Origin of the sequence: Gordonia hankookensis, from assembly GCF_014673215.1 — a bacterium.
GTDB lineage: Bacteria > Actinomycetota > Actinomycetes > Mycobacteriales > Mycobacteriaceae > Gordonia > Gordonia hankookensis.
Map to the genome: position 1 here is coordinate 920,985 of NZ_JACWMS010000001.1, position 115,343 is coordinate 1,036,327.

General features: G+C 68.6%; 52 protein-coding genes (2 of these 52 cut by a window edge). 20 read left to right on the forward strand and 32 right to left on the reverse strand.

Features of this window, described 5'->3' with window-relative positions; all coding sequences use genetic code 11:
- Positions 1-5,995, reverse strand: partial view of a non-ribosomal peptide synthetase gene (locus tag IDF66_RS04255; RefSeq protein ID WP_190265816.1) — the 5' portion only. 2,084 nt of this gene lie to the left of the window's left edge; 5,995 of the gene's 8,079 nt are visible here — the first part of the coding sequence; its start codon is at positions 5,993-5,995; its stop codon lies beyond the left edge, outside the window.
- A 497-nt stretch (positions 5,996-6,492) separates the two neighbouring features.
- Between IDF66_RS04255 and IDF66_RS04260 the strand changes: the two genes are divergently transcribed.
- The 3 genes from IDF66_RS04260 to IDF66_RS04270 are packed head-to-tail and all read left to right on the forward strand — an operon-like array spanning position 6,493 to position 9,403.
- On the forward strand, positions 6,493-7,794 hold the full coding sequence (locus IDF66_RS04260) for an ATP-binding cassette domain-containing protein (RefSeq protein WP_190265817.1): 1,302 nt from the start codon (positions 6,493-6,495) through the stop codon (positions 7,792-7,794).
- Positions 7,791-8,585, forward strand: a complete 795-nt coding sequence (locus IDF66_RS04265) for an ABC transporter permease (protein ID WP_190265818.1) — start codon at positions 7,791-7,793, stop codon at positions 8,583-8,585. Before IDF66_RS04260 ends, IDF66_RS04265 begins: the two co-directional genes overlap by 4 nt.
- A complete protein-coding gene (locus IDF66_RS04270; RefSeq protein ID WP_164308685.1) occupies positions 8,582-9,403 on the forward strand; it encodes an ABC transporter permease in 822 nt (273 codons plus the stop codon). The genes IDF66_RS04265 and IDF66_RS04270 overlap by 4 nt, the downstream gene beginning before the upstream one ends.
- Positions 9,404-9,414: 11 nt before the next feature.
- Here the strand turns inward: IDF66_RS04270 and IDF66_RS04275 are convergent, their stop codons facing one another.
- From IDF66_RS04275 to IDF66_RS04290, 4 genes are all read right to left on the reverse strand, one after another.
- Positions 9,415-9,744 (reverse strand): hypothetical protein, encoded by a 330-nt coding sequence (locus IDF66_RS04275; protein ID WP_164308684.1) that lies wholly within the window; start codon positions 9,742-9,744, stop codon positions 9,415-9,417.
- 208 nt (positions 9,745-9,952) lie between these two features.
- Positions 9,953-10,174, reverse strand: a complete 222-nt coding sequence (locus tag IDF66_RS04280) for an MbtH family protein (RefSeq protein ID WP_164308683.1) — start codon at positions 10,172-10,174, stop codon at positions 9,953-9,955.
- A gap of 87 nt (positions 10,175-10,261) precedes the next feature.
- Positions 10,262-63,982 (reverse strand): non-ribosomal peptide synthase/polyketide synthase, encoded by a 53,721-nt coding sequence (locus tag IDF66_RS04285; RefSeq protein ID WP_190265819.1) that lies wholly within the window; start codon positions 63,980-63,982, stop codon positions 10,262-10,264.
- Entirely contained in the window at positions 63,979-72,099 is an 8,121-nt protein-coding gene (locus IDF66_RS04290; RefSeq protein WP_190265820.1) for a non-ribosomal peptide synthetase, read from the reverse strand. The genes IDF66_RS04285 and IDF66_RS04290 overlap by 4 nt, the downstream gene beginning before the upstream one ends.
- Positions 72,100-72,588: 489 nt before the next feature.
- On the opposite strand from IDF66_RS04290, the gene IDF66_RS04295 reads away from it, so the two are divergent.
- The 4 genes from IDF66_RS04295 to IDF66_RS04310 are packed head-to-tail and all read left to right on the forward strand — an operon-like array spanning position 72,589 to position 76,136.
- Positions 72,589-74,058: an ATP-binding cassette domain-containing protein gene (locus IDF66_RS04295; protein WP_223309106.1), complete on the forward strand. Its 1,470-nt coding sequence runs from the start codon at positions 72,589-72,591 to the stop codon at positions 74,056-74,058.
- Entirely contained in the window at positions 74,055-74,870 is an 816-nt protein-coding gene (locus tag IDF66_RS04300; RefSeq protein WP_203588767.1) for an ABC transporter permease, read from the forward strand. Before IDF66_RS04295 ends, IDF66_RS04300 begins: the two co-directional genes overlap by 4 nt.
- On the forward strand, positions 74,867-75,718 hold the full coding sequence (locus IDF66_RS04305; RefSeq protein ID WP_164308680.1) for an ABC transporter permease: 852 nt from the start codon (positions 74,867-74,869) through the stop codon (positions 75,716-75,718). The genes IDF66_RS04300 and IDF66_RS04305 overlap by 4 nt, the downstream gene beginning before the upstream one ends.
- 49 nt (positions 75,719-75,767) lie before the next feature.
- Positions 75,768-76,136, forward strand: coding sequence for a GNAT family N-acetyltransferase (locus IDF66_RS04310; protein WP_190265821.1), 369 nt, complete (start codon positions 75,768-75,770; stop codon positions 76,134-76,136).
- Positions 76,137-76,167: 31 nt separating this feature from the next.
- Here IDF66_RS04310 and IDF66_RS04315 read toward each other — a convergent pair whose 3' ends face one another.
- From IDF66_RS04315 to rpsJ, 15 genes are all read right to left on the reverse strand, one after another.
- A complete protein-coding gene (locus IDF66_RS04315; protein ID WP_190265822.1) occupies positions 76,168-77,259 on the reverse strand; it encodes a hypothetical protein in 1,092 nt (363 codons plus the stop codon).
- Positions 77,259-78,488 carry a sensor histidine kinase gene (locus IDF66_RS04320; RefSeq protein ID WP_223309107.1) on the reverse strand — a complete coding sequence of 410 codons (1,230 nt, stop codon included), beginning with the start codon at positions 78,486-78,488 and terminating at the stop codon, positions 77,259-77,261. Before IDF66_RS04320 ends, IDF66_RS04315 begins: the two co-directional genes overlap by 1 nt.
- 114 nt (positions 78,489-78,602) lie before the next feature.
- Positions 78,603-79,691: a hypothetical protein gene (locus IDF66_RS04325; RefSeq protein WP_190265823.1), complete on the reverse strand. Its 1,089-nt coding sequence runs from the start codon at positions 79,689-79,691 to the stop codon at positions 78,603-78,605.
- Positions 79,678-80,949 (reverse strand): sensor histidine kinase, encoded by a 1,272-nt coding sequence (locus IDF66_RS04330; RefSeq protein WP_190265824.1) that lies wholly within the window; start codon positions 80,947-80,949, stop codon positions 79,678-79,680. The genes IDF66_RS04325 and IDF66_RS04330 overlap by 14 nt, the downstream gene beginning before the upstream one ends.
- Positions 80,950-81,192: 243 nt before the next feature.
- Positions 81,193-81,492 carry a 30S ribosomal protein S17 gene (rpsQ, locus tag IDF66_RS04335; RefSeq protein ID WP_164308675.1) on the reverse strand — a complete coding sequence of 100 codons (300 nt, stop codon included), beginning with the start codon at positions 81,490-81,492 and terminating at the stop codon, positions 81,193-81,195.
- Entirely contained in the window at positions 81,489-81,722 is a 234-nt protein-coding gene (gene rpmC / locus IDF66_RS04340) for a 50S ribosomal protein L29 (protein WP_161062058.1), read from the reverse strand. The genes rpsQ and rpmC overlap by 4 nt, the downstream gene beginning before the upstream one ends.
- Positions 81,722-82,138, reverse strand: coding sequence for a 50S ribosomal protein L16 (rplP, locus tag IDF66_RS04345; protein WP_161062057.1), 417 nt, complete (start codon positions 82,136-82,138; stop codon positions 81,722-81,724). The genes rpmC and rplP overlap by 1 nt, the downstream gene beginning before the upstream one ends.
- 2 nt (positions 82,139-82,140) lie before the next feature.
- On the reverse strand, positions 82,141-82,959 hold the full coding sequence (gene rpsC, locus IDF66_RS04350) for a 30S ribosomal protein S3 (RefSeq protein WP_164308674.1): 819 nt from the start codon (positions 82,957-82,959) through the stop codon (positions 82,141-82,143).
- Positions 82,959-83,369 carry a 50S ribosomal protein L22 gene (gene rplV / locus IDF66_RS04355; RefSeq protein WP_164308673.1) on the reverse strand — a complete coding sequence of 137 codons (411 nt, stop codon included), beginning with the start codon at positions 83,367-83,369 and terminating at the stop codon, positions 82,959-82,961. Before rplV ends, rpsC begins: the two co-directional genes overlap by 1 nt.
- Positions 83,369-83,650: a 30S ribosomal protein S19 gene (rpsS, locus tag IDF66_RS04360; RefSeq protein WP_005203946.1), complete on the reverse strand. Its 282-nt coding sequence runs from the start codon at positions 83,648-83,650 to the stop codon at positions 83,369-83,371. The genes rplV and rpsS overlap by 1 nt, the downstream gene beginning before the upstream one ends.
- Before the next feature lie 20 nt (positions 83,651-83,670).
- Positions 83,671-84,507, reverse strand: a complete 837-nt coding sequence (gene rplB / locus IDF66_RS04365; RefSeq protein ID WP_190265825.1) for a 50S ribosomal protein L2 — start codon at positions 84,505-84,507, stop codon at positions 83,671-83,673.
- 32 nt (positions 84,508-84,539) lie between these two features.
- On the reverse strand, positions 84,540-84,845 hold the full coding sequence (gene rplW / locus IDF66_RS04370) for a 50S ribosomal protein L23 (RefSeq protein ID WP_164308671.1): 306 nt from the start codon (positions 84,843-84,845) through the stop codon (positions 84,540-84,542).
- A 2-nt stretch (positions 84,846-84,847) separates the two neighbouring features.
- Entirely contained in the window at positions 84,848-85,540 is a 693-nt protein-coding gene (gene rplD, locus IDF66_RS04375; RefSeq protein ID WP_164308670.1) for a 50S ribosomal protein L4, read from the reverse strand.
- Positions 85,537-86,211 carry a 50S ribosomal protein L3 gene (rplC, locus tag IDF66_RS04380; RefSeq protein WP_164308669.1) on the reverse strand — a complete coding sequence of 225 codons (675 nt, stop codon included), beginning with the start codon at positions 86,209-86,211 and terminating at the stop codon, positions 85,537-85,539. The genes rplD and rplC overlap by 4 nt, the downstream gene beginning before the upstream one ends.
- 16 nt (positions 86,212-86,227) lie before the next feature.
- Positions 86,228-86,533 carry a 30S ribosomal protein S10 gene (rpsJ, locus tag IDF66_RS04385; RefSeq protein WP_003938093.1) on the reverse strand — a complete coding sequence of 102 codons (306 nt, stop codon included), beginning with the start codon at positions 86,531-86,533 and terminating at the stop codon, positions 86,228-86,230.
- Positions 86,534-86,942: 409 nt separating this feature from the next.
- On the opposite strand from rpsJ, the gene IDF66_RS04390 reads away from it, so the two are divergent.
- The 5 genes from IDF66_RS04390 to IDF66_RS04410 all read left to right on the forward strand — a co-directional run bounded on the left by IDF66_RS04390 (position 86,943) and on the right by IDF66_RS04410 (position 94,827).
- Entirely contained in the window at positions 86,943-87,428 is a 486-nt protein-coding gene (locus tag IDF66_RS04390; protein WP_317628586.1) for a hotdog fold domain-containing protein, read from the forward strand.
- Positions 87,429-87,489: 61 nt separating this feature from the next.
- On the forward strand, positions 87,490-90,174 hold the full coding sequence (locus IDF66_RS04395) for a carboxylate--amine ligase/circularly permuted type 2 ATP-grasp protein (RefSeq protein WP_190265827.1): 2,685 nt from the start codon (positions 87,490-87,492) through the stop codon (positions 90,172-90,174).
- A gap of 3 nt (positions 90,175-90,177) precedes the next feature.
- Positions 90,178-91,977 (forward strand): N-acetylglutaminylglutamine amidotransferase, encoded by a 1,800-nt coding sequence (locus IDF66_RS04400; RefSeq protein ID WP_190265828.1) that lies wholly within the window; start codon positions 90,178-90,180, stop codon positions 91,975-91,977.
- A gap of 47 nt (positions 91,978-92,024) precedes the next feature.
- Positions 92,025-93,971 (forward strand): alpha/beta hydrolase family protein, encoded by a 1,947-nt coding sequence (locus IDF66_RS04405; RefSeq protein WP_190266312.1) that lies wholly within the window; start codon positions 92,025-92,027, stop codon positions 93,969-93,971.
- Between the two features lie 148 nt (positions 93,972-94,119).
- A complete protein-coding gene (locus IDF66_RS04410; protein WP_223309108.1) occupies positions 94,120-94,827 on the forward strand; it encodes a GntR family transcriptional regulator in 708 nt (235 codons plus the stop codon).
- Between the two features lie 39 nt (positions 94,828-94,866).
- On the opposite strand, the gene hpxZ is transcribed toward IDF66_RS04410, so the two are convergent.
- From hpxZ to IDF66_RS04425, 3 genes are read right to left on the reverse strand one after another with little or no spacing between them, the layout of a single operon-like run.
- Positions 94,867-95,244 (reverse strand): oxalurate catabolism protein HpxZ, encoded by a 378-nt coding sequence (hpxZ, locus tag IDF66_RS04415; protein WP_190265829.1) that lies wholly within the window; start codon positions 95,242-95,244, stop codon positions 94,867-94,869.
- Positions 95,241-95,795, reverse strand: coding sequence for a DUF1097 domain-containing protein (locus IDF66_RS04420; protein WP_190265830.1), 555 nt, complete (start codon positions 95,793-95,795; stop codon positions 95,241-95,243). The genes hpxZ and IDF66_RS04420 overlap by 4 nt, the downstream gene beginning before the upstream one ends.
- Positions 95,788-97,044, reverse strand: coding sequence for an amidohydrolase family protein (locus IDF66_RS04425; protein WP_190265831.1), 1,257 nt, complete (start codon positions 97,042-97,044; stop codon positions 95,788-95,790). The genes IDF66_RS04420 and IDF66_RS04425 overlap by 8 nt, the downstream gene beginning before the upstream one ends.
- A gap of 79 nt (positions 97,045-97,123) precedes the next feature.
- Between IDF66_RS04425 and IDF66_RS04430 the strand changes: the two genes are divergently transcribed.
- The 6 genes from IDF66_RS04430 (at position 97,124) to IDF66_RS04455 (ending at position 103,829) form a co-directional block, all read left to right on the forward strand.
- Positions 97,124-97,846, forward strand: a complete 723-nt coding sequence (locus IDF66_RS04430; protein ID WP_223309110.1) for a FadR/GntR family transcriptional regulator — start codon at positions 97,124-97,126, stop codon at positions 97,844-97,846.
- A complete protein-coding gene (locus tag IDF66_RS04435) occupies positions 97,843-98,955 on the forward strand; it encodes an acetamidase/formamidase family protein (protein WP_190265832.1) in 1,113 nt (370 codons plus the stop codon). Before IDF66_RS04430 ends, IDF66_RS04435 begins: the two co-directional genes overlap by 4 nt.
- The gene (locus tag IDF66_RS04440) at positions 98,952-99,680 is read left to right on the forward strand and encodes a YoaK family protein (protein ID WP_164308660.1); all 729 of its coding nucleotides are present in this window, start codon (positions 98,952-98,954) and stop codon (positions 99,678-99,680) included. Before IDF66_RS04435 ends, IDF66_RS04440 begins: the two co-directional genes overlap by 4 nt.
- Positions 99,681-99,845: 165 nt before the next feature.
- Complete coding sequence (locus tag IDF66_RS04445) at positions 99,846-101,414, forward strand: NCS1 family nucleobase:cation symporter-1 (protein WP_190265833.1); 1,569 nt, start codon at positions 99,846-99,848, stop codon at positions 101,412-101,414.
- Positions 101,415-101,459: 45 nt separating this feature from the next.
- On the forward strand, positions 101,460-102,188 hold the full coding sequence (locus IDF66_RS04450; RefSeq protein WP_190265834.1) for an aspartate/glutamate racemase family protein: 729 nt from the start codon (positions 101,460-101,462) through the stop codon (positions 102,186-102,188).
- A gap of 276 nt (positions 102,189-102,464) precedes the next feature.
- Entirely contained in the window at positions 102,465-103,829 is a 1,365-nt protein-coding gene (locus IDF66_RS04455; protein ID WP_190265835.1) for an 8-oxoguanine deaminase, read from the forward strand.
- Positions 103,830-103,873: 44 nt separating this feature from the next.
- Here the strand turns inward: IDF66_RS04455 and IDF66_RS04460 are convergent, their stop codons facing one another.
- The 6 genes from IDF66_RS04460 to mftE form a co-directional block, all read right to left on the reverse strand.
- Entirely contained in the window at positions 103,874-104,992 is a 1,119-nt protein-coding gene (locus IDF66_RS04460) for a CynX/NimT family MFS transporter (protein WP_164309319.1), read from the reverse strand.
- A 116-nt stretch (positions 104,993-105,108) separates the two neighbouring features.
- Complete coding sequence (locus IDF66_RS04465) at positions 105,109-105,786, reverse strand: FadR/GntR family transcriptional regulator (protein WP_164308656.1); 678 nt, start codon at positions 105,784-105,786, stop codon at positions 105,109-105,111.
- Between the two features lie 63 nt (positions 105,787-105,849).
- Positions 105,850-106,278, reverse strand: a complete 429-nt coding sequence (locus IDF66_RS04470; protein WP_190265836.1) for a PPOX class F420-dependent oxidoreductase — start codon at positions 106,276-106,278, stop codon at positions 105,850-105,852.
- A 36-nt stretch (positions 106,279-106,314) separates the two neighbouring features.
- The gene (gene mftG / locus IDF66_RS04475) at positions 106,315-107,640 is read right to left on the reverse strand and encodes a mycofactocin system GMC family oxidoreductase MftG (RefSeq protein WP_190265837.1); all 1,326 of its coding nucleotides are present in this window, start codon (positions 107,638-107,640) and stop codon (positions 106,315-106,317) included.
- The gene (gene mftF, locus IDF66_RS04480; protein ID WP_164308653.1) at positions 107,637-109,079 is read right to left on the reverse strand and encodes a mycofactocin biosynthesis glycosyltransferase MftF; all 1,443 of its coding nucleotides are present in this window, start codon (positions 109,077-109,079) and stop codon (positions 107,637-107,639) included. The genes mftG and mftF overlap by 4 nt, the downstream gene beginning before the upstream one ends.
- Positions 109,076-109,825: a mycofactocin biosynthesis peptidyl-dipeptidase MftE gene (gene mftE / locus IDF66_RS04485; protein ID WP_190265838.1), complete on the reverse strand. Its 750-nt coding sequence runs from the start codon at positions 109,823-109,825 to the stop codon at positions 109,076-109,078. The genes mftF and mftE overlap by 4 nt, the downstream gene beginning before the upstream one ends.
- A 182-nt stretch (positions 109,826-110,007) precedes the next feature.
- Here mftE and IDF66_RS04490 point away from each other — a divergent pair, with 182 nt between their 5' ends.
- Positions 110,008-111,120: a CaiB/BaiF CoA transferase family protein gene (locus tag IDF66_RS04490; RefSeq protein WP_164308651.1), complete on the forward strand. Its 1,113-nt coding sequence runs from the start codon at positions 110,008-110,010 to the stop codon at positions 111,118-111,120.
- Between the two features lie 222 nt (positions 111,121-111,342).
- Entirely contained in the window at positions 111,343-112,281 is a 939-nt protein-coding gene (locus IDF66_RS04495; RefSeq protein WP_190265839.1) for a type IV toxin-antitoxin system AbiEi family antitoxin domain-containing protein, read from the forward strand.
- Between the two features lie 88 nt (positions 112,282-112,369).
- Here IDF66_RS04495 and IDF66_RS04500 read toward each other — a convergent pair whose 3' ends face one another.
- The 3 genes from IDF66_RS04500 to mftC form a co-directional block, all read right to left on the reverse strand.
- The gene (locus IDF66_RS04500) at positions 112,370-113,182 is read right to left on the reverse strand and encodes a mycofactocin-coupled SDR family oxidoreductase (protein ID WP_190265840.1); all 813 of its coding nucleotides are present in this window, start codon (positions 113,180-113,182) and stop codon (positions 112,370-112,372) included.
- Between the two features lie 159 nt (positions 113,183-113,341).
- Entirely contained in the window at positions 113,342-114,538 is a 1,197-nt protein-coding gene (mftD, locus tag IDF66_RS04505; protein ID WP_164308648.1) for a pre-mycofactocin synthase MftD, read from the reverse strand.
- 79 nt (positions 114,539-114,617) lie between these two features.
- Positions 114,618-115,343: the 3' portion of a mycofactocin radical SAM maturase gene (mftC, locus tag IDF66_RS04510; protein WP_164308647.1), read on the reverse strand. The gene runs 552 nt beyond the window's last position; only the last 726 of its 1,278 coding nucleotides appear in the window; its start codon lies off the right edge, out of view; its stop codon occupies positions 114,618-114,620.

The window sequence follows — 115,343 nt, forward strand, 5'->3', positions numbered from 1 at the left end:
CCACTGCGTGCGGAACCATGTATCCGGGCAGTTGCGCGGCCGCGTGCTCGAGTATCCGCTTGGGCTCGACCGTCGCGCCCTCGACCAGCCGCGCGTAGGTCACCAGCACGTCGTCGCCGCCCGGTCCGGGCACCCCGAGGCTGACCACCTCGGTCACCATCGGGTGATGCAGGATCGCGGCGTCGACCTCGCCCGGCTCGATACGCAGTCCGCGGATCTTGAGCTGGAAGTCGGTGCGGCCCACATACCGGAGATTCCCCGAGGTCGTACGTACGGCGCGGTCGCCCGTGCGGTACATCCGATCTCCGGCGGAGAACGGGTTCGCCACGAATCGGGTGGCGGTGAGATCGCTTCGGCGGTGATAGGCACGGGCGAGCTGGGCCCCGGACAGATACAGTTCGCCGGGTACCCCTACGGGGACCGGGCGAAGAGTGTGATCGAGCAGCAGACCGCCGACTCCCGGCACCGGCTGCCCGATCGTGACCTCGTCGCCCTCGTGCAGTGGCCCCGCAGCGGTGGCCCAGATCGTCACCTCGGTCGGGCCGTAGAGGTTGAAGAACGCCCGGCCGGCCCGCGCCCACTTCCGCATCAGGTCGGGGGGACATGCCTCGCCGACGCTGATCACGCGGCTCAGGCTGGGTACGGCGGCCGGTTCCAGCGTGCCGAGTGCGGACGGGGTCATGACCGCGTGGGTGACCCGATGCCGATCGATGAGCTCGGCGAGCTCGTCGCCGCCGAACACCCCCGCCGGGCTGACGACGAGCTCGGCACCCGTGCACAACGCCATCAGGATCTCGAAGATGGACGCGTCGAAACTCGGTGACGCGACATGAAGCACCCGCGACCGCTGGTCGAGGCGCAGGATCTTCTGCTGATTCGCCACCATGTTCGCGAGCCCGACATGACTGAGCGCGGCTGCCTTCGGGCGTCCGGTGGAACCGGAGGTGTAGATCAGGTATGCGAGGTCGTCCACGCGCGGCGCACTCCGGAGCTCACCGGCGTGCACGCGCGCACCACTGTGACCGGCCAGTTGCAGCTCGACCGCTGCGTCGTCGACCTCCAGCCAGGACACACCCTCGGGTGCCTTGTCCCGGACAGCCGTCGACGTCAGTCCGAGGACAGCACCGCTGTCGGAGAGGATCTCCGCGAGCCGCGACGGCGGATGCCCGGGGTCGATGCTGACGAACGCGGCTCCCGACTTGATCACCGCGACCATCGCGAGGACCGAGAGATGCGACCGCGGGATGCAGATCGCGACCAGGTCACCCGGGCCGAGACCACGGGCGACCAGTTCGCGCGCGAGTTGGTTCGACACCACTTCCATGGTCGACCAGGTGATGGTGGACGTGCCGCTGATCGCCACTGCCGCCGGATTCGCCTGCGCCACCCCGGCGGTGAGCAGGTCGCGCAACGTCTCCGGGATCACCCGCGATTCCGGGGGCGCGATCAGTGCCGCCCGCTCCGCCCCTGCCACCAGATCGATCGTGCCGATGGGCCGGGCAGGCGATTCGATCATCGTCCACAGGACCGTGACGAGTTGAGTCGCGACCCGCTCGATCGTCCGGTGATCGAAAATATCAGCAGCGTAGGCGAATTCCACGTCCAGACCCGCGGCGCCGACTTGATCGGTGACGGTGACGGAGAGATCGAACTTGGCGGCGGGCACCCGTGCGTCGAGCATCTCGGCCGACTCGACCCAGTCCCCGAGCGCCGTCGCCTGACCTGGATGCATCGTCAGAGCCACCTGGAACAACGGGGTGTGGGCCGCCGATCGTTCGGGGGCAACGGCTTCCACGACCCGCTCGAACGGGATGGACGAGTGCCGCATCGCCCGGGTACGGGTGGTGTGCGCCCGATCGAGCAGCTCGGCGGGCGTGTCCTCGGGGCGCATCGAAGTCCGCAGCACCACGGTGTTGACGAACATGCCGACCAGGTCGGCGGTCGCGGGCTCGTCGCGACCGGCGACGGCCGTCCCGATCGCCACCTCGTCCACCTCCGCCCACCTCGCGAGCAACACCGCGAATGCGGTGTGCACCACGGAGAACGGGGTGACATTGTGGTCCTGGGCGAGTGAGCGGATACCGGCCGCGAGATCGGCGTCGAACACCGTGTCGACGTAGCCGCCGTTTCCCGTGGCGACGTGCGGCCGCGGATGGTCGGTCGGCAACGGCAGGAAGCCCGGGAGCCCGGAGAGTTCCTCCTCCCAGAAGGCCAGACCCTCCCGGGCGAGCGGGGTCGGGTTCTCCGGGTCACCGAGGAGCCGATGCTGCCAGATCGCGAAGTCGGCGTACTGCACCGTCAGCGGCGGCAATGCCGCGCTGCCGCCGGAGCGCCGCCCGCTGTAGGCCACGAAGAGATCGCGGATGAGCGGCACCAACGAGAATCCGTCGCCCGCGATGTGGTGGAGCACCACCACCACGACGTACCCGGTCTGATCGCGGAGAATCCGCGCGCGGAACGGGATGTCGTGCGCCAGGTCGAATCCTCGGGCCGCCTCCGCGGCGACCGTCTCGTCGACCCCCTCGTCGACGACCGCGACCTCGATGTCCAGAAAGCCCATCGCCTCGGTTCGCGACAAGATCTCCTGCACGGGCTCGCCGCCCACGGATGCGAACCTGGTGCGCAGGGTCTCGTGGCGATCGATCAGGTCGCCGAGTGCTCCTTGCAGGGCAGCGACGTCGACCTCGGTCCCGAGCCGGACGGCGCCGGGCATGTTGTAGGTGCTCGCCACCGGATCCATCCGGTTCACGAACCACAGCCGGGTCTGGGAGTGCGACAACGGGATCGTGTCGGGACGCTGCTCGACCCGGGTCAGTTCGGGACGGCCGTCGGCCCCGCCCCGCCGTGAACGCTCCGCGATCTCGCCGACGTCGACCGAGGTGAACACGTCGGTGAGGTCGATCCGCACATTGTGTTCGACCCGCGCCCTCGACACCAGGCGCGCGGCCATCAACGAATCACCACCCAGTGCGAAGACGTTGTCGCGCAATCCGACACGTTCGACGCTCAGGAGTTCACCGATCAGCGATGCCAGCGTGTGCTCCACGGGCGTGCGCGGCGCCTCGTAGGCGATCACCGGTCGCAGGTCCGGCGCAGGCAGTTGCTTACGATCGAGTTTGCCGGTGGCGTTGATCGGGAACTGATCGAGCAGCACCGCCGCCGACGGGACCATGTGCGACGGCAGGTGACGACGACACCAGGACAGTGCGGCGGCCTCACTGACCGAATCGTCGTCGGACCGCAGATACGCCACCAGCACCGGCCCGGGCGCCAGGTCGGTGCGTGGCACCACCGCGGTGGCATCCACTCCCGGCATGCTGTCGAGCACCGACTCGATCTCACCGGGTTCGATCCGCTGCCCGCGGATCTTGACCTGGAAGTCGGTGCGCCCCAGGTAATGCAGCTGGCCATCGGGGCTCCAGCGAACCAGGTCACCGGTGCGGTACATCCGGGAACCTCTCGGGCCCAGATGATTTGCGACAAAGCGGTCAGACGTCAGGTCCGACCGACCGACGTAGCCGTCGGCGAGCTGACATCCCGCGAGATAGAGTTCGCCCGCGACACCGGCGGGAACGGGCCGCAGACGGGTGTCGAGGACGTACACGTCGGTGTTGGCCACCGACCTGCCGATCGGCACCGGGCCGTCGTCGGGGACCACTCGATACTCGGTGACATCGATCGCGGCCTCGGTCGGACCGTAGAGATTGACCAATTCGGCCGACGAACCCTCCAGCACACGGTCGGCGAGGAGTCGCGGCAGCGCCTCGCCGGAGGTGAAGACCCGCCGGACAGTGGGCGGCAGCAGGGTCAGATGTCCGTCGTTCTGCAGGACCTCGGTGTAGACGTCGAGCATCGACGGCACGAAATGCAGGACGTTGACCTGCTCTTCGGTGATCAGGTCGAGAAGGTATTCCGGATCTCGGTGCCCGTCCGGCCGGGCGATCACCATCTGCGCTCCCTGGGCCAACGGCCACAGCAGCTCCCAGACGGACACGTCGAAGGTGAACGGCGTCTTGTACAGCACCTTGTCGCCCGCGGCCAACGGGTAGTTGTCCTGCATCCAGGCGAGCCGGTTGTGCACCGCCGCGTGCGACACCTGCACTCCCTTCGGGGTGCCGGTCGATCCCGAGGTGAACAGGACGTAGGCGGCCTCGCTGCCGCCACCGGTCACACCGGCAGAGGCGGGCTCGGCAGGTGCCTCGGGATTGTTCGCTGCGGTGTCGAATCCGATGGAACCGAGCAGTGCGGCGTCGACGATCAGGTGGGCGGCGACGGTCTCGGCGATGAGACGGCGTCGCTCCTGCGGCTGCGCGGGATCGACGGGGACATAGGCCGCGCCGACGGAGAGAGTCGCGTAGATGGCGGCGACCTGTGCGATACCGCGGTCGAGGGCCACCACCACGTGATCGCCACGTCCGACGCCCGAATTGACCAGGTGCGCTGCGATGAGAGTCCGGAGGCGATCGAACTGGGCGTAGGTCCAGCGTCGTCCTCCGGACTCGATGGCGACATCCTCGCCCCGGTCACGAACCCGCCGAGCGAAGGCGGCGAGCAGGTGTGCATCGGGATCCGGCGGTGTGGCCTGCGGTCCGACGCCGAGACCGACCATCTCCTCGCGTTCACCGTCGAGCAGCAGGTCGACGTCGCCGATCAGCATGTCCATCTCGGAGAAGATGCGGTCGAGGAAGGCCAGGAAGCGCTGGAGGTGTCCCTCGAGCTCGACGGTCGAGTAGAGATTCGGATTCCCGTGGAAGTCGACCACCAGCCGGGCGCCGGGGCTGGCCTGATACACGTTCAACCGCAGATCTTCCAGAATCCCCGATGTGAGGATCTGGTAATCAACTGTGGCGCCGGTCAATTCGATCGGCTTGTCGAAGAACATCAGATTGATGATCGGGCCGAACGACGCCGTGTTCGCATCCTGCAGGCCGGCGTCGATACGGATGTCCTCGAACCGGTACCGCTGGTGGCGGAGGGCGCCGGTCAGCTCGAGCTGCACCTGTTCGATCAGGCCGCGCATCGTCAGCCGTGAGGCGTCGCAAACCCGGACCGGAAGCATGTTGGCGAGCATTCCGCTGGCGCGCTTGATCTTTGCCGTCGCGCGGCCGGTGACGGGGAGACTCAGCACCACATCGTCGGTGCCGGCCATCCGGGCCAGGTAGGCCGAGAAGCCCGCGGTGAGGAGCACTGCCGCCGATGTGTTGGCCTCGGCTGCGACCCGGTCGAGATCGGACTGCTGGGATGCGCTCAGCTCCGATCCGGCGACCAGGTTACGAGGTGACAGCTCCGCGGCCACCGATCGATGGGCGAGGGTGACGCGCTCGGGCAGATCGCTGACCCGGTCGATCCAGTAGGCACGGTCGGCCTCCCGGCGGGTGCCGGCGATGTACTTCTTGTCGTCCTCGACCAGTTCGGCCAGTGAGGCGCCCCGATTCGACACGTACTCCGAGCCCGCGACGGCCGCGTTGTACCTGTTCACCGCATCGAGCACCCCGGTCAGCCCGGCATAGCCGTCCATCGCGATGTGATGAGCCCGCACGTACCAGAAAGAACGGTCGTCGGCGACCCTGATGAGCGTCGACACGACCAGATGGTCGCGTCGCAGATCCATGTGTTGCTGATAATCGTCATTCATCCATCGGTGCGCTGCACCGACGGGATCCGCATGGTCGCGGAAATCGAGGAAATCGAGATCGTTGTCGAGACCTTGATCGACGATCTGCATCGGTACGCCGTTGACTTCCACGATCCGGGTGAAGGCCGACTCGCGTTCACGCGCATTTCCGACGACCGCCTCCCGGAAGAGATCACGATCGAGTGGTCGGTCTTTGTCCCGGATATCGAGATACTGAGCAACGGTAACGGAATAGTCGGATGAGAGATTCTCGGCAAACCACATCCCGCGCTGCGCTGCGGTCAGCGCGAAGGGGACCAGTTCTGCCCCGCTCTCGGTGTCTGTCTCAGTGGCGTCATGGGTGTTCTCGACCGAACCCATAGCCCCTCTTTCCCAGGTCAGCGGCCAGCCCGGCCCGACGGCGGCTGACGATCAACCGACGCTCGGGTCGTTGTGGGCTGTCTGTTCGCGGGAACTCCGTTCCCAGGCAACAGTGTGCGTCATTATCCACCTTTCCCAACGAAATTCACCATGATTCGTTTGAATGCAGGAACCCTTGCCCGCGCGGACGAATCTCAGGTAAACGGCTAGCTCACGATAGGAATTCGGCGGCGTGCCCAAGATCGTTACGCGCCCGAGTCCGAAGTCGTCCAAACGTACGAATGCGGTGCGCGGCGGCGTAATGATTCGGCCGCCGAGAGCGAGAATCTTTCCAGACCGTTCAAACAATTTCGGTAGCATCGCCCACACCCGATGCTCGGAACCGCCCGCGGGCATGCGCCTCGCGTCCCCACTGTCCGCGGTGTCGCGTGGCCCGAGAAGAGTGGTGCACACCCGCCCCCGACTCAGGCGACCGGGACGCCCGAGAGGAGCTGTCGATGGCCGAGCAGTCCGGCGGGCCCACGGCCGCCCGATCAAGCCTGCCGGCGACTCCCCGACATGCGGCGGTCGTCGCCGACGAGGCGCCGACGAGGCGCCTGCTCGCGGCGCCGACCGATGACGAGGGCCGGCCGACCGGCAACGGCCCGGCACGAGACGTCGCGTCCGGGTGGAACATCGTCGAATCCTCGGCACAGGCACAAGCACCGACCGCGATCCCGGATACCGGGACGCCGCGGAGACCACCGCCGGTACCGGCCACCGTCGATCCGACCGCAGAAGACGACTCCTCGGCGCGTCCAGCCATCGAAGTCGTCAACCTGCACAAGCGATTCGGGGACAATGTCGCCGTCGAAAGTGTCAGCTTCTCGGTCGCGAAGGGGACCATCCTCGCGCTCCTCGGGCCCAACGGCGCGGGAAAGACGACGACCGTCAACATGTTGTGCACCCTCCTCAAGCCCGACGGCGGCAGCGCAATCGTCGCCGGACACGATGTGGTGTCCGACGCCGCGGGGGTACGGCGATCGATCATGCTGACCGGCCAGTTCGCCGCGCTCGACGAAGCGCTCAGCGGTCGGGACAATCTGATCCTGTTCGGGCGGCTGATGGGTCTGTCCAGGGCGATGGCCCGGTCGCGAGCCGACGAACTGCTGACATCCTTCGAGCTGACCGCCGCCGCCAAACGCAAGGTCGGTGAGTACTCGGGTGGTATGCGGCGCCGGATCGACATCGCGTGTGGCCTCGTCACGCAACCCGAGATCGTGTTCCTCGACGAGCCGACCACCGGGCTCGATCCGCGGAGCCGCCAGGAAGTCTGGAAGCTCGTCGAGTCCCTGCGGCGACAAGGCGTGACCACACTGCTGACCACGCAATACCTCGAAGAGGCCGATACCCTGTCCGATCACATCGTGGTGATCGACAAGGGCCGCGTGATCGCGTCCGGTACCGCCGACGCGCTCAAGACGGCGACCGGCGCGTCGCACTATCAGGTGACCCCCACCGATCCCGACGACCTGGATCGCCTGCTCGCGTGCCTGGACGGGATCGCGGTCGACGGGCAGGGTGTCAGGCGAGCCACCGAGGACGAGCCCGACGGGCCCGCCACCTTTGTCACGGTGCCGGCCGCCGACGGCGCAGACACGCTGGTCGAGATCGTCCAACGGACCAAGGACGCCGGCATCCGGTTGTCGGACGTGGCTCTCTCCCGCCCGAGCCTCGACGAGGTCTTCCTCGCCCTGACCGATCCGGCCGGCACCACGGCGGTGTCGGCCTCCGATGACGAGCAGAGCCCGGCCGGATGACCCTCGAGGCTGCTCACCTCATCCGGCCCCGCACCCGGGCAGGCGCGCAATGGTGGACGCTGACCGGTCGGGGCGTCTCGTCGATGGTGCGCAACGGGGAGATCATCTTCGCCTTCGTCGCGCCGGTGCTCCTCGCGATCTGCTTCTATGTCCCGCTGCGCTCGATCATGAACGCGGCCCCCGGGATGGACTACGCGGACTTCCTGATGCCGATCATCTCGTTGCAGTCGGTGAGTTTCGTCGCGTCATCGGCGGCCATGAGATCCGCGGTGGACGCCACCAAGGGCATCAACACCCGGTTCCGGACCCTCCCGATGCCGCCGGTGATCCCGCCCCTTGCCCGGATGGGCACCAACACGGTGCTGCTGGTCATCTCCATCATCTGCGCGACCGCGACGAGCCTGGTGATGGGATGGCGACCGAACGGCGGGGTGCTCGACACGATCGGGTTGTTCGCGGTCGTCCTGGTGGTCGGTGTCCTCATCGCCGTCCTGGCCGATGCGGTCGGGTTGCTCTCCAACAGCCCGGAGGCCACCAGTCAGGCGCTCTCGCTGCCGATTCTCATCCTCGGCATGTTGTCGACCGGATTCGTGCCCGAAAGCCAGTTCCCGGAATGGATTCAGCCATTCGTGCGGAACCAGCCGATCTCCCAGTTCGCGACCGCGATGCGCTCGCTCAGCGACGGCACCGCCACCCTCGATCTGCTCACGCCCACGATCTGGTGGTGCGTCGGCCTGGCCGTCGCCGGGGGCCTGCTCACCGTGCTCGGTGTGCGCCGGGTGGTGCGATGACCACCCTCACGCAGGCACCTGCCGGACGGCTCGCCGTCGAGCGGTCGGCGCGGGCGTTCGTCGAGCAGAGCGCGGTGCTGGCGTGGCGCCAGATCTCGGTGATGGTGCGGGACCGGGGCACCTTCCTCCAGCTGGTCCTCGTCCCGCTCCTCACCCTCGTCATGTTCAAGGTGGTGCTCGGTGACGCGATCGGCAGTGCCACCGGGCAGGACAGCACCTACGGCACCGTGCCGCTGGTGATCCTGGTGAGCGCCATGTTCGGGTCGGTGGCCGCCGGCATCCGCCTGAACCAGGAGCGAGGAACCGGGCTGCTCGCGCGACTGTACGTGCTGCCGATCAACCGCGCCGCCGACCTCACCTCGCGGCTGTTGAGCGAGGTCGTCCGCATCGTCGTGGTGACGGCACTCCTGATCGCCGTCGGCTCCACCATCGGTTTCGAGATCACCGGTGGTGTGGTCGCGGTCCTCGGGATCTTCGGGGTCTCGCTGATGTTCGGCGTCGCCTACGCGATGCTCGTGCTCGCCCTCGCGGTCAGCGCGCGTCCGTCGGCTCCGCTGGTCCCGCTGTTGTCGCTGGTGTCGAGCGTCCTGATGTTCTTCAATTCCGGGTTCTCCCCCGTCGAGGCCTACCCGGGCTGGCTGCAGCCGATCGTCGAGAACCAGCCGATGAGCCCGGCCATCGAGGTGATGCGATCACTGGCCGCGGGTGGCCCGATCGCGGAGAACATGATCAAGGTGGTCGTCTGGACGGTGCTCATCATCGCCGCCTGCATCTACCCGGCCCTGCACGGGTATCGCAGAGCCGCCACCTCTCGATGAGCGGAGCGGCATCAGCCGACCGAGCGCAACATCCCGTAGTCGTCCCCGATGTCGCGGGCAAGCCACTCCACCACCTGCCCCACCGCAGTGGAGACCGCAGACGGCTCGTCGAGCGACCCGATGCGCGGCAGGCAGTGCAGGATGGCGGCGACCAGCGACGAGCCGACGCCGAGGCCGTTGCTCTCGGCGACGAGGTCGTAGCTCGTGAGGGCGCCGGCAAGGTCCTGGTAGGTGGCCGAGTCACCGCTGTGTCGGACGGCGGTCAGGCCAGGGGTGATCTCGGCGCGGCGATGGACGTCGTCGCACGTCGCCCTCAATCGCGGGAAGTCCCACGATCCCATGTCACCGTCCATTCCTGACCTGCTCTCCGCCAGTCGAAAAAGCGTCCGACAATCCTCCGGATCTGGGAAATCGCTGTGTGCAAATGATGACAGATACTCCTTGCGATTGTCACCGGAGGCCGATGAGAAAATTCACCGGTCGCGATGTCGGGTACACCACGGTGGCATGTACCCCGGATGACTGCCACGACCGGATCGTCCCGTTCGGTCAGCCTGCCCGATCCGCCTCCATGGCGTCGATCAGGCTCTTGGGCCGCAGATCGGTCCAGTTCTGCTCCACGTACTCCAGGCATGCCGCACGGCTGTCCTCACCGAACACCTTGGTCCAGCCGGCCGGGATGTCGGCGAACGTCGGCCACAACGAATGCTGGTTCTCCTCGTTCACCAGGACGAAGAAGCGGCCGTTCTCGTCATCGAATGGGTTGGTCATGATCGGTGGTTCCTCTCGTTCGGGGACGGCCGGCCGTTCGGCCGGCCCGGGATTGCGATCTTCTGGACGTCGTCGGTGCCTATATCGTCATCGGTCCCCCAGGCGTTCCGCGAGCCAGGGCCCGATGATCTCGAGCGATGTGGCATCGGCGAGTCCCAGGTGATGTGCATCGACATCGATGTTCGCGATGGTCCCGGTGACGTATCGGCGCCAGGACGCGCGGACCGCGGCGGGGTCGGTCTTGTCAGCGGTGGCGGTGACCACCGCCAGTGGCCCGTCGAAGACGTCCGGACGATGGGTCGTCACGATGGTCTCGGCGGCCTCGAAGCTGTCCATCACCCACTCGACCTGCTCGGCGCGGAGCAGGCCCATGGCGGCGATCTGCTGGCGGACCACCGCGGCGACCTCCGCGGGCGTCCGTGCGTGGACGTCGTCGCCGAGATCGAACAGATCCCGCCATCCGCCGAGCATGTCGCCGACGACCCCGCCGCCCGCCGGGTCGGCCGGGTCATCCGGTGCACCGTCAGGTGCGGGACTCGCCGGGGTGGGCTCGGCGGGCGCGGCGGCATCCATGATGCCCAGGAACGCCACCTCTGCGCCGTCCGCCTGCAACATCGTCGCCATGGCGTGGGCGACGTGGCCACCGAGCGACCAGCCGAGCAGGTGGTACGGACCGTCCGGCGACACCCTCCGCATCTCCTCGACGTACCGGGCGGCGAGTTCGTCGACGGTGGCCGCGCTCGGCTCTCCGGACACCACATGCGGGTCCTGGAGACCGTAGATCGGCCGATCGCGCAGATGAGGGGCGAGCCCGCCGTAGAACCACGCCAGCCCGCCTGCGGGGTGCACGCAGAACAGCGGTGCCCGGCTGCCGACCCGGCGCAGTGGCAACACGACCTCGCCCATCGCGCCGCCATCGGCATCACCCGTGATACGTCCGGCCACACCGCGCACCGTGGGATCGCTGAACAGCCACGACAGTTCGACGTGCGGGGCGTGATCGCGCAGTCGTGACACCACCCGGGTGGCAGACAACGAGTTCCCGCCGAGATCGAAGAATCCGTCGGTGGCGCCCACCTGATCGACATCGAGGACGTCGGCGAACACGGCGGCCACGCGGCGCTCCGTGTCCGTCGCAGGCTCGACGTAGACGGTCGGTTCGGTCACCGGTTGCGGCAGAGCCTGCTTGTCGAGCTTGCCGACCGGGGTCATCGGCAGGGCCTCGAGGACGGTGAACGACGCTGGGATCATGTGCCGTGGAAGATGTTCCGACAGATGGTCGCGTACGTGCTCGACGTCGAGGTCCGCGTCGCCGACGACGTAGGCCGTCAGCGCGGTGACCGGTTGTCCGACACCGAGTACCACGGCCCGCCGAACGTCGGGATGCGCACCGAGGACGGTCTCGATCTCACCGAGTTCGATCCGCAATCCGCGCAGCTTCACCTGGTCGTCGCTGCGGCCGACGAACTCGATCGTCTTCACGCCGTCGCGGTCGAGGACCCAGCGGACGATGTCACCCGTGCGGTACATCAGTTCGCCGGGGTGGCCGTACGGAGTGGCCACGAAACTCGCGGACGTCTGCCCAGGCCGTGCGAGATAGCCTCGTGCCAGCGCCTTTCCGATGACGTAGAGCTCGCCGGAGGTTCCCACGGGCACCGGGCGCAGGCGTTGATCAAGCACGACCAGCCGCACACCGCGGAACGGGCTGCCGACGTAGACCGGCTCACCGGCCGACATCGGCGGTGTGTAGGTGACGGCGATCGTCGCCTCGGTCGGTCCGTACGCGTTGTACAGGTCGACATGCGGGGCCCAGTCGTCCACGACGGTCTGCGGTACCGCCTCGCCACCGGTGGTCAGCGACTTCATGTGCGGCAGGCCGTCGGGCCGCACCGTCGCGGCGACACTGGTCGGCAGGATCGCGTGGGTGATCTGCTGCTCGGCCAGATATCGGTGCAGATCATCACCGCCCACCGCATCGGCCGGTCGATAGACCAGGGCGCCCCCGCCGAACATGGTGACGATCAACTCGAAGATCGAGACGTCGAAACTCGGCGACACGTATCCGAGCGTGCGCGAACCCGGTTCGTACGGAATCGATTCGATGGAGCCCATGGTGAAGTCGTAGAGCCCTCGGTGGGTCACCGCGACACCCTTCGGCCGTCCGGTGGATCCCGATGTGTAGATCACGTACGCCAGGTTGTCCACACGCGGAATCCCGCGGAGTTCGGCGGGCGAGAGCGGGCCCGTCGAGATCGGACCGTCGGGAATCACGCCGAGCCGGCCATCGCTGCCATGGATCTCGGTGCCGACCAGAGTCAGCCAGCGCGGACCGGTGTCGGTGAGGTCGGTGATCCCCGGCACGGTCACGCCCAGCTCGGCGCCGCAGTCCTCGACCATGGCCACGACGCGATCGCGCGGGTAATCCGGGTCGATCGGCACGAACGCACCGCCGGCCCGCGTGACCGCCCAGATCGCGGTCATCAGCTCGACCGAGCGTGGGATCGCCAGGGCCACGCGCGAATCCGGCCCGACGCCGGCCGCGATCAGCACCCTCGACAACCTGTTCGCCCGTGCATCCAGCTCGGCATAGGTCAGCGTGTTGCCCGACGAATCGGCGACCGCCTCGCGGTCGGGCCACGCCCGCGCCGCCCGGTCGAACATCTCGCCCAGCAGCACCTGGCCGTCGGACGCCGGCCCCGACACCGGCACCAGCTGCGCGCGCTCGGTGTCGTCGAGCAGATCCGCGTCGCCGACGGCGAGCTCCGGCGACGCGGTCATCGTGTCCAGCAGCGCGACCAGGCGGCGCGCCAGTGCGGCGACCGTCGACTCGTCGAAGATGTCGGTGGCGAAGACGATCGATCCGGTCCACGGCAGACCGTCCGGCGCGGCCGACACGGCGACCGTGAGGTCCACTTTCGCCGAGACCCCGGGGGCGGCGAGCGGGCTGATCTGCATGCCGTCGATGTCGGCTCCGGCCAGGGCCGCAGGCGCGAAATCCGCGACCGCCGACTGGTCGAAGGTGAGTGACACCTGCGTCAGCGGCGCGAACGCCTCCGATCGCACCGGGTTGAGTCGCTCGACCACTGCCTCGAACGGCACGTCGACGTGCTCGAATGCGTTCACGTCGGCACGGCGGACCTCATCGACCAACTCCCCGAACGACATCGACGGATCGACCGGCGTGCGCAGCACCAGTGTGTTGACGAACATGCCGACGAGATCGTCGAGCACGCGCTGTCCGCGTCCGGCCGTCGGTGTGCCGATGGCGATGTCGCCGGAGGACGACAACCGCGCCAGGAGCACGGCCAGCGCACTCTGTACCACCATGAACGGGGTGGCCGCGTGGGCCTGCGCGAGGGCGGCGACCCTGCCCGCGACCGTGGTCGGGATCTCGAAGTGCGTCAAGGCTCCCCGATGGGTGGCCACCGGCGGCCGTGGACGATCTGTCGGCAGTTCGAGGACATCGGGCAGGCCCGCGAGCTCATGGCCCCAGAAATCGAGTTGCCTGCCGATGACCGACCGGGGGTCGTCGGGTGAGCCGAGTTCACGTCGCTGCCAGAGTGCGTAGTCGGCGAACTGCACGGCGAGGTCCGGCCGGTCCGGCGCCGCGCCCCGACGGCGGGCGGCGTAGGCGGTCATGAAGTCGGCGACGAGCGGGGCGATCGACTCGCCGTCGGCCGCGATGTGGTGCACCACCAGCGCGAATACGTGATCATCTGCCGCGGCGCGCCAGAGACGCACGCGGACAGGTGATTCCGTCGTGACGTCGAACCCGGCGGACAGGGCGGCCTCGAGGTCGGCTCGATCGTCGACGACGGCCCAGTCAAGTCGCGCCGCCCCATCGTCGGCGTCGTGGACCAACTGACGCGGGATGCCGTCGGTCTCGGGATACGTCGTCCGCAAGATCTCGTGGCGCGCCACCACGTCGATCGCCGCCGACTGGAGGGCCTCCACGTCGAGAGCGCCCTTCAGGTGGAGGACGATGGGGATATTGTAAGTCGCCGCGGCCGGGTCGAACCGGTTGATGAACCACATCCGTTGCTGCGCGAGGGACAGTGGCACCTCCGCCGGGCGCGGCGTCACCGCCACGATCGACGACGCCTGCTGACCCGAACCGGGCGCCACCCGTGCGACCAGTTCCCGCACCGACGGCGCGTCGAACAGCATCCGCACCGGGATCTCGGCATCGAGCGCCTCGGCGACCCGCGCCGCCACCCGGGTGGCCGACAGGGAGTTGCCGCCCACGTCGAAGAAGCTGTCGGTGACGCTGATCCGGTCCGCGCCGAGGACGTCGGCGAACACCTGCGCCACGGTCTGTTCGAGCGGCCCGGACGGTGCGACGAACTCGCCTGCTCCGGCGAAGTCCGGTTCCGGCAGTGCGCGGCGATCGAGTTTGCCTGCGGTGTTCATCGGGATGTCGTCGAGCAGGGTCCAGATCGACGGACGCATGTATTCGGGCAGCGCCTGCGCGACATCACGTTTGACGACGTCGAGGTCGATGCCGTCGCCTGCCAGATAGGCCACGAGATGTTCACCTCCGCCGGGCGCGGTCGCCACGGTCGCCGCCGCGTGGACCACACCCGGCGAGCCGGCCAGGACCGACTCGATCTCGCCCAGCTCGATCCGCTGCCCGCGGAGCTTGACCTGGAAATCGGTGCGGCCCAGGTACTCGAGTCGCCCGTCGTGATCGGCCCGCACGAGATCACCCGTCCGGTAGAGGCGCTCGCCGGGCTCGCCGAACGGATCGGCGACGAACCGCTCAGCGGTGAGGTCCGGACGTGCGGCATATCCGCGCGCGAGTTGGACACCACCGACGTACAGCTCCCCCGCCACGCCTGCCGGTACCGGCCGAAGCCGGCCGTCGAGCACGTGGGCCGTCGAATTCCACACCGGCACACCGATCGGGGTCGTCGAGTCGTCCTCGTCGATCGCCTCGACACGTTGATAGGTGACCTCGACGGCGGCCTCGGTCGGGCCGTACAGGTTGAACAGGTCCGCACCCGGTATCTGCGCACGCGTCTGGGCGGCCACCGCAGGCGGCAGCGCCTCACCGGTGGTCGACAGGATCCGGACACTGTCGAGGGCGGCGAGCCGGTCGGGGCCGGCGAGTTCGAGGAACACCGACAACATCGACGGCACGAAATGGACCATGGTGGCGCGGTGCTCGACGATCTGGTCGGCGACATACACCGGGTCCAGATGTCCGTCGGCCTTCAGGACCAGGGTCTGGGCTCCGATCATCAACGGCGCGAACAGTTCCGGCACCGAGCAGTCGAAGGTGTACGGCGTCTTGAGCACAACGGTGTCGGCACTGCCGATCGGCAGCTGATGCAGACCCCACCACAGCCGGTTCAGGACCGCGTCATGCGCAAGTGTGACACCCTTCGGCCGGCCGGTGGAACCGGACGTGAAGATGGTGTAGACGGCGTGGTCGGGTCGCAGCGGCGCGAGCCGGTCGGCGTCGGTGACCGGTGTGGTGTCGCCTGCGAGGCCGGTCGCCGCGTCGACGGTGACCAGATCGACACCGACATCGGTCAATGCGGGCGGCGTCGAACCGGGCGCGACGAGTACCGATACGACCCCGGCGGTCTGCACCATGTAGCCGATGCGATCGGCGGGCGCGGAGGTGTCGATCGGGACGTACTGGCCGCCCGCGGTCACGACGGCATGAACGGCGACGACCATCTCGACCGAGCGCGGCATGCAGATCCCGACCGCGACGTCGGGACCGACCCCGCGCGAGATCAGTTCGCGGGCCAGCACATTGACCCGACCGGCGAACTCGGCGTAGCTGACGGCACGGTCGGCGAACCGCAGCGCGGTGGCCCACGGGGTGCGCTTCGCCTGCCGCGCGACCACCTCGCCGATGAACTCGTCGCCGACGAGCACATCGGCTCCCTGTGCATGCTCGGCGGCCTCGAGCAGCTCCGATCGATCGAGGATCTCCGCGTCGCCGACCTGTCGCCGCGGATCCGCGGTCAGTGTGTCGAGGAGACGGACGAACCGGTCGGCGACGGTCTGCACCGTCACGCGGTCGAACAGATCCGCAGCATAGACGATGTCGCCACGCCAACCACCGTCGGCGCCGTTGGTGGCGACCCCGACCGACAGATCGAGCCGGGCAGGCGGAACGCCCTGATCGGCAACCGGGGTCACCCGCAGCCCGGGTCCGTCGTCGACCGGGTCCTCGAACGCGGCGAGCGACTCACCTGCCCGCACCAGGCTCTGATCGAAGGAGAGCATCACCTGTGCCAGCGGCGCGAACGCCTCCGAACGGACCGGATCGAGCTTCTCCACGAGATACTCGAACGGTACGTCGGCGTTGGCGAGTGCGTCGAGGTCGGTGCGGCGGACGAGGTCGAGCACCTCTGCGAAGGTCGCCGAGCCCGCGACGTCGGTGCGCAGCACCAGGGTGTTGACGAACATCCCGACGAGGTCGTCGAGCACGGCCTGTCCTCGGCCGGCGGTCGGTGTGGCGATCGCGATGTCCGAGGTCGCCGACAGTCGGGCCAGCAGCACGGCGAGTGCGCCGTGCAGGATCATGAACTCGGTGACACCGTGGTCGCGGGCCAATGTCTCGATGCGCTCGACGACGTGTCGCGGAATCGAATACTCGACGAGTCCACCACGCATCGACGCAGCCTGCGGACGCGGACGGTCGGTCGGGAGTTCGAGCACATCGGGGAGCCCGGCGAGCTGATCTGTCCAGTATCCGAGTTGCCCACCCAACACCGACGAGGGGTCGTCGGCGGCGCCGAGCGCTCGCTCCTGCCAGAGCGCGACGTCGGCGAATTGCACGGTGAGTGGCGCGAACTCGGGCTCGCTGCCGGCGGCCCGCGCCCGGTAGGCGAGCACCAGGTCGCGCACGAGCGGGCCCATCGACTCACCGTCGGCGGAGATGTGGTGGGCGACCAAGAGCAGGGTGTGGTCGGCCGGAACGGTGGCGAGCAGACGTGCCCTTATCGGGAGGTCGACGGTCACGTCGAATCCGACGGCCGCGGCGGCGAACAGCTCTCGTTCGGTGTGGGCGCTCTCCCAGTCGAGTCGGTCCGCGGCATCGGCGGGTGCCAGGATCCGCTGGACCGGGTCGCCCGCGACCTGCGGATAGACGGTCCTCAGCACCTCGTGACGGGTCATCACGTCGACGAGCGCCGCCCGCAACGCGTCGCCGTCCAACGGCCCCTCGAGGCGCATCGCCACCGGGATGTTGTAAGCCGGTGACCCACTGTCGAACTGGTTGATGAACCACATCCGCTGCTGCGCGTTGGACAGGCGGATGCGGTCCGGACGCGGTCCGGCGGTGAGCGGTTCGACGGCCCGGGTCCCCGGGGTCAGCCGTCCGGCAAGGGCGCGCACCGTCGGCGCCTCGAACAGGTCACGCACCGCGAGGTCCACACCACGCGCCTGCGCCACCCGGGCAACGACCCGGGTCGCCGACAGTGAGTTGCCGCCGAGCGTGAAGAAGTCGTCGGTCGCGCCGATCTCGTCGACGCCGAGGACCTCGGCGAACACCTCGGCGACGGCTCGTTCGTCGTCGCCGTCGGGCGCCTGGAACACGGTGGTCTCGAGCACCGGTTCCGGAAGCGCCGCCTTGTCCAGTTTGCCCACCGGCGTCAGCGGGAGCGCATCGAGGAAGGTGAACGACGACGGCACCATGAACGCCGGCAGCCGTTCGCCCAGAACGGTTCTCAGATCGTCGACGTCGACCGGCCGGTCGGTGACCAGGTAGGCGGCGAGCGCGGTGGCCACCGAGCCGCCGACGCCGAGGACGACCGCCGACTCGACGCCTGCGCAGGTCGTGAGGACCGACTCGATCTCGCCGAGTTCGATACGCAGACCGCGGAGCTTGACCTGGTCGTCGCTGCGGCCGGAGTACTCGACGACGAGGGCATCGGAGTCGTCGCGACGCCAGCGGACGACGTCCCCGGTCCGGTACATGCGTTCTCCGTCGCGGCGGTACGGGTCGGCGACGAATCGTTCCGCGGTGAGACCCGGCCGGTCGAGGTACCCGCGCGACAGCGCGAGCCCGGTGGCATACAGTTCGCCGGTCACTCCTACGGGGACGGGACGGAGACGGTCGTCGAGGATCATCAGACCGATGCCTGCGAGCGGTCCGCCCAACCGGACCGGGGCGCCTGCCGGCATCGGTGTCGACAAGGTGAGGCCGATGGTGGTCTCGGTCGGCCCGTAGAGATTGTGGACGGCGACGTGCGGCGACCAGGTGTCCACGAGCGACTGCGGGACGGCCTCACCGCCGGCCATCAGTGCCGACAGATCCGGCAGCTCTTCGGGATGCAGGGTGGCCAGCACCGTGGGGGTCAGGAAGGTGTGGGTGATCCGGTGCTCACGCATGAAGGCCTGCAGCACCTCACCGCCGACGGCGTCACCCGGCCGGTAGATCACGGTTCCGCCCGCAACGGTGGCGAGCAGGTATTCGAGCACGGACGCATCGAAACTCGGTGATGCGAAGCCGAGAACGCGGGGCGGCCCGCCGTCGTCGGAGACGCCGAGTCGGGTCATCTCCTCGGCGGCGAAGTTCGCCAGACCCGAGTGGGTCACCGAGACGCCCTTCGGACGTCCGGTGGAGCCCGAGGTGTAGATGACGTAGGCCACGTTGTCGGGGCGGGTCGCGTTGCGGTGCTCGGTGGGCAGGGGCGATGCGTCGAGCCCGTCGACCTGCGCGGCCACCTCGTCGCCGTCCAGCTGCAGCCAATCGAATCCCTCGTCGGGCAGCGATCCTGTGTCGGACACCGTGAGACCGAGTTCCGCACGCGAGTCCGCCACCATGGACGCGACACGCGCGGACGGGTAGTCGGGGTCGATGGGCACATAGCCGGCACCGGTCTTGGCGACCGCCCAGATCGCGGTGAGCAGATCCGCCGACCGGCCGATCGCCAGGGCGACCAGGGATTCGACGCCGATCCCCTGCCCGATCAGCCACCGCGCCACACGGTTCGACCGTTCGTCGAGCTCGGCGTATGTGCGTCCCACACCGTGCGCATCGTGGACCGCCACGCGATCGGGCCACCTGCGGGCCGCGCCGGAGAACAGATCGGCGAGGACCACGGGTTCGGTTCCCGGGCCGCCCGACACCGGTGTGAGATCGGCGGATTCGCCCTCGTCGAGAAGGGGCGCGTCGCCGATGGCCCGCTGCGGGGCGGCGGTGACGGCGGTGAGAGTCCGCACCAGCCGGTCGACCATCGATCGCGCGGTGCCGGCGTCGAACAGATCGGTCGCATAGATCATCGAGCCGCGCCACGGCCTGCCGGGGCCATCGGTGGCGAATCCGACGGTCAGGTCGACCTTCGCCGATTCGCCACCCGGGTCCATCGGCTCGATGGTCAGACCGTCGGCCGTCACGGTGGACATCGACTCGTCGGTCGTCCGGTCGGGTGGTGTCGCATCGACCGTCAGGAGGACCTGCGTGAGCGGCGCGAAGGCTTCGGACCGCACCGGATTCAGGTGGTCGACGAGCTGTTCGAACGGAATGTCGGCGTGGGCGAAGGCATCGAGGTCGGTGGCGCGGACAGCGGCGACGAGATCGGCGAACGGCATCCCCGGCTCCGCGGCCGCCCGCAGCACGAGCGTGTTCACGAACATGCCGACGAGATCGTCGAGTGCCGCCTCGCCGCGACCGGCGATGGGGGTTCCGATCGCGATGTCGGTGGTCGACGACAAGCGGGCCAGCACTGCTGCGAGACCCGCGTGCAGCACCATGAACTCGGTGGCCCCGTGCTCCCGCGCGATGTCACGCACCCGGTCGGCGACATCCGCCGGGATCTCGAAATGGACTGTCGCACCGCGCATCGACGCCACGGCCGGGCGCGGACGATCGGTCGGCAGATCCAGCACGTCCGGGAGACCGGCGAGTTGGGTGGCCCAGTGGTCGAGCTGTTCGCGCACCGGCGACGACGGATCCTCGGGGTCGCCGAGGACCCGGTGCTGCCAGAGCGCGAAGTCGGCGAATTGCACGGGCAGGGCAGGCAGGTCTGGTCGGTCGCCGCGGGCCCGGGCGGTGTACGCGGCGATCAGATCCCGAGCGAGCACCGGACCCGACTCGCCGTCGGCCGCGATGTGGTGGACGACGAGGACGACGAGATGGTCGGTGTCGGCGAGCGTGGCGACTCGCCCGCGAATCGGGAGTTCGGTGCGGACGTCGAATCCCTGGGCGATCACCGACATGGCGTTCTCGGAGGTGTCGGTCACCGCCCAATCCAGCTGCGAGACAGCTGACTCCACATCGATCACCCGCTGGTACGGCCGACCGGCCTCGGCCGGGAAGACCGTCCGCAGGACCTCATGGCGGGTCACCACGTCGTCGAGCGCGGCCCGCAGCGCGGCGCGGTCCAGGTCTCCCGTCAACCGCATGGCGACCGGGATGTTGTAGGTGGGTGACGAGGTGTCGAACTGGTTGATGAACCACATCCGCTGCTGCGCAAACGACAGCGGCGGCCGCTGCGGGCGTGCGCCGGCGACCAGCGGTGGCCGCGCCCGGCCACTTCCGGGCACCAGCGTGGCCGCGAGTTCCCGCACCGTCGGCGCGTCGAACAGGCTGCGCACCGCGACGGTGGAATCGAGCGCGTCACCGATGCGCGCCGCCACCCGGGTCGCGGAGAGCGAGTTGCCGCCCAGATCGAAGAAGCTGTCGGTCACCGACACCCGCGCCATGCCGAGCACATCGGCGAAGACGTCGGCGATCGCACGCTCGGCATCGGTGGCGGCCGGGACGAACTCACCCTCGGTGAAGACCGGTTCCGGCAGCGCGCGCCGGTCGAGCTTTCCGGCCGTGTTGAGAGGGATCTCGTCGAGCACCATCCACACGGTTGGCCGCATGTACTCGGGCAGCGCACCGGACACGGCGTGCCTGACCTCGTCGAGGTCGAGATCGTGCCCCGGGATGGCCGCGACATACGCGACCAGATGTTCCGCGCCGCCCGGTGCGGCCGCCACGGTGGCCGCGGCATGGACGACGCCGGGTGCCGCGGCGATGGCCGCCTCGATCTCGCCGAGTTCGATGCGCTGGCCGCGCAGTTTCACCTGGAAGTCGGTGCGCCCCAGGTAGACGATCTGGCCGGCACCGTCGACACACACCAGATCGCCGGTGCGATAGAGGCGGCCGCCGGGCGTGCCGAAGGGATCTGCGACGAACCGCTCGGCGGTCAGGTCGCTGCGCGAGGCGTATCCCCGCGCGAGTTGCACACCGCCGAGGTAGAGCTCGCCGGGGATGCCCGGGGGCACCGGTCGCAGTCGGGAGTCCAGCACGTGGGCCGTCGAGTTCCAGAACGGTAGACCGATGGGCACCGACGTGGCGGACTCGTCGACGGTGTCCACCCGCTGATAGGTGATCTCGACCGCAGCCTCGGTGGGGCCGTAGAGGTTGTAGAACGCGGCGCCGGGCATCATGGCGCGGGCCTCGGCCGCGACCGCGGGCGGCAGCGCCTCGCCGGTGGTGGAGAGGTACTTCACCGACGTCAGGCGCGAAAGACGTTCGGGCCCGGCCACATCGACGAACACCGAGAGCATCGAGGGCACGAAGTGCACCATGGTCGCCCGGTGTTCGGCGATCAGGTCGGCGAGATAGACCGGGTCGGCGTGTCCGCCGGGCCGGGCAACCAACACCTGTGCGCCTGCGACGAGCGGCGCGAAGAGTTCGGGCACCGAGCAGTCGAAGGTGTATGGGGTCTTCTGCACCACGACGTCGTCCGCGGTGAGCGGGAACCGGTCCAGACCCCACCACAGGCGGTTGAGCACCGCCGCGTGGGTCAGGGTGACGCCCTTCGGCCTGCCGGTCGAACCCGAGGTGAAGATGGTGTAGACCGCGTTGTCACCGGTGATCGCCGCAGGCCGGTCGGCGCCGGTCACCGGCTCCACGGTGTCATCGACCGGCGACGACGAATCGACGACGACGATCGGTGTCCCGGTCGTGCCTGCAGCCCTGCGCACCTCGTCGGCCACCGCATCGTCCGGACCGGTGAGGAGGACGGCGACGTCCGCGGTCGTGAGCATGTACTCGGCACGATCGGCGGGGGTGCCGACGTCGATCGGCACATACTGCCCACCGGCCGCGACGATCGCATGGACGGCGACCATCATCTCCACCGAACGCGGGATGCTCACGGCCACCGCGACATCGGGCCCGACACCAAGCCCGAGCAGTGCACGTGCCAGCACCGAGACCCGCGCGCCGAACTCCCGATAGTCGACGACCCGATCCTCGACCACGAGCGCCGTCCGGTCCGGGGTGGCCGCGATCTGGGCGGCGATGAGCGCATCGACGGTCTGGGGTCGAACGGCGACCTCGTCTCCGGCCGCACGCACCAGAGCCGCGGCGCGCGCCGGTGCGCTCAGCAGATCGATGTCACCGATCACGGTGTCCGGGCCCTCGACGACGTGCCTCAGGATCGCCACGACGGCCGCTGCGAAGCCGGCGATCTCGTCGGCGGTGAACGCGCTCGGAAGGTACTTGAGATTCAACCCCAGATCGTCACCCGCCGGCGTGCTGAACAGGTTCAGCGGGTAATGCGTTGCATCGGTGAAGTCGATGCCTGCGATGCGCAGCCCGGCCGCCCGGCTGCCATCGGCGACGGCGTCACCATCGATCGGATACGACTCGAAGATGGTGAGTGTGTCGAAGCCGACCTCGCCCACCGCCGCCGCGATCTGCGGCAGTCCCAGATGCTGGTGGTCGAGCAGTCGGGTCTTGCTCTCCTGCAGGGCGCGGACTGCGTCGGCGATCGTCGTCTGCGATCCGACGGACACCGCCACCGGAAGGGTGTTGATGAACAGGCCGATCATCGACTCGACGCCATCGATCTCGGGGGGCCTGCCGGACACCGTCTCACCGAAGGTCACGGTGTCCTGGCCCGTCATCCGGGACAGCAGGACACCCCACGCGAACTGGACGACCGTCGACAACGTCACGTTGGAGGTGCGCGCGAACTCCTCCAACCGGCGGGCGGTGTCGGGGCCGACGAACACCGCATGCTCGGCAGGCATCTCCTCGACGGTGGCGGCGGCGCCCGTCGAGACGAGGGTCGGACCGTCGACGATGGACAGTTCGTCACGCCACGCGTCCACTGCGGCGGCACGGTCCTGCCGGTACAACCAGTCCAGGAAGTCGGCGTAGTCGGTTGCCGACGAGCGGGTTTCGTCGTCGTCGACGACGTAGCCCTCGATCAGGTCGGCCAGGACGAGCGGTCCGGACCATCCGTCGAAGAGCAGGTGGTGGTTGGTGACGATGAGCGCGGCACGTGGCCCGGACTCGCCCGGGAGGGTTGCCAGCACGAACCGGATCAGCGGAGGTGCGGCGAGGTCGAACCGCTCGACACGCTCAGCGACTGCGATCTCGTCGAGAAGCACATCGGCCGCAGCCACCGTCTCACCACTCAGATCAACGGTGCGCCAGGGAATTTCGACGGTCTCCGGCACCACCACGGCGAGCGCACCGCTGGACGGTTGCACAAAGCCGGACCGCAGCACCCGGTGCCGTTGCAGGAGGCGCCCTGCCGCGCGGCGCAGGCGGTCGGCGTCCTGATCCCCGTCCAGCCGGATGACGGACTGGGTGACATAGACGTCGACGGAGGCGTCGGTTCCGTCGTGCCGGGCCGCCTCGACGTACAGCCCTTGCTGCAGAGGCGACATCGGCCAGATGTCGGCGGCGGGATACCGCGCGGCGAGGTCGTCGAGGTCGTACTGGGTCAGATCGGCACCCGCTACGTCGGAGGGCGTGAGCCCCATGTCGCCGACCCGGTCGACCTCGTCGACGAGTACTGCCAGAGCGTCCTCGAATGCGCCGGCGATCTCGGCGACCTCAGGGCCGGTCAGTACGTCGGCGGGATAACCGAAGTCGGCGACGATCTCGCGCCCCCGCGCACCGCCACCGACATGGACGTGCACGTTGAGCGCGGCGAGGGCCCGCATGTCGCCGGTGATCGTACCGGGCAGCGCGGGCGCGTCCGTCGCGAACGTGAATCCGGCATCGTCGGCGCCCGGGCCCGACTCGACAGGACCTGTTCCTGCGACGCCCATGAAGTTGTAGAGGACCGGCGGCAACGGACGATTGCGGAGTTCGCTTCCGGCGGCGTGGCGCAGCGGTGCGAAACCGATGCCCTTGTCCGGGGTGTCGGCGAGGAGTTCCTTGACCGCCCGCACCGTGTCCGTCGGCACTCGATCGCCCACCGGCGGCGTCACGGTGAGCGGGGTGAAGGCGGTGAACCAGCCGACGGTCCGCGACAGGTCGGCCCCGGGTTGGATCTGCTCCTCGCGCCCGTGCCCTTCCAGCAGCATGGATACGCCCCTGTCGGCGTCGCCCGAGTCTGGCTGCGCCCCCTGCCAGCGCTCGATCGCAGTGATGAGCGCGGCGACGAGGATCTCGTCGGTCCCGGTGTGGAAGGCAGCGGCCACCCGGGACAGCACGGCTTCGGAGACCGTTGCATCGACAGTCGACGTGATGGTGGTGACGGTGCGTTCGCGGTGACGCGTCCGGTCCAGCCGGCGACCGAGAACGGTGTCGCGCTGCGGCAGTCGCTGCTGCCACAGCTCCGCCTCGGCGGGCCGGGTCTGCGGGAGTTCGTCGAGCACACCCGCCCATCGCCGGGCGGAGGTGACCTCTCCTGGCAGCTCGATCGGCAGGCCCGCGGTCCGCTGTGCCCACGCCGTGGCGAGCTCGGTCGCGACGACGGGCCAGGAGACGATGTCGATGGCGATGTGGTGCACGGACACCAACAGGCGGCCGTCGCCTCCGGACCGCGGGCGCAGACCGGTGACCTCGACGAGCCGTCCGGCTGCGGGGTCGAGCCGGCTCAGAGCGGCTCGGTGCTCGGTGTGCAGCAGGTCGTCGAAACCGGCGGTCCCGAGATCGGCGTCGGCCTCCACGATGCGGACGGCGACGGTCGGGTCGAAGTGGGCCGCGCCTGCGGTGAGGACCCATCCGTCGTCCCGGGAGTCGACGAGCGTCGCCGTCAGCATCGGATGGTTGGCCACCACGGCGTCGAGCACGGCCCGGAGGTCGTCGACCCCCGCCGCCGCGGGCAGGGTCAGTGTGACGGTCTGCGAGAAGTCGGCGAAATCCTCGGCCCGATCGGAGAGCTCGAGCATCCAGTGCACACCGGGGGTGAGCGCGGTCGGTCCGACACCGCCTCCCTCGTACTCCGGCAGGACCGCGGCCTCCCGGCTCGTGGTCGCCCGGGCGATGGCACGGATCGTCTTGTGTTCGAAGATGTCCCGCGGGCTCACATCCAATCCGGCCGCCCGCAGCATCGACGAGAGCTGGATCGACATGATCGAATCGCCGCCGAGACCGAAGAACGATTCGGTCACCGACACGTCGTCGACACCCAGGACGCGGGACACCACGTCCGCGATGGCTCGCTCGGCGTCGGTCGCGGCCGGTACGTGACCCACCGCGGGCGCACCGAACTCGGGTGCGGGCAGGGCCTTCCGGTCCAGCTTTCCGGCCGAGTTCAGCGGGAGCTCGTCGAGCACGGTCCACGCCGTGGGCCTCATGTACTCGGGCAGCGCGGTGTCCACGACAGTGCGGATCGACCCGAGATCGAGGACCGCGCCGGGGGCGCCCGCGAGATACGCGACGAGGTGTTCGCCGCCGCCGGGCGCGGTGGCCACCGTGGCCACCGCGTGCACGACGCCCGGCGCAGAGGCCAGCACCGCCTCGATCTCACCGAGTTCGATGCGCTGACCACGGAGTTTCACCTGGAAGTCGGTGCGGCCGAGGTAATCGAGTCGGCCGTCGCCGAATCGACGGACGAGGTCGCCGGTCCGGTACATCCGTGATCCGAGCGGGCCGAACGGGTCGGCGACGAACCGTTCCGCGGTGAGGTCGGGACGGTCGGCGTATCCGCGAGCCAACTGAACACCGCCCACGTAGAGCTCGCCCGGAACGCCCGTCGGCACCGGCTGCAGCCGGCCGTCGAGGACATAGGCGGTCGAGTTCCACACCGGCGCACCGATGGACACCGAGGTCTGGTCGACGTCGACCGCCTCGATACGTTCGAACGTGATCTCCACCGCCGCCTCGGTCGGCCCGTAGAGATTGTAGAAGTCGATGTTCGGCAGCAGTTCTCGGACCCGGGCGGCAACCGACGGCGGGAGTGCCTCACCGGTGGTCGAGATGATGCGCACCGTGGACAGCCTGCGCACTCGATCAGGCCCGACGACGTCGAGGAACACCGACAGCATCGACGGCACGAAGTGGACCATGGTGACCCCGTGGCGGGCGATCTCGTCGGCCACGCGGTTCGGGTCGAGGTGTCCGTCGGCCTCGAGGACGAGCACCGTCGCGCCGACCATCAACGGCGCGAACAACTCCGGCACCGACACATCGAAGGTGTACGGGGTCTTGAGCATCACCGTGTCCGACGGACCGATGGGCAGTTCGTCCAGACCCCATCGGAGTCGGTTCACCACCGCGTGATGGGTCAGGGTCACACCCTTCGGACGACCCGTCGAACCGGAGGTGAAGATCGTGTACGCGGCGTGTTCCGGGCGCAGCGGCGCGATTCTGTCGGCATCGGTCACCGGATCGGTTTCCGGCACATCGGTGCCCGAGCAGTCGAGCACCACCGTGTCGACCGCGACCTCGCCGACCGCGCTCTGTCCGTCGCCGACGATCACGAGCTCCACTCCGGCGGTGGTCAGCATGTACTCGACCCGGTCACGCGGTGCCGCGACGTCGATCGGCACATACTGCCCGCCCGCGGTGATCACCGCGTGGATCGCGACAACCATCTCGACCGACCGTGGGATGCACACGCCCACAGCCACATCGGGACCGACACCCCTGGCGATGAGATCGCGCGCCAGTGAGTCGACCCGTGCGGAGAACTCACGGTGATCGAGCGTGCGCGTACCCGCGCGCACCGCGGGCGCGGCGGGATGGGCGCGAGCGAACTCGCCGAGCGCATCGGTGAGGAGCATGCTGCCGATGTGGCCGCCTGCTCCCGCGGACGCAAGGAGCTGCTCGTCGACCTCAGCATCGGTGAGCAGCGCGATGTCGCCCACCGCGCCGTCGTGCCGATCGGCGATCGCCCCGAGGATCCGCTGGAAACCGCGGGCGAGTCCGGCGACCGTGGAGTCGTCGAAAAGATCCGCCGCGTAGACGATCTTGCCGTCGAGCCGGTCGCCCCTGTCCTGCACACCGAACGTCAGATCGAACTTCGCGGCGTCCGCGTCGGGATCGACCGCGCTGAACTCCACGCCGTCGATGTCGGTCGGGGCGGTGTCGCCCGCGACCCCGCCGCCGGCCTGCTCGAGGATGACCATCACCTGCGCCAGCGGCTCGAACGCCTCCGATCGCACCGGATCGAGGGCGTCGACCACCTGCTCGAACGGCACATCCGCGTGTGCGAACGCGTCGAGATCCACGCGCCGTACCGCGTCGATGAGTCCGGACACGGTGGTCTCGGGGTCCACCTCGGTGCGCAGGACCAGTGTGTTGACGAACATGCCGATCACGTCGTCGAGAGCGGCGTGCCCACGACCGGCGATCGGGGTGGCGATCGCGATGTCGCGGGTCGCCGACATCCGGGCGAGCAGGACGGCCAGTGCCGCATGGATCGCCATGAACAGCGTCGCACCCTGGGCGCGGGCCGCGGATTCGACGGCGCGCGCGACGTCGCCGTCGACGACGAACTCGACTGTGCCGCTGCGCATGCTCGACACCCGGGGGCGAGGCCGGTCGGTGGGCAACTCGATCGCGTCGGGCAGGCCGTCGAGCTCCGATCGCCAGAACGCGAGCTGACGGCCGATCACGGATTCCTGGTCGCGCGGATCGCCCATCTGATCGCGCTGCCACAGTGTGTAATCGGCGTACTGCAGCGCGAGTTCGGCCCATTCGGGCGCTCGTCCGTCGTGACGTGCCACGTAGGCGGTGATCAGATCGCGCGCCAGTACCGAGCAGGACTCGCCGTCGCTCGCGATGTGGTGGGTCACCAGCACCAGGACATGATCGACGGGGTCCTCGCCGACGCGGGCGATCCTGGCGCGGATGGGCATCTCGACGGTCACGTCGAATCCGCGACTCACGATCCCGAAGGCATCGTCCTCGGTGCCGACCGCCCAGTCGACCGTCGTGCCGGCCGGGAGAATTCGCTGGAAGGGCAGCCCGTCGGAGCCCACCGGATATCGCGTACGCAGCACCTCGTGCCGAGCGACGACATCCTCGAGTGCGCGCCCCATGGCGTCGAGATCGACCTCGCCACGCAGCCGCAGCACGACCGGGATGTTGTAGGCGGGCGAGTCGGGTTCGAGTTGATTGATGAACCACATCCGTTGCTGCGCAAACGACAGCGGGATCTGCTCGGGCCGCGGTTGCGGTGACCGCGCCGGGCCGGCCGGAGTGTGCGGGCCGGACATCTCGGCGTCGACGAGGGCAACGGCCAGATCACGTGGTGTCGGGGCGTCGAAGAGCGCCCGCACCGGCACCTCAACCCCCAACGCCTCGGCGACGCGGGCGGCGACCCGGGTGGCCGACAGCGAATTGCCGCCGAGATCGAAGAAGCCGTCGACCACCGACACCCGGTCGACGCCGAGCACATCGGCGAACACACCCGCGACGGTCCACTCCGCGTCTGTCTCCGGCGCCACGTACCGGCCTGCGGCGAACTCCGGTTCCGGCAACGCCCGGCGGTCCAGCTTGCCCGCCGAGTTCAGCGCGATGTCGTCGAGGACCATCCACACCGACGGCCGCATGTATTCCGGCAACGCCTCTGCCGTCGCCGACTGCACCGCGGACAGGTCGATCGAGCGGCCGGGCGCACCGGCCAGATATGCGACGAGATGCTGCCCTCCGTCGGGTCCGTCGACGACAGTCGCCGCCACGTGGACGACTCCTTCGGCATCGGCGATCGCCGCCTCGATCTCACCGAGTTCGATCCGCTGTCCGCGCAACTTCACCTGGAAGTCGGTGCGGCCCAGATACTCCAGCTCATCGCGCGAGTTCCACCGGACGAGGTCACCGGTGCGGTACAAGCGGGTTCCCGGCTCACCGAACGGATCGGCGACGAACCGCTCCGCCGTCAGGTCCGGCCGCGCCGCATACCCGCGCGCCAACTGCACACCGCCGACGTAGAGTTCGCCTGCGACGCCCATCGGGACCGGATGCAACCGCACGTCCAACACGTACGCCGTCGAATTCCACACCGGCGCACCGATGGCCACCGACGGGACGTCACGGTCGATCGCCTCGATCTCCTGATAGGTGATCTCGACGGCGGCCTCCGTCGGGCCGTAGAGGTTGTAGAACAACACCTCCGGGAGCAACGCGCGCGTCTCGGCGGCCACCGCGGGCGGCAACGCCTCTCCGGTCGTCGACACGATCCGCACCGAATCGAGGGAGCGTACCCGTTCGGCGCCCGCCACCTCCAGGAACACCGACAGCATCGACGGCACGAAATGCACCATCGTGACGCGGTGTTCGGCGATCTGCTCGGCGACGTGCACGGGGTCGAGGTGACCGTCGGCCCGCAGGATCACCATGCGCGCGCCGACCATCAGGGGCGCGAAGATCTCCGGGACGGAACAGTCGAACGTGTACGGGGTCTTGAGCATGACCGCATCGGTGGCGTCGATGGGCAGCTCGTCCAGGCCCCACCAGAGCCGGTTGACCACCGCGTCGTGCGGCAGGGTCACGCCCTTCGGGCGGCCGGTCGAGCCGGACGTGAAGATGGTGTAGACCGCGTGATCCGGCCCCAGCGGTGCGCCGCGGTCGGCGTCGGTCACCTCTGCCGAGGCAGGATGGTCGGGATCGACCTCTGCGGCGGCATCGACCTCGACGATGCGCAGCTCTGCGGCGAGGTCGTCGATCGCCGCCGGGCGGTCGGTGTGCGCATCGACCAGCACCACCCCGACGCCTGCGGTGTCCACCATGTACCGGGCACGATCTGCGGGCACACCGGGATCGACCGGGACATACTGACCGCCTGCCGTGACGACGGCGTGGATGGCCAGCACCATCTCGACGGATCGCGGAATGCACACGGCCACTGCGGTGTCCGGGGTGACACCGAGCGCGATGAGGTCGCGGGCGAGGACGTTCACGCGCGCGGCGAACTCCCGATAGGTCAGCGTCCGGTCGCCGGACACCAGCGCTGTGGCGTCCGGGGTGTCCGCTGCCTGCCGGACCACAGCGGCGGGCACCGTGTCGCGTGGCAGGTCCTTGTCGCGACCTGCCGACAGCGCCCGTCGACGCCTGCGGTCGCTCTCGGTGAGCAACTCCACATCGCCGACAGGAGTGGCGGGGGCGGTGACGAGCTCGCCGAGGAGACGCCCGAAACGGGAGGCGAACTCGACGATCGTGGCCTCGGTGAACAGGTCGGTCGCATAGATGATGTTGCCGCCGAGGGCCGCAGTCGGGTCGTCGGCGCGCTCGGGCGAGACCTCGATGGTGAGGTCCACCTTGGCCGAGGGCGCGCCGGCGTCGACCGGGGTGACGCTCAGACCGGGCAGGGCGATCTCGTCGGAGAGCGCTCGCTGGTAGGCGAGCATCACCTGGGTCAGTGGTGCGAACGCCTCGGAGCGCAGCGGATTGAGCTTCTCGACGAGGTGCTCGAACGGCACATCGGCGTTGGCGAAGGCGTCGAGGTCGGTGCTGCGCGTCGCTGCGACGACGTCGGCGAATCCGGCAGCGGAGTCGATCTCGGTGCGCAACACCAGGGTGTTGACGAACATGCCGACGATCTCGTCGAGTTCGGCGCGACCGCGACCGGCGACCGGGGTGCCGATGGCGACATCCGAGGTGCCGGACAGCCGTGCGAGAAGTACTGCCAGACCGGCATGCAGCACCATGAACTCGGTGGCCCCGAGGTCGCGGGCGAGGTCGATGATGCCGCGCCGGGTGTCACTCGGAATGGTGAAGCGGATGTTCGCCCCGCGCATGCTCGCCACCGGCGGCCGGATGTGGTCGGTCGGCAGGGTGAGCAGGTCGGGCAGCCCATCGAGGGTGCGAACCCAGTGCGCCATCTGTCGCCCGAGCACCGACCTCGGATCGTCGGTGTCGCCGAGCACGCGCTGCTGCCAGAGCGCGAAGTCGGCGAACCCGACCGCGAGCGGAGCCAGGTCGGGGCGCTGTCCGTGGCGACGTGCCTCGTAGGCGGCCAGCAGGTCGCGCACCAGCGGCCCGGTCGACTCCCCGTCGGCCGCGATGTGGTGGGTGACGACGAGGAAGACGTGATCGTCGGTGGCCAGTCGGGCGATCCGCGCACGGATCGGCATGTCGGTGGTGACGTCGAACCCGGTGGTGGCGACCGTGGCGATCGTGTCGAAGGTCGTTGCGGGATCGTCGATCTCGGCCCAGTCCAGCTGGCTGCGCGCCTCGTCGACGCCGACGATGACCTGATGCGGGCGTCCGTCGGCGGCCGGGAACACCGTGCGCAGTGTCTCGTGCCGCTCGACGACGTCGCCGAGCGCTGCCCGCAACGCCTCGACGTCGACCTGTCCACGCAGCCGGAGCGCCACCGGCAGGTTGTAGGCCGGGGAGCCGGGTTCGAACCGGTTGATGAACCACATCCGCTGCTGTGCGGTGGAGAGCGGGATGACGTCGGGGCGCGGGCCCGCGACGAGGGGTTCGACCTCGGTGTCACCGGTGTGGATGCGGCGCGCGAGATCACGGACGGTCGGTGCCTCGAACAGATCCCGGACACCGACATCGGCTTTGAGAGCACCGCCGATGCGCGCGCTCACCCGGGTGGCCGAGAGCGAGTTGCCGCCGAGGTCGAAGAAGCTGTCGGTGACCGACACCCGATCCACGCCGAGCACCTCGGCGAAGACCAGCGCGATCGTCTCCTCGATCTCGCCGTCCGGTGCCACGAGTTCCCCCGCCGCGAACTCCGGCTCCGGCAGCGCACGCCGATCGAGCTTGCCGGTGCTGCCGAGCGGAACGTCATCGAGCGGCATCCACACGGTGGGACGCATGTACTCGGGCAGCGCACCGGCAACCCGGTCACGCACCGCGTCGAGATCGAGGCGCTGGCCGGGTCCGGCCGCCACATACGCGACGAGGTGCTCGCCGCCCCCGCCGCCCCCGGCGGCCGTGGCGACGGTGGCGACGGTGGCGGCCGCGTGGACGACGCCCGGCGCCGAGGTCAGTACCGATTCGATCTCGCCGAGCTCGATGCGCTGGCCGCGCAGTTTCACCTGGAAGTCGGTGCGGCCCAGGTATTCGATCTCTCCCGACATGTCCCAGCGGACGAGGTCGCCGGTGCGGTAGAGCCGACCGCCGGTGCCGAACGGATCTGCCACAAAGCGCTCGGCGGTGAGATCCGGGCGCGCCGCGTAGCCGCGGGCGACCTGCACGCCGCCGAGGTACAACTCGCCTGCGATACCCGGCGGCACCGGCCGCAGCCGGTCATCGAGGACCCACACCGCCGTGTTCCGGATCGGTCCGCCGATCGGCACCACCGTGCTGTGCTCGTCGACGGTTCCGATGGCATGCGCGGTCACCTCGACGGCGGCCTCGGTCGGCCCGTACAGGTTGTGCAGCGCCACGTGCGGGAGTCGTTCGCGGGCGGCGCGGGCGAGGGCGGGCGGCAACGCCTCCCCCGCGATGTAGAGGTGGTGCAGTCCGGTCATGGCGGCGAGTTGCTCGTCGTCGACGACGTCGAGGAAGGCGGCGAGCATCGAGGGGACGAAGTCGACGGCCGCGATGCCGTGCATTGCGACGAGGGCGGCCAGGTAGGCGGGATCGGCGTGTCCACCGGGGCGGGCGACGATCACCCGCGCACCGATCATGAACGGTGCGAACAGCTCCGGCACCGACACGTCGAAGGTGTACGGCGTCTTCAGGATGGTGGCCGACGACCCATCGACCCCGTCGAAGGTCTCCAGTCCCCAACGGAGTCGGTTGACGACCGACCGGTGGGAGACGGTGACACCCTTGGGGCGGCCGGTCGACCCGGAGGTGAAGATCGTGTAGGCAGCGTGCTCCGGACGCAACGGTGCACGGCGATCGTCATCGGTGATCGCCGCACACGCATCGGCCGGAACACTCGCATCGACCACGATGGTGTCGACGCCCGCAGCGGCGATCGCCGCCGGTATCCCTCCGGGCCCGATGAGAATCGTTGTCACCGAGGCGGTGTCGGTCATGTAGCGCACGCGGTCGGCCGGCGCCTCGGTGTCGATCGGCACATACTGACCGCCGGCGACCGTGATCGCGTGGACCGCCACCAGCATCTCGATCGACCGTGGCAGACAGACTCCCACGGCGTCGTCGGGTCCGATGCCCGCCGCGATCAGCGACCGTCCGAGCGCATTGACCTGCGCGTCGAACTCGCCGTAAGCGATCTCGCGGTCGCCGTCGATCACGGCGACGGCGTCCGGTGTGAGCGCGGCCTGTGCGGCCAGACCCGCGCCCACGAAGTCGCCCGGTTCGTCGACCCGGTGGCCGTGACTCCACTTCTCGATGAGGTCGCGGTCCGCGGGTGTCAGCAGGTCGACGTCGCCGACACGACCGGGATCCGTGGCGCTGAGCGCGATCAGGATCTGTGTGTAGGCGTTGCCGAGATGCTCGATCTGGGCTTCGGAGAACGCGTCCGGTAGGTACTTGAGCTGCAATGACACTCCCGACGCGGCGGCGTCGGCCGTGGCGCCCGAGGTGTCACGTGCCGGTGCGGCGATCAGGTTCAAGGGGTAGTGCGTTGCATCTCCGGTGCGGATCGCCGTGATCTGGAGGTCGTCGGACTGTCCGTTGTCGGCGATCGTATCGGCGTCGACCGGGTAGGACTCGTAGACGGTGAGGGTGTCGAACAGCGCGTGGTGGCCGGTGGCCGCGGCGATGTCGGCAAGGCCCATGTGCTGGTGATCGAGGAGTCGGGTCTTGGTGTCCTGCAAGGCGCGTACCGCGTCGTCGATCCCTTGGTCGGGGTCGACGGTGACCGCGACGGGCAGCGTGTTGATGAACAGGCCGACCATCTGCTCGACGCCGTCGATGTCGGCCGGGCGACCCGACACCGTTTCGCCGAAGCCGACCGTCGTCTGCCCGGTGAGCCGGGACAACAGGACCGCCCAACCGAACTGGAGCAGGGTCGAGGTGGTGACGCCGAGTCGCCGAGCGGCGTGCCCGAGGGCGATCCCCAGGTCGGCACCGGTGTCGATGACGTGCTCACGGGGCCGCGCATCCTCGGTGGCCACGCGTCCGGGGGCGACCACGGTCGGGCCGTCGAGGCGGGCCAACGCGTCCGACCAGACCGCACGAGCGGCAGCGTCGTCCCGCCGGGCGAGCCAGCGCAGGAAGGTGGCGAAATCTCCGCTGTCGGTGGAGGTCAGCGGGTGACCGCCGAGATACATGGCGAACAGGTCGCCGACGATCAACGGTCCCGACCACCCGTCCACCACGAGGTGATGGCTGGTGACGACGAGCGCGGCGCGTGATCCGGGCAGCAGCACCATCGCGAATCGGATGAGGCCGGGCTCGGAGAGGACGAACGGGCGCCGCATCTGATCGACCGCGATCGAGTCGAGGCGCTCGTCGGACTCCCCCGTCTCGTCGCGGAGATCGATCGTGGCCCAGTCCGGATCGATCCGGGGCGGCACGACCGCGACGACCGCCCCCTCGACGGTCCGCACGTACCCCGAGCGCAGCACTCGATGGTGGTCCAGTAGACGTGTTGCGGCAGAACGCATCCGCTCGACATCGACATCGCCCGCGAGTTCGATCACGGCCTGCGTCACATAGACGTCGACCTCTGCGGTCGCAGATCTCTCGTCGCCGGACGTGGCCCCGAGTTCGGCCTGGAAGTAGAGCCCCTGCTGCAGCGGGGTCAGTGGCCAGATCTCGGCACCCCGATAGCGGCGACCCAGGTCGTCGATCTCGTCCTGGCCCAGACGCGGTCCGATGAGATCTGACGGGGACGGCCCGGGATCCGCGGCCTCGGTCGCCGCGACGATGGCGGCCAACTCGGTGGCCCAGCGGGTGCCGAGATCGGTGACCTCGTCGTCGGTGAGCGAACCGGGCCGATACGCGAACGATGCGCGCAGCCGTCGGTGCCCGTCGATGACGACGGTCTGCACGTCCACCGACAGTGCATGCGGCATCACCAGAGCGCCGCTGAGCGTCGACGGCAGCTCGACGTCGTCGCCGGACGGCACGAATGCCTCATCGGCGGCGTCGGTGTTCTGCGCGCCCGACGCGGCGACATTTCCGAAGTAGTTGAACGCGATCGAGGGCAGGCGCCTGCGCGCGAGCTCGGCCAGGTCGGCGAGGGTCGTGGCATCGGTGTGCGGACCGGCGAGAACACGGGGCGCGAGATAGCGCAGCAGGCCGAATCCGAGGCCGTGGTCCGCACGACCCCGGAGCTCCTCCTTGGTCTCCTTGACCGTGCGCACGACGTCATGGTCGCGGCCGAGCGGGATACGCACCGGGGACATCGTCGTGAACCACCCGACGGTTCGCGACAGGTCGACGGCGCGCGGATCGTCACCGCGGGCGGCGATCTCGGTTTCCCGGCCGTGACCCTCGACGCCGAACACGACTGCATCGTCGACTTCTGCGTCGTCGACACCCGCTGCCTGTTGGCCGGTCCACCCGTGGACGGCCCGGGCCAGCGCAGCGAGCAGGGCGTCCTGGGTGCCTGCACCGAATGCGTCTGGCACGGTCGTGAGCAGCGCGCGTGTGATGTCGGCGTCCACCAGCAGCGGCACCGTCACCGGCTGCACAGCGCGGGTCGCGGCGCGGTCGAGTTCGCGGCCGATGCGCGGTGGGTTCGCCGGCAACCGCTCCAGCCAGTACGGCAGTTCGGTCAACCGGTCGGCCGCGTGGTCGGCGAGCAACCGGGACCACCGACGAACCGATGTGCCTTCGGGTTGCGGCGCCAGGGCGAGACCGGATTCCCGCTGCGACCACATGGTCGCCAGGTCGACCACGATCGTCGGCCACGAGACCGCATCCACCGCGAGATGATGGATGACGATCAGCAGCCGGGCGCCTGCCCCGACCGCGGTGCCGCCGTCGGGGATCTCGACCGTGTCGGGTACCACCACGACGCAGCGCAGGATGTCGCCCGTCGCGGGATCGAGTTCGGCGAGTGCCTCGGCGTGCAGGTCGGTGATCGCGCCGGCGAACTCCGCACTTCCGGGCGAGGAACCGACCGCTGCGGTCCGCACCAATTGCCCGGTGTCCACGGTGGCTCCGGTGTCGAGGTTCCACTCCCCCTCGACCCGGTACAGCCGAGCGGTCAGCATGGGGTGGGCGGTGACGAGTCCGGCGACCATGTGCCGCAGATCATCTCCGGTCAGTCCGGCGGGCAGATGCAGGAGATTGGCCTGCGAGAAATCGGTGAAGTCCGCGGGCGAATCGGCGTGCTCGAGCATCCAGTCGACGATCGGCGTGATCACCATCTGTCCGGATGGCCCGTCGGGCAGTTCCGCGAGTGGTTCCACCGCCGCGCCGACGACGCCCGCCGCCGCGGCCATGGCGCGGATCGTCTTGTTCTCGAAGATGTCCCGAGGGGTCAGGGCGAACCCTGCGGACTTGGCCGCGGATGCCAGCTGGATGGACATGATGCTGTCGCCGCCGAGGGTGAAGAACGAGTCGGTGGCACCCACCCGCTCGGCACCCAGCAGGCCGGCGACGATGCCTGCCAGGGTGCGCTCGGCATCCGTCGCGGGTGGCACGAACTCGGTGTCGGCGACGAAGTCCGGGGCCGGCAGGGCGGCCCGGTCCAACTTGCCCGCGGGTGTCAACGGCAGCGCATCGAGCACGATCAGCTGTGCAGGCACCATGTGAGCGGCCAGTCGCCTACCGGCCTCGCGCGACACGGCGGAGGTGTCGAGGACCGTCTGGTCGTCGGCGACGAGGTAGCCGACCAGTCGGGTCCGTCCGGCGGGGTCCTCGGCGCCCAGGGTGAGCGCATGGGCAACGCCCGGAGTGGCGGCGAGAACGGCGTCGATCTCGCCGAGTTCGACTCGCTGGCCGTTGATCTTCACCTGATGGTCGGCACGCCCGGCGAACTCGATCTCGCCTGCGGGGGTCCGTCGGACCAGGTCGCCGGTGGCGTAGAGGCGCGACCCGGGCAGTCCCAGAGGATCGGCGACGAACCGCGCGGAGGTCAGGCCTGCCCTGGCGAGGTACCCGCGCGCCAGACCGGGCGCCGAGAGATACAGCTCACCGATCACACCGTGCGGCACCGGGTTGAGGCGCTCGTCCAGGATGTAGGCGGTGAAACCACGGATCGGCCGCCCGATGGTGACCGGTCGGCCCGGCAGCGATCGGCCCGCGGTCGCCCAGATCGTCGTCTCCGACGGTCCGTAGAAGTTGAACAATGCCCGCCCGTCGACTGCCCACCGCTCGATCAGGTCGGGTGGGCAGGCCTCGCCGCCGGTGGCGAGGTGCTTGAGCGTCGTCAATCCGGCCGGGTCGACGGTGGCAAGCACGGTCGGCGTGATCAGTGCATCGGTGATGCGGTGCCGCGCGATGAGGGCGGCCAATTCGGCGCCACCGTAGATCTCGGCAGGCGAGACCACCAGCGTGTGACCGGATCCGATGGCCCAGATCATCTCCAGCATGGAGGCGTCGAAGCTCGGCGACGCCACGTGCAGGACCCGCGTGGCAGGGCCCGATGACACTTCACGCAGCGCCTGTACGAGGTCGGAGATGCCGCGGTGGTTGACGGCGACGGCCTTGGGGCGGCCGGTCGAGCCGGACGTGTAGATCAGGTAGGCGAGGTTGTCGAGGCGTACCGGTGCGAGCCGATCGGCGTCGCTCACGACGTCCGTCGACTCCCGGCCGGTCGCCTCGATCAGGTCGGTGTCGTCGAGGACCAGCCAGTGCGGCTGATCGCGGTCGCCGAGCGTGACGCGGTCGGCGGTCGTCGTGAGGCCCAGGGCCGCACCGGAATCCGACAACATGTGGTCGATGCGATCGTCAGGGTAGGTCGGGTCGATCGGCAGGTAGACGCCGCCGGCCTTGATCACCGCCCAGGTGGCGATGACCGACTCCATCGACCGTGCGATGCCGACCGCGACCACCACGTCCGGTCCCACGCCGCGACGGATCAGGGTGCGGGCGAGCCGGTTGGTCCGGGATTCGAACTCCTGGTAGTCGATCGTCTCCGCGTCACTGATGAGCGCGGCATGCTCAGGATCGAGGGTGCGGTCGACGAGGACCTCGGGCAGGGTCTTGCCGCCACCGAAGGTCTCGCTCGCCCGGGCCGCCGCCGCGAGTTCTGCTCGGACGGCGTCCATCTCCCGCCGCTGGGCGTCGTCGAGCAGATCGATGTCGCCGACGGCGGCGGTCCGGTCGCCGGTGACCGCGCCGAGGACCCGCAGCCAGGTGTCGGCGAACCCGAGGATCGTCGGCTCGTCGAACAGTGCTCGCGCATAGAGGAACTCGGCCGTCAGACCGGGGGTCTCGCCGCTTCCGGGATGTTCGAGCACGCCGACGGTCAGGTCGAACTTGGCATCCTGTTCGGCGAGGTCGAGAGGTTCGATCTCGAGTCCGGCCCCGGTGAACGCCGCACGACCTGACGTGTCGTCGGTCGCATAGGTGAACGCTATCTGGGTCAGCGGTGCGTGCGCTGTCGACCGTTCCGGAGCCAGCGCATCGACGAGTTGCTCGAAGGCGACGTCGCTGTGGGCGAAGGCGTCGAGGTCGACGGCGCGGACCTCGGCGAGGAATTCCTCGACCGACACTGCCGGGTCGACCGCGGTCCGCAAGATCAACGTGTTGACGAACATGCCGATCAATTCGTCGAGTACGGCCTGTCCGCGGCCGGCGACCGGCGCCCCGATCACCACGTCACGTGTCGCGGCGAGCCGGGCCACGGTCAGGGCGAGGGCGGCGTGGCACACCATGAACGGCGTCAGGCCGGTGTCGGCGGCGGTGCGGTGCACGGCCGCCGCGAGATCTGCGGGTATGTCGATGCTCGCGCGCTCGCCGTCGGCCTCGAGCACCGACGGCCGTGGCCGGTCCATGGGCAGGTCGGTGACCGCAGGGATCTCGTCGAGAACGGACAGCCAGTGCGCGAACTGCCTGCCGATGGGTGAGGTCACGTCGTCGGTGCGGCCGAGTGTCCGGTGTTGCCACAACGCGAAATCGGCGTACTGGACGGTCGGCGGCTCGGCGGCCGGACCGCCGCCGGTGCGCGTCAGGTAGGCACGGACCAGATCTGTCGCGAGAACCTTGGCAGACTCCCCGTCGAAGGCGATGTGGTGGCACACGACGATGACGTCGGTGGTCGCCGAATCCGCTGCCCGCCAGACGCGTCCGCGAATCGGGAGGTCGCGCGCGACGTCGAAGCCGCGGGCGGTGGCATCGCGCAGGTCGCCGGATTCGCGGGCGAGCGACCAGTCGAGATGCTCGGCGGCGGCGTCGACGTCCAGGACGCGTTGTGTGGGTCGTCCATCCACGGTGGGATACACGGTGCGCAGGATCTCGTGTCGTCCGATCACGTCCAGCAGCGCATCGAGAAGGGCGTCGTGATCGACATCCCCGGTCAGCCGCAGACCCAACGGGATGTTGTATGCCGAGGAAGCCGTGTCGAACTGGTTGATGAACCACATCCGCTGCTGGGCGAACGACAACGGGATGACGTCGGGCCGGGGCTGCGCGACGATCGGAGCCGTCGCACCGGTTCCCGGACGGACCCGTTCGGCAAGCGAGCGCACCGTCGGTGCGTCGAACAGGTCCCGCACCGAGACGTCGGTGTCGAGGGCGTGGCCCACGCGGGCGGCCACCCGGGTGGCGGACAGCGAATTGCCGCCGAGGTCGAAGAAGCTCTCGGTGGCCGATGCGCGGTCAAGGCCGAGGACCTCGGCGAAGACACCCGCGATGGTGCTCTCGGTGTCGGTGGTGGGCGCCACGTACTCGGCGCCGCCGCGCTCCGGCGCAGGCAGGGCACGTCGGTCGAGCTTGCCCGAAGCGGTGAGCTCGACGCGCTGCAGCGGCATCCACACCGTCGGCCGCATGTACTCCGGGAGCAGGCGGGCCGCGAGTGCCTCGACCTGGCCGAGATCGATCCCGGCCTCGCCGGATTCCTCGGTGCCGCCTGCGAGGTAGGCGACCAGATGTTCAGAGCCGTCGGCGGTGGTCGCGACGGTGGCCGCGGCGTGCACCACACCCGGCGCGGACACGAGCACCGCCTCGATCTCGCCCAGCTCGATGCGCTGACCGCGCAGCTTCACCTGGAAGTCGGTGCGGCCCAGGTATTCCAGATCACCATGGGGATCGTGGCGGACCAGGTCGCCGGTGCGGTACATGCGGGCACCTGCCGGCCCGGCCGGGTCCGCGACGAACCGGTCGGCGGTGAGGTCGGTGCGTGAGGCGTACCCGCGGGCGAGTTGCAGGCCACCCAGGTAGAGCTCGCCGGGCACCCCGATGGGGACCGGATGCAGTCGGGCGTCGAGGACGCGGGTGGTGGTGTTCCAGACCGGCCGGCCGATCGGCACGGTGGTGTCGCCGTATCGCACCTCGTGGTAGGTGACGTCGACGGCCGCCTCGGTGGGTCCGTACAGATTGTGGAGCCGCACGTTCGGCAGCGCGTCCAGCGCGGCTGCGGCGACCGAGGGTGCCAGCGCCTCACCGGAGGTGAACAGCTGCCGGATCGACGACAATGCGGAGAGCCCTTCGGGGCCGAGGACGTCGATGAAGGCCGACAACATCGACGGCACGAAGTGCGTGGTGGTCACCCGTTGCTCGCGGATCAGCTGCGCCAGGTAGGCCGGGTCACGGTGGCCGTCCGGGCGCGCGATGACGAGGGTCGCGCCGACCATCAACGGCCAGAACAGTTCCCACACCGACACATCGAAGGTCACGGGTGTCTTCTGCAGCACGACGTCCGCGCCGCGCAGTCGGTAGGAGTCCTGCATCCAGGCCAGGCGGTTCGCGATGGCCGCGTGGGTGATGACGACGCCCTTGGGGCGGCCCGTCGAGCCGGAGGTGAACAGGGTGTAGGCCGCGTGGTCGGCGGTCAGCGGAGATATGCGGTCGGCATCGGTGACCGGAGACGAGTCCGCGGGAACCGGCGCGGACGCGTCGGCGACCACGAGGCGACGCTCCGAGTCGGCGAGCACGTCCGGCACGCTGCCGGGTCCGACGATGACTGCGGCCACGCGTGCGGTGTCGAGCATGTAGTCGATGCGGTCGGCAGGCGCATCGGGGTCGATCGGCACGTAGTGGCCGCCCGCGGTCACCACCGCATGGATCGCGACCAGCATCTCCGCGGAGCGCGGGACCGCCACGCCGACCGCGACGTCCGGGCCCACGCCCGCCCTGATGAGCTCGCGCGCAAGGCTGTTCACCCGGGAGCCGAAATCGGCGTAGGAGATGCTCCGATCGCCATCGACGAGGGCGGTCGCGCCGCGGTGTGAACGGACCGCAGTCGCCATCGCATCGGGCAGAACCGGGGCGTCGGTGTCGACATCGAGGCCGACCGACCAGGCCCGGAGCTTGCCGTGCCCGGCCGAATCGACGAGCGGCACATCGCCGACCACCGTCGTCGTATCGTCGACCAATGCGCGCAGGATCGCGACATACCAGTCGGCGATCCGGACCGCCGTGTCGTGGTCGAACAGGTCGGTCGCGTAGACGATCGAACCGTCGAGGGCGGTGAGGCGGCCATCGTCGGTACGCGTGGCGGACAGGCCGACGGTCAGGTCGAAACGTGCTGCGGGCTCACCGGGTTCGGCAGGTGCGATGCTCAGGTCCGGCAGGTCCACCCGCGATTGCGCGTGCTGTTCCAGCGTGAACATGACCTGCGCGAGCGGTGCGAAGGCCTCCGATCGGGTCGGGGCGAGTCGTTCGACGAGGTACTCGAACGGGACGTCGGCGTGACCGAAGGCATCGAGATCGGTTCCGCGGGTGGCGGTCAGCAGGTCGCCGAACGACATCGCGGGGTCGATCCCGATACGCAGGACGAGGGTGTTGACGAACATGCCGATCACGTCGTCGAGGGCGGACTGTCCACGGCCTGCCACCGGCGTCGCGATGGCGACGTCGGTGGTGTCGCCGATGCGGCCCAGCAGCGCTGCGAGGGCTGCGTGCAACACCATGAACGGTGTCGCACCGTGGCGCCGGGCGAGATCGTCGACGGCGTGGACGAGATCGGCGGGGATGTCGAATGCGGCGAGGCCGCCCCGCAACGACGCGACGTCGGGACGCGGGCGATCGGACGGCAGTCCGATGACGTCGGGCAGGTCGGCGAGCTGCTCGGTCCAGTACGAGACCTGCCGGCCCACGATCGAGTCCGGCTCGTCGGCGGAGCCGAGCACCCGCTGCTGCCACAACGCGAAATCGGCGTACTGGACGGACAGGTCCGGCCATCCCGGTGCGGTGCCCGCGGTCCGTGCGGTGTAGGCGGTGACGATGTCGCGCAGCAGCGGGGCGAGCGACTCACCGTCGGCGGCGATGTGGTGGATGATCACCACGAGCAGGTGGTCGTCATCCCCGGTCGCGACCAGCGCAGTACGGATCGGTAGGTCGCGGGTGACGTCGAATGGTTGCCGGGCGAGATCACGCGCAGCGGCGATGTCCACGGGTCGGCTCCACCAGGATGTGTCGGTCGCCAGGATCGCGGGATCGAGGATCTCTTGTACCGCATCGCCGTTCTCGTCCGCCGGGAAGACCGTGCGCATGCTCTCGTGGCGGGTGATCACGTCGGCGAGCGCGGCGCGCAGGGCGTCCACGTCGAGGCGGCCGGTGAGTGTCAGCGCGAACGGGATGTTGTAGGCAGGCGATGACGGGTCGAACCGGTTGATGAACCACATCCGCTGTTGTGCGCTCGACAGCGGGATGCGTTCGGGGCGTTGGCCTGCGACCAACGCTTCCGTTGCCGGTCCGGTGACATCGGCGACCAGGGCGGCGAGCGCACGGACAGTCGGCGCGTCGAAGAGGTCGCGCACGCCGACCCGGATACCGAGGGTCTCGGCGATGCGGGCGGCGACGCGGGTCGCCGACAGGGAATTGCCGCCGAGGTCGAAGAAGCTGTCGGTGGCCGACACGGTGTCGACACCGAGGACATCGCCGAACACTGCGGCGACGGCGCGTTCGACATCGGTTCGGGGCTCGGCGTACTCCCCGGCCGCGAACTCCGGCTCGGGCAGTGCGCGCCGATCGATCTTGCCCGCGGTGTTGAACGGCATCACCTCGAGCAGAGACCAGACCGTGGGGCGCATGTACTCCGGCAGCGCCTGCGCGGCCGTCTCGCGCACGGCGTCGAGGTCGATCGAATCGCCCGCGACGTAACCGACGAGGTGTTCGTCGCCGCTGGGTGTTGCGGTGACCGTGGCCACCGCGTGCACGACGCCGGGCACGGATGCGAGGACGGCCTCGATCTCACCGAGCTCGATGCGCTGGCCACGCAGCTTCACCTGGAAGTCGGTGCGGCCCAGGTACTCCAGCTCGCCGTCGGAAGTGTGCCGCACCAGGTCCCCGGTGCGGTACAGACGCGTGCCGGATGCGCCGAACGGGTCGGCAACGAAGCGGTCCGCGGTCAGATCGGGTCGGGCCGCGTATCCGCGCGCGAGCTGCACGCCACCGAGATACAGTTCGCCTGCCACGCCGGGCGGAACCGGACGCAGCTGCGGATCCAGCACGCGACCGGTGGTGTTCCAGACCGGACGGCCGATCGGCACAGCGGTGTCGCCGGGCGCCACCTCGTGCGAGGTGACGTCGACGGCCGCCTCGGTGGGTCCGTACAGATTGTGCAGCCGTGCGTTCGGCAGCGCCTCGAGTGCCGCGGCGGCCACCGGCGGAGCAAGTGCCTCACCCGAGGTGAACACCTGACGGATCGACGTCAGCTCGGCGAGACCGGCGGTCCCGACGACGTCGATGAACGTCGACAGCATGGACGGCACGAAGTGTGTGACGGTGACCCGCTGCTCGCGGATCAGTTCCGCCAGGTAGACCGGATCGCGATGGCCGTCGGGACGGGCGATCACCAATTGCGCGCCGACCATCAACGGCCAGAAGAACTCCCACACGGACACATCGAAGGTGGCCGGCGTCTTCTGGATGACGACGTCGCCGGCGTCGAGCGGGTACGACGCCTGCATCCAGGCGAGTCGATTCGCGATCGCCTCGTGCGTCACCGTGACGCCCTTGGGGCGGCCGGTCGATCCGGACGTGAAGAGCGTGTACGCGGGACTCTCGCCCCGCAGCGGGGTGATCCGGTCGGCGTCGGTGACCGGCGCGACGGTCGTGTCCGGCGCCTCGGACGGGACGGTGACGACGTCGACCTGCTGTGCGCCGGCAACGCGTGCGGTGGCGTCGGTCACGAGCACGAGCGCCGCGCCCGACGTGTCGAGCATGTACCGGGCCCGGTCGGCCGGGGCGTCCGGGTCGATGGGCACGTAGTGGCCGCCTGCGGCGAGGACCGCATGCAGCGCGACGAGCAGTTCCACCGACCGAGGGATACACACGCCCACGGCTACTTCCGGCCCAACGCCGCGGGCGATCAGGTCGCGCGCCAGGGCCGACACCCGCGACCCGAACCCGGCGTAGGTGACCGCGTCGCCCCCGAAGACGAGCGCGGTCGCATCGGGTGTCGCCCGGACCTGCGCGGCAACATGATCGGTGATGAGGCCGTCATCGACACCGACGTCGGCGCCCTGCGCCCACCCGGTGACCAGCGCCCGATCGGCGTCGCTGATGGTGTCGACGTCGGCGATCAGGCGGCCGGGTACCGCGACGAGCGTGGCGAGCACCGTGTGGACGTGGTCGGCCACGCGCACCACGTCGTCGTCGCCGACCACGCTCGGCAGGTACGTGAAGGCGAACCGCATGCCGTCACCGGCCGGCCCGACGATGAGGTTGAGCGGGTAGTGGGTGGAGTCGGCGAAGTCGACGCCGGTGATGTCCAGACCGGCCGCGCGACTTCCCGACGCGAGGGCGTCGGAGTCGACCGGATAGGACTCGTAGACGGTCAAGGTGTCGAACAAGACCGGGTGCCCGGCGATCTCGCCGATGTCGGCGAGGCCGAGATGCTGATGATCCAGCAGGCGGGTCTTGGCGTTCTGGAGTACCGATGCGACCTCGCCGAGGGTCTGCGCGGGATCGCAGTCGACGATCACCGGGATGGTGTTGATGAACAGGCCGATCGCGGCCTCCACGCCGTCGAGCTCGGCGGGACGGCCGGAAACGGTCTCACCGAAGGCCACCACCTGCCGGCCGGTCAGCCGGGACAGGGTGAGGGCCCAGGCGACCTGGATCGCGGTCGACGGCGTGACCCCGTGGTCGCGGGAGAAGCGATGCAGTCCGGCGACCAGTTCGGGGTCGAGGTCGACGTCGTATTCGGCCGGTGTCTCGGCGACCGTGGCCCGCTCGGGCGCGAGGAGGGTCGGTCCGTCCAACGGCGCCAACGCATCTCGCCACGCATCCCGCGCGGCGGCACCGTCCCGGTCGGCCAGCCAGCTCAGGAAATCGGCGTAGCCGGCGCGGGGCGCCGGCGGGGTGGGCACCGCACCGTCGCCGAGGTAGGCGGCGAACAGGTCGGCGATCACCAGCGGCCCGGACCACCCGTCGAGCAGGATGTGGTGGTTGGTGATGATCAGCCGGTGATCACCCGACGGCATCGCGACCGCGACGAACCGGATCGGGCCGGGTCGTGCGAGGTCGAAGCGGGTGGTGCGCTGCTCGCCTGCCAGGTCCGCAAGCCGCGACTGCGCCGTCTGGTCATCGACAGAACTGAGATCGACCGTCTGCCAATCGGGTTCGACGACCGGCGGCACCACCGTGACCGGTGTGCCGTCGGCTGTGCGCACGTAGGCCGATCGCAGCACCGGGTGTGCGCGGAACAGTTCGCCCGCCGCCCGACGCATCCGGGACACGTCGATGCCGCCGGCGATCTGGATGATCACCTGGACCGAGTACACGTCGATCTCACCGGGGCGGTCGACGATCTCGGACTGGAACAGCAGCCCGTTCTGCAAGGGAGACAACGGCCAGAGGTCCGCCGCCGGATACCGGCCGCCGAGTTCGTCGATCTCGTGCTGCGCGAGTCCGGTGGTCACCACATCGGATTCGGACAGTCCGGGGTCGCCGACGGCCTCGAGGTCGGCGACGATGGCGGCGAGCCCGTGCTGCCACCGTCGCGCGATCTCGATGACCTCGTCCTCGTCGAGGACCGCGCCCGGGAAGCTGAAGTCGGCCCGTAGGTTCCGGCCGTCGACACCGGCGACCGCGGAGACGTTGACCGCCAGGGTCGACAGCGCCACCATCGCTCCGGACACCGACGGGGGCAGCACCGGCGCGTCGGTCGCCGGCAGGAAACCGGCGGCATCGGTCGCCGCGACCTCACTGCCTGCGGCAGGGTCGGCCGGTCCACCGACATTGCCGAAGTAGTTGAAGCTGATCGACGGCAGAGGCAGGTCTGCGAGCGGTGAGCCGTCGCGCAGGTAGCGCAGTGACCCGAATGCCAGGCCGTGGTCGGGCATGGCGGCCCGGGCGTCCTTGACGGACTTGACCAACCCGGTCGTGTCGGCCGTGCCACCACCGCCTGCGGGGACATCCACGGTCAGCGGTGCGATGCTGGTGAACCACCCGACCGCGCGCGACAGATCGGCGCCCGGCGCGACGGGTTCCTCACGTCCGTGGCCTTCGAGCAGGATGGCGACGCGACCATCGGTGGCCGCGTCCGCCACCGCCAGGGCCAAGGCGGCGAGCAATGAGTTGTCGGCACCGGTCCGGTAGGCGGCCGGCACTCGGGTCAGCAGGGCTTCGGTCAGGTCGGTGGGCACCGTCCACGAGACGGTCCGGACCGTCGCCTGCCGGTCTCGGCTCCGGTCGAAGGGCCGTCCCACCTGCTCGGCCCCCGGCGCCCGCAGGTGCCCGGCCCACATCAGGAGTTCCTCGTCCCGGCCGGCGAGATCGGCGAGCACGCCTGCCCAGCGCCGCATCGACGTGCCGGTCGGCTGCAGCGAGATCTCCTGTCCCGCCGAGCACTGCGCCCATGCCGTGACGAGATCGGTGATGATCGCAGACCACGACACGGCATCCACCGCGAGGTGATGGATGGCGACGACGAGCCTGCCGCGCCCGTCCGGGCTCCGCAGCCCGACGGCCTGGAGCACGGCACCCGTGCCCGGGTCGAGACGTCCCAGCGCCTTGGCGTGCCCGTCGCGGACGGCGTCGGTGAAGGCATCCGAATCGATCGGGGCGTCGACGGCATGTATCCGCACCGCGGTCTCGGCGTCGAACTCGTTGCCCGCGGCCAGCTCCCACTCGCCGTCGCGCTCGCCGAGCCGGGCACTGAGCATCGGGTGATGTGCGACGACGGCGGCGACCACTGTGCGCAGTTCGGATTCGGTGATGTCGTCGGGCAGGATGAGCACGCTGCTCTGCGAGAAGTCGGCGATGTCGGACGGCTCGTCGGCATGGTCGAGCATCCAGTGCACCGCCGGGGTGAGCGCGACCTCGCCCTCTCCCCCACCCGGGTATTCCGCCAGGTCGGCGACCGCGTCGGCACCGGCCGCGATCGCGAGGGCCCGAACGGTCCGCCGCTCGAAGATGTCGCGGGGACTCACGGTGTAGCCCGCGGCCCGCAGCGCCGACGCCACCCGGATGGACATGATCGAGTCGCCGCCGAGGGCGAAGAAGGACTCGGTGACCGAGATCCGGTCGACGCCGAGGGCACCGGCGAAGATCCCGGCGATCGCACGCTCGTCGTCGTCGGCCGGTGCCTCGTAATCGGTGTCCAGCGCGGTGAAGTCCGGCTCCGGCAATGCGCGGCGGTCCAGTTTTCCGGAGCTCCCCAGTGGGATGGCGTCCAGCAGAGTCCACACGGTCGGCCGCATGTACTCCGGCAGGGCCTGTGCCGCCGCGGCTTTCGCCGGCTCGGGGGTGGCCGGACCGACCAGGTAGGCGACGAGGTGTTCGGCACCGGTCGACGAACGGGCGACGGTGACCGCGGCGTGCACCACGTCGTCGACTGCGGTGAGCACCGATTCGATCTCGCCGAGCTCGATCCGCTGCCCGCGCAGCTTCACCTGGAAGTCGGTGCGGCCCAGATACTCCAGCTCGCCGACGGAGTTGTGGCACACCAGGTCGCCGGTGCGGTACAGGCGCATCCCGGGTGCACCGAACGGGTCGGCCACGAAACGTTCTGCGGTGAGATCCGGGCGAGCCGCGTAACCGCGGGCGATCTGCACGCCGCCGAGGTACAGCTCGCCGGGCACGCCTGCGGGTACCGGGCGCAGCCGGCCGTCGAGCACCCAGGTCGTGGTGTTCCAGGTCGGGTGCCCGATCGGCACGACGTCGCCGACGGTGGTCAGATCCTGATGGGCAACCTCGACCGCCGCCTCGGTGGGACCGAACAGGTCGTGCAGACCGGCCCGCGGCAATGCGGTCCGGGTGGTCTTCGCGACCGCAGGCGGCAGCGCCTCACCGGAGGCGAAGACGTACCGCAGCGAGGAGAGATCCGCCAGCGTCTCGTCATCGACGACGTCGAGGAACACCGACAGCATCGACGGGACGAAATGGACCGATGTCACCTGCTCCGACTCGATCACCGTGGCGAGGTATCCCGGATCGGTGTGGCCGCCGGGGCGGGCGATCAGCATCCGCGAACCGGCGAACAGCGGCGCGAACAGCTCGGGCACCGAGACGTCGAAGGTGTACGGCGTCTTGAGGATCACCGTGTCCGAGGCATCGATCGGGAAGGTGCTCAGACCCCAGTGCAGACGGTTGAGGACGGCACGATGCGACACCGTCACGCCCTTGGGCCTGCCGGTCGAACCCGAGGTGAAGATCGTGTAGGCGGCATGATCCGGATGCAGCGGCGCTCGCCGGTCGGCGTCGGCGACGGGATCGACGTCGCGGTCGAACGGTGCCGTGGTATCGACGTCGAGCACGGTCACGCCTGCGTCGGCGAACGCCTGCCGGGACGAGCCGGGCCCGACGAGGACGAGTGCCACCTCCGCGGTGTCGAGCATGTGGCGCACACGATCGGCAGGGGCCTCGGTGTCCATCGGCACGTACTGGCCGCCTGCGGCCACGATGGCGTGGATCGCGACCACCATCTCGACGGATCGCGGGATACTCACGCCGACTGCGTCATCCGGACCGACGCCGCGCGCGATCAGATCCCGCGCCAGGCTGCTGACCCGGGCCACGAGCTCTGTGTAGTCCACGCTTCTGTCCTCGAACACGAGGGCGGGCGCCGACGGTGTGCGTCGCGACTGCTCGACGATGGCGGTGTCCAGCGTGGTGTCGCGGACCGCCACGTCTGGCCCGACGGAGAGCCTGCGGACCTCGCTGTCCTCTCGGTCGGTGAGCAACGGGCGGTCGCCGACCGCGGCCGACGGGTCCAGCGCGAGATCACCGAGGAGATCGACGAATCGGGTGGCCAGTCGCTCGATGGTCGCCGCGTCGAAGAGATCCGTCGCGTACGCGATCGAACCGCGCCAGCCGTCGGGACCGTCTCCGACGGCGATGTCGATGGTCAGATCCACTTTGGCGGACGGCTCGCCCGCCGGTGCCGGTGACACGGTCAGCCCGGGCAGATCGATGCTGCCGCGCGACGGGTCCCCGACCGTCAGCAACACCTGGGACAGTGGCGCAAATGCTTCCGAACGAGTCGGATTCAATTGCTCGACGAGATGTTCGAACGGCACATCCGCGTGCGCATATGCGTCGAGATCGGTGCGCCGCACCGAGTCGAGGAGTTCGGTGAACGTCGTCGACGAGTCGACCTCGGTACGCAGGACGAGCGTGTTCACGAACATGCCGACGAGGCCATCGAACGCCGCATCGCCACGACCGGCGATCGGCGTGCTGACGGCGATGTCGGTGGTGCCGGACAATCGGGCGAGCAGTACCGCGAGCGCGGCATGCACGACCATGAACGACGTGACGCCGCGATCGGCGGCGATCGCGGTGACCGCTGATGCGACATCGGCGGGGATCTCGACCTCGACGGCCGCGCCACGCAACGTCGCAACGGCCGGGCGCGGACGGTCCGCCGGCAGTCCCAGTACATCGGGTAGCGCCGCCAACTGTTGTGTCCAGTAACGGGTTTGCGCCGCCATCGCCGAGTCGGGATCGTCTGGTGAACCGAGGACCGCGCGCTGCCAGAGTGCGTAGTCGGCGAACTGCAGCGGCAGCGGTGCCCACGTCGGCGCGGCACCGTCGGTCCGGGCGCGGTAGGCCGTGAGCACATCGGCGAGCAGTGGTGTCATCGATTCGCCGTCGGCGGCGATGTGGTGGACGACGAGGGCGAGCACGTGCCGTCGACGGTCGGCCACATCCGTGCCGAGTACCGCACGCACCGGCAGCTCGGCCGCGATGTCGAATCCGGTGGTGACGGCCTCTGTCACGGCGGCGGCGATCTCCGCGTCGGAGCCGTCGAGCTGCTGCCACCGCAACGTGGCCGACAGGTCGGTGGCCGGATGCACGGTCTGCACGGGCGTCCCGTCGACGTCCCCGAACGTGCTGCGCAGCACCTCGTGTCGGCCCAGCACGTCGGTCAGGGCGTGGCGCAGCGCAGCGATGTCGAGGTCGCCGTCGAGGCGCAACACCAGCGGGATGTTGTAGGCAGGCGACTCCGGATCGAAACGGTTGAGGAACCAGATCCGCTGCTGCGAGTACGACAGCGGAAGGTGTTGCGGCCGTGGGATCGAACCCGGCTCGACGGATGCCGGCGTGTCGGTCGCGGCACGGCTCACCACCCGGGCGAGATCTCGCACCGTCGGGTGGTCGAAGACGTCACGGACCCGCACGGTGGCGCCCGTGGTCGCGGCGATCCGCGCCGCGAGTCGGGTCGCCGACAACGAATTGCCGCCGAGATCGAAGAACGATTCGGTCGCACTGACCCGGTCGCGGCCCAACAGGTCGCCGATGATCTCGGCGACCCGGGTCTCGCCGGGGCCGACCGGTGCGACGAACTCGTCGGCCGAGAGGCGGTCCGGGATCGGCAGTGCACGTCGGTCGAGTTTTCCGCTGGTGGTCAGCGGCAGGGCGTCGAGGACGACGATCGCCGACGGCACCATGTACCTCGCGAGCCGCTCGCTCACCGCACTGATGAGTGCGCCCGGGTCGAGTGCGGCCGGGCGGTCCGCCTCCGGCACCACATAGCTCACGAGACGAATGCCGGTGGCATCTCCCCCGACGCCCTGGGTGACCGCCGTGTCGACGCCGGGTTGCGTCGTGAGGACGGCGTCGATCTCGCCGAGCTCGACCCGCTGACCGTTGATCTTCACCTGGAAGTCGGCCCGGCCGACGAACTCCAGCCGATGAGTGCCCGTGTGCGCGTCGGGCATCCAGCGGACGAGGTCGCCGGTGCTGTACATCCGACTGCCCGGTGCACCGAGAGGGTCGGCCACGAAAGCCGACGCCGACAGACCGGGCCGATTCAGGTAACCGAGGGCGAGGGCATCTCCTGCGAGGTAGAGCTCACCGACGGCGCCTGCCGGAACCGGGTGCAGCCGCTCGTCGAGCACCGCCACCGAGAAGCCGCCCACCGGTCGTCCGATGGTGACCGGTTCGCCGGGGACCACCGGGGCCGCTGTCGCCCACACCGTCGTCTCCGACGGTCCGTACAGATTGAACATCTCCCGGCCCGGCGCCCAGGCCTCGACCACGTCGGGTGGACACGCCTCACCTGCCGTGGTGAGGTGACGCAGCGAGGTGACGCCGTGGGGCTCCATCGTCGCGAGCACCTGTGGGGTGATGACCGCATCGGTGACGGCACCGTCGATGATCACCTCGACGAGCGCGGGTCCGGCGAAGACGTCGGCCGGGGAGATCACCAGGGTGACGCCGAGTCCGATGGCCCAGGCCATCTCGAAGAATGCGGCATCGAAGCTCGGGGACGCCACGTGCAGCACCCGGATGTCGGACCCCGTTCCCGAGATTCCCTCCCCCGAGATCGCCCGTTGTGCGGCAAGCAATTCGGCGACGCCTCGATGCGATACGGCAACGGCCTTGGGCTGTCCGGTCGAGCCCGAGGTGTAGATCAGGTACGCGAGATCGTCGAGCCGGACGGAGCGTGTCCGTTCGTCGTCGGCGATCGGTGCGCCCGAGATCGCGTCGAGCCGTGCCTGGGTCGACGGGTGATCGATCGCCATCCAGCGGACCTCGCCGAAACGCTCGTCGAGTCCGGTGTCGCCGGTGGTGAGTGCCACCGCCACACCGGAATCGGTGAGCATGTGAGCGATACGGTCGGCGGGCAGCGTCGGGTCGATCGGCAGGTACGCGGCACCGGTTGCCAGCACCGAGAACACCGCGGTGACGGACTCGACAGACCGAGCGATCGCCACCGCCACCACGTCTCCGGGTCCGATGCCCTCGCCGATGAGCATGCGGCCGAGTCGGTGCGTGCGATCACCGAACTCGTCGTAGGTCACCGACCGGTCGCCGAGGATCAGTGCTGCGCGGTCCCCGGTCACGTCACGAGCAGCGAGGATCTCGGTGATCGTGCGCGGCGATGCGGCCGCGGGCGACGTCATCGGCGCGAGTGCGGCACGTTCGTCGGCCTCGACGAGCTCGATGTCACCGACGGCACCGTCCGGTGCGGCCACGAATCCGGCCAGCAGCGTACGGTACAGACCTGCGATACGAGTGATCTCGCTGTCCGAGAAGGCATTCGGGAGGTACTTGAATGTCAGGTCGATGTCGTCGCCCGACGGTGCGGCGGCGAGGTTGAGCGGATAGTGGGTGGCGTCGGTCAGCGACACCCGCCCGATCTGTAGGCCGGCCGCCGAACTGCCCGCGGTGACCGCATCGGCGTCCACCGGATAGGACTCGTAGACGGTGAGCGTGTCGAACAGCACGCGATGTCCGGCAGCCGACGCGATGTCGGCGAGGCCGACATGCTGGTGATCGAGAAGCCGCGCCTTGGTGGCCTGCAGGGCGGCGAGGCCGTCGCGTACCGGTTGTGCCGCATCGACATCGACGACCACCGGCAACGTGTTGATGAACAGGCCGATCATCGACTCGACGCCGGGCAGTTCCGGCGGCCGGCCGGACACCGTCTCGCCGAAGGTGACCGTGCTGCGTCCGGTCAGCCGGGACAGCAGCACGCCCCAGGCGTATTGGAGGACGGTCGGGACAGTCGTGTCGGTGTCGCGGGCCAACCGTGTCAGTTGCGACGAGAGATCGGTACCTGCGGCGACCGTCTGATCGCGGGGCAGTTCGTCTGCGGTGGCGGTGAATCCGGGCCGTACCAGGGTCGGGCCGTCGACGTCGGCGAGGATCTCGCGCCACGACCTACGTGCCGCGTCGTCGTCCCGCCGGGCGAGCCAGTCGAGAAAATCGCCGTAGTCACGGCCGGCCGTCTCGTCGGTACCCGGAAGTTCGAGGCCACCGTAATGTGCGAACAGTTCGGCCAGCACGAGCGGATTGGACCAGCCGTCGAGCAGCAGATGGTGGTTGGTGACGACGAAGCGGGTCACGCCGTCGGGCAGGTGGATCAGCCGGAATCGCAGCAAGGGCGGCGCGGCCAGGTCGAACGGTGTGACCCGATCGCCCAGAGCCAGTTCGTCGGCGCGGCGTTCGGCGTCGGCGGCGGCGAGTTCGCGGAGGTCGACGGTCGCCCAGTCCGGGTCGACGTGTGGGGGGACAACCGCGAGCGGTGTACCCGACTCGGTCCGCAGGTAACCCGAGCGCAGCACCCGGTGATCACCCAGCAGCCGGCGTGCCGACTCGTGCAGACGATCGCCGTCGACCCGTCCGTGTATGTCGATGACGCCCTGGGTGACGTAGACGTCGAGGCCGGTCGCGTCGTCCGCCGGTTCGTGATCGGCCCGGGCGTGTTCGGACCGTGCCAGTTCGGCCTGGTAGAACAGACCGCGCTGCAGCGGGGTGAGCGACCACAGGTCGGCGTCCGGATACCTGATGGCGAGCCGGTCGATCTCGCGCTGGGTGAGGCCCGTGGCCGCGACGTCCGACGGGCTCAGACCGGGGTCGCCGACCTCGTCGACGTGGGTGGTGATCTCGGCGAGCGCACCGGTGAAGCCTGCGGCCAGCGATGCCACTGCCCCGTCGTCGAGAACCGTTGCCGGCGCGCTGAACTCGACCTCCAGGACACGCCCGTCGGCGGTCGCCACCGTGTTGACGTTGACCGCGAGCTGCGCGAGCGCGGCCATCGCGCCCGAGACGGTACCGGGCAGGCGCGGTGCGTCGGCGACCGGTGCGAAGGCGACGTCGGCGTCGAGGTCGCGAGCGGCACGTGCGGGACCCGAGCCCGCGCCTGAGCCCGCGCCGAGGAAGTTGAACGTGATCGGCGGCAGCGGCCGAGAGGCCAGCGGCGAATCGGATCGGAGGTATCGCAGCGCGCCGAAGGCGATGCCGTCGTCTGGCCGCTCGGCGATGGCTTCCTTGGTGGCCTTCACGAGCGCGACGATGGGCGCGGTCGGATCGATGTCGACGGTCAGGGGCGAGACGCTGGTGAACCAGCCGACGGCCCGGGACAGGTCGGCGGGCGCATCACCGACGTGTTCTTCGCGGCCATGACCCTCGAGCAGGATCGACACCGGGACCGGGCCACCCTGATGGCGGGCCACGGCGAGTCCGAGTGCGGCGAGCATGATGTCGTCGGCCCCGGTCCGGAAGGCGGTGGCGACGCGGCCGAGGACCGCTTCGGCGAGATCGGCCGGCACCCGGAATGTCTGGGATCGGACACCGGACTGCCGGTCCCGCTCTCGGACCGTCGGCGCCCCGAGCAGCGTGGGATGCTGCGGCAGGTGACGTTCCCAGATCGGCAGCTCGGCGGCGCGGGAGGTCGCGAGGCCGTCGAGAACATCTGCCCACCGCCGCATCGATGTGCCGTTGTCCGGCAGTCTGATCGGCTCGCCTGCACTCTGCTGCGACCAGGCGATGGCGAGGTCGGTGATGATGGTGCGCCACGAGACGGCATCGACGGCGAGGTGGTGCACGGCCAGGATCAGGCGGCCCGGATCGTCGCCGTCGCCGCGCACGCCGGTGCAGGCGATCATCTGCGCCGCCGCCGGGTCCAGGCGACCCAGCGCATCGGCATGAGCAGCACGGACGAGTCCGGCATGGTCGGCGGCCCCGGCATGCCGGGCGGCGTCGTGGGCGCTCCACATCGTGAGGGCGTCGGCACCGGAGAACGGCTCACCGGCCCGCATCGACCATCCGTCGGCGGTCCGCGTCAACCGCGCCGACAGGGCGGGGTGGTGGGCGACGACGGCGTCGAGTACGGCGCTCAGCCCGGCCTCGTCGACATGCGACGGCAAGGTGAGGACGACGGCCTGCGAGTAGTCCGCCACATCCGACGGCTCGTCGGCGTGCTCGAGCATCCAGTGGACGGTCGGTGTGATGGTCACATCTCCGACGGCGCCGCCCGGCAGCTCGTGCAGGAGATCGCCGGGCGAGGTCTCGACGGCCCTGGCGAGGCCACGAACTGTCTTGTGTTCGAAGATGTCCCGTGGGCTGAGCGGGAACCCCGCACCGCGCAGCAACGACGAGACCTGGATCGACATGATCGAGTCGCCACCGAGCGCGAAGAAGGATTCGGTCACGCCGATCCGATCGGCGCCGAGCACCCCGGCGACGATCTCCGCGATCCGGCGTTCCGTCTCGGTCCCCGCCTCAACCGCCTCGGTGGATTCGGTCGTCGAGAAGTCCGGCTGTGGCAGGGCACGACGGTCGAGCTTGCCTGCACTGCCCAACGGCAACTCGTCGAGCACCGTCCACACGGTGGGCCGCATGTACTGCGGCAGCGACTCGGCGACGGCCCGCCGCGTCTCGTCGACGTCGACCGTCGACGCCGGGGCCAGGTAGGCGACGAGGTGCTGGGTGCCGCCCGGCCCGGTGACGACGGTCGCCGCCGCATGGACGACTCCCGGCACCCCGGAGAGTACCGATTCGATCTCGCCGAGCTCGACCCGCTGACCACGTAGCTTGACCTGGAAGTCGGTGCGGCCCAGGTATTCCAGCTCGCCCACGGAGTTGACGCGGACGAGATCGCCGGTGCGGTAGAGCCGTCCGCCGGACGCACCGTACGGGTTGGCGACGAATCGGTCGGCGGTGAGGTCGGGTCGGTTCGCATAGCCGCGCGCCACTTGCACACCGCCGAGGTAGAGCTCGCCCGGTACGCCGACCGGCACCACCCGCAGTCGTGCATCGAGCACCAGGGTCTGGGTGTTCCAGGTCGGTCGGCCGATCGGCACCACGTCGCCGACGACGTCGAGGGCCTGATGGGCGACCTCGACGGCGGCCTCGGTCGGGCCGAACAGGTCGTGTAACCCGGCGTGCGGGAACCGATCCCGCGCCGCGGCGGCGACCGAGGGCGACAAGGCCTCGCCGGAGCAGAAGACGTAGCGCAGTCGGGTCAGCTCGGCCAACTGCCGGGCCGGGACCACGTCGAGGAACACCGACAGCATCGACGGGACGAAATGCACCGACGTCACCCGGTGCGCCAGCAGTACGTCGGCGAGGTAGGTCGGGTCGGTGTGCCCGCCGTGGCGTGCGACGAGGAGTCGGGCCCCGGCGATCAGCGGCGCGAAAAGTTCGGGTACCGAGACGTCGAAGGTGTACGGCGTCTTGAGGATCACCGTGTCGTCGGCGCCGAACGGGAAGGTCGCCAACCCCCATCGCAGCCGGTTGAGCACCGAGCGGTGACTGACCGTCACACCCTTCGGCCTGCCGGTGGAACCGGAGGTGAAGATCGTGTAGGCAGCGTGATCGGGATGCAGCGACGAGGTCCGATCGGCGTCGGACACCCGTTGCGCGTCCGGGGCATCGAGGTCGATCGGGTGATCCGCGTCGACCACGACGACGGGCGTCGCGTTGCCGTCGACGGGCGCCGGCCGGACACCCGGAGCGACGAGAAGTACCGTCGCACCAGCGGTGTCGATGATGTACGCGGCGCGTTCGGAAGGCGCCTCGGTGTCGATCGGGACGTACTGACCGCCTGCGGTGACCACCGCGTGGATCGCGATGACCATCTCGACCGACCGCGGAATGCAGATGGCCACCGCCACGTCCGGTCCCACACCGAGCGAGATCAGCGCTCGGGCCAGTATGTTCACCCGGGCGGCGAACTCGGCGTGGTCGAGCACGCGGTCGTCGGACAGCAGCGCCGGGGCGTCCGGGTGGAGCGAAGCGAATCCGCTCAGGGCCTCGGGCAGGACCTGGGCAGGCAGGTCGACGCGCGGCCCGGTGGCGCCTGCGACGCGCCGGGACGCCTCGGCATCGTCGACGAGGGCGAGATCACCGACTGCGGGATCGGCGCCCGTGGTGGCCGCCGTCGCGAACTCGACCAGCAGGCTGCGGAATGCAGCCGCGATGTGCTCCGCTCCGGCATGATCGAAAAGGTCTGTCGCATAGATGATCTTGCCGGTGATCTCGCCCGCTGACGTCTCGGTCATCCCGACCGTGAGGTCGAACTTGGCGGCGTCGGCACCCGGATCCTCGGCGGTGATCTCGAGGTCGCCGACCGCCGTCGGTCCGAGGCCGCTCTGGTCGAGGACGAGCAACACCTGGGCGAGCGGCTCGAACGATTCCGATCGCACCGGGTCCAGCGCCTCGACGACCCGTTCGAACGGAACGTCGGCGTGCGAGAAGGCGTCGAGATCGACGCGGCGTACCTGGCCAAGCAACTCGGCCAGCGACTGGCCGGGGGTCACCTCGGTGCGCATCACCAACGTGTTCACGAACATGCCCACGAGGTCGTCGAGGGCGACGTCGCCTCGGCCGGCGACCGGCGTCGCGACCGCGATGTCCGAGGTTGCCGACAACCGGGCCAACAACACGGCGAGCGCGGCGTGCACCACCATGAACCTCGTGGTGCCATGGGTACGCGCGAGCTGATCGAGACCGTGACCGATGTCCTCGCCGAGTCGGTACTCGACCGTCCCGCTGCGCATCGACGCCACTGCGGGACGTGGGTGATCGGTTGGCAGTTCCAGCACGTCGGGAAGCCCGGCGAGCTGCGTCCGCCAGTGCCCCAGCTGTCGGGAGATCTCCGAATCGGGGTCACGGTCGTCGCCAAGCGCGTCCCGTTGCCAGATCGCGTAGTCGGCGTACTGCACCGGCATAGGCGCCCATTCCGGTGACCGTCCCTGTGCGCGTGCGGTGTACGCGACGGCGAGATCGCGGGCGAGCACCGGACCGGACTCCCCGTCGGCGGAAATGTGGTGGACCACCACGACGAGGAGGTGTTCGTCGGGGCCGACCGCCGCGAGCCGGGCCCGGATGGGCAGTTCACCCGCCACGTCGAAGCCGCGCCACAGGAGTTCACGCGCCTGCGCCTCGTCGCAGATCCCCCAGTCCAACAGCGGGATCGCCGCTGCGACATCGGAGATCTCCTGATGCGGCGTGCCATCGGGGCCGGCCGGATAGGTGGTGCGCAGCACTTCGTGACGCGCCACCACATCCGCGAAGGCATCTCCCATCGCGTCGGCGTCCACCGGGCCGCGCAGCCGGAGCAGCACGGGGATGTTGTAGGCAGGTGATGTCGTGTCGAACTGGTTGATGAACCACATCCGCTGCTGCGCGAACGACAGTGCCGGGGGCTCGGTTCTGAGCCGTGATCCGGCGACCGATGCGAGCGCCGCGATGCCGGTCGGCCGGACCTCGGCGCCCGAGACGAGTTCGGCGAGTTGACGTGCCGTCGGTGCATCGAACAGCGACCGCACGGGTACGTCGGCCCCGAGCGCGTCGGTCACCCGGGCGGCGACGCGGGTCGCCGACAGTGAGTTGCCGCCGAGATCGAAGAAGCTGTCGATCACCGACACCCGGTCGACGCCCAGCACGTCGGCGAACACACCGGCGATCTTCGCCTCGACATCCGACTCCGGGGCCACGTACTCCCCTGCACTGAACTCGGGTTCCGGCAGGGCCCGACGGTCGATCTTGCCCGCCGAGTTGAGCGGGAGGTCGTCGAGGACCATCCAGACCGTGGGACGCATGTACTCGGCCAGCGCCTCCGCCGTCACCGACTTGACCCGGTCCAGGTCGATCGGCTGACCGCTCGCACCCGCCAGGTAGGCCACGAGATGATCTCCGCCTGCCGGCGCGGCGGCCACCGTCGCCGCCGCGTGCACAACGCCGGGCGCCGACGCCAGCACCGACTCGATCTCGCCCAGCTCGATGCGTTGACCCCGCAGCTTGATCTGGAAGTCGGTGCGGCCCAGGTAGTCCAGCGATCCGTCGCGCCGGTGACGTACCAGGTCTCCGGTTCGGTACAACCGCGATCCCGGCGGGCCGAACGGATCGGCCACGAACCGTTCCGCGGTCAGATCCGGACGGGCGGCATAGCCCCGGGCCAGTTGGATCCCGCCCACGTAGAGCTCGCCGGCAGCACCTCTGGGCACGGGGTGCAGTCGAGCGTCGAGCACGTGCGCGGTCGAGTTCCACACCGGGGCACCGATCGGCACGGATCCGAGCGACGGGTCCACATCGTCGATCTGCTGATAGGTGATCTCCACCGCGGCCTCGGTCGGGCCGTAGAGGTTGTAGAACAGCACCTCCGGCAACAACTGCCGCGTCTCGGCCGCCACGGCAGGCGGCAGCGCTTCACCTGTGGTGGACACGATGCGCAGCGAATCGAGCGACCGAATCCGTTCCGGACCGGCGACCTCGAGGAACACCGACAGCATCGACGGGACGAAGTGCACCATGGTCGCCCGGTGCTTCGCGATCTGCTCGGCCACGTGGACCGGATCGAGATGTCGGTCGGCGTCGAGGACCAGCAAACGGGCGCCGACCATCAACGGCGCGAACAACTCGGCCACCGAACAGTCGAAGGTGACCGGCGTCTTCAGCACCACGGTGTCGGACGAGTCGATCGGCAATTCGTCGAGGCCCCACCGCATCCGGTTGACCACGGCGTCGTGCGACACCGTCACGCCCTTCGGCCGTCCGGTCGATCCGGACGTGAAGATCGTGTAGGCCGCGTGGTCCGGGCGCACAGGCGCGCGCCGCTCGTCGTCGCGCACCTGTGTGTCATCGCCGACGACCGGCGAATCACATTCGACGGCAACGATGTCCGCACCGGCCTCGACGACCGCGATCGGCGGGGCACCCGGGCCGACGATGACGACCCCGGCGCCTGCGGTGTCGAGCATGTACCGGACCCGATCCACCGGGGCGGCGACGTCGATCGGCACATATTGCCCGCCGGCCGCGACCACGGCGTGAATGGCCACCACCATCTCCGCCGAGCGCGGGACACACACGCCAACCGCGACATCAGGGCCGACCCCGCGTCGGATGAGATCGCGTGCCAGGACGTTGATCCGGGATGCGAACTCGCCGTAGGTGAGGGTGCGGTCGTCGGACACCAGCGCCGGCAGATCGGGGGTCGTCACGGCCTGGCGGGCCACCGCGTCGGCGATCGTCTCGGTGCGCACCGGCATCATCGCTCCGGCGGAGAGCTCTCGGCGGCGCTCGATGTCGGCCGCGCCCAGAACCTCGAGGTCACCCATCGCACGATCGGGTTCGACGACGACCTGCCGGATGACCCGCTCGAAGATCGCGATGAACCCGGCGACCGTGTCGCGGTCGAAGAGATCGGTCGCGTACTCGATGACACCGGAGAGCATGTGACCGCCACCGCCACCCTCGATCAGCGTGATCGCGAGATCGTGATCGGTCAGGTCGCGGTACTGCTCGACCAATTCCGCTGTGACGCCGGGCAGGTCGAACCGCGCGGTCTGTGCGTCCTGGAGAAGCAGCAACACCTGGAAGATCGGCGAATGTGCGGTGCTGCGGGTCGGCTGCAGCTTGTCGACGACCATGTCGAACGGGATGTCGGCGTTGCCCAGTGCCGCCAGATCCCGGTCGCGGACATCCCCGACCAACTCCCCGAAGCCGCGTGCCGGATCGACGGGGGTACGCAGCACGACCGTGTTCATGAACATGCCGACGAGGTGTTCGAGCGCACGCTCGCCACGACCGGCGTAGGGCGTACCGACGACCACGTCGCGGTCACCGGTCAGGCGGTGCAGCACCAACACCCAGGCGGCGTGCAACACCATGAACAGCGACGCATTGTGCGCGTGCGCGAACTGCCGGATGGCGGCAGACAATTCGTCGTCGATCTCGAACGTCACGGCGTCGGCGTGGTTGCCCTGCACGGGCGGTCGGGGCCGGTCGGTGGGCAACGCGATCAGTTCCGGCGCGCCGTCGAGCTCCCGCTCCCAGAAGTCCAGTTGTTGTGCGGCAAGTGAATCCGGCGCATCGGGTGCACCGAGGACGCGACGCTGCCAGACGGTGTAGTCGGCGTACTGGACGTCGAGTCGCGGTCGGTCGGGGTCGCTCTCGCCTCGGCGGGCGACGTAGGAGGCCACCAGGTCCTGTGCCAGCGGGGTGAGTGACGCGCCGTCGCTGATGACATGGTGGGCGACGAGGACGAAGACGAACTGGTCGTCGGCGGTCTGGAACAGTCGTGCGCGGATCGGCGGCGCCGCCCCGAGGTCGAAACCGACGCCGATCACGCCGGCGAGGGCCGCATCGACAGCGGCCGGGTCGTCGGCCGGGATGCGGATCGCCGGGGTGATCTGGAGATCGGGGCGGTAGCTGCCCTCGCCGAGGACATCCTGTTCGGGCACCCCGTCGGTCGACGGGAAGCGGGTGCGCAGTATCTCGTGCCTGGCGAGGAGGTCGCGGACGGCGCCGTCGAGCGCCGACGGATCGAGATCTCCACCGAACCTGAGCACCAGCGGGATGTTGTAGACGTGGCTGCCCGGGTCGAGGGTGGCCAGGAACCAGATCCGCCGCTGCGCGTACGACAGCGGGATCGGCGACGGCCGCTCGGTCGCGACGAGTTCGGGTCGGTGGACGTGCTTGCGACCGGCCACGCGCTCGGCGAGTTCACGGACCGTCGGTGCTTCGAAGATGTCCCGGACGGACACCACAAGGTCCAGATCGTCCTTGCACCTCGCCGCGATCTGCGCGGCCACCAGGGAGTTGCCACCGATGCCGAACAACGACTCGACGACGCTGATCCGATCGATGTCGAGGACCGCCTCGAACACCGTGGCGATCCGACGTTCCGCCTCGTCGCGCGGCGGCACGTACTCCATCGCGCTCACCGGCGTCGGCACCGGGAGCGCCTTGCGATCGAGCTTCCCGTTGACGTTCAGCGGCAATTGGTCGAGAACCATCACGACGTCGGGAACCATGTAGTCGGGGACCCGCGTCGAGACCGCGGACCGGATCGCGGCGTGATCCAGATCGCCGCCGTCGGCACCGTTGCCGACCACGTAGCCGACCATCTGCTCGGGCTGGTCGTTGCGACGTTTGATCGCGGCCGCCGCGGCGTCGACGCCGGGTACGGCCAGGAGCGCGGCCTCCACCTCACCGAGCTCGATGCGGTATCCCCGGAGTTTCACCTGGGCGTCGCTGCGACCGATGTACTCCATCCCTCCGCCGCGGGAGATCACCACGTCGCCGGTGCGGTACATGCGCGCGCCCGGTTCGAACGGATCTGCGACGAACCGGGTCGCGGTCAGATCGAACCGGCCGAGATATCCGCGGGTCACCTGTCCGCCGGCGATGTAGAGCTCGCCTGCCACGCCCTCGGGCACCCGGGCGAGACGCTGGTCGAGAATGTATGCCCGACTGCTCTCGATCGCCGCACCGATCTCCGACGCGACGGTGTCCGCGACGAAATCGACGGTGAGCTCTCGCCTGGTCACATAGACGGTCGTCTCGGTGGGCCCGTACATGTTGTGCAGCGACGGTCCGGAGTTGCCGTCGGCCTGCAGCCGGTCGTCGTGCCATCGCCGCACCTGACCGAAATCGAGTGCCTCGCCGGCGAAGATCATGTGGCGGATCGACTGTGGGAGAAGATCTCCGGCAGGGGGCCGGACGGCCGCGGCCAGTTGATAGAACGCCGACGGGGTGAGGTGGACGACGGTGATCTGTTCGCGTTCGAGGACCTCGACGAAGTCGGCGGGTGACCGGGTGGTGATGTAGTCGAGCACGACGAGGCGACCACCAAAGCTCAACGACATCCAGATCTCGCCGACCGAGACATCGAAGGCGTATGACTGGAACATCGTCCACACGTCGTCGCACGACAGGTCGTAGGTCTCGCCGACCGACCGCAGCAGGGTGACCACGTCGTCATGGGTGACCACCACGCCCTTGGGTTTGCCCGTCGAGCCGGAGGTGTACATCACGTACGCGGGGTGGGCCCCGTCGATGCGCTGCGGGATGCGATCTACGCCGTGATCGCTGCCGGCGTCGGCGACCGTCGACAGGGACACCTCGAGGACCTGCCAGGTCTCGATGGTCTCGTCGTCGGCGAGTACCAGCAACGGCCCGGCGTCGTCGATGATCGTCTGGAGTCGTTCGAGTGGGTGGGACCGGTCGAGCGGCAGGTAGGCCGCACCCGTCTTGATCACGCCGAGCAACGCGACGATCAGTTCGGCCGATCTCGGCATCGCGACACCGATCAGGACCTCGGGACCGGCGCCGGCTGCGATGAGCCCGGCCGCCAGCCGGTCCGAACGCTCGTCGAGTTCCCGGTACGTCAGCGCAGCGCCGTCGAGGTCGACGACGGCGGTGCGGTCGGCGAATCGGTGAGCAGACGAACGGAACAGACCCGGGAGCGAGCCCCAGTCCGAGGAGCCCGACATCTCGAACGCGATGGAGCGGACGTCGTCGACGACCCGGTGCGCCTCCGCGGCGATCTCGGCGGCGGCCAGCCCGGCCTTCGGGATCAGGCCGGTGACGGTACCCACCACCGCCGACCCGGCGTCGAGCCCGCTCGCGGTGAGCACGCTCGCGGTGGCGGCGACCTGCGCCTGGAGTGCACCGAAGGTGACGGGGCCCGACGCGCCGGTGAAGGCAGTCCGCTCCGGCGCCATGGCGGCCGCCATGGCGATCAGGTGCAGGGTGGATGGCCTGGGGCCCCACCCGGAGGAGAGGTCCCACTGGCCGTGGTCGGGGGCGCTCACGCGCGATCGGCGCCTCTCACGGGGATCTCGCCTCTCACCGGGACAACCGTGCCATCGAGCGTCTGGGCGCCGGGCACCTCCTGATGGCCGACGACCTCGGCCGCCCGAAGCCGTAGTTCTCGGACCACGGAGTCGAGGGCATCAGGACCGGACGTGACCAGGTCCGGGACACTGCTCATCAACGCCATCGTGAGGCCGGCGTTCGAATCGTCGGCGGGGAGCCCGGCCGACATGGCGGTCGTGATCGCATCGAGGTCGCCGAAGGCCATGACGAAACCGTTCCGCTCGACCGCGGTCGCCGTCGGCTCCGCCGCGGCGGCCCGGATGACGAGATCTGCCAGGGTGACCGCGTCCTGCGCGGTGCTGGTGGCGTCGGTGCTGGTGGCGTCATCGGCGAGATCGAGCACAATGTCTCCCACGATACAAGTCGTGTCGTGGGCGACTGCCTCGAGCACCCGGACATACCAGCCGGCGATCCGCTCCACCGTGCTCTCGTCGAAAAGATCGGTTGCGTAGAGCAACTGGGCCTTGATGGCACCGTCGGACGTCTGCCCGGCCGGATCGTTCGGGAAAAGCGTCAGCTGCAGGTCGACCTTGGCCGAGGAGAGCTGCTCGTCCTCCGGCGAGATCCGCAGGCCTTCGAGTTCCAGCGTGGGGAACTCGATGTTCTGAAACGCGAACATGACCTGGAACAACGGGTTGTACGAGGTGGGCGCCACGGGCAGTACGCGTGACACGATCTGGTCGAAGGCCACGTCGGTGTGTGCCATGTCGACGAGATCCTCGTTGCGGACCCGCTCGAGAAGCGTGCCGAACTGCTCGCCGACCGACAGCCGGGTCCGTAGTGCCAGGGTGTTGACGAACATCCCGACCACGTTCTCGAGTGCGGAATCACCGCGGCCCGCGTAGGGCGTGCCGATCACCACGTCGTCGTTGCCGGAGATGCGGCTCAACAGCAGGGCGTAGGCCGCGTGCGTGACCATGAACAGGGTGGTGTTGTTGACGCGCGCCACCGAGTCCAGCGCCCGGACGAGATCTGCGGGCAGATCGAACTCGACGGTGCGCCCCTCGAAGCTCGGGGTGCGCGGCCGCGGGCGGTCGGTCGGGAGATCGATCTGGTCGGGCACGCCCTCGAGTCGGTCTGCCCAGTACTGCAGCTGACGGTCCCCCTCCGTGACATCGTCGTCGCCTGCGGCCGCCAGGCGATCGGCCTGCCACAGGGTGAAGTCCGCGTATTGCACGGGCAGCGGCGCCCAGGCCGGCGCTGCCCCGCCGAGTCGCGCCGCGTACGCGGTCATCAGGTCACGGGCGAGTGGCGCCATCGATGCACCGTCGGCGCTGATGTGATGGACCACGAACACCAGCACGTGCTCGTCGGGACGCACCCGCAGCACCGACATCCGCAGCGGCGCCTTCGACACGATGTCGAATCCCTCGCCGGTGACCCGGGCGATCGCATCGGTCAGGTCCCCTTCCACATCGGTGACACGCAGATCGATGTCGTCGACCATGTCCTCGGCCGGGATGATGATCTGGATCGGCAGGGCGTTGACCATCGGATAGGTCGTCCGGAGCGACTCGTGGCGCCGGACGAGGTCGCCCATCGCCGCCCGCAAGGCATCGGTGTCGAGCTCGCCGGACAGTCGAAGCGCCAGCGCGACATTGTAATTGGCCGCATCCGGGTCGGCGCGATTGAGCAACCAGAGGCCGCGCTGCACACCCGACACCGGGACCATCTCGGCGCGGTTGCGGGCGGTCAGCGGAGGTTCGGACCGCCCGGTCATCGTCGAGGTCAGACGTGCCGCGAACTTCGCCGCGGTGGGCTTCTCGAACAGATCCTTCACCGGAACCCGGCGATCGAAGACCGCCGCGAGGCGCGACACCGCCTTGGTCGCCGACAGCGAGTTCCCGCCGAGTTCGAAGAAGCTGTCGTCGACGCTCACCCGGGAGACGTCGAGGACCTGCGCGAAGACGTCGGCCACCACGGCCTCCATCTCGCTGCGCGGCGCGACGAACTCCTTGGACATCGTGAAATCCACCGGCGGAAGCGACGTCCGGTCGATCTTGCCGACCGGCGTGAGGTCGAAGGACGCCACGACGACCACGGTCTGCGGGACCATGTAGGCGGGCAGGCGCGCCGAGGTGTGCTCGAGGATGTCCGCCGGTGCCGGCGATGCTTCGTCGGCCGCCGTCACGTAGGAGACGAGAACGGTCTCGCCTGCGGGACCGGGCACGCCCAGGCTGAGGGCGTTCGCCACGGCGGGATGCTCCATGAGCACCGCGTCGACCTCGCCCGGCTCGATCCGCTGTCCGCGGATCTTGAGCTGGAAGTCGTTGCGGCCCTGATAGATCAGGTCGCCGTCTGCCGTGCGGACGACCCGGTCGCCGGTGCGGTACATGCGAGCGTTCGGCTCGTGCGGATTCGCCACGAATGCGCCTGCAGTCAGATCGGGACGGCCATGGTAGCCGCGGCCGAGCTGGACACCGGTGAGATACAGCTCGCCCGGCACCCCGACGGGCAACGGCCGCAGACCACGATCCAGCACCAGTGCGCCCACACCGGGCACGGCCGGGCCGATCGTCACCGGGTCGTCGGCGCGCATCGGCCCCGCCGCGGTCGCCCAGATCGTCGCCTCGGTCGGCCCGTACAGGTTGAAGAACCGACGACCGGCACCGACCCACCGACGCATCAGATCCGGCGGGCATGCCTCCCCCACACTGACGACGGTCGACAGGCTCGGGACCCGAGACGGCTCGAGCGTACCGAGAGCCGACGGGGTCATCACCGCATGCGTCACCCCGCCGTCGGCGATGACCTCGTCGAGTTCGGCGCCACCGAAGACACCTGCCGGGCTCAGCACGAGCCGCCCGCCCGAACACAGCGCCATGGCGATCTCGAAGATCGATGCGTCGAAGCTCGGCGACGCGACGTGCAGGACCCGGGCGGCCGGCCCCACGGACAGCGTCCGCCGCTGGTTGGCGACCATGTTCGCGAGTCCGCGATGGGTCACGGCGGCCGCTTTCGGCCGTCCCGTGGAGCCCGATGTGTAGATGAGGTAGGCGAGGTCGTCGAGGCGCGCGGCCGACACGAGCTCGCCGTCGTGAATCCGGTTCCCGCAGTGACCCGCGACCTGCAACTCGATCTGCTCGTCGTCGATCACGAGCCAGTCGACGTCGCCGGGGACGTCGTCGGCGACGTCGCGCACGGTGAGGCCGATGATCGGGGCAGCGTCGACCAGCATGTCGGCGCGTCGCTCCACCGGATGGCGAGGGTCGATGTTGACGAATGCTGCACCGGTCTTCGCGACCGCGACGGTCGCGATCACCGATTGCGCGGACCGACCGATGGTGACAGCGACCACCGACCCCGGTCCGACGCCGCGTGAGATCAGTTCGCGCGCCAGTTGATTGGTGCGGATCTCGAAGACGTCCCAGCTGGTCGTCGAGCCGTCCCCGACCAGTGCGGGCGCAGCCGGGTTCGCCGTGTTCGCGCCGCGCGCCAGGAGCTCCCGCAGCGTCTGCGGCGCGGCACCCGAGGGCGACCGCTCGGACAATGCCGCGACCTCGGCGGGCGGCAGCAGGTCGATCTGGCCGACGGGCGCGTCGGCGTCGGCGACCATCCCCCGCATCATCGTGATCAGCCGATCGCCGATCGCCGAGACCGTCGATGCATCGAAGAGGTCGGTGGCATAGGAGATCTCGATGTCGTAGCGGACGTCGTCGGGCAGCCCGTCCGCAGCATGCTCGGTGACGGAGAAGGCGAGGTCGTACTTCGCGGCGGGCACGCGGGCATCGATCACCTCCGTCGACTCGGCCCAGTGCCGCAGGTCGCCGGACTGATCCGACTGCATCGTCAGGGCGACCTGGAACAGCGGGGTGTGCGACGACGAGCGCTGCGGTGCAACCGCATCGACGACCCTCTCGAACGGGACGTTGGAATGTGCCATGGCCGTGGCCCGTGCCGCGTGCGCGGTCGCGAGCAGATCACTCACCGTGGTCGCGGTGCCGATCGGCGTGCGGAGCACCACCGTGTTGACGAACATCCCGACCAGGTCGGCGGTGAGTTCGTCGTCCCGCCCCGCGACGGCGGTGCCGATCGCGACATCATCGGTGTCGCCGTGGCGCGCGAGTACCGCAGCCAGGGCGCCGTGGATCACGGTGAAGGGGGTGACCGACACCCGTCGCGCGAGCGACCGGATACCCGCCACGAGTTCACCGTCGATCGACACGTCGACGTAATCGCCTGCACCGCCTGCCACCTCGGGTCGCGGACGGTCGGTCGGCAAGGTCAGGAGATCGGGCATGCCGGAGAGTTCGGCCCGCCAGAAGTCGAGTTCTCGGGTCTGGAGTTCACTCGGCCGCTCGACGTCGCCGAGCATGCGCTGCTGCCACAGGGCGAAGTCCGCGTACTGGATGGGCAACGGGGCGAACCGGGGCGGTTCGCCGTCCCGGCGAGAGCGGTAGGCCGTCATCAGATCCCGGATGAGGGGCCCGAGGGAGAAGCCGTCTGCGGCTATGTGGTGGAGGACGACCACCGCCACGTAGCCATCGGAATCGGCGAACAACGCCCAGCGGAAACCGATCTCGTCCACCAGGTCGAAGCCGCGAACCGTCTCGCTCGCGACCGCGTCGTCGAGGGTGCCCTCGACCGCACGCACCTCGACCTCGGCACAGTGCCCGAGGTCGGCGACCGGGACCACCTCCTGCACCGGTTCACCGGCGACAGACGGATAGCGGGTCCGCAGGGCCTCGTGTCGCTCGAGCACGTCGAGCATGCCCTCACGCAGTGCGGCGAGGTCGGCATCGGGTCCCAGACGGATGGCACCCGGCATGTTGTAGGTCGCCGCGGCCGGGTCCATGCGGTTGATGAACCAGAGGCGGGTCTGGGCATGGGACAACGGGATCGTGCTCCCGCGGTCGGCCACCGGACCGAGCGCAGGCAGGTCGGCATCGGCTGCGTCGTCGGCCCGCCGCGCGATCTCGCCGAGGTCGGAGCTGTCGAAGATGTCGGTCAGCCGCAACGACAGTGCGTGCTCCGTGCGCGCCCGCGACACCAGGCGGGCAGCGGTCAGCGAGTCCGCACCGATCGCGAAGATGTTGTCGCGCAGGCTGACCCGATCGGCGCCGACCAGGTCGGCAACGAGACCGGCCAGCGCGATCTCCACCGCCGACTCCGGGGCCTCGAACGGCACGTCATTACTCGACGTCGGTGCGGGCAGCGCCGACCGATCGAGCTTGCCGGAGGCGTTGACCGGGAAGTCGTCGAGGATCACCACCGCCGACGGCACCATGTGCGACGGCAGGTTCTTACGACAGAACGCGAGGACCCGTTGTTCCTCGACCGTTTCCGAGGTCGAACGCAGATAGGCGACGAGCATCGGTGCGGCGCCGTCGTCACTGCGGGCCACCACCACGACGGCGTCCACATGCGGCACATCGGCGAGTACCGCCTCGATCTCTCCGAGCTCGACCCGCTGACCCCGGATCTTGATCTGGAAGTCGGTGCGCCCCAGGTACTCCAGCTCGTGGCGATCGTTCCATCGGACGAGATCGCCGGTGCGGTACATCCGGGTGCCCGCAGGCGCGAACGGGTCCGCGACGAAGCGGTCCGCGGTCAGGTCCGGCCGGCCCGCGTATCCCCGCGCCAGCTGCACCCCTGCCAGATACAGCTCACCGGCCACCCCGATCGGGACCGGTCGGAGGCGAACGTCGAGGACCCGGACGTCGGTGTTGACCACCGGACGGCCGATCGGCACCGGGCCTGCCTGATCGGTCACCCGATGCTCGGTCACGTCGACGGCCGCCTCGGTGGGGCCGTACAGATTGCACAAGTCGACCGAACTCACGGCACCGACCTTGTCGGCGAGGGCCCGGCTCAGTGGTTCACCCGAGGTGAACACCTGACGCACGGTGGGTCCGAACACCGTTCCGGCGCCGGGCATGTCACCCGACGGCGCGGTGCTGCTGCGGTCGCGCTGCGAGAGGATGTCGACATACGCATCGAGCATCGACGGGACGAAATGCAGTGTGGTGACGCCACTGTCCTCGATGAGACGGGCGAGATATTCCGGGTCGCGGTGACCGTCCGGGCGGGCGATGACCATGCGGCCGCCGGTTCGCAACGGCCAGAACAGTTCCCAGACCGAGACGTCGAAGGTGATCGGCGTCTTGTAGAGCACCGCGTCGTCGGGGCCGATCGGATGACCGTCCTGCATCCAGTCCAGGCGGTTGATCGCCGCACGCTGGGTGACCTCGACGCCCTTGGGGACGCCGGTGGAGCCCGAGGTGAAGATGACGTAGGCGCAGGCATCGCCACCGCGACGCGGTGCCACATTCACGGTCCGCGGCGCGGGGCTCCCGTCGTCGAAGCGAGCCCAGGTCAGATACGCGGAATCGATCACGACCTCCGCGCCGACGGCGTCCGCGATCAGCGCACGGCGACGGGCCGGTTGCCCCGGATCCACCGGCACGTATGCGGCGCCGGTCGTGAGCACCGCATAGACGGCACAGACCTGTGCGAGGCCACGCGGCAGCGACACCACCACCCGATCGCCTGCGGCCACCCCGTCGTCGACGAGCCGTCCGGCGAGACCGAGACGAAGCGCATCGAACTCGGCGTAGGTCCACGTCCGGTCCTCGAACTCCACCGCGACCGCATCGGGAGTGAGCGCCACCTGGCGCTCGAAGTCGTCGAGGAGCGTGGTGTCGTCGCCCGGGAGCTCGGCCCGCGGCCCGGCCCCCGTCTCGAAGAGGGTGGCGGCCTCACCGTCGAACAGCAGGTCGACGTCGCCGATCGGGGTGTTCGGCTCTGCCATCAATCGATCCATGAAGATCAGGAACCGCCGCAGATGCCGATCGAGCTCGTCCTGTCGGTACAGCTCCGGATTGCCGTGCAGATCGACGACCAGACGCTCACCCGGTCCGGCCTGGTAGAGGTTGAGCCGGAGATCCTCGAGGATGCCGGAGGTCAGGATCTGATAATCCACCCGGGCACCGGTGAGTTCGATGGGCTTGTCGAACATCATCATGTTGACGATCGGCCCGAACGACGCCGTGTTCGAGTCCGCCATCCCGGCGTCGAGCCGGATCTCCTCGAACCGGTACCGCTGGTGGCGCAGGGCTCCGGTCATCTCCAGCTTCAGTTGGCCGACGAGATCACCGGTGGTGAGACCTGTCACCTCACGGGCGACGATCGGCAGCATGTTGGACAGCATCCCGCCCGCACGCTTGATCCGTGCGGTCGCGCGACCGGTCACCGGCAGGCTCAGTGCCACGTCGTCGGTGCCGCTCATCCTGGCCAGATATGCGGAGAACGCTGCGGTCAGCAGGACTGCGGGCGAACCGCCGATCTGCGCCGCGCGCTCCTCCACCGCCTCCTGCCGAGCCGTGTCGAGCACGCTGCCGGCGATCAGGTTGACCGGATGCAACGGCGCCACGGCGGCGCTGACCGCGAGGCTGACCCGCTCCGGCAGCTCCGCGGCGCGCTCGGTCCAGTGCGCACGGTCCGACTCGTGCCGAGTGCTCTCGGCATACGCCTGATCGTCGTCCACCAGGTCTGCCAGCGATGCGTGCGGCCGATCGGTGCGGGTCCGGCCGTCGACCGCCGCGTTGTAGCGCTCGAGTGTCTCCTGCATGGCCGTGAGTGCCGCGTAGCCGTCGATCACGATGTGATGGGCGCGCAGGTACCAGAGGGCCCGGTCATCGGCGACGCGGATCAGGCTGGTGACCGTGAGCTGATCGGCGACCAGGTCGATCGTGCGCTGGTAGTCGGCGTTCATCCACCGGGTCGCGGCCGCCATCGGGTCCGGGTCGTCGCGCAGATCGACAACCGCGAGGGTGAAGTCGACCGCCGGGTCGACCACCTGCATGGGCACGCCGCCGGACTCGATGATCCGGGTGAACGGCGACTGCAGATCCCACCCCACCTCACGCACCACGCGCGCGAAGAGTTCGATGTCGAGCGGACGGTCGTCGTCGCGGATGTCCAGGTAGTTGGCAACGGTCACCGAGTAATCCGGGGACAGGTTCTCGGCGAACCACATTCCCCGCTGAGCTGCGGTGAGTGCGAGTGGCTGGTACCCCGAGACGTCCGCTACGCGTTCATCTTTCGGGTCCATTCCACTCACTCTCGTCTGGGCGGTGTCGCGATCGGCGCCGACCGGGCCGTCCTCCGATCTCGCGAATCCATGCTGGCGAACATGTCATTAGTGATCGTTACTAAGTACTGCAATACACAGGTATTTCGCGCCGGGACCGTCGACCGTTACACGGCATCTCGCAGATTCCTGACCACGAACCGTAACGAACGACGAGTCGAGGACGGTAATCACCACGTCCTTCTTTCGACCGATCGCGGCATGTCCGCCCAGGTCACGCTTGCCTGCCGGCCCGCCACGAACTGTTCACAACGGGAACTGTAGGAGCCGAACCTGTGGAAAAGCTGTCTGAAGATTGTCAGGTGGCCCCAGATGCACGATTGCGCACCCACACACGACACCGACCACATCCCACCTCCCGGGTCGTCGCCTCGGCCGCCTGTTCTGCGTAAGTTTGACTTGGTAACAGCCCCGTCACGCTCGAAAACATCGATCCGGAAGAGGAGCGGAATGCCTGAGCAATCACAAGGGCGTCATACGGTCGATGACCTGTACCGCCCCGAGGACGCCGATGCCGACGCTCACGGCGACGACGTGGTGACGCCGCCCGCGGAACTGCACCGCATGTGGGACCCCCTCACGGATCCGCTCGATCCGGCCGATCTGTTGCCGCTCGACGAGCCCGGCGATCCCAGTTTGTGGGAGCGTGACCTGCACCCGCGCGAGGCCATCACCTGGGAAGAGTTCACTGCACGTGCCGAGTCCGCACCGGAACGCCGCGACGTCGGCCCGCTGGAGAACTCGAACGGCGTGCCGTCACATCACGGAGACGAGTCGACCAGCTCAGCCGTGGCTGCGCAGCCCGCCGCCGGTGCCGCCGATCCGAATCCCGGCCGGCCTGCGTGGCCGGGTGGCCCTGCTCCGGCCGATCCGCATGCGGCGGTGTCCGAGGCGATCCAGAACACGGTGACCGACCGGATTCCGCGAACACCCGAACCCGCCGTCGCCGCGGTCGGCCTGCAGAAGCGTTTCGGCGATTTCGTCGCCGTGTCCGATGTCACGTTCTCGGTCGCGAAGGGCACCATCCTCGGCCTCCTCGGCCCCAACGGCGCGGGCAAGACGACCACCGTCAACATGCTGTGCACGCTGCTCAAGCCGGACGCTGGTAGCGGCCTCGTCGCCGGTCACGACATCGTGCACCAGGCCGCCGCGGTCCGTCGTTCGATCATGCTCACCGGCCAGTTCGCCGCGCTCGACGAATCCCTGACCGGGCGGGAGAACCTGATCCTGTTCGGGCGCCTGCTCGGTCTGACGAAACCGACGGCGGCCGTCCGCGCCGACGAGCTGCTCACCGCGTTCGGATTGACCGACGCCGCCCGCCGACGGGTCCGCGAGTACTCGGGTGGCATGCGTCGCCGGATCGACATCGCGTGCGGTCTGGTCACCCGTCCCGAGGTGGTGTTCCTCGACGAACCGACCACCGGCCTCGACCCGCGGAGCCGTCAGGAGGTGTGGCAGCTCGTGAAGAGCCTGCGCGACCAGGGTGTGACGACGGTGCTCACCACGCAGTACCTGGAAGAGGCGGACGAGCTCGCTGACCAGATCGTGGTGATCGACCACGGCCGCGTCATCGCGCGAGGTACCGCCGACGAGCTCAAGTCACAGATCGGCACGTCGGTCTATCAGGTCACCCCCACCGATCCCGAGCAGGTGCCCGCGGTCCGAGAGGCCCTCGCCGATCTGTTGGCCGACTCACCCTCACCCGGGGCATCGTCGCCGGAGACGAAGGGTCGCAACGGCGACCAGCCGATCTCCGTGTCGGTGCCTGCCCCCGACGGCGCGGACACCCTGGTCCAGATCGTGCAGCGGACGAGCGCCGCCGGCATCCGTCTCTCGGACGTCGCGTTGCGGCGGCCGTCGCTCGACGAGGTCTTCCTCGCCCTCACCGAACCGTCGACCACGAAGGTGCCCGTCCCCTGATCACGCAGACCACCCCGGAACCGACCGGACCGACACAGGCCGCGGAGCCACAGATCCGCCCACCGCAGCAGTGGTGGGCGCTGACCACCCGCGGTCTGTCCGGCATCGTGCGCAACGGCGAGATCATCTTCGCGATGATCGCTCCCGCATTCCTCGCGGTGTGCTTCTACGTGCCGTTGCGGTCGTTGATGGACGCCTATCCCGGCATGAACTACGCGCAGTACCTGATGCCGATCATCGCGCTCCAATCAGTCGGCTTCGTCGCGTCGGCGTCGGCCATGCGTTCGTCGATGGACGGCTTGCGCGGCATCAACCTGCGCTTCCGGGTGATGCCGATGAACTCGCTGGTCCCGGTCGCCGCCCGCGGGTCGGCCAACGCGGTCCTGCTGGCGATCTCACTCGTCTTCGCGACCATCGCGAGTCTGCTGATCGGCTGGCGTCCCCACGGTGGCATCGGCGGGACCATCGGCCTGTATGCGGTGGCCTTCGTCGTCGGCCTGCTGGTCGCCGTGATCGCCGACGCGCTCGGACTGTTGGCGGGCAGCCCGGAGTCGACGAGCCAGATGCTGGGACTGCCGATCCTCATCCTCGGCATGCTGTCGACGGGATTCGTCCCCGAGAGCCAGTTCCCGGAATGGATCCAGCCGTTCGTCCGCAATCAGCCGGTGTCGCAGTTCTCCGGAGCAATGCGGGCGTTCAACGACGGCACCGCGACGTGGTCGGTGGTGGCGCCGACGGTGTACTGGTGCCTGGGCATGGCCGGACTGGCGGCCGGCCTGCTCGTCTGGGCCGAGCGGAGGCTGCGCGCATGACGACACCACCGCAGATGGGTTCCACCGCGGCGGCGGCCGCGACGATGCCGACCGGCGACGTCCCACCGGAACACTCCACCGATGCCTGGACGACCCAGACCCGAATCCTCACCGGACGACAACTGTCGGTGTGGGTACGCGACTACTCGACGCTCGGCCAGAGCCTGCTGTTCCCGGCACTCTCGATGGTCATGTTCAAGGTCGTCCTCGGCGATGCCGTGGGCAACGCGACCGGCCAGAACAGCGCATACGGAACCGTGCCCCTGGTGATTCTCGTGGGAGCGATGTTCGGCTCGATGGCCGCGGCGGTGCGGCTCAACACCGAACGCGGCACCGGCCTGCTCGGCCGCCTGTATGTGCTGCCGATCAACCGCGCCGCCGATCTCAGCGCACGCATCATCGCCGAGCTCGTCCGCATCCTGGCCTCGACCGTTGTCCTGTTGGTGGCGGGGCTGTTCATCGGTTTCCGCTTCACCCAGGGGGCGTGGGCCGTCTTCGGCATCATCGGGGTCGCGCTGCTCTACGGCATGGCGTTCTCGACGATGGTCCTCGCGCTCGCCGTCAACGCGAGACCCGCCGCCCCGATCGTGCCGATGATCTCGCTGTTCTCGAGTGTCCTGATGTTCTTCAACTCGGGATTCAGCCCGCTCGAGGCCTATCCGGGTTGGCTGCAGCCGATCGTCGCGAACCAGCCGATGACACCGGCGATCGAAGTGATGCGGTCACTTGCGGTTGGTGGACCGATCACCGAGAACCTCATCAAGGTGATCGTCTGGTCGGTCGTGCTCCTTGGCGTCTTCGTCTACCCTGCGCTACGCGGCTATCAGCGCGCCGCCACCGATCACTGACGGCCCCGACGCGACGCCGGAACCACTCGAGGGCCGTAAGCTCGCACCCATGGCCACCGACAAGACCGGAGCCCACACCTCCGTCGCCGACAACCCGGCCGAACGCCGCTACGAGATCACCGTCGAGGACGCCGGCGAACCTCGGGTGGCCGGGTTCACCGCCTACCGCGACCGTGACGTCGACGGCACCGGGCAACGCGTGTTCTTCCACACCGAGGTGGCCGAGGAGTTCGGTGGACGTGGTCTCGGCACCATCCTGATCCGCGAAGCGCTCGACGCGACCCGGGCCGAGGGGCGCGTCATCGTCGGTGTGTGTCCGATGGTCGCGGCCTTCCTGCGCAAGAACCCCGACTACGCGGATGCGGCGCGCCCGGTGACCCCCGAGGTGCTCTCCTGGCTGGAGACCGCGCTCAACTGACCGAACCGTCCCGACGGTGACGACGACCAGGTCACTCGTCGGACGTCGCGACCGGGACGGTCGGGCTGTGTTCCGACATCTCGCCGCCGACACCGTATTCGATCCGCCTGATGGTCGGTCCGGTGTTGACGACGATCGACGCGACCAGCGAGCGGCCCGGCGGCAGGACCCGCGCGGTGACCTGACCGCTGTCGACCGCCTCCAACTCGTCCACCAGCACATCGCACAAACGGTGCATCAGGTCGCGGTCGGGCGCCACGCTCAGCGCACCGTCGTCGAGGAGGAGCACCGAGACACCGCGCCTGCGGGCCTGCCACACCGCGTCACGAACCCGGTCGGACTCCCACGCGGGAGCTCGGATCCCGTCGCGCAGCTGCGCCTCGGTCAGCCGGACATCGGCCACCTCGCCGATCGTGAACTCGTGCCCGCCGACGATCTCGCTCAGGATCGGTCGGGCACGACGCTCCAGTTGAGAGAGTTGCCGGCCGCGCTCGGCGGCGGCCGCCGCCGTGGCGGCCTCGGTCGCGGCCTGCGCGACCGCACGTTCCCGGAGAACGTGGATCCGTTCCGCGAGCGGGCGAGCCATCAGCACGAACAGCATCGCCAGCACCAGGACCGGATAGCAGAACGCCGTGTTTCCCGCGCCGGTCACGAATCCGAAACCGATGGCTATACCCCACAGGCCGGCGATCAGGGTGCCGCACACGGCACCCGCCCAGGCGAACGACGGCCGACCATGCACCGCGAGCAGGGTGAACACGATGGTTGCCGCGGAGACCGGCGGCGCCGTCTGGAGCTGCAGATAGGAATCCGCGGGCAGACTCCACAGCGAGATGGCGAGTCCGCAGACCGCCAGCACGGCCGCCGAGATCGCCGCGGAGATCGGGAACCGCGGACCACCCGTTCGCTGGACGATCAGGGTGGCGACGGCGAAGATCATCAGACCGGCGACCAGGCCTGCCCAGCTGTGCACCGACCTGATGTGCCATCCGGCAGCGATCGTCACGACGGTGTAGACCACCGCGAATGCCCACAGTCCTCGCGTGACCGTCGACGAGCCGAGCCCGAAGAGATCGACGGTCGCATCGTCGAGCTCCCGGTCCTCGGAACGCGGATTCGGCATCACGGACGCCGCCACTGGACGACGACGGTCGTCCCCCGCCGGGGCGCGCTGATGATCTGCGCGACGCCGCCCGGCAGCGATGCCATCCGCCCCCGGATTCCGGTGGCGATCCCGTACCGCTCCGGTCCTACCGATCCGGGGTCGAACCCCACCCCGTCGTCGGTGATCGTGACCCGCACGGCGTCGCAGGCGAAATCGCCGCCGACCACACAACGAGCCGCGCCGCCCGCGTGCCGGTGCCAGTTGCGCACCGCTTCTCCCGTCGACGCGGTCAGCGCCGAGACGACGTCGGCGGGATAGGCGACCGAGCGATCGTGCACGAGCAGCTCGCTGCGAACATCGTCGCTGACAGCGGCGACAGTTGCCCGGATCCGCTCCGCGACCTGCGGCGCCGAGACATCGCCGAGGTCGTTGTCGTCACTGCGGTCGAGTTCATCGAGCGCCGACGCCGCCTGGCTCGCGAGGCGCGGGTCGGGGCGCCCCGGTGTCACCGCGAGCAACGATGCGATCACCCGGTCGTGGATCACCGCGGCGAAGCGCGCGCGTTCGGCTTCCTGTGCCATCTCCGCGGCACCGGTGGCAGCCGAGGCCAGGATCTCGGCCCGGCGGGCATCGAGTAGTCGCACGTTGGCCATCGTCGCGATCGCCACGGCCAGGAACACACCGCTGAGCGCCATCGTCAGGGGTGCACTGAGCAGCGCGACCGGCCGGATCTCACCGAAGCGGCCGACCTGGTTGGCCGCATGCACGGCCAGGGTTGCCGTGACGAGATGCGCAATGGCCCAGCGGGCACGCGACACGAGCACGAGTCCGATACTCGACACCGACGGGAACTGCACCATCCACACCGCCCAGTGCGCCGGATCATTGGTCGTGCCATTCCATGCGACGAACCAGAGCAGCGTCGCAAGCACGTACCCGAGCGCGGACAAGTACATCAGGCCGACGTGGCCCCGCGGCACCGGACGGAATGACGCCAGCACGAGCAGGATCGCAGGCCCGACGATCAGCACCATGCTGACCGGCGTCCACCAGTCGGCCGTGAGATCCGCGCACCGGATGGCCAACGGAATGGTCACCACCGTGAACGTGAGGAGACCGAGGCCGATGAAGCGGGCGCCGCTGCGTTGCATCCGGAGGAGATCGGAGTCGTCGCTGACGGCATGCGCACGCAGACCCCGCGGCCGGCCGGCCGCCGCTCGCCCGGCCTGTGTGTGATCGATCACCATGAAAGTCCATCAGACTCCATGGCAGATCTGCCAGCCCCCGTTCGGACGGTCATCTGATCGTCATGACCCGGGTGCGGCGCCACATGCCGACGGCGGGCAGACCGGCACCGCCGCCTACCCGAATGCGGCACCGTCCCCGATGCGCGACCACGCGCCTGCGACGATCTCGCCTGCCTCGGTCACGTCGTATCGCCGCGAGGCGTCGCCGACGTTGACGACGATGGTTGCGCGGGTCGCACGTCCCGGTGGCAGCACGCGCGCCGTGACCCGGCCGCCACCGAGATCCTCGAGCTCGTCGACGAGCGCATCGTCGAGACGCTGCTGCACCGAGTCGTCGCCGATCAGCCCACCGTCGTCGAACAGCACGACGGACACGCCGCGCTCACGCGCCCGCCATACGGCTGCCCGGACCCGGGCCGAATCCCAGGCGGGCGCGCGGATGCCGTCGCGCAGCTGCGCTTCCACGAGACGGGCACGCTGCACCTCGGTCCGGCTGAACTCGTGGCCGTCGGCGACCTGTTCGAGCAGGGGCCGCGCCTGCCGGTCCAGTCGGCCGATCTGCCGGTCCCGTTCGGCGGCCGCGGCCAGGGACGCAGCGTCCGACGCGGCATATCCCAGCTCCCGATCCCGCAGCGTGCGGATGCTGTCGGCCATCGGCCGCAGCATCACCACGAACAGCGACGCGAAGATCATGACCGGGTACACCCACAAGGTGTAGCCGAGTCCGGTCACGAACCCGAGCCCCCGGAAGCCTCCCCACAGCGATGCCGACAGGCTCATCGTGGCGGCGCCGATCCACGCCAGGCCGAGCTGTCCCCGCACGGCCAGCAGCGCGAGCACCACGATCCCGGAGACCGCCGCGGGAAGACATTGCAGGGTCTGGAAGGTGTCGGTCGGCACCGACCACCAAGCCGTCGCGGTTCCGGCGATCATCACCGCCACCGCCACCACTCCCCAGCGGAAAGGGAACGGGTCGCCGACGACCCGGATCAGGACGGCCAGGTCGGCGGCCAGCAGAACGAACGCCGCGGCGAGGCCCAGCCAGTTCGCCGGCCCGCGGATCTCCAGGCCGGAGCCGATCGTGACCACGATGTAGACCGCGCCGAAGGCCAGCAGCGCACCGACCACCGGCAGCGATCGCAGGCCGAACAGGTCGACCGCCTCCCCCGGCGGCCGCATCGCAGGCACGTCACGATCCGCCATCACGGACCCACTTCACGATCACGACGGTGCCCCGGCCGGGTTCACTGCGCACCTCGACGTCGCCGCCTGCCAGCCCGGTCATCCGTCCGCGGATCCCGACCGCGAGGCCCAGCCGTTCGGGAGGCACCCGGTCCGGATCGAAACCCTGGCCGTCGTCGACGACGGCCAGGGTCACCCGATCTGCCCGAAAGTCGCCGACGACGAGGCAGGATGCGCCCGCGCCTGCATGCCTGCGGACATTGCGGATGGCCTCACACATCGCTTCGATCATCGCGGACACCGCCTCGCCCGGATACCGTCCCGACGCGGACCTGTTGATCGACAACTCACGTTCGACGTCGTCGTCGGTCGCCGCGATCGCCGTCCGCACCCGCTGCACGAACTCGTCGACCCCCGTCGTCGCCGCCGGCGGCTCATCGTCACGCCGGTCGAGTTCGTCGAGTGCCGTCACCGCCTGGGTCCCGAGCCCAGGGCGCGGGCGCCCGACGTCGACAGCCAGCAGGATGGCGATGACCTTGTCGTGGATCAACGCCGCGAAGCGCGCCCGCTCGGCCTCCTTGGCCGTCGAGGCCGCCGACGTCGCCGCAGCGTCCATCGCGGCCGACCGCGTCTCGTCGAGCAGGCCTGCGGTCCGCACGGTCACGACCGCGACCGCGAGGAACACACAGGTGAGCGCGATCGTGACCAGTGATCCGAGGTAGAGCTCGGGACGCAGATGCCCATAGACACCGAGCTGATTGGCCGTCTGGGCCAGGAAGGTCGCCACCACGATGTGCCCGATCGCGAGCAGGTAGCGACCCGCCATGCCGAACACCAGACCGGGGACCCCCGGGAACTGGACCAGCCAGACACTCCACCACGAGTGCCCCGGCGCGACGTCGCCGTCCCATGCCACGAACCAGAGTGCGGTCGCCAGCAGGAAACCGATACTCGACAGCGCGGCCAGGGCGGTCTGGTACCTGAGTGTCGGGCGATAGGTGGCAGCGATGACGAGCAGGGCCGGTCCCACCACCAACGCGGCGCTCAGTGGCGGCCACCAGGCATCGGTGAGTTCCGCGCGGGCGGCGATGACCGGCGACAACCCGACCGTGAAGGTGATCAGCCCGCAGCCGACGAACCGGGCCCCGATCCGTTGGACACGGGCGCGATCGGTGGTGTCCGACGGCCCGACGATGCGGTTGCGCCAAGGGTGTGCACGCGCATCGTCCGGCATGGCCGACGCGCGACCGAACGCGCCGGTCGTCGCCGCCCCGCTCATCGGATCATCAGCATCGGTACGCACTCCTCGGGATCGACTCGCTGACCGGCGACACTGCCATGCCGCGTCCGATCGGTGACCGCCCACCGGCAGGCGTGCGCCGACCGCCACATCGATTATCGTCGCCGCACCCCACGACCGCTCCGGTTGGGGGCGATGGTGCTCCCGTGACGACGCGAGACGGCCCGCTCCCCCGGAAGGGAACGGGCCGTCTCGATGTGTCTGTTGCGGAAAGGGCCGCTACTACTTGGCCTTCTCCAGCACCTCGACGAAGCGCCACCGCTTGGTCGCCGACAGCGGGCGGGTCTCCATGAGCCGCACACGGTCGCCGACACCGGCGGTTTCGTTCTCGTCGTGTGCCTTGACCCGACTCGTGGTCCGGATGATCTTGCCGTAGAGCGGGTGGCTCTTACGATCTTCCAGCTCGACCACGATGGTCTTCTGCATCTTGTCGCTGACCACGTAACCGATCCGCTCCTTGCGGTTGTTACGTACCTCGGTCTGTGACGATCCTTCTGCGGTCACTTTCTGGTCCTCACTCATGCGTCATCACCATCCGGTCCCGACGCCAGACCCAGCTCGCGCTCACGCATCACGGTGTAGACACGCGCGATCTCGCGACGCACGGTACGCAGACGACGGTTGTTGTCGAGCTGGCCGGTGGCCATCTGGAAGCGAAGGTTGAACAGCTCTTCCTTCGACTCTTTGAGGCGATCGACCAGATCGGTATCACTGAGCTCACGCAGCTCGTTCGCAGCAACTCCGAGTGCCATCAGAACTGCTCCTCTCTGGTCACGATCCTGGTCTTGATGGGGAGCTTGTGCTGCGCGCGACGCAGGGCCTCGCGAGCGGTCTCCTCATTGGGGTAGCTCATCTCGAACAGCACACGACCCGGCTTGACCGGGGCGACCCACCACTCGGGCGAACCCTTACCGGAACCCATGCGGGTCTCGGCGGGCTTCTTGGTCAGCGGGCGGTCCGGGAAGATGTTGATCCACACCTTGCCGCCACGCTTGATGTGCCGGTTGATGGCAATACGTGCCGATTCGATCTGACGGTTGGTGATGTACGCACCTTCCAGAGCCTGGATGCCGTAGTCACCGAACGTCACCTTGGTGCCGCCCTTGGCCTGGCCCTTGAGGCTGGGATGGTGCTGCTTGCGGTGCTTGACCCGACGAGGGATCAACATGATCAGCCCTCCTTTTCAGTGGCCGCGCCGGCAGTGGCCCCCGCATTGGCGTCCACAGCCGGAGCATCGGCGGCACGACCCGCTTCGGTGCTCGTCGCGGTGGTACCCGAGGAACCGCTGCGACGCGGCCGGCTGGGCCGGCGCGGACGGCGATCCTCGGCGGCCGGCGCGGCTGCGGACAGCTCACGCTTGCCACCGACGATGTCGCCCTTGTAGATCCAGACCTTCACGCCGATGCGGCCGAAGGTGGTCTTGGCTTCGTAGAGTCCGTAGTCGATGTCGGCGCGCAGCGTGTGCAGCGGCACGCGACCCTCGCGGTAGAACTCACTGCGGCTCATCTCTGCGCCACCCAGGCGACCCGAGCACTGGACCCGGATGCCCTTCACGTTCGGCTGACGCATCGCCGACTGGATCGCCTTGCGCATCGCGCGGCGGAAGGCCACGCGGTTGCTCAGCTGCTCAGCGACGCCCTGGGCCACCAGCTGGGCCTCGGACTCTGCGTTCTTCACCTCGAGGATGTTCAGCTGCACCTGCTTGCCGGTCAGCTTCTCCAGGTCGCCACGAATCCGGTCGGCCTCGGCGCCGCGGCGGCCGATGACGATGCCCGGACGGGCGGTGTGGATGTCGACGCGAACCCGGTCACGGGTGCGTTCGATCTCCACCTTGGCGATGCCGGCGCGCTCGAGTCCCGTGGACAGGAGCTTGCGGATGGCGACATCCTCTTTCACGTACTCCGCATACTGCTTGTCGGCGTACCACCGCGAACTCCAGTCCGTGGTGATGCCCAGACGGAAGCCGTGCGGGTTGATTTTCTGACCCACTACTGGGCTCCCTTCTTCGGCTGACGCGACCGGCCGCGACCGGCGGTGGCCTTCTCGGGAAGGCTCTCCACGACGACGGTGATGTGGCTGGTGCGCTTGCGGATGCGGAACGCACGACCCTGGGCACGCGGCTGGAACCGCTTGAGCGTGGGGCCCTCGTCGGCGAAGGCGGTGGCGACGACCAGGGTCCGGCGATCCAGATCCAGGTTGTTCTCCGCATTCGCGACGGCGCTGGCGAGCACCTTGTAGACCGGCTCAGACGCCGACTGCGGCGCGAACCGCAGGATGTCGAGGGCCTCGTCGACGTTCTTGCCGCGGATCAGGTCGATCACACGGCGCGCCTTCATCGGCGTCACGCGAACGAACTTCGCGGTCGCCTTTGCTGTGGGATTCTCGGTTTGCGTAGTCATTACCGGCGCTTCGCTTTCCGGTCATCCTTGATGTGACCCTTGAAGGTGCGGGTAGGGGCGAACTCGCCCAGCTTGTGCCCGACCATGTTGTCCGAGACGAACACCGGGACGTGCTTGCGACCGTCGTGAACGGCGAAGGTGTGACCGATGAAGTCGGGGATGATGGTCGAACGGCGCGACCAGGTCTTGATGACCTGCTTGGTGCCCTTCTCGTTCTGCGTGTCCACCTTGGCAAGCAGGTGGTCGTCGACGAACGGGCCCTTCTTGAGGCTGCGTGGCATTCTCTAACTCCCTCCTGTGCTTATCGCTTGTTCTTGCCGGTGCGACGACGCCGGACGATCAACTGGTCGCTGGCCTTGTTCTTGCGGGTCCGGCCCTCCGGCTGGCCCCACGGGCTGACCGGGTGGCGACCACCCGAGGTCTTGCCCTCGCCGCCACCATGCGGGTGGTCGACCGGGTTCATCACGACACCGCGGACGGTCGGACGCTTGCCCTTCCAGCGCATACGGCCGGCCTTGCCCCAGTTGATGTTCGACTGCTCGGCGTTGCCGACCTCGCCGACCGTGGCGCGGCAGCGCACGTCGACGCGACGGATCTCGCCGGACGGCATACGCAGGGTGGCGTAACCACCCTCCTTGCCGAGCAACTGGATCGAGGCGCCCGCACTGCGGGCCATCTTCGCGCCGCCGCCCGGACGCAGCTCCACAGCGTGCACCTGGGTACCGGTCGGGATGTTGCGCAGCGGCAGGTTGTTGCCGGGCTTGATGTCGGCGGTCGCGCCGCTCTCCACCACGTCGCCCTGCTTCAGGCCCTTGGGCGCGATGATGTAACGCTTCTCGCCATCGACGAAGTGCAGCAACGCGATCCGCGCAGTGCGGTTCGGGTCGTACTCGATGTGAGCGACCTTGGCGTTGACACCGTCCTTGTCGTTGCGACGGAAGTCGATGAGGCGGTACGCACGCTTGTGGCCGCCACCCTTGTGACGGGTGGTGATGCGGCCGTGCGCGTTACGGCCACCACGGCCGTGCAGCGGGCGGACCAGCGACTTCTCGGGATGGTCACGGGTGACCTCCGCGAAATCCGCGCCGGACGAACCGCGACGACCAGGGGTCGTCGGCTTGTACTTACGAATAGCCATGAGTCTGTAGTCCCTCTACTCTCGAGTCCCGGTCAGCCGACCGGGCCTCCAAAGATCTCGATGGGCTTGCTGTCAGCGGACAGCGTCACGATCGCGCGCTTGGTGGACTTGCGCTGGCCGTAGCCGAAGCGTGTGCGCTTGCGCTTGCCCTGCCGGTTGGCGGTGTTGACGCTGGTGACCGTGACGTCGAAGATCTGCTCGACCGCAATCTTGATCTGGGTCTTGTTCGAGTCCGGGTGCACGATGAACGTGTACACGTTGTCCTCGATCAGTCCGTAGGACTTCTCCGAGATCACCGGCGCCAGGATGATGTCACGCGGGTTGGCCTGCGTAGCCATACTCACGCCTCCTCTGTCTCATTGGCGACGGGAGACTTCGTCTCAGTCGCTGAGTTCTGCTCGATGAACGCGTTGAGCGTCTCGACGCTGAACACCACCTCGTCCGAATCCAGGACGTCGTAGGTGTTGAGCTGGTCCGGTGCGATCGGCAGAACGTTCTGCAGATTCGCGACGCTCTTCCATGCGGCGTCGTCCTCACGGCCGAGCACCACCAGGAACTTGCGGCGATCGCTCAGCGCCTCGAGGAACTGGCGAGCCGACTTGGTCGACGGGTTCTGCCCGGCAACCAGTTCGGTGATCACGTGGATGCGCTCGTTGCGGGCCCGGTCGGACAGGGCACCGCGCAGGGCGGCGGCCTTCATCTTCTTGGGGGTCCGCTGGCTGTAGTCACGCGGCTGCGGACCGTGAACGGTGCCACCGCCGGCGAACTGCGGCGCGCGGGTCGAACCCTGGCGGGCGCGACCGGTGCCCTTCTGGCGGTACGGCTTGGCCCCACCACCACTCACCTCGCCACGAGTCTTGGTGGCGTGTGTGCCCTGGCGGGCAGCGGCCTGCTGGGCCACGACCACCTGGTGCATCAGGGAGATGTTGGCGGTCGTGTCGAACAGCTCGGCAGGCAGATCAACGGTGCCGTTGGTCTTGCCGTCGGCCGACTTGACGTCGAGCGTCAGCTTTGTAGTCGTCTCGGTGCTCACTTGGCACCACCCTTCACTGCGTCGCGGATCACCACGATGCCGCCCTTGCGGCCGGGGATCGCGCCCTTGATCAACAGCAGACCGGCGTCGGCGTCGACCTTGTGCACGGTCAGGTTCTGCGTGGTCACGGTGTCGTTACCCATGCGTCCGGCCATCCGCATGCCCTTGAACACGCGACCCGGGGTGGCGCAGCCACCGATCGAGCCGGGTGCGCGGTGCACGCGGTGCGCGCCGTGGCTGGCGCCCAGACCGGAGAAGCCGTGACGCTTCATCGGACCGGCGAAGCCCTTGCCCTTGGAGGTGCCGGTCACGTCGACCTTGGTGCCGTTCTCGAAGATCTCGGCGGTCAGCTCCTGGCCGATCTCGAGCTCCGAGACGTCCGCGATGCGGATCTCGGCGAGGTGGCGACGCGGGGTCACTCCGGCCTTGGCGTACTGCCCGGCGACCGGCTTGGTCACCTTGCGCGGGTCGATGGCGCCGTAGGCGAGCTGGACGGCGGTGTAGCCGTCGCGGTCCGCGGTACGGAGCTGGGTGATGACGTTCGGTCCGGCCTGGATCACCGTCACCGGGACGACACGGTTGTTCTCGTCGAACACCTGGGTCATGCCGAGCTTGGTGCCCAGGATTCCCCGTGTGGCACTTTGATTGCTGGTTGCACTCTGTGTGGTCATATCTCTCGCCCCCCGCCTACTGGATGTTGACGTCGACGCTGGCCGGCAGGTCGATGCGCATCAGCGCATCCACCGTCTTCGGCGTCGGGTCGAGGATGTCGATGAGTCGCTTGTGGGTGCGCATCTCGAAATGTTCGCGGCTGTCCTTGTACTTGTGCGGCGAACGGATGACGCAATACACGTTCTTCTCGGTGGGCAACGGCACCGGGCCGACCACGCGTGCCCCGGTACGGGTCACGGTTTCCACGATCTTGCGCGCCGAAGCGTCGATCGCCTCGTGGTCGTAGGCCTTGAGCCTGATGCGGATCTTCTGTCCCGCCACGCTGTGTCCTCTTCCGTCAGTTGTTCTCGACAGACAAACACCGCGTGGCCTGGTCCGACACTGGAGGTCGGTGGACACATGACCGCCCGCGTGAGATTCGGGGATCGACGCTGTTCATCTATCGTTGTACGTAGGCTCGTCACTTGGTACGAGCCGGTTGTGCTCCGGCACCCGCGGTCGGGCGTGTCGTGTCCGTACCACTGATTCAGGGCACGCGTTACACACCCGGTCCCGGAATCCGGGGCCTGGGAGTCATTCACCCGATGGAGGCCGCACTGAAACCTGCGTCCGCCGCTCAAGGCAACCCGACAAGTATGCACCAGGTCGGGGCCGTAAGCCAAATCCAGTCAGGACGGAGTAGTTGCCGATGAGCGTTGACGTCATCTTACCCATGAGTAAGATCTGCCCCGTGAGTGACTCCGGCTCCTCGAGCCCCACCTATGCCCTGCGCCGCAAACTTCCCGACAACGCGATCGGGCACGCTCTGTTCTCGCTCGGCATGGTCGCCCGGGTGCCCTACTTCGGCACGGTATTGCCGATCGTCAGCGAGATGCGGCCCGGGTTCTGCCGGGTCACGGCACCCAATTGGTTCGGCGTCCACAACCACATCGGGACCTTCCACGCGATCGCGGCGTGCAATCTCGCCGAGGCCGCGATGGGGATGCTCATGGAGGCGACCACGCCGACGAGCCATCGCTGGATTCCGAAGGCGATGAACACGCAGTACCTCGCGAAGGCGACGACGCGACTCACCGCGGAGGCCCGGCTCGACGACACCGTGAGCTTCGACGAACTCGTCGAGGGCACCGATGTCGTCGTCGGTGTCCGCGTTCTCGACAAGCACGGCACCGAGGTCGTGCACTGCGACATCACCACCTGGGTGACCCCGGTCTGACGCGCTCGTCCGGCCGACGACTCACCCTGCCGCGGGCGGCGGTTGCTCCTACCCTTAGACGATGACGCCCGCAGACGCCTGCGCCGGGCCGGCCGACCCCGCCGGCGCGGTCCGCAAGGTCGGGGTCGAGGAGGAGTTCCACCTCGTCGACCTGCGGACGTCACGGCTGACCACTCGGGCTCCCGAACTGCTCGACGTGCTCCCGCCCGGCAGCCCCTATGTCGAGGAGCTGCAGCGCTGCGTCATCGAGGCCAACAGCGATGTGCATCGGCACCTCGACGACCTGCGCGTCAATCTGCAGTCCAACCGGTCGGTCCTCGTCGACGCCGCCGCCGGCCTCGGGATCGGCGTGGTCGCGGCGGGTTCGGTCCCCCTCTCGGTGCCGACCGAGATGCTGGTCACCGAGACCCCCCGCTACCGAAGGATGCTCGCCGACTATCAACTCCTGGCCCGCGAGCAGTTGATCTGCGGCACCCAGGTACACGTCGACGTCACCGACCGCGACGAGGCCGTCGCCATCGCATCGCGCATCAGTCCGTATATACCGTCGCTGCTCGCACTGTCGGCGAGCTCACCGTTCTGGGCCGACGGCACCGACACCGGTTACGCGAGCGCCCGCACGCTCGTCTGGCAGCGCTGGCCGACCACCGGACCGTTTCCCGACGTGTACTCGGCGGCCGAGTACGACGACGAGATCGAACGGCTCATCAACAGCGGCGTGATCACCGATCCGGGCATGGTCTATTTCGACGTCCGCCCGTCCGCGCGGGTCAACACCCTCGAACTCCGGGTCTGTGACAGCTGTCCGTCCGTGGACACCATCGCCCTCATCGCCGCTCTGTTCCGCGCACTCGTGATCCGCGAGGCCCGCCGGCTCGACTCCCCGTCCCCGCCGACGTCACCCGCGCTGTATCGGGCCGCGATCTGGCAGGCCGCCCGTGCCGGACTCGAAGGCGACCTGATCGATGTCGACCACTCCACACCCCGGCCGGCCGCGGACGTGATCACCGACCTCACCGCGTCGTTGCGGAACGAACTCGAGGACTGCGGCGACTGGCCTGCGGTCGACGAGCTCACCCGTCAGGCCCTGACCTTCGGGAGCTCCTCGGCGCGCCAGCGACGAACCCTCCGGCGCCGCGGTCGGTTCACCGCTGTCGTCGACAATCTGATCGCCGAGACGGCCGGGACCCTGACCGAGGCGCCGCTGCCCGACGACCCCGAAGGCCGACTCCTGCACGGGTACCGCCGTCCCGAGCAGCCCGCCGACATCCCGACGGTGGACTCTCCGGACCGCGCGTCCTACGACGAGGCGGTCGCATCCGCAGGCGCGTCGCGTCCCGGCTACGCGGAGATCCTCGCGTCGGCCGCCGCGCTCGGCGCGAACACCCTGCGCAAGAGGCAATATCAGATCGAACGGGAACAGAGCATCGACGGCGTCACGTTCCGGGTGACCGGGCAATCGCGTGCCCAGCTCTTCCCGCTCGACGTGATGCCCCGCTACATCGGCGCCGACGACTGGCAGCGGGTGTCCCGAGGGCTACGGCAGCGTGCGCTGGCACTGAACACCTTCATCACCGACGTGTACGGCGACCAGGAATGCATACACGGCGGCATCCTTCCCCCTGAGGCGCTCGACCGCGCGCCCGGATACCGCCAGACCGGCCGCATGCCGGCATGGCAACGGGTGCGCACCCACATCTGTGGTACCGATCTGGTCTCCCCCGAACCGGGACATTTCGTGGTCCTCGAGGACAATCTGCGCGTGCCGTCGGGAATCGCGTACGCGATGTCCAACCGCACCTTGATGACCCAGTTCATGTCCGAGATTCCGATGCCGGCGGCGACCATGTCGGTCGCCGACGTCCCGCGCATGCTCGGCGAGACCATCGCCGCGGCGGCACCACCGGATGCCCACGCCGACGGCATCGACATCATGATCAGTTCGGGCTGGCAGGACTCGGCCTGGTTCGAGCACACCATCCTGGCGGCCGGCGCCGGACTGAGACTCACGACGCCGGAGCACATCTCGGTCGACGTCACCGACGGCCCCGATGCCGGACGCGTGTTCTTCCATCACGGCACCTCCCGTGTCCCGGTCAACACGGCATATGTCCGCATGGACGAGGACATGCTGCTGTCCTCCAACGGCTTTCATGATCAACCATTGCGCGACGGTATTCTCGACGGACTGGGCCGCGGACGATTCGCCCTCGCCAACGCGCTGGGCAACGGTGTCGGCGACGACAAGGCGATCTACCATTACGTCCCTGCGATGATCCGCTACTACCTCGGCGAGGAGCCGCTCCTCGACCAGGTTCCCACATGGCTCTGCGCGGAACGCCATCAGCGCGATCACGTAGTGGACAACCTGGAACATCTGGTCGTCAAACCCATTGACGGCCTGGGCGGCTCGGGAATCACGATCGGACCCGAATGCACCGCGGAGGAACTGTCACGTCGCCGGGTCGATCTGCTGACCCAGCCGGAACGTTTCATCGCCCAGGAGGTGGTGGCCCTGTCCACCCACCCCACCTTCGACGGCAACGGCTTCTATGCCCACCATGTCGATCTGCGCGCCTTCGTCCACCTCCGGGCCGCGGGCGACGAGCGCGTCTCCGCCCACGTCGCCCCGGCCGCACTCACCCGGGTGGCCCCCGCCGGCAGCCTGATCGTCAACTCCTCGCGCGGTGGCGGCGGCAAGGACACCTGGATACAGGGCGCCGATCCGGCACCGAGAGAGGGATGACCGATGTGTGGTGTGTGCGGTGAGATCCGTTTCGACGCGACGACTCCCGAGATCGGCGCAGTGGGGGTGATGACCGGATCGATGTCCCGGCGCGGACCGGACGGATCCGGCGTCTTCGCCAAGGGTTCGGTGGCGTTGGGTCATCGGCGTCTCAAGATCATCGACCTCTCCGAACGTGGCGCACAGCCGATGGTCGACCCCGAACTCGGCCTGGCCCTGGTGTTCAACGGTTGTATCTACAACCATCGCGAACTGCGGGGCGAACTCGAGGCCAAGGGTTACCGCTTCTTCTCACACGCCGACAGTGAGGTCATCCTCAAGGCCTTTCATGCCTGGGGAGCCGACTGCGTCGACCATCTCATCGGGATGTTCGCCTTCGCGGTGGTCGACACCGACAGCGGCAGTCTCACGCTGGCCCGCGATCGCCTCGGGATCAAACCGCTCTACCTCGCCGAAACCCCTGGGCGGCTTCGGTTCGCGTCGTCACTGCAGGCGCTGCTCCGGGCCGGCGATGTGGACACCTCGATCGACCGGGTGGCCCTGCACCATTACTTCAGTTTCCATTCCGTCGTCCCCGCACCCCACACCATCTACAACGGCATCCGGAAGCTACCGCCCGCAACGGTCCGGACCATCACGCCGGACGGCCGCAGCACGGAGAAGCGTTATTGGACGCCGGCCTTCTCCCCACACCCCGATCGTGGCGACTGGGACGAATCGCGGTGGCAACACGAGTTGCTGGATTCGCTGCGCACGTCGGTCCGTCGTCGGATGGTCGCCGACGTCCCGGTCGGCGTACTGCTGTCCGGGGGTATCGACTCATCTCTCGTGGTCGCGTTGCTGGCCGAGCAGGGGCAGACCGACCTCGCCACCTTCAGCATCGGATTCGACTCTGCCGGCGGAGAATCCGGAGACGAGTACGCGTACTCCGATCTGATCGCCGACACCTTCGCCACCGACCACCACAAGATCCACATCGGCACCGAGCGGCTGCTGCCCGCGGTACCCGGCACCATCGCCGCGATGAGCGAACCGATGGTCAGCCACGACTGTGTGGCCTTCTACCTGTTGTCCGAAGAGGTCAGCAAATCCATCAAGGTGGTGCAATCCGGCCAGGGCGCCGACGAGATCCTCGGCGGATACGGCTGGTATCCGCCGCTGCAGCACACCCCGCGCGACGACACCACCAAGGCTTACGCGAGCGTCTTCTTCGACCGCGACCATGCCGCGATCGGCGAGCTGCTCGGCGAGGCCTACCACCTCGAGCAGGACTACGATCCGAGTTGGGAGTTCGCCGTCGCCCACCAATCGGCGCCCGGCGCCCGGACCGCGGTCGACGCGGCACTTCGTCTCGACACCACCGTCATGCTCGTGGACGATCCCGTCAAACGGGTCGACACGATGACCATGGCGTGGGGCCTGGAGGCACGGGTCCCGTTCCTCGACCACGAGTTCGTCGAGCTCGCGGCCAGCTGCCCGCCCGATCTCAAACTCGCCCACGGGGGCAAGGGAATCCTCAAGGACGCCAGCCGTTCTCTGCTCCCGTCCGCCGTCATCGATCGCACCAAGGGGTACTTCCCCGTGCCCGGTATCCGGCATCTCGAGGGCGGTGTGCTCGATCTCGTCGCGGACACCCTCCGCTCGAGCGCGGCAACCACTCGGGGGCTGTACCGACCGGAGGCACTCGACCGCTTGTTCGCCGACCCGAACGGTATCCGGACCACCCTGGATGCCAACGAGTTGTGGCAGGTTGCCATGCTGGAGATGTGGCTACAGAGCATGGAAGCAGTCACCGCCCCGTGAGCGTGAGCAGGGCCATTCCCGTCGGTACCCCCGGCCGCGACGCCTCGATGCCCGCGCACACCGTCCGTTTCGACGACCGCGGATGGCACACCTACGGCGCATCGGTGTCGCCGGACGGAAAGGCGTTCGCCTACATCGTCGACGACGGCACCGGCTATCCACGTGCCGCACAGCGCTCCCTGTCGGTCTCCGGCGTCGGCGAACTCCGCTGGGTGAGCCTGCCGTCGACCGGTCCGGTGCGCAAGATCGTGCACTCGACCGACAGCAGGTGGCTGGCGGTCGAGATCGCACCGAGCGGCGGTGAGCACCACCAGGTCTGGGTGGTGACCACCGATCCCGACGACGACACCACCCATCGCGTCGGCGCGACCCGCCCCGACGGGGATACTCCCGGGCGCCCCGCCGGCGGCACCGGGCGATCCTTCGGCACCGTCTCGCTGGTCGGGTGGGACACCGATTGGGTACTCATCACCGCGACCGAACCCGACGGCACCGCTCATTCGCTGCGGGTACACCCGGGTACGTCGGCGACCATGACACTCGACGTCCGTGTCGGCGGTGCGCTCATCGACTCGTGGAAGGGCGCCACGCTCATCCGCGTCGGTCCGCGCGGCTATCGCGACATGCTGCTACTGCGCCGCAGGCTCGACATCGCATCCGACAGCGTCGTGATGACGCCGCTGCTGCCCAACGATCCCGGCGCGGTCACCGATGACGGTCACATCCTGGACCAGGGTTTCGATCATCCGTCGCTGGTGTTCACCGGCCCCCCGCAGGACGCCGAACGCGATCTCGACAGCGTCCAGGCGATCGTCGTCAGCGATTTCGACAGCAAGTATCCGCGTCTGCTCGGCGTCGAGGTCGGTCGACACGGAGTCCGGTTCCGGGTGTTGGCGCAACGCCCGGACGCCGGCATCGACGAGTTCGTGGTGAGCAACGACCAGTCGACGGTGGCCATGCTCTGGAATGTGGGAGGGCGCAGTGAATTACAGGTCCTCACCCTCCCCGATCAGACATTGCACGATCCCATCGATCTGCCGGGCGAGGTGGCAACCGATCTCTCGGTCAGCGCGGCGGGGAGGCTCGTCGCCGTCACCGTGTCGAGCCCCCAACACTCACCGCTTGTCCATCTCATCCACACCGGGACCGGCGAGGTGATCCCGATCCGCGACGATGTGGTGGCAGGCGAAGGTCCGTCGACCGGACTGGTGCCGGAGGTGTTGGAACTGTCTGCGCGGGACGGGATGCCGCTGTCCGGTCTGCTGTTCCGCTCGAACCGGGTGGGCCCTGGTCCGACCGTCTTGTATTTTCACGGGGGTCCCGAGGCGCAGACGCGCCCCGACTACAACTTCCTCTTCGGACCACTCGTGGACGCCGGGATCACGGTGTTCGCCCCCAACGTGCGCGGATCGTCGGGATACGGGCGACTGTTCTCGCACGCCGACGACCGGTACGGTCGCTATGCGGGTATCGACGACGCGGCCGACTGCGCCGAACACCTTGTCGCGCGGGGTATCGCCGATCCCGGAGCACTGTATTGTTCGGGTCGCTCGTACGGCGGCTACCTCACCCTCGCCTGCCTGACGTTTCACCCGGACACCTTCGCTGCCGGCATCGCCATCTGCGGGATGAGCGACCTCGAGTCGTTCTTCCGCAACACCGAGCCGTGGATCGCGGTGGCGGCGTACACCAAGTACGGTCACCCCGAGTCCGATCGCGAACTGCTCGCCGATCTGTCACCGATCCATCGCATCGCCGACGTCCGGGCACCCTTGCTGGTGGTGCACGGCGCCCACGACACGAACGTTCCGGTGAGTGAATCCCGGCAGATGGTCGACGAATTGCGTGCCCGCGGTGCCGCGGCCGCGATGCTGATGTTCGATGACGAAGGGCACGAGATCGTCAAGCGCCACAATCAGCAACGACTGACCGAGGCGGTCGCCGGCTGGATTCTCGACCACCCGTCGCGGCCCGGACCACCGGCGGCACGATGAGGCACCGCACCCGAGAAGCGCCCCGGAAAACCACCCTCTGGGGCGCCGCGCACCATCTGTCGATGCCCCGCCCGGGGCCGACGCATTTCCGGGGCGCTGGTCAGGAGGCGACCGCTCTCGCGACGGGTGTACGCAATGTGGGGTGTCGATGAGCTCACGCATGACCGACCGGCTGATAGCCCAGCTGGTCGAGACACGATCGGAGAGTGCGCGCGCCAACGTGCTCGAGGAACTCCGGCGGTTGATCCTGTCCGGCGGTGCGCCACCCGGTGCGCAGATCCCGCCCGGCGAGGTCGCGGATGCCTTTCAGGTGAGCCCCATCCCGGTACGTGAGGCTCTCAAGACGCTGGTGGGTGAAGGCCTCGTCGTGCACCAACGTAACGCGGGCTACCGCGTCAGCCAGCTCTCGGTCGACGAACTCCGCGAGATCTATTTCGTGCGAGGAACTCTGGAGCAGGCCGCGCTGGCGCGAGCCGTCGACCTCATCGACTCGGCGGGCCTCGACCGCGCCCGGAGACGGCACGATGAACTGGTGACAGCGGTGAAGTACGACGACCGCAAGGCCTTTCACGACGTCTCGCGCGAGTTCCACCGCGAGCTCACGACTCCGTGCGCCATGCCCCGGCTGTTGAACATGTTCGAGGCGACCTGGAATCTCACCGAGCCCTTCCAGGCGATGCGCGCGGTCGGCCCGGCGATCCAGGAGGCCCTCAACGACGACCACGCCGCGCTGCTCGACGCCTTTGCCACCCGCGACACCGCCGCGGTACTGGAGGTGGGGCAGATCCATCATCAGCGGCTGGAGAGCGCGATCGTCGAGACCGCGGCCGAACTGGGGGTACGCCACGACGACTGACGACTCGAGCCCCCGGGACCGCGCACGACGGGACGCTCGTCAGATCGGTCGCGAGGAGACGTGCGCGGACACCACCTGCCACTCCCCCGCGAACCGCACCCACACCTGGGACTGCCGGCCGACCGCGGCCACACCCTCCCGACGGAATGTCGCGTTGGCGACCGCGTGGTCGGGGCCGAGCGGGGTGATGTCCACCCGGTCAAGCGAGCGATCGAGACCGGCCGACGGGCGGGCCGCACGAAACGCGCGGATCTGGTCGTAGCCGAACAGTTCCTCGGTGGCACCGAATCGGATCGTGCGCGCGTCGTCCCAGAACAGTTCGTCGAGCACCGGTATGTCGTTGTCCACCAACGCCGTTTCGTAACGGCCGAAGGCCCGCCGCACCGCCGCGCGGGTGAGGGCATCCGGCTCGGTCATGAATCCAGTGCGAGCGTGCCCGACGGCTGGACACGCGCAGGTTCGGCCACCGGCCGGGGGAAGGCCAGCCGTCGCGACAGGTAGGCGAACACCGGTCCCAGGAAGTTCATCGCGACCACCGAGACCCAGGCGGCCCAGGGATTGCCCGGCGCAAAGCCGAAGCCGCCGAAAAAGGTCGCGAAGAAGGACGCGAAGCCGAGGAACATTCCCGGTATCAGCGAGAAGGTGGCGAGGCGACCGGTGTACATCAGGGCGGAGTTCACCACGAAGATGATCAGCGCGAGCACGGCATCCTTCGCCAGTTGCCCGCTGCCGGCGATGGTGCCGATCTGCTGGTCGATCAGGACGATGACGAGAGCGAATGTCGACCCGACGGGCATCGTGACCCACAGTCGGCGGGCGTTGGCCATGGACGGGCCGCCCAGGAGAAACGTTCCCGCCCAACTGATGAAGATCGCCCACGGCGGGAGATGCAGAGCCGTGCCGCCGATGAACGCGGTGCAGCCGGCGAGGAAGGAAGCGACGATTTCGTGAGGGATACGGTCACGCACAGAGAACCTCCGCGATGTGTGTGGTTCGGGTGGTCCGTGCGACGACACGGCCACTCTTGATGACATAACAGCGATCTGGTCGATCGAGCAGGATGTCGGCGACGCAGGTCGACGACAGGACCACCATGTCGGCGGCGCGTCCCGGCAGGATTCCGTAGCCGTCGGCGATGCCGACCACCTCGGCAGCCATGTGGGTCGCCATGGTGAGAACCCGGGCGAGATCTGCCGTCCCGGACAGATGGCCGATCTGCGCCAGCAGGAGTCCGATGTCGAGCATGTCCGCATTCCCGTAGGGCGTGAAGGCATTACGGATGTTGTTCGACGAGTAGGCGCAGGTCACCCCGGCATCCCAGAGATCTCTGACCGGCACCACTGCCCGCCTGACGTTCTCGGTGTCGCCGCGACCGCCCAGGTGCATGTCGGTGGCGGGGAGCGGGACCACCGCGACACCGGCCGCGGCGAGATTTCGGAGCACGGCACGTCGCTCGGTCTCGTCGCGCCCGGCGAGGGAGGTCATGTGCCCCAGCGCGACCCGACCGGACATGCCTCGACGATCGGTGGTCTCGGCGATGAAATCGGCCAGCGCGAAGCGGGGATCGTCTGCGTCGTCGGCGAAGTCGGCGTGCATGTCGACAGGTACACCGAACTCCTCGGCCAGGTCGAACACCGTCTCCACGTGCCGGTGGCAGGTGGCGAGGTCGATCTCGTTGTAGGTGCACCCGCCGATCACATCGGCTCCCCGCCGCAGTGACTCGCGCAGCAGGTCCTCGGTACCCGGAGCCTTCAGAATCCCTTCCTGGGGAAAGGCGACGATCTGCAGGTCGACCAGCCCCCGATACTCCTCACGGAGCTCGAGTAGCACCTCGACGCCCAGCAGCCCGACGATCGGATCAACGTCGGGATGGGCACGGATCATCGTGGTGCCGTTGATGATCGCCTTCTCGATGATCTGCCGTGCCCGGTGTCGTACATTGCCGGCGGTGAACTGGCTTTTGAGTTCGCCGGTCACCTCGATCGCGCCGGCGAGCGTGCCGTCTCGGTTGGGTTTCTCCTTGTCCAGCAGCGCTTTGTCCAGATGGAGGTGCGACTCGATCAGGCCCGGGATCACCACCCGGCCTGCGCAGTCGATCTCCTCTCGGGCCGCGGAGCCACATCGTGGCGAGATCTCCACGATCCGCCCACCCTCCACGGCGATGTCGACGAGTGGAGCGTCGTCGACCATCCGCGCAGCACGCAGAATCAGGTCCATTTCTGTTCTCCTCGTGACTCGAACAACAACTGCCACTGTTGCGGCCGAGTGTTTCCGCGGTGCGCGCGAGGAGTAACGCATGAGTTACACTTGGTCATACCAAGAGACCAACTTCATGTCGGGAGGCGCCGTGATACGACGAGGACGCACGCTCAGCGCGAGCACCGCGGCCTATCTCGAGGGCATGATCACCAACGAGCTCAGCCCGGGCGACAAACTCCCGCCAGAACGGATCCTCGCGGAGAACCTCGAGGTCTCACGCACCACGATCCGCGAGGCGCTGCAGGAGCTCGAGCAGCGCCGGCTGCTCGCCAGGACTCCCGGCCGCGGCACGATCGTGCTGCCTCGGTCGGCCAACGCGACGGCGATCCTGGAGACGATGGCCGATGACGCCGAAGAGGATCACGTGGCCGAACTGCGGATGCTGATCGAGCCACAGGTGGCGGGCCTCGCCGCGGACCGGGCCATCGAGTCCGATCTCGTGTCCCTCGAGGACATCCTGGCGTCGAGTCACACCGGACTCAATCCCGCCGAATCGCTCGAACAGGATGTGGCATTCCATCTCCAGCTGGCGCGGGCGGCACGCAATCCGTTGCTGATCTCGCTCTGTCAGCTGAGCAGCGGGTGGGTACAGAACGTCCGTGCGCGCTCACACGCCACCCGCGAGGGCAGACGAATGTCCTTCGACGGCCACAAACAGATCTTTCAGGCAGTACAGAACAGCGACCACGAGGCCGCGGTGGCGGCGATGACCGACCACCTCTCCGATGTCGCGCGACTTGTGAATCGGCGGGCGAAATGACCTTCTCACCACTGCCATCGGTGAACGAGACCGCCATCCTGGCGCAGGGTTCGGGACCGGTCGTCGGCGACGACTATCTCCCGTGCCGGCCCGAGGAGATCTTCTGGGGCGATCTCCCGTGCGCGACGGACCGTCCCGTGATGAGCGTGATGCCGGGCACCACCCTGACCATCGACACCCTCAGTCACGAGGGCATCCTCGCCGATCAGGGTCGCGATCCCCGCAAGTATTTCGGGGCTCATGGGGTCGCGCCCGAATGTGTCCTCGACGAAGCGGTCGCCTTGTGTGCCTCGGATCGCACACACCGCCAGGGCATCGACGGACCCCATGTCACCACGGGCCCCATCGAGGTCGTCGGCGCGATGCCCGGCGACCTGCTCGCGATGACGATCGTGGAGACGCTGCGGCGCGTGCCCTACGGGGTCGTCTCCAACCGCCACGGTCGGGGCTCCCTGCCCGGCGAATATCCCTCCGGCGGAATCACCTACAGCGCATTCGTCTCCGTGCAGGAAGATGCGGACGCGGCATACGGGGTGTTGCCGCTGACCCAGGACGTCGACGGGCCCGCGGCCCGGTTCCCGCTGTCCCCGTTTCTCGGGATCATGGGCGTGGCGGTCGACGGCGACTCCCGCGCCCATTCCATCCCTCCCGGCGCCCACGGCGGCAACATCGACATCAATCTCCTGACTGCCGGCAGCACCCTCTACCTGCCCGTCCAGGTCCCCGGCGCGCTCGCCTACGTCGGCGATCCGCATTTCGCCCAGGGCGACGGCGAGGTAGCGCTCACTGCGCTGGAGGCCTCGCTGCGCGCCACCGTCAGATTCGACATCGTCCGCGCACCGGATGTCGCGGCACGGTTCGGCGACCTGGTTGGCCCCATCGCCGAGACGCAGGAGTTCCTCGTCCCCACCGGTCTCGACACCGATCTCGACGTGGCGGTGCAGAACTGTGTCCGCGCCGCGGTGTCACTCCTGTCCGCGAGATACGGCATGGACCATGCTCAGGCACTCGCATACCTCAGCGCCGCAACAGACTTCAACATCTCCCAGGTGGTGGATGTCGTGAAGGGCGTGCACGCCCGGATCCGGCGGACGGACTTCGCGTCATGAGCCTCGCCGCACGGCTCCGGGAGATCCCGGATGAGCGGATGCATCTGACGCTCATGATCATCCTGACGTTCACCACGGGCATCAACGACGCAGTCGGCTATCTCGGCCTGGACAAGGTGTTCACCGGCAACATGACCGGAAACGTCGTGGTGCTCGGGATGGCCGTCGCAGGCGGCTCGGGTCTCCCCGTCCTCGGGCCTGCGATGGCGTTGGCGGGATTCATGGTCGGCGCGGCCCTTGGCGGCCGGGTCCTGCGCGGTCAGGGCAGGCAATGGACCGCCCGAACCACCGCTCTGTTCGCGACCGTCGCGACGATCATGTTCGCGCTCTCCGCAACACTGTTCGTCACCGGTCAGCATCCGGTCAGGCCGGCGATGATCACCATCACCACGCTCGCGGCGACCGCGATGGGAATCCAGGCAGCAGCGGCCAGAGTGGTGGCGGTCAAGGACGTGACGACCGTGGTGGTGACGTCGACCATCACCGGTCTGGCGGCCGATTCGGTGCTCGGTTCCGGTAAGGGCAGCGGCACCGGTCGCCGGGTCGCGGCAGTGGTGGCGATCATCCTCGGCGCTGCGGTCGGTGCCGCGGTGATGCACGCCCACATGGGCGCCGCGCTTCTGACGGCAGCAGTGCTGATCACGGGTGTCACCGTCACCGGCGCGATCCACGATCAGCGGCGAACCGATGAGAATGCAGACACGGCGGTCGCCGGCCGCACCTGAACGCGGCGGCCCCGGTCAGACGGGCGCCGAATCGGACACAAGAGGAATGCGGAGATCCGGAAATATATCTGTCCGTTAATTCCCGGGTAACAAACCATTCTTAGCTTGATCACATCAGCGTCCCCGATCATCCGGCGCTGACTCCGTCTGACCGGGAGAGCCACCATGTCTGCACCTTCTGCCGACGTCGCGACCGCACATGAGAGTGCGGCAGGCGAGAGCGTGATCAAGCTCGGGTATCACCAGAACCTCACCAACTCCGATCTCGCGCCACTCAAAGAGCAGAAGTGGACGTGGTACAACATCTTCGCGTTCTGGATGTCCGACGTGCACAGCGTCGGCGGTTACGTGTTCGCGGGCAGTCTGTTCGCACTCGGCATCGCAGCGTGGCAGGTGCTCGTCGCCCTGGTGGTCGGCATCATCGCCGTCAACCTGCTCTGCAACCTGGTGGCCAAACCATCGCAACTGGCAGGCGTCCCGTATCCGGTGACCACGCGCATTGCGTTCGGCGTCAAGGGCGCCAACATCCCCGCGATCATCCGTGGTTGCATCGCCGTCGTCTGGTACGGCATCCAGACCTACTTGGCCTCGGTCGCTTTCGGTCTGCTCGCACTGAAGTTCTGGCCGGGCCTCGAGCCGTGGGGCGACGTCGATCAGCACGGCTTTCTCGGGTTGAGCGTCCTGGGCTGGGCGGGCTTCATCCTGATGTGGGTCCTGCAGGCGTTCGTGTTCTGGAACGGCATGGACACCATCCGCAAGTTCATCGACTTCTGCGGTCCCGCAGTGTATGTCGTGATGGTCGCGCTCGCGGCGTACCTCATCGTGAAGGCGGGGTGGAGCAACGTCAGCCTCGACCTGTCGACCGGACCGGGCTTGTCCGGATGGTCGTCGGTCACCCAGATGATCAGCGCCTTTGCCCTGGTGGTCTCCTACTTCTCCGGTCCGATGCTCAACTTCGGCGACTTCTCGCGGTACGGCAAATCGTTCGCCGAGGTGAAGAAAGGCAATTTCTGGGGTCTTCCGGTCAACTTCTTGTTCTTCTCACTTCTGGTCGTCTGCACGGTCTCGGCCGGCGCAACGGTGATCGGTCACGACGAGGACGGCAACATCATCACCGACCCCGTACACATCGTCGACCAGATCGACAACACCACCGCCGCCGTGCTCGGAGTGCTGACGTTCGCGATCGCCACGATCGGCATCAACATCGTGGCGAACTTCGTCTCCCCCGCCTTCGATTTCTCGAACGTCGCGCCCACCAAGATCACCTGGCGCACCGGTGGCATGATCGCCGCCGTCGGCTCGGTCCTGATCACCCCGTGGAATCTGTTCAACAACCCCACCGCGATCCACTACACGATGGATACGCTCGGAGCGGTGATCGGTCCGCTGTTCGGCATCCTGATCATCGACTTCTACCTCATCAGGAAGCAGCGGATCGAGGTCGACGACCTGTTCAGCATGGACCCGGGCAAGTCCTACTCGTATCGCAACGGCTGGAACCCGGTCGCGGTGATCTCGGTGATCATCGCCTCCATCCTCCCGATCAGCTTTGTCATCTGGGGCACCGCATATCAGGCCAGCTTCACCTGGTTCATGGGAGCCGCCGCAGGCGCGGTGGTCTACTGGCTCGGAATGAGGTTCGCGCCGACGAGTTTCATCTACGACACCGGCGAGGTCCCCGCGGTGTTGCCGACCGCCAAGGACGGCAAGCTCGAACCGTCGGCGCTGTGACGCCGGCGCGGTAACGCCTGAATCCAGAGGAGCAACACAGAGACGATGCGCATCTGCGTCATCAATCCGAACACCGCGACGGCGATGACCGATGTCATCGCCGTCGCGGCGCGTTCGGTGGCCCGACCGGACGCCGAGATCGTCGCCGTCACCTCGTCGATGGGGCCGGCGTCCATCGAGAGCCATTACGACGAAGCATTGGCGGTCCCCGGACTACTCCGCGCCATCGCCGAGCATCCCGATCACGACGGCTATCTCATCGCGTGCTTCGGCGACCCCGGCCTCGATGCCGCGCGCGAGGCGGCCGATGCCCCCGTGATGGGGATCGCCGAGGCCGCCATGCATCTCGCCGCCCCTCTCGGACGCGGCTTCTCGATCGTGACCACCTTGGACCGCACGATCGGCCGCGCGGGAGATCTCGTCGAGCACTACGGATTTGCTCGTCGGTGCCGGGGCATCCACGCCTGCGACATCCCGGTCCTCGAACTCGAGTCCAACCCGGCGACCGCGGAGATCCTCGAGAAGGCGTGCCGCGAGGCACTGCACGCCGACGGCTCCGACGTGATCGTCCTGGGTTGTGCCGGGATGGCCGACCTGGCCCACCGCATCAGCGGCACCATCGGCGCACCGGTGATCGACGGGGTGGCCGCCGGAGTCGGCATGCTGTCGTCGATGGCCGCGATGGGCCTGCACACCGGCACCGCGTCCGGCGAGTTCGCCACTCCCCCAGCGAAGATCTACTCCGGGCCGCTGGAGGACTTCGGGAAGCCATGACCTTCGTCCGATTCGCGTTGCCGTGCTCTACGACACCCCGACCGCTCCGATCGTCCACCGGCTGACGATTGCCGGACCATGCCGTCGACGCTCCGCGAGTTCCGCACCGCCGCCAAACCGAAACCCCGGGGTAACACGGCCGAAACCATTGCGGCAGATAGTCACCAGTGCACATGATCGACCCGTCCGCGACCTCGCGGTGACGATCCGGGTGACCAGATTCCGGGACAGGGTTCCACTCCGCAGCTCCGTGCTGCGGCCTGCCCGGAGGTACCCATGGCCGAGACGCCGTGCGATCTGCTGATCAGCAACGCCTACATCTACGTCGACACCGACTGGGAGGTCCCCGACGGTTGGATCGCCATCTCGGACGGTCGCATCCACAGCATCGGGACGGCCACCGATGAGATACCCGACGCGAGGAGCCGGATCGACGCCCGGGGCAGACTTGTCACGCCTGGCTTGATCAACGTCCACCACCACATGTATCAGAACCTCACCCGTTCGTATGCGCCGGTGGTCAATGCCGGACTCTTCGACTGGCTGACCACGCTCTACCCCCTGTGGGCGCGGGTCGACGACGAGGCCGTCTATCTGTCCACCTGGGTCGCGATGGCGGAACTGTTGCTCGGCGGATGCACCCTGTCGTCCGACCACATGTACCTGCATCCGCGAGATGGGTTGATAGACGCCCAGATCCGAGCGTCCCGTGATCTCGGATTCCGCTTCTACGCCAACCGGGGCTCGATGACCCGCTCCACTGCCGACGGCGGGTTGCCACCCGTGCAGGTCGTCCAGGAGCCCGACGTGATCCTCGCCGATTCCGAGCGGCTCATCGACGCGTACCACGACCCCTCGCCAGGCGCGATGTCGCGCGTCGCGCTGGCACCGTGTTCGCCGTTCTCGGTCACCGCCGAACTCATGTCGGACACTGCGGCGCTGGCCGAGAGTCGCGATGTCCGCCTGCACACGCACCTGGCCGAAGATCACGACGAACTGGCGTACTGCCGGGAGGTGTACGGCATGAGCCCGGTCGACTATTTCGACAGCGTCGGCTGGCTGCAATCACGCTCCTGGGTGGCACATTTCATCTATCCATCCGACGACGAACAGGCCCGTATGGGCGCGGCCGGCGTCGGCGTCGCGCACTGCCCGAGTTCGAACATGCTCATCGGCGGCGGAACCGCCGACGTCGCGCGGCTGCGCGCACTCGGCGCTCCGGTCGGGCTCGGGTGCGACGGGTCGGCCTCCACCGACCACGGGTCGATGTGGCTCGAGGCCCGTGCCGCCCTGACGCTGGGCCGCTACCGGGGCGGATCGACCGCGATGACCGCCCGTGACGTGCTGAACATCGCGACGCGTGGCAGTGCGGCCTGCCTCGGCTGGGACGACGAGACCGGTCACCTGCGGCCCGGCTCGTGTGCGGACCTCGTCATCTGGACCGGATCGGCCATGGCGCTCGCCGGCGCAATCACCGACCCGGTGGAGGCGTGGTTGCGATGCGGCCCCATGTCGGCCGACACCACCATCGTGGCGGGCCGGATTCTCGTCCGCGACGGACAGATTCAGAACTCTGCCGCGTCCGACATCGTCACCGCCCACACCGTCGAGGCTCGACGAATCCAGGGAGTGGCGCTCTGACGGCGACCCCTCTCGGCCCGGTCGGCCTCAGCCGTGCACCCACCTCAGACCTTCATCGTGACGTTCTTCGCCGCGAGCAGTGTGGACAGCGCCTGCGGGACGAGGGCCAGCCCCAGCACGGACATCGCCAGATTCCAGGACCCGGTGACGTCGTGCAGGGCGCCGATCGCGATCGGACCGATCGCGGCCACCACATAGCCGACCGACTGGGCCATCCCCGACACCTGGCCGGTGGCCACCGTCGACGGGCTTCGCAGCACCATGAACAACAGCACCAGGCTGATCGAGGCGCCCGGACCGAACATGATCATGATGACCCAGAGCGTCGTCCACACATGAACGGTCACCAGCCCGACGAAACCTGCCGCGCACACGGCCACCACACCCAGGGTGATGGCCCGTTGATCGGCGAACCTTCCGGCGACGATGGGGATCAGCAATGAGGCGGTCAACGCCACGACCTGGCCGATGGCCAGAGTGGTCCCGGCCTCGCCCGCCGTCCGACCGTGGTCGATGAGGTACTGGGGCAGCCACGCACTGAAGGTGTAGAAGATGATCGACTGTGACGCCATGAAGATCGTGATGGCCCAGGCGATCCGGTTGCGCCACAATGACGTGGGCGTGCTGCTGACCGCCACTCGATGGACCCGCGTCAGCTGCGGAATCCACACGACCAGCGCCACCACCGCGAGCAGCGTCCACGACGTCAGCGTCAGGCGCCAGTCGCCGTCGTCCAGATCGTCGATCGGGATGGTCAGGGCGGCGGCGACCGCCGCCCCGCCCGAGAGCGTCATCGAGTACAGCCCCGTCATCAGACCCGACCGGTGTGCGAAGTCGCGTTTGATGAGCGCGGGCAACACCACATTGCAGATACCGATCGCCGTTCCGATCACCGCCGAGCCGACGAGCAGACTCGCGATGTTCGGTACGAATCGCAGACCCATGCCGAGGATCAGGAAGATCAGTGAGCCGAAGATGGTCCGTTCGATCCCGAACCGCGCGGCGATGCGTGGCGCGATCGGGGCGCTGAACCCGAAGAACAGGACCGGCAGGGTGGTCAGCAATCCGGCTGCCGCACTGCTGAACCCGAGGTCGCCCATGATGTCGTCGACCAGCGGCGCCACCGAGACCACCGGCGGGCGAAGGTTGGCGGCCACGAGCATGATGCCGACCGCTGCGACGACAGCTGCGATCCCCCGCGGGGCATTGTCGTGCGGGGGCACGTCGGCGATGCGCTCCGGCGCCGTCAGGACCGACGACTCCGCCTGCCCATCGCCGGTCACGCCAACCCCCGCAGCGCCGCGTCGAGGTAGGAATGGACCGCGGCACGGGCGGCGGCGGCATCACCGGCCTCGATCGCGTCGACCACGCCGACGTGCCCGGATGGATGATCACCGGTCGCCACGGTGGCCTCCACGACACTCTCGTGCAGGCGCTGCATGACCTCCACGATGCCGTCGTAGAGTTCGAGCAGCAGACGATTGCCCGAGATCTCTACAAGCATGGCGTGAAATGCTATGTCCTCCTGCGTATATCCCGCCACATCACCGGTGGCGAAGGCACGCTCCGCGGCCCGCAGGCGCACGCGCAGCCCAGCGACCTCCTCGGCCGAGGCACTCTGGGCGGCCGCGGCCGCGGCCTCGACCTCGATGGCACGACGCGCTCCGAGCAGGTCGTGATGGGCCGAACCCGGAACGCAGCTCTCGATCGCCGCCGCAAGCAGGTTGCGACTACGCACATAGGTACCGTCGCCGCGCCGCGGGACGAGCATTCCGGCATGTTCCAGAGCTCGCACCGCTTCGCGGATCGTGTTGCGCCCCACACCGAACAGCGCCACGAGGGCGGGTTCGGGAGGGATCCGCTCACCTACTGCCCACTCACCGGACCTGATGAGATCCCGCATCCGATCCACCACGAGCTCGCTGGTCCGTCGCGGCGGGGTGATCACGTCGTTCATGGCAAACACCCTAACATCCCATGTTTAACGCCGAGGAAGCGTCCACGCATGGGGCGAGGGACATCACCCCGAGACGTCGAGCGAGGCGATCACCCTGGTCGGCTCGATCCACACCACGAGTTCACCGGGGACGCCATTGCGGCTGCCGAACTCCTCGGCACGGTCGGCTCCCATGTAGCGCGCACCGCAGAGTGTCGCGATCCGCTTCACCTCGTCGAGATCGTCACCGGTCACCGCCCGGCCCTGGATCTGAACGAAAGCGTACGGCGGCTCGGGGAGGTCCACCGTCAGCACAACGCGCGGATCTCGGTGCACGGCAAGAGCTTTCGATGTGTCCGACCCCGTGTTGAAGGCAATGCGATCCCCGTCCAGCACAAACCAGACCGGCGCGGCGAGTGGCCTGCCGTCGGCGGCAAGGTAACCGAGGTGGCCCGTCCGGGTACCGCCGGCCAGGAACTCACGGATGTCGGGATCGTCCAGAGATGCGGGCATGGTCCCACCATACGACGCAGGCGCGTCGGCACACGGTCAGCGATCGGCCAGCACGGCAGCGATCCGGCTTGCGAGCATCATGACCGTGGCGTGCGGCCCGCTGCGCCCGGCCGTCGGCAGGATCGATCCGTCGACGATCCGTAGTCCGCGGACCCCGGCGACACCGCCGAGCCCGTCGGTGAGGGTTCCCATGGGCATGCTGCCCCACGCGTGCTGTGAGGTCCGTACGACGGGGTCGACCGCCACCGAACCGGACTCGACGATGTCGGCGAACGCGGCGGACCGGAGCATCTCGGTCACCGCCGCCACGCCCCGCTCGAGCCGGGCCGCTTCCGCCACGTCGACGACACCGAGATCGACGATCGGAGCGCCACCGACAATGCGCACCGTGCCTCGGGTACCCGGACGCATCACGGCGACGCCGATCGCCGGCCCGACCGGCGGAAGACCCTCGATGTAGCGGGCCATATCACTGCTGTAGCAACGTATCTCGAGATCATCGACGGTGTGGACCACCGACTGCAGCAACGCGGTCGGCGGGCCGTCGACACGGCTGCGGTAGTGCACCAGCACCTCGCGGTGCTCACGGACGGCCAGCACATCGGGATCGGCACCCCCCGCGAGTCCCGACCTCAGCAGGATCACGGCAGTGCCGATCGCGCCTGCGCAGAGAATCACCTCACCCGCACCGACCACGGTGTCACCCACGACGACCCCGGTGACCTCGGCGCCGGACCATCGCAGCGCGTCGACCTCGGCGTCCGCGCCGATGGTGAGATTCGGCCGGTCCAGCGCGCCACGCAGGTAGGCCTCCGCCGCAGTTCGCCGCACCATGCCGTCCCGGTTCGACCGCACCCGGTTGAGGCCGACGATCGGCCACGCGTCGGCCGGGGGTCGCACCGGAACGATGTCGCTCCAATAGGATTCGAATCGGGTCGTGACCTCGGCGAGCTCGTCGTCGGCGAACGGTGACACGCTCATCGTCCCACCGCGCCCGTCCAGCTCCGCGTAGGAGGCGCCGATCTCGTCGATACGCCACCCGGACGGCCAGTCCACGAAGTCGTCGGCGTGCCACCTCATGAAATAGCCGCCGTTCACCGAGGACGACCCACCCAGTCCACGACCGCGGACCACGGCGAGCCCCGACGGCTCCTCGTGCGACACGGCATAGGGCGAACCGAAGCCGATCGGCAGGCCGCGGAGATCGCGAACCGCTTCGGTGGGCCATTGCGACGATCCGCGTTCGATCAGCAGAACGGTCCGGTCCGGGTCGCGGGACAACCGCTCCGCGACCACACAACCCGCGCTCCCGGCGCCGACGATCACCACATCGGCGGTCGCGGGGAGATCGCCGAGGGTCATGTCTTGTTGGTGATCACCGGCCGCAGGGCACCGAAATCACGGTGGCTCCACGCTCCTTGCCACAACCCGGCGCCATAGGCGAGATCGTCGAGACGCCGGAAAAGGGTATAGGCGACCGGACCGAGTGCCGGTCCGGCTTCGGGCTCGGCCACCACCTGCCGGACCCACGAGACCATGCCCTCCGCGATCGCGACCTCCACCGCGAGTCGACGGAACCGCGCGGACACGATCGCGAGGATCACCGCCACCGGCCAGTAATGGCGGCAGATGGCCCCCGCCGCTTGCAAGAGCCCGAACCCGACCGCTCGTCCGGTCATCTGTGTCGCGACGATCGGCGCATCGGGCAGCTCGCCGAGCCGCCGTCGAAGGCGCATACCGATCTGCCCGAGGATGATCATGGCGATCGCCAGGCCGATCTTCGTCCGGGTCATCAGCGCGACCACCGCGGCGGCCATCGGCACCGACATCACGACCGGGGCGGCGAATCCGCCGTGCCGGTCCGCGAGGTAGGACGCGCCGGTTCCGTAGTACCGACGACGGTCGAGCACCGACCGCATCCCGGTCCGGTGGTCGTGGCACACCTGGGAGACCGGATCGTAGCGGACCCGCCAGCCCGCCTTGTGCGTCCGCCAGCAGAGATCGACGTCCTCGGCGACCCGCATGGACTCGTCGAAGGACTGAAAAGCACTGCGCCGCACCAACATTGCAGCACTGGGCACATACGGGACACGGCTGCCCGGAACCACGGAGCACTCGTCGGGCCCCATGTCGAGCGACGAATATCCGTTCTCGTAGCGCTCGGACAGCGAGACATCGCAGTCGTCACGACTCAGCCCCACGATCCGGGGTGCCACGATCGCGACCGCCGGATCCGAGAAATGCCCCAGCAGCATGGTCAGCCAGTCCGCGGGAGGCACCACGTCCGAGTCGAGGAAGGCGACGAAATCCGTCGTCGCCGCCGCCGCCCCCGCGTTGCGGGCGGCCGAGGGGCCGCGATTCTCGTCGAAACGGATCAGCGTGACGTCCCGGCCGCATGCCCGCAGCGGTACGTCGGAGCCGTCGTCGACGACGATCACCTTCGCACCGGAGACGGCCTGCAGCAGGCGATCGACCCCCGACTGGTTGCCGCGCACCGGCACCACGACCGTGACGTTCTCGGGTCGCGGCCCGAACATGGGGCGGGGGTTGGCAATTCCGCTGTCGAGCAGTCGACGCGCAAGACTCCGGGTCGCCGCGTCGACAACCTCGATGCGGCCGTCGGCCGATGTCATCCCCAGCGCGGCGTCGGTCAGGCGGAGCATCCGGGTGGGCGATCCGCCGACGAGATAGCGGAGATCCTTGTGCGGCGCGCACCGCATGTCGATCTGGACCTGGAAACCGTCCGGCAGACTGTGCTCGACGGCAGAGGTCGGCGGCAGTTCCTTCTCCACCGCGGTCATGCGAGTCGTCCCGACTCTGCGACCGACCACGATCCGACGGCCGTGACCAGCGTGGTGACCAGCGCGTCGGTCACGCTCGCGCCGTGCTCCGCGCTCGCACCGGTCGGATCACCCAGCACGCCGTTGGTGCTCACCGCGGCGACACCGCCTGCGCGCATCGCGGGCAGCAACGCGGAAACGGGGGTGACGTTCCCGGCCTCGGCGAGCGAAAGGCTGACATCCTCCGGCGAAAAGTGCAGCAACACAGAGGTTTCGGTGATCCCGGCGTGTGCATCAGCGCCCGGGGTGGCACAGGGGAACCAGGCGGCGTCGCGACCTTCGTAGCGCAGGGTGTCCACCGCGGCGGCCAGCGTCGGACCGTTGCCACCGTGTCCGTTGACGAAGACCAGACGGTCCGCCCAGCGGCAGGCGCTGCGTCCGTATTCCACCAGGAGGAGGTGCAGGGCCTCGTGTCCGACCGAGATGGTCCCCGGGAAGCCCTCGTGCTCACCGCTCGCGCCGTAGTTGATGCCGGGGGCGGCCACCACGAGCCGGGGCTCCTCCCCGTCGTCGGCGACTGCGCTGGGCCCATCCTCGGACAATCGTTCGGCGGCGCGGCAGGCGACGGTCGTCGCGATCCTGCTGTCGGTGTCGAGTGGGAGATGCGGACCGTGCTGCTCGGTGGCGCCCAGCGGGACCAGAAGGGTGACCGATCGATCCGACAGTTGAGGCCAGCACAACTGTCCCAGTGCGGCCCGACGCTCCATTCGTTCAACTCTAGCGACGCGGTCGATGCGTGTTAACCGAGTCGGTGCAATTTGTTTGATTCGATTTCGATGATTCCCTGATTGCCCAGGCCCAGCTGTCCGAGCGATCGATCGGTTATGGGATGCTGGTCCGACAGACGTGAGACCCGACACATCGGGCGGGTACGGACCGGGAGGACATCATGACGTCAACGACGCCGCGCAGCAGCGGAAAGAGTGGGCCCCTCAGCGCAATCCGTGTGGTCGAGTTCGCGGGCATCGGACCCGGCCCACATGCGGCGATGCTGCTGGCCGACCTCGGGGCCGACGTGATTCGCGTGCAGCGACCGGGCTCGCTGCCTGCACCCGACCGCAACGCGGATGCGCTCCTGCGTGGCCGCCGGGTCGTCGAGGCGAACCTGAAGGATGCCGGCGACCGCGACACCATCCTGCGCCTGGTCTCCAAGGCCGACGTGGTGCTGGAGGGCTTCCGGCCTGGGGTGATGGAGCGACTCGGCTTCGGACCCGACGATCTGTCGGCCATCAATCCGGGCCTGGTCTACGGGCGCATGACCGGCTGGGGCCAGGAGGGCCCGCGTGCCGACCGCGCCGGACACGACATCAACTACATCTCACTGACCGGAATGCTGCACGCCATCGGCCGGAAAGAGGACCGCCCCGTGCCGCCGCTCAATCTCGCAGGCGATTTCGGCGGCGGATCGATGTTCCTCGTCATGGGGGTCCTCGCCGCGCTCCTCGAACGGCAGACCTCGGGCAACGGACAGGTCGTCGACGCCGCCATGGTCGACGGTGCGTCGGTGCTCGGCCAGATGATGTGGGCCTTCCGCGGGACCGGACTCTGGAGCGACGCGCGCGGCGTGAACATGCTCGACACCGGCGCGCCGTACTACGAGGTCTACGAGACCTCCGATGGCAAGTACATGGCGGTCGGTGCGATCGAACCGCAGTTCTATGCCGAATTGCTGACCGGACTGGGACTGGCCGACGCCGACCTGCCCGGCCAGAACGATATTGCCAACTGGCCCAAGCTCAAAGAGGTGTTCACCGATACCTTCCGGTCGCGGACCCGCGACGAGTGGACAAAGGTCTTCGAGGGTACGGACGCCTGCACATCACCGGTCCTCGACTTCGGCGAGGCGCCCGCCGATCCGCACATGGCGGCACGCGCCAACCTCGTCGAGATCGACGGCGTGATGCAGGCACAGGTCGCTCCCCGCTTCTCCCGTACGTCGCCGGAGACCCCGACGGGCCCGGTTCGCGAGGCAACCGACCCCGCCACCCTCTGGCAAGACTGACCCCCACCCTCCCCCTCCCCTCCCACCAAACCCCCATCGCAGCCGCGACGGTTTCCGTCAACCGCGCCGGGTAAATGGGGGCGCGGTTGACGGGAACCGTCGCGGCTGCGGTCTGGGCGCGGCGGTGGAGTGGGGTGTGGACAGTGTGGTGGGTGGTTCGGGGTTGTACACAGATGTCGGCGCGGGCGTCCGAACGAGGCATGACCGGCGGATCATCGCGGCATGGACGAACACTACGACACCTCGTCGTCGGACATGTTCCGCAGGCGCGACGCGCTCAACGCCCGTGGTTCCGACGACCGGCGACTGCGTCAGGAACTCGACGGCGGCACGTTGATCAAACCGTGGCGCGGCGTCTATCTTCCTGCGCCGGAATCGAGTTCCGCCGACGCCGCCTACCTGGCCCGGGTATTGGCCGCGTGTGAGGTCGCGGAGATCGACAAGGTGGTCAGCCATCAGTCCGCGGCCGCACTCCACGGCCTGCCCCTGCTGCACCCCGACCATTCCCGTGTGCACTTCACCGTGAACCGCGCCTCCGGTGGTCACCGCCGGGGACAAGTCCTCCACCCCGTACGACTCGCCTCCGACGACGTCGTATCCCTCGACGGCCGTGCGGTCACCTCGCTTGCCCGCACCGCAGCCGACATCGCACGAACCGGGAACTTGGTCCAGGCCGTGTGTGTCTTCGATTCCGCACTACGTGCGGGAGCAACAGTCGACGAACTCCACGACGTCGTGGCCCGTAACCGCGGTCGGATCGGCAACACCGTGGCGCGCGCGGCCCTGCCACACGCGAACCCGAAGTCGGAATCCATCGCCGAATCATTCAGTCGGGCACTGATCGTCGGCTTCGCCGACGTCCCGACCCCCGTCGTGCAGCACGAGTTGTTCACACCCTCGGGGCTCTTCGTCGCCCGCGTGGACCTCTACTGGGAAGGAGATCGGATGGTCGGCGAGGTCGACGGCCGCGCCAAGTACACCGCCGATCTCGAGCCGGGAGAGCACCCCGGCGACCGGGTCTGGGATGAGAAGCGTCGCGAGGACGCCATCCGGGATCTCGACGAGACCGTGGTCCGATGGGGATGGCAGGAGTGCATGCACCCCGAACGACTCCACGCACTCCTCCGCCGCGGCCTCGAGCGCGCCCGCAAACGCCGCTGAACCGCAGCCGCGACGGTTTCCGGCATCCGCGACGGGTAATCGGGGGCGCGGATGCCGGGAACCGTCGCGGCTGCGGAGGAAGAAGAGCTCAGACTTTGGAGTTGCCCATGTCGATCTGGAACTCCGCCCCGGTGATCGCCTTGGCGCCGTCCGAGGACAGATACAGCACGGCGTCGGAGATCTCGTCCAACGACGCCACCGGGTGGTAGTCGAGCACAGAGGTCAGATGTGGTGTCACCCAAGGCATGCCGAAGATCCGGTGGGCCTCGGTGTCGGCGACCCCCATCGGGGTGTCGACCGCGTAGGGGTGGACGCTGTTGACGCGGATCCGGTAATGCCCGAGTTCCTTGGCCGCCGTCTGGGTGAGACCACGCAGTCCGAACTTCGAGGCCGAGTACGACGCCTGCATCGGCATGGCCTTCAGCCCGGCCACGGAACTGATCACGACGATGGATCCGCCATTGCCTGCCTCGAGCATCGCGGGGATGGTCGCCTTGAGGGTCTTCCACGTGCCGACCAGGTTGACGTCGACGACGTCGGTGAACTGCTCCTCGGAGAGTTCCCACACCTTGCCCCACGTGAGGATGCCTGCGTTGGCGATCACGTGGTCGAGACCGCCGAACTGCTCGACCCCGTCGGCGACGAGTTCTTGCTGGAACGCGAGGTCGCGTGTATCACCCTGGCGGGCAAGAATCTTACCCCCGGCCTCCTCGACGAGCCGGATCGTCTCGGCGAAGTCGCCGGTGGTCGCCGACGGATAGGTGGCGTGCTCGGCGACCGGGCCGGCGATGTCGAGACCGATGATCGCCGCGCCCTCGCGTGCGAATCGCAGGGCATGATTCCGGCCCTGCCCACGTGCGATACCGGTGATGTAGACGACCTTGCCGTCGAATTGGCCCATTCGCCGAGTCCTCATTCTCTCGTTCTGGTCACCGGTGGCGATGGCCCCGTCTCCGCACCCCTGGCACCGGAGAAACGCGAACACCCGCCACGGGTGAACTGTGTCGCAAAAACTGTAACACGTTCTACTTTGTGGCGGGCGTTCGCGAGACCCGAGAGATCAGTTGTCGCCGAAGGTGCGTTCGAAACCCTCCGGGATGATCAGGTCGTTCCGGGACAGTTCGTGAACACTCTTGTGTCCCAGCCCCATGACCACCCCGTCGAGACCCATGCGCAGCAGGTCGAGGACGTTCTCGACACCGGCCTGACCGTTCGCCGCCAGGCCCCAGAGGTAGGCGCGGCCGACCATGACCGCCCGGGCGCCCAGGGCCAGGGCCTTGGCCACGTCGCTGCCCCGGCGGACGCCGCCGTCGAGCAGGACATCGACCTGATCGCCCACCTGATCCGCGATCGGACCGAGGAGCCGGATCGTGGCCGGCGTGCCGTCCAGGTTGTTGCCACCGTGATTCGAGACGGAGATCGCCGACGCACCGATGTCGACAGCACGCTTGGCATCATCGAGTCGGGTGATGCCCTTGACCATGAAGGGCCCGTCCCACTGCTCGCGCAGCCATTGCAGGTCTTCCCAGGTGGGCGGCGGAGTGTTCATCCACTGGCCGTAGGCGCCGAAGAACGTCGGCCCCTGCTCCCCCTTGGGCGTCAGGTTGGGCGCCGTGAGGTCGGGGATCTCGATCTTGCCACCGCGGACCCAGTCGAGCGCGTAGCGAGGTTTGACCGCGATCTCCGGTGCCAGTTTCAACAGCGCCTGGAAGTCGACCTTCTCCGGGATGTCCGGGCTGCCCCAGTCGCGACCGATGTTGAACACCCAGTCGGTGGTGACGATGAGACCCTGGGCGCCCGCCTCCTTGGCTCGCTGTGCGCGAGCGAGGATGTCGTCACGTGTGCCCAGCCAGTAGATCTGGAAGAAGACCTTGTCGTTGACGGCGGTGACCTCTTCCACCGGATGCGATGCGAAGCTCGACAGCCCCATGGCCGTCCCCCGCGCGGCTGCCGCCCTGGCAACCGCGACCTCGCCGTCGGGGTCGACGGCCTGCACACCGGTCGGCGAGATCATCACCGGGAACGAGAGCTCCTGGCCCATCACCGTGGTGGACAGCTCGCGATCGGGCTGTGCGCCGACCACGTGCGGCGCGAAGCCGAGTTCGGAGAACGCATTGACGTTGTCGCTCAGCGTGATACCGGCCTGTGTACCGGCGACGAGGGACGAGTACACCGACTTCGGCAGCCGCTTCTTCGCACGACGCTGCGCCTCGTGAACGGTTTCGAACCACGGGTTGCGGGCCCAGGGATTGGCCATTGTCTTTCCTACCTACTTCATTGTGTGATGGCAGCACGGATCACCCGATGGGTCGGGCATCTCGTCGCTACGGGGTGGGTCAGAGCGTGAAGCCCGCGAGCGGGTTCTCGTCACAGCTCTTCGACGGCGGGGCACCGACCGGCAACAGGTCGCCATCGGCCTGACGGGTCATCAGAGTCAACGGCGTGCCACGTGAATGATCTTTGTTCGCAGTCGGTTTGGAGCGCTCGCCGGCCAGCAACTGCTCGCCGTAGCCCTGCACGCACTCCGGGTCGGGCCCGGCCAGGGGCAGGCCGGTGAAGAATTTCGCGGCCATGCACCCGCCGCGGCACGCATCGAAGTGGGCGCACTTCGTGCAGGCTCCCGCGTTCTGCGGTTCGCGCAGTTCGGTGAACAGATCCGAGTGCTGCCAGATCTGCTGGAAGCCGCCGTCGGCGAGGATGTTGCCGGCGAGGAAGTTCTCGTGGATCGCGAACGGGCAGGCATACACATCGCCGACCGGATCGATGAGGCACACCACGCGTCCGGCACCACACAGGTTCAGCCCCGGGAGTGCACCACCACCGTCGGTCCCGCCGAACGCGGAGAGATGGAAGAACGAGTCACCGGTCAGCACCCCGTCCCCGTGCGCGACAAGCCAGTTGTAGAGCTCACGCTGCTGTTCGGGCAGCGGGTGCAGATCGTCCCACACATCGGCTCCGCGACCCGACGGACGCAGGCGGGTGATGCGCAGCGTCGCGTTGTACCGGTCGGCCAGCGCCTTGAACTCGTCGAGCTGTTCGACGTTCTGCCGCGTCATCACGAC

Coding starts and splice junctions, on each gene's coding strand:
- IDF66_RS04260 (WP_190265817.1), top strand. CDS start 6,493: ATGGCCGAGCAGTCCGGCGGGCCCACGGCCGCCCGATCAAGCCTGCCG.
- IDF66_RS04265 (WP_190265818.1), top strand. CDS start 7,791: ATGACCCTCGAGGCTGCTCACCTCATCCGGCCCCGCACCCGGGCAGGC.
- IDF66_RS04270 (WP_164308685.1), top strand. CDS start 8,582: ATGACCACCCTCACGCAGGCACCTGCCGGACGGCTCGCCGTCGAGCGG.
- IDF66_RS04275 (WP_164308684.1), bottom strand. CDS start 9,744: ATGGGATCGTGGGACTTCCCGCGATTGAGGGCGACGTGCGACGACGTC.
- IDF66_RS04280 (WP_164308683.1), bottom strand. CDS start 10,174: ATGACCAACCCATTCGATGACGAGAACGGCCGCTTCTTCGTCCTGGTG.
- IDF66_RS04290 (WP_190265820.1), bottom strand. CDS start 72,099: ATGGACCCGAAAGATGAACGCGTAGCGGACGTCTCGGGGTACCAGCCA.
- IDF66_RS04295 (WP_223309106.1), top strand. CDS start 72,589: ATGCCTGAGCAATCACAAGGGCGTCATACGGTCGATGACCTGTACCGC.
- IDF66_RS04305 (WP_164308680.1), top strand. CDS start 74,867: ATGACGACACCACCGCAGATGGGTTCCACCGCGGCGGCGGCCGCGACG.
- IDF66_RS04310 (WP_190265821.1), top strand. CDS start 75,768: ATGGCCACCGACAAGACCGGAGCCCACACCTCCGTCGCCGACAACCCG.
- IDF66_RS04315 (WP_190265822.1), bottom strand. CDS start 77,259: ATGCCGAATCCGCGTTCCGAGGACCGGGAGCTCGACGATGCGACCGTC.
- IDF66_RS04320 (WP_223309107.1), bottom strand. CDS start 78,488: ATGGTGATCGATCACACACAGGCCGGGCGAGCGGCGGCCGGCCGGCCG.
- IDF66_RS04325 (WP_190265823.1), bottom strand. CDS start 79,691: ATGGCGGATCGTGACGTGCCTGCGATGCGGCCGCCGGGGGAGGCGGTC.
- IDF66_RS04330 (WP_190265824.1), bottom strand. CDS start 80,949: ATGAGCGGGGCGGCGACGACCGGCGCGTTCGGTCGCGCGTCGGCCATG.
- rpsQ (WP_164308675.1), bottom strand. CDS start 81,492: ATGAGTGAGGACCAGAAAGTGACCGCAGAAGGATCGTCACAGACCGAG.
- rpmC (WP_161062058.1), bottom strand. CDS start 81,722: ATGGCACTCGGAGTTGCTGCGAACGAGCTGCGTGAGCTCAGTGATACC.
- rplP (WP_161062057.1), bottom strand. CDS start 82,138: ATGTTGATCCCTCGTCGGGTCAAGCACCGCAAGCAGCACCATCCCAGC.
- rplV (WP_164308673.1), bottom strand. CDS start 83,369: ATGACTACGCAAACCGAGAATCCCACAGCAAAGGCGACCGCGAAGTTC.
- rpsS (WP_005203946.1), bottom strand. CDS start 83,650: ATGCCACGCAGCCTCAAGAAGGGCCCGTTCGTCGACGACCACCTGCTT.
- rplB (WP_190265825.1), bottom strand. CDS start 84,507: ATGGCTATTCGTAAGTACAAGCCGACGACCCCTGGTCGTCGCGGTTCG.
- rplW (WP_164308671.1), bottom strand. CDS start 84,845: ATGGCTACGCAGGCCAACCCGCGTGACATCATCCTGGCGCCGGTGATC.
- rplC (WP_164308669.1), bottom strand. CDS start 86,211: ATGACCACACAGAGTGCAACCAGCAATCAAAGTGCCACACGGGGAATC.
- IDF66_RS04395 (WP_190265827.1), top strand. CDS start 87,490: ATGACGCCCGCAGACGCCTGCGCCGGGCCGGCCGACCCCGCCGGCGCG.
- IDF66_RS04400 (WP_190265828.1), top strand. CDS start 90,178: ATGTGTGGTGTGTGCGGTGAGATCCGTTTCGACGCGACGACTCCCGAG.
- IDF66_RS04405 (WP_190266312.1), top strand. CDS start 92,025: ATGCCCGCGCACACCGTCCGTTTCGACGACCGCGGATGGCACACCTAC.
- IDF66_RS04410 (WP_223309108.1), top strand. CDS start 94,120: ATGAGCTCACGCATGACCGACCGGCTGATAGCCCAGCTGGTCGAGACA.
- hpxZ (WP_190265829.1), bottom strand. CDS start 95,244: ATGACCGAGCCGGATGCCCTCACCCGCGCGGCGGTGCGGCGGGCCTTC.
- IDF66_RS04425 (WP_190265831.1), bottom strand. CDS start 97,044: ATGGACCTGATTCTGCGTGCTGCGCGGATGGTCGACGACGCTCCACTC.
- IDF66_RS04430 (WP_223309110.1), top strand. CDS start 97,124: ATGAGTTACACTTGGTCATACCAAGAGACCAACTTCATGTCGGGAGGC.
- IDF66_RS04435 (WP_190265832.1), top strand. CDS start 97,843: ATGACCTTCTCACCACTGCCATCGGTGAACGAGACCGCCATCCTGGCG.
- IDF66_RS04440 (WP_164308660.1), top strand. CDS start 98,952: ATGAGCCTCGCCGCACGGCTCCGGGAGATCCCGGATGAGCGGATGCAT.
- IDF66_RS04445 (WP_190265833.1), top strand. CDS start 99,846: ATGTCTGCACCTTCTGCCGACGTCGCGACCGCACATGAGAGTGCGGCA.
- IDF66_RS04450 (WP_190265834.1), top strand. CDS start 101,460: ATGCGCATCTGCGTCATCAATCCGAACACCGCGACGGCGATGACCGAT.
- IDF66_RS04455 (WP_190265835.1), top strand. CDS start 102,465: ATGGCCGAGACGCCGTGCGATCTGCTGATCAGCAACGCCTACATCTAC.
- IDF66_RS04460 (WP_164309319.1), bottom strand. CDS start 104,992: ATGCTCGTGGCCGCCAACCTTCGCCCGCCGGTGGTCTCGGTGGCGCCG.
- IDF66_RS04465 (WP_164308656.1), bottom strand. CDS start 105,786: ATGAACGACGTGATCACCCCGCCGCGACGGACCAGCGAGCTCGTGGTG.
- IDF66_RS04470 (WP_190265836.1), bottom strand. CDS start 106,278: ATGCCCGCATCTCTGGACGATCCCGACATCCGTGAGTTCCTGGCCGGC.
- mftG (WP_190265837.1), bottom strand. CDS start 107,640: ATGACCCTCGGCGATCTCCCCGCGACCGCCGATGTGGTGATCGTCGGC.
- mftF (WP_164308653.1), bottom strand. CDS start 109,079: ATGACCGCGGTGGAGAAGGAACTGCCGCCGACCTCTGCCGTCGAGCAC.
- mftE (WP_190265838.1), bottom strand. CDS start 109,825: ATGGAGCGTCGGGCCGCACTGGGACAGTTGTGCTGGCCTCAACTGTCG.
- IDF66_RS04490 (WP_164308651.1), top strand. CDS start 110,008: ATGACGTCAACGACGCCGCGCAGCAGCGGAAAGAGTGGGCCCCTCAGC.
- IDF66_RS04495 (WP_190265839.1), top strand. CDS start 111,343: ATGGACGAACACTACGACACCTCGTCGTCGGACATGTTCCGCAGGCGC.
- IDF66_RS04500 (WP_190265840.1), bottom strand. CDS start 113,182: ATGGGCCAATTCGACGGCAAGGTCGTCTACATCACCGGTATCGCACGT.
- mftD (WP_164308648.1), bottom strand. CDS start 114,538: ATGGCCAATCCCTGGGCCCGCAACCCGTGGTTCGAAACCGTTCACGAG.